Source organism: Gordonia sp. AC31 (assembly GCF_031844505.1).
In the GTDB taxonomy this organism is placed as follows: Bacteria; Actinomycetota; Actinomycetes; order Mycobacteriales; family Mycobacteriaceae; genus Gordonia; species Gordonia hongkongensis.
In genome coordinates, this window is the sequence record NZ_JAUZVK010000003.1 from 114334 (window position 1) to 229051 (window position 114718).

The window sequence follows — 114718 nt, forward strand, 5'->3', positions numbered from 1 at the left end:
GCCGGCTGCTCGGCAAACCGCACACCCCCGAACGCGCCGTCGAGCAGTGGTCGGAGATGCGCGGTCGTAGCGCGGACCTGCTGACCGGCCATCACCTGATCCGCCTCGACCGGCCCACGACCGCCGGCGGGACGAGCTCCACCACGATCCATTTCGCCGCCGCCGACGACCACGTCATCGAGCGGTATGTCGCCAGCGGTGAACCCCTGCAGGTGGCCGGCGCATTCACCCTCGACGGTCTGGGTGGCTGGCTGGTCGAGCGTATCGAGGGCGACCCGTCGTCGGTCATCGGTATCGGCCTGCCGCTGGTCCGCACCCTCCTGGCCGACGTCGGGCTCTCGGTCACCGACTTCTGGCGCCACTGACGACGACCCGCTCCCTGAGGCGCGACCGCCCGGCCCGGCTCCTTGCGGTGAGCGCATCAACCCCCTCCGCTCCCTGAGCAGCCTATGAGGGTTTGTGTCAATGGGGTCCTGTGATGGGTGTGGGCGTGGGGGTGTGGCCCGGCGGCCGGTGGCCTGTCGGGATGGGTGTGTGGGTGGGTTCGAGCGGGCCGGGGTCGTGCCGGGCGCGGGCTCTACCTAGCGTTCAAACGGGTTGGTACCCAACAGCCTTCATTCGAGCTTGGTTCGCGCCGGGTGGGGACTGCTCAGGCTCAGGGTCGGGTTTGTGTGCCCAAGGAGCAGCGAGCTTGTCCCGGCCGGAGGGTGTGAGGGGTCAGGCGGCGGTCCTTTCGGCGGGGCGGGTACGGCCGGCAGCGATGTCGGGGTTCCACGGCGTGGCGGTGGTGATGACGACGAACAGTTGCCGCAGCAGGGCGGCAGCGATCGCTACTCGGGCCTGGTTGGGGTTGAGCTGGTTGGTTTCTCGGCTGGTCAGGTGCCGGTAACGGGCGGCGTACACCTCGTTGTGGGTGAGCGCGGCGAACGCCGCCCGCCACGCCGCGACCCGCAACAGCGGCCGGCCACGCCCGCTGATGCGGGTGGTGCCGCGGTAGTTGCCGGAGGAGTTTCCCCGCGGGCACAGCCCGGCGTGTTTGACCACCGCGCGGGCGGAATCGAAACGGGTCAGATCACCGGTTTCGGCGAGGATCGCCGCGACCGAGACCACCGAAACCCCCGGGATGGACTCGGCGAGGGCGCGTAGGCCCAGCCCGGTGAGGACCTCGAGCATGAGGTGTTCGACCTGCTCGCAGGCGGTGCGGGCGTGCCCGAAATCGTCGAGAGCGTAGCGGGCCCGTTCCAACGCACCAGCCTCGCCGGTGATCGTGGTCTCGGTCGCGAAGGCGGCGTCGACGAGTGCGACCAGGATGCGGGTGGTGACCCGACGCCCACCCCAGCGGGGCAGCTCGGCGCGCACCTGCTCCCGTAGCCACGCCACCGCCTGGTCGCGGCTGCTCTGGGCGGTCAGGGGTGTCGGGTCAGCGCCGATGACGGCCATCGCGGCCAGCCAGGTCACCGATTTGAACGGCTGCCCGGCGCAGTCGAGCGCCTCTGGCCAGCTGCTCTCGAGCAGATCGCGGGCTTGTTGTTGGGCTGCGCTACGGCGGGTGAGTTGCTGGGATCGGCGCACACCGAGGTGGCGTAGCCTGCTCCATTGCTCGTCGGCGTGTTCGGGTAGGTAGAGGTGGAGTTGGGTGGTCAGCCGGGCGATCAGCAGGGCGTCTTTGTCGTCGGATTTGTCGTGGGTGAAGTCTTCGGTCTCCCGCGCGCGGGCCACCGCGATCGGTTGCACGCACACCATGTCCACGCCGACCGCAGCGGTGAGGTCTCGGACTGTTTTCCAGCGATGCCCGGTCGGTTCACACGCGATCACGATGCCGGCAAACCCCGCAGCAGCAGCGGCGGTACGGCTCCACTCGATCGCGGTGGCCAACTGTGGTGGCGCGCAGTGAAACGTGCGGCGCGCCACGATGCGGGAGTCGTGATCGACCACCGCGACGACCTGTTTGTTCGATGCCAGATCGATCGCGACGACCGCGTGGTCGCGGCGCACGATCCCCCGGAACCGGGTCAACCGATCGTTGCGACGCTTGTCTCCCCGACTCAAACGACTAGCCTGAGACATTGACATCCTCCTTTTGTGGTTGGGATAACCAAGCCCCTACGACCACATCAGGAGGATGTCCCAGTTACCAGCCCTTCCAGCTATTACTAGGAGCGCCCGGAGCTTGCGGAGGGCGCGTCACGAAGGGTCACTCCACCTCGAAGAATTCCGGCCAGTACCGCTCGATGCAGTCGACCGGCTGACCCTGGCGGTTGAACTGCGGGCCGGTCAGTCCGACCGTCAACGCCACCGCACGTTCGCGCGCCGAGCCGTGTCCGGAGGCGCCGCCCGTGTCGCCGATGATCGGCAGCAGCGTCGCGACCTGAAGGATCTCCCGCGCGCCGAGCGCATCACGCTGGTAGGCGGTCGCACCCCAGTTCGCGGCCAGGCAGTCGGCGATGAGCTCGCTGTTCTTGCCGGCCGGGAGACGGCTGTCGGGGATGTCGAACGCCTCGGCCATCCGGAACACGACGTTGTGGCCGTATTCATGCGCGACCACGATCGCCGCGGTGAAGTCGCCGACGATCGGCGATGGCACCCCGAAGACGTTGCCGTCCCAGATGGCCGCGAAGGTGTCGACCGGGAGCACGATGCTGCCCTCGGTCGGGGTGCCCTCTCCGTTCGGTTCGGTGTCCACTCCACAGAAGAACGCGTTGGCCTCGTCGGACGGGATCGGTACCGGGTTCGAATCCTCTTCGCCGGCAATGCACTCCGTGGCGAAGGAGGTGCCGGACTCGATCAGCACCCGTCCCGGTGCCGGGTCGCCCCAGCCCAGTTCGTCGAACCACCCACCCCATGTCTGGTCGAGGTCGTCGAGGAGCGTGGTGAGGTAGTCGGGCACCGCGGTGTCCACGTTGGACGGGGTGACCCCGCTGGTCATGAGTTCCGCGGTCGGCGTCGGCAACTTCGGGCAGTCGTCGGGCCGGCACTGCGCCGCGTCGGCGTCGCCGGTCGGGTCCGTTGAGCGCGACGGCGTCGGACTCGGTGCGCTGCTCGTCGACGCGGACGACGGACGGGGCTCCCCGGAATCCTCGGACGGGATGAGTGCGCATCCGCTTCCGACGGTCAGTGTCACCACGGCGGCCAGAGCGACCGCCCACCGCATCGCGAGGGGCCCGCGTCGATCGATCATTCGGCGAACGTAGCAGGCGGGACCTGCTTCACCTGGGGTTTGTCGTCTGATCGAAGCACGCTCCGGCCGATGCCCTACGCTTTATCAGCGGGACCGCAGATGGTCCGCGCGTGATCCACGCGGAACGTCCGAACAGCGAGCTGGAGAGCACCGTGAGCGTTGACACCGACCCGAATCCGGCCTTCGCCGACTACGCCCACCCCGAGCGGCTGGTGACGACCCAGTGGCTGTCGGCGCATCTCGGCGCCAAAGGACTCAAGATCATCGAGTCCGACGAGGATGTGCTGCTCTACGACATCGGCCACATCCCGACCGCTCAGAAGATCGACTGGCACCTTCATCTCAACGACCCGGTCACGCGCGACTACATCAACGGCGAGCAGTTCGCGGAACTGATGCGCAGCAAGGGAATCGAACGCGACGACACCGTCGTGATCTACGGCGACAAGAGCAACTGGTGGGCCGCCTACGCGCTGTGGGTCTTCACCTTGTTCGGCCACGAGGACGTCCGCCTGCTCGACGGTGGCCGCGACGCCTGGATGGCCGAGGACCGTGACACCTCCTTCGACGTCCCTGATTACCCGCGGTCGGACTACCCGGTGGTCGAGCGCGACGACGCCAAGATCCGCGCGTTCGCGCCGCAGGTCCTGGAGGCCCTGGGCACCGAGCCCCTCGTAGACGTCCGTTCCCCGCAGGAGTACACCGGCGAGCGCACGCACATGCCGGACTACCCGGAGGAGGGCGCGCTGCGCGGCGGGCACATCCCGACCGCCATCTCGATCCCGTGGGCGAAGTCCGCCGCCCCCGACGGCCGTTTCCGCAGCCGCGCCGAACTCGACGAGATCTACGCCGGGCTCGACCCGAAGACGCCCACGATCGCCTACTGCCGCATCGGTGAGCGGTCGAGCCACACCTGGTTCGTGCTGACACATCTGCTGGGGCACACCGCGGTCCGCAACTACGACGGATCGTGGACCGAGTGGGGCAACGCGGTGCGCGTGCCGATCGCCGTCGGCGAGGAGCCGGGCGCCGTTCCCGGCACCGAGTGAACCCGACCGCACGATGAGTCTGCCTCCAGCCCTGGCCGAGATCGTCGACGACTTCGGCGCACTCGGCGACTCCGACAAGGTCACCCTCCTGCTCGAGTTCGCCGGCGAATTGCCGGACATACCGGCGCATCTCGAGCAGGATGCGATGGAACCGGTACCCGAGTGCCAGTCGCCGGTCTTCCTGTCCGTCGACGCCGCCGACCCGTCGTCGGTGCGGCTGTATTTCAGCGCTCCGCGCGAGGCGCCGACGACCCGCGGTTTCGCCGCCATCCTGCATCAGGGGCTCGACACCGCGTCGGCGCGCGAAATCCTCGACGTGCCATCGGATTTCTATTACGACCTGGGACTCGGGAGCGCCGTGAGTCCGCTGCGCCTGCGGGGTATGGCGGGCATGCTGGGCCGCATCAAGGCGCAGGTTCGCGCCCAGGTGCCCGACACCCCCGGGGCATGAAGTTCATCCAGATCCGCGACGAACCCATCGCGCCCGGCGGTCTCGTCGAGTGGACGCCGTATGTGCCGGGCGGACTGGGTAATTGGGACTACGACTCGCGTCTGACCTCGCACAATCACGAGCAACATCTGCGGGCGGCGTTCGAGTACCGGGTCCGCACGCGTCGCGAGGGCGGACGTGAGGCCTGGCTCGGGTTGAGCATCGAGTTCGACGAGCCGCTGTCGATTCCGGCCATCCGGTCGGTGCTGACCCAGTGGATCGACCGGCACGAGGTGCTGCGTAGTCACGTCGTGATCAAGGGCTCCGGCCTGCAGCGGCTGACCACCGCGCCGGGGACCGTGAAACTCAAGATGGGCCGGGTCGGCTGGTACGCCGAGTCGGGTCCGCTCGTGGAGCAACTGGCGGGCTCGTTCGATCGAGCCACCGCACCGCTGCACTGGCCGGCCTACCGGTTCGCGACGGTCGGACGCGAACGCTCGTTCACGCTCCTCTTCGCCGCCGATCACTCGCTGGTCGACGGGTACTCGCTGATCATGGCCCAGCAGGAGTTGGTGTCGATGTACCGGGCGGCGCGGGAGCATCGCGGCGCGAATCTGCCCGAGGTCGGCAGTTATGTCGACTTCAGCGCCGCGGAACGCCGGCTCGCCGACCAGACCGGGCGCGATCATCCGGCCGTCGGCTTGTGGTCGGAGTTCCTGGCCGCCGGCAACGGTGACATGCCCGGCCTGCACACGGCCGATCCGGCCACCGGCCACCGCACCCCCGACGATGTCGCCCCCGACGATGTCGACACGGACGCGGCACTCCCCCAGGAGTCGCTGTGGGGTGTCGTCGCCGACGACGCGACGGCCAACAGGTTCACCGCGATCTGCTCGGAGGCCGGCGGCACGCTGACCGCCGGGGTGCTGGCGGCCTTCGCCGTCGTGCACCACGAACTGACCGGCGATCGGCAGTTCCGGTGTGTGCTGCCGCGGCACACGCGCGACGACGCCCGCTGGCTGACCTCCCTCGGCTGGTTCGTCGGGGTCGCTCCCTTCTGTCTGGACATGTCCGACTCCCCGACGTTCGACCAGGCCGTCGTCCGATCCACCGCCGCGCTCAAGCACGGGCGTCAGGGCGCTTCGCTGCCGTTCCTGCGGGTGGCCGACCTGATCGGGCACGAGGGTGGCCCGCGGTTCGTCATCTCGTTCATCGACACGCGCTATGCGCCGGGCGCCGGGGCCGCCGACGCGGGGCGTGCGAAGGTCCTCCGCAGTCACAGCTACTCGCCCGACGAGGTGTACATCTGGATCAACCGCACCCCGTCGGGGCTGCGGTACTCCGCCCGGTTCCCGCGCGAGTCGCCACTGCGTGAGCTCGGCGTCGCCGCCTCGGCGAACACCCCGGGTGCACAACATGAGGGAAACGTCACATTTCCCGCCGCCGAGGCCCGTTCCGAAGACGGTTGGGCAATCGACCCGACAGGTGGTCCCGTCCACGCCTACCTGCGTGCTTTCGCCGAACTGGTCCGACGCCTCGGTGATGCGAGCACATTCTCCCCGGCGTTGTGACCCAGGGCTCCACCGAACGATTGCTCGGTGGGCTAGGGTATTGCCCGGAAGGTCGCGACACCTGCACCGCGAAGGTGTCGCATCGCCCTCGCCGTCCGCATCCCGGCCGGTGACGGCGGGCCGCCAGACTTGACCGACGTCCGCCCAACGTGTCGCGTGCGCTACCGCGTCGTGCACCTGAGTACGAGTAAGGCCCAGGAGAACAAGTGCCCAGTACCTCTGCGAACACTCCGTCCGCAATCAGCAAGGTCCTCATCGCCAACCGTGGCGAAATCGCTGTCCGCGTGATCCGCGCCGCCCGGGATGCAGGCATCGCGAGCGTCGCGGTGTACGCCGAGCCCGACGCGAACGCACTGTTCGTCAAACTCGCCGACGAGGCTTTCGCACTGGGCGGGCAGACATCGGCGGAGTCGTACCTGGTCTTCGACAAGATCCTCGACGCGGCCAAGAAGTCCGGCGCCGACGCGATCCACCCGGGTTACGGCTTCCTGTCGGAGAACGGCGACTTCGCGCAGGCCGTCATCGACGCCGGGCTGATCTGGATCGGTCCGTCCCCGCAGTCGATCCGCGACCTCGGCGACAAGGTGACCGCGCGTCACATCGCGCTCAAGGCCGACGCACCGATGGCCCCCGGCACCAAGGATCCGGTGAAGGACGCCGACGAGGTCGTCGCCTTTGCCCAGGAGCACGGCGTGCCGGTCGCCATCAAGGCGGCATTCGGCGGCGGTGGACGTGGCATGAAGGTCGCGTACACGATCGAGGAGATCCCGCACCTGTTCGAGTCCGCCACCCGCGAGGCCGTCGCGGCGTTCGGTCGCGGCGAGTGCTTCGTCGAGCGCTACCTCGACAAGGCCCGCCACGTCGAGGCCCAGGTCATCGCCGACCAGCACGGCAACGTCATCGTCGCCGGCACCCGCGACTGCTCGCTGCAGCGTCGATTCCAGAAGCTGGTCGAGGAGGCCCCGGCCCCGTTCCTGACCGACGAGCAGCGCACCAAGATCCACGAGTCCGCCAAGGCCATCTGCCGCGAGGCCGGCTACTACGGCGCCGGCACGGTCGAGTTCCTGGTCGGCAGCGACGGGCTGGTCTCGTTCCTCGAGGTCAACACCCGCCTGCAGGTGGAGCACCCGGTCACCGAGGAGACCGCGGGCATCGACCTGGTGCGTCAGCAGTTCCGCATCGCCAACGGAGAGAAGCTGGAGATCACCGAGGACCCGACCCCGCGCGGCCACGCCTTCGAGTTCCGCATCAACGGTGAGGACGCCGGCCGCAACTTCCTGCCCGCCCCGGGTCCGATCTCGGTCTACAAGGAGCCGACCGGCCCCGGCGTCCGCGTCGACTCCGGCGTCGTCGAGGGTGACGTCATCGGCGGCCAGTTCGACTCGATGCTGGCCAAGCTGATCGTCACCGGCGAGACCCGCGAGCAGGCGCTGGAGCGTTCGCGTCGTGCACTGGCCGAGTTCGAGGTCGAGGGCCTGGCGACGGTCATCCCGTTCCACCGGCACATCGTCTCCAATCCCGCCTTCATCGGCGACGGCGAGAAGTTCGACGTCTACACCAAGTGGATCGAGACCGATTGGGACAACCCGATCGAGCCGTACACCGGCGGCGAGCCCATCGAAGAGGACGAAGCCGCCCCGCGGCAGAACGTCGTCGTCGAGGTCGGCGGCCGTCGCGTCGAGGTGTCGCTGCCCGGCGATCTCGCCCTCGGTGGCGGTGGCGGCTCGGCCAACGGCGTCGTCCGCAAGAAGCCGAAGGCACGTTCACGCAAGAAGGGCGGCGGCGCAGCCGTTTCCGGCGACGCCGTGGCCGCTCCGATGCAGGGCACCGTCGTCAAGGTCGCCGTCGAGGAGGGCCAGGAGGTCGCCGCCGGTGATCTGGTCGTCGTCCTCGAGGCCATGAAGATGGAGAACCCGGTCACCGCCCACAAGGACGGCGTCGTCACCGGCCTCACCATCGAGGCCGGTGCTGCCGTCACCCAGGGCACGGTGCTGCTCGAGCTGAAGTAAGACACACCGCTCCCTCGCTGCCTGAGGTGCGAGGAGCGATAGCGACGAGCCACGAAGGCCTGGTGAGACGATCTCGCCAGCCCTTCGTGGCTCGCTTCGCTCGCACCTCAGGGAACAGTGGGCGCAAGCGCATCGAAGGGACGTTGTGCAACCAGTCGAGATCAACGCCGGGACGTGGTATCTGCGTGCGCTTCGTGCGGACGAGCGGATCACCGACGTCCCGGCGTTGTCTCATCTCGAGGTCGACGACCCCGCCGCGTACGTCGCTGCGGCGCAGCGTGACTGGGAGTCGGAGACACGATTCGTCTGGGCGATCTGCATCCCCACCACCGGTGAGCTCATCGCCCTGATCGGGGTCACGCCGAACGGCTCGTCGGGCCGCCTGTGGGGCGAGGCACGCGACGGCTACGACGAGGCGCTCGACACCGCCGTCGGGCCGGTCTCGAGGTTTGCCGAGGGTGCACTCGGTCTGGTTGTCGGGCAACCATTTTCGCGCGGCATCGGCTGAGGTCCGTAGTCAGCGGACGGTGTGGACCTAGTTCTTCAATCCGATGCCGCGGCTCTCGACGGCATACGGCGCGGGACACCACACTCGGGCCGTCTTACCGCTTCTCGCCTTCTGCCACGAACTCTGCACGAACTTCTTCCCGAACAGCTTGGGGTTGACTGTGTTGAAGCAGACCGCATATGCCTGGTACGAACCGTTTCCGCCCTTGCACAACGCATCTGAGTAGGTGAAGCCCCCACCCTTGGTGCACTGGGTCGGCGCTGCGGATGCTTCACTTGCTCCGCCCACCGCGAGTGTCAGTGCCGCAGCGCTCGCAACCATCGTGGCGGTCAATCGTTTTCTCATTGGTCATCCCTTCCGATGCGCGAAGTGCGCGGATCGAAGACTCCACGCATTGGACGAAATCTACGGTGCAAGATCAAGCAGGTCTGTCCTCCGGACCGGTGAATCGTCCCACCTCACTGTCCGACTCCGATCACCTTGATCGTCTCGGTGGCCACGATCGGCTGTCCACCAATGGGCGGGGTCACCGACACCGTGATCCGGTAGTCGCCCGGTACGGTGATCGATGGCATCTGGCTGAACGTCCGCCCGCCGCTGCATTCATCGCTCCGGTACCGTTCATCGACATCGCCTGGACCGGTCACATCGATCACCACCGCACAGTCATCCGACTCGAGGTCGCCGTCCTCCGACCGCGACGTCCAGCTCACTCCCGGGAAGCTCGTACCGCCGCGTCGATTGAGCTGGATCATCTTGTCTCCCACTTTGTCCCCGCTGTAGAACTCCAGCTTCACAGACCGGATCGCATCGACGTCGGCACTCGCTTCAGCACTGGTCCCCGACGAGTATGCGGCGGCACCGGTGGAGACCGCGGTCGTGGAGCTGGTGGCCTGAGTGGCGGTGACGGTTGCGGTCACCGTCTCCGGCGCAGGCGCCTGCTCCTCCGCACACCCTGTGATCACACCCAGAGCGGCGATCCCGATGATTCCCAGCACGATCCGACGCATGTGCGACCCTTTCTCAGTACCGACAGACACGGCATCGTCCCACGGCTCGATACGGACAGCGCGCTCAACGGATGGCCCGCGGCTCAAATTGGTACGGACGGACTACACGTCCAGACAAGGGCGCCCCGGTCGAGCAGGCTTCGATCAGCACATGGCCCAAGCGCCGTACTCGGAGCGGTCCTCGTCGCGTTCAGCGATCTGCCCGTTGATCCAGATCGCGCAGTACACGTAGCTCGCGTTGTCGTTCTGGATGTCTGCCGAGATGTACTGGCCGTACTCCTTGTACTCGGTGAAGCTCGACGATCCGCACCACAGTCCGTTGTTCCGCTCCGACAGCTGGACCCGCTGATCGTAGTGGCGGTTGCCGTTGTCGTATTCGACGTCGTTGCCGTACCGCTCGGACGAACAGAATACGGTCTTCACGCGGTCGTACTGGTCGGTGATCACGGCCTCGGCAGGGACCGCGAGTGCGAGCGCGGGGATGATGGCTCCGGCGCCGATGAGAGCCGTGCGGATGATCTTGCGCATTTCAATTCTCCTTGTGTAGCGATGGTTCCAGGTGACGCCGCGGACACAGCGCACGTGTGCGTGTCGGACGGAATTCACCCGCGTGATTGACAGGGCCGACCAGGCAATCGTCTGGTCGCCCGACAGCCGATGGATGCCTACTGCATGTCGACTCCTCGGAAGCACCACTCGCATGCGGTACGGATGCGGGCGATGCCCGTTCGGATTCGTCCGCGCCGGCCACACAGTTCGCAGATCGTGCTGGACTCCTCCACGCTGGCGTCGATCAGGAGCTCGCAGACACCGCGGGTGAATTCGTCGACCGAGTCTCCGTAGTTCACGTAGCAGCGCAGGACCCCGAACTTCTCCTTGATCTGCACGTAGGTGAAATCGTCGGTGACGGCGGTGAGTTGACGATGGAGACGGACCAGAAGCGGATACCACCCTGTGTTGACGGAACAGTCAACGGCCGGAGGCGCCATCGCGTCGGGAAGTCGGACAGGCTCCGGCATCACGCGACGCCGCGTTCGGTGGCGATTGCCGAGTCGTCAGAATCCACGCCCGCCAGCGCGTTCAGTGCGTCGGCCAGCAGTCGGTCGATGGCCGAGTAGACAGCCCCGCAGGTGCTCTCGATCTTGCGCACGTTGTTCGCGATCGCACCGGCAGACTTCTTGATCTCGTCGATCTTTTCGAGTTGTTTGACTGCGGCGGTGATCTTCTCCTCCGCGGTGTTGATCTCCTGCGCGCCCGACCTGGTGGCCGCAGCCAGGGATGCGGTCCGCAGGAGCATGACGACCGCACGCATGAGGTCGGGGTCATCGGCAGTCGGGTCGAAAGCGAGCACGATTCGACGCCGACCGAGCACGCGGATCGTCTCACCGCAGTTCTGTTCCACGGACCGGACCAGGCCGATCGCGGCAGTGGCGTTCCGGTTTCGTTCAGCTTCGTCGAAGTACGCCCCCCAATGATCCCGCTTCGAGTCGGTCACCTCGACGACGACGCGCGCGTCTCCGCCGTCGACGACCAGCACGCCGTCGCCCTTCTTGCAGCGAACGACCGAGCCGACGACGGCACCGGTTTCGAGGTACTCATCCCCGAGGCCGGCGGCGACCTGGTGGAGAACCTGATGGATCTCGGCCTCGTAGGTGCTCCCCTTGATCGGGGACACCTTGCTCACCGACGCTTTCGCCTCGGCTACCTTCAGCGCCGTGACCACCTCGTCGAGCCGCCGGGCCACCGCCGAGTGCTGTTCTGCGAGTTGGGCAGTCAGAGCGTCCTGACGCTTGGCGAGGTCTGCGGTGTGCTTGGCCATGGGAGATGTCGGGTCGGCAGGATCGAACTGTTTGGCCGCCTTGGCGAGCAGTTCGCTGGTGTTCTCGGCGGCTCGTTTGTCGAGGTTCGCGGCAAAACGTTCGAGCAGTGGCGCGAAGCGGTCGACGACCTCCGGGTCGGTACCTCCGAACAGCCGTTTGAGTTCGGCTTCGGTCTCGCGGCGCATCAGTGCAATGGCCTCCGAGAGTGACTTGCGAGTTGCCTCGTCGGCCTCGCGAAGGTTCTTCTGCGCTTCCGCGGCAGCCTTGCTGACGGCCTCCGACGCGGCTTTCACGCTGCGGTCGGTCATCGAAGCGGCCTCTGCCGTCGACGACGCAGCCCTCTCACCGAGTTCGGTGATCATCCGCTTGAGGGCACGCGATTCCTGGGCGTCGCCGGTCGCCGACAGGGCGTGAGAACCAATGGTGATCGCCTTGGCAACGAAATCTCCGAGGTCCGCCTCGACGAGGGTCGCTTGGTCTTCGACGATCGGCCCTCGTTCGCCGGTGGTCCATCGCTGCGCTTCGCGGACAACGTCTTTGTCTCGGAGTGTCACCCCTTCGATGACGACGGCTGCGGCCAGTTCATCAAAGTGTGCGGGTGCTTTCGGTTCGGTCATTTCAGCTCCTCCCGGTCTGGCCGACCAAGGGGATCGGCTGCCGAACACAGACTGCGCCGGGGCCGCCGTTTGCCGATACTATTTCACTGTTAAGCCGCCTTAACAGTGAGACGAACCTGTACAAGTGCCGGCTGGGTAGTGTTCTCCGGGAAACGATGAGCAGTCGACAAGGGCGAGGAGGTGACCGCAATGACCACACTGACGATGCAGGACATCGCCGACCTTGCGAGAGTAACGCGGCCGGCAGTCAGCCAGTGGCGCAAACGCCCGATCGTGCGCGGCGAGTCGTTCCCCTTCCCTACTGCGGTCTCGACGATCGGTGGCATCGAACATTTCGACCGCACCGAGATCGTGGAGTGGCTCGACCGAACGGGTCGTGGCAAGAACCGCGCCGAACAACATCTGGACGTCGACGCTCTGGCAGTGCCGGAGCACGTCCGGTTCGACGATGTCGTTTGCCTACTGGCTCTGTACGCGTTGTCAGGCGTCGACTTCGCGGATGCATCACACGGCGAACTGACCACTGCGGCCGCGCGAGTCGACCCTGACGATCAACTGATCCGACGCGAAATCGACGCGTTCACGGCAACATCGGATTCGGTGCGGTTCACCGAGCAGCTCGTCGACGCCTCCCTGGGCACACCTGATGCGCTGACGCGTCTGGAGCGAGGACGGTTGGGCAGAGCACGCGGCGTACGCGACCTGACCCCCGACGCTCTGGGTCTCGTCCGCGGAGTTGTCGGCGCCGCAGTGGCGCACCTCGACGCAGATGTGTCCATCGTCCCGGCCGGCGACCCGACCCTGGCGCTCGCGTGCGCCGACCTGGCGTCGGAGCTGGTCGTCCGGGGCACCGACAGCGAGGCCCGGGATCTCCGGCGGCGAGCGGCGATCGCGAGAGTCGACGTGAGCACCGCCGTACAGGCACGCGGCGCAGTTGTCGCCTCGCTCATCGGGTCCGAGGTGTGCGATGTGCTCGAAGCTGTGGATGCACTCCTTCTCGATCTGCGGGACGGCGACGTCGCGGTGGTCATGGCACCGGCGGCCGCGCTCACCGATCACCTCGCCGGCGACTTGCAGATCCGCCGATCCGAGACGCTCAAGCTCGGCAGTGTCGTTGCGGCACTACGCCTTCCGCGCGGTCTCTGGCGCGAGGCACATCGGCAAAGCCAGGCTTTGTGGATCTGTCGGGGCGGGACGGATTCGGACCTCATCGGCACTGCCGACCTGGACAGGTTCTCCGTCGACGACCTGGGCGACCTCGCCAGCGACGTCACCGCGATCCTCGACCGGGATGCCCGGCGCGCCCACCGGTATTTTCGGTCGCGCGAATTGATCGCGATCCGGGGAAGCGGCACGGTCGTTCCCCGCGGGACCAGTGCGCCGCGCCTCCGATCCCGCGCGCTCGCCGACCACGCTGACCGTGTCCACCACGCCACGCTGCAGACGTCGACTCCCGCACGCACGGTGGACGTGCTCATCAAGGCAGCGTCCGGACGGTTCCGGACGCACGATCAGTCGCTAGCCGAGTTACAGGAGAGCAAACTCATCACGGTGCGCTCGGGAAACCGCTTCGACGAGTCGGATGCCGACCCACATGGAACGGTGATTGTCTTGCCGGAGGGAACGCTACGCTTCGATCCGTTCGATGCGGCGCAACGCTATCCACGCGCCCGACGAACCGATCCGGGCGACATCGTGTTCGTCGAGAAGCCGGTCCCGCACGCGGTCATCGACAACGTGGGCGGGTCGCTCGTGAAGGCTCCAGCGAAGCTCCTGCGAATCGACCCGCGGGCGCCGCTCGGTCCCCACACGCTCGCGGCGATCATCAACTCGCGATGCGAACCCGGCTCCGAGTGGCAGACCTGGCGTGTACCCGGGCTCACCTCCACCGAGTCCGACCAACTCGAACGAGCTCTCGCCGACGTCGCGGACTACCAGCGCGCCGTCGAGCGAAAGGTGGCGGCCGCCAGAGAACTGACCGTCGCGCTCATCGATGGCGTCGCCGCCGGCGACATCTCCCTTGACACCACCGAAACCACACCGGGCATAACGGCCGTGAGGACAACGGCGGGGCGGGGATGAGTGGTCGATGACCGCTCCCCTGTCCCAACCGCAGCTTCGATAGAGAGGAACCACCAATGGCCGCGAGGCGCAAGGCAGAGCCGTCGGCTCCGTCGACGATGAAAGAGCTCAAGGACACACTGTGGAAAGCGGCGGACAAGCTCCGCGGGTCGCTGTCGGCGAGTCAGTACAAGGACGTGATCCTGGGGCTGGTCTTCCTCAAGTACGTCTCGGATGCGTACGACGAACGTCGAGAAGACATCCGACGCGAACTGGCCGATGACGGTTTCGACGAGTCGCAGATAGCCGATGTCATCGACGACGCCGGCGAGTACCAGGGTGCCGGGGTCTTCGTGGTCCCGCCGATCGCACGCTGGTCATTTCTGGCGGACAACGCCAAGGGTCTCGCCTCCGACGACGGTTCGCCAGACAAGAACATCGGCCAATTGATTGACGAGGCGATGGACGCGGTCATCGCCGCCAACAAGTCGCTCGCGGGTACGCTCCCCCGGATCTACAACCGCGACAACATCGATCAGCGTCGCCTCGGCGAGCTCGTTGACCTGTTCAACAGCGCCCGGTTCAGCCGCCAAGGTGAACACAAGGCGCGTGACCTGATGGGTGAGGTCTACGAGTACTTCCTGGGCAACTTCGCTCGTGCGGAAGGAAAGCGGGGCGGCGAGTTCTTCACCCCGCGCAGCGTCGTCCGGGTGATCGTCGAGGTCCTCGAGCCCTCGAAGGGTCGCGTCTACGACCCATGCTGTGGCTCGGGTGGCATGTTTGTGCAGACCGAGCAGTTCATCTACGAGCACGACGGCGACCCGAAACAGGTCTCGGTCTATGGCCAGGAGGCCATCGAGGAGACATGGCGGATGGCGAAGATGAATCTCGCGATCCACGGCATCGACAACAATGGTCTCGGCGCTCGGTGGGGTGACACGTTCGCACGGGATCAGCACGCGGATCTTCAAATGGACTATGTGATGGCCAATCCGCCGTTCAACATCAAGGACTGGTCCAGGAACGAGGAGGATCCCCGATGGCGGTACGGCGTTCCGCCTGCGAGGAACGCCAACTACGCCTGGTTGCAGCACATTTTGTCGAAGCTGGCTCCTGGCGGCAAGGCGGGCGTCGTGCTGGCGAACGGATCGATGTCGTCGAACAACAACGGCGAGGGCGAGATACGCGCCCAGATCGTAGATGCCGACCTGGTGTCGTGCATGATCGCGCTACCGACGCAGCTGTTCCGTAGCACCGGAATCCCTGTGTGCCTCTGGTTCTTCGCGAAGGACAAGACGAAGGGCAAGCAGGGGTCAGTCGACCGAAGCGGACAGGTCTTGTTCATCGACGCCCGCGAGATGGGCTACATGATCGACCGCGCGGAACGCGCGTTGACCGACGAGGAGATTGTCAAGATCAGCGATACGTTCCACGCCTGGCGCGGGTCCACCTCGGCTGCCGAGAAAGAGGTCGATTACGAGGACGTCCCGGGGTTCTGCAAGTCGGCGACGCTCGAGGAAATCAAGGCTGCGGGCTATGCGCTGACGCCCGGGCGGTACGTGGACGCACGCGAGGTCGAGGATGACGGCGAGCCGATCGATGAGAAGGTCGCTCGCCTCCGGACGGAGCTGTTTGCCGCTCTCGATGAATCCACGCGGCTGGAGAAGGTTGTTCGCGCGCAGATGGAGCGGCTTCATGGTTAAGTCACAAAATACCTCGTGGCAACAGGTCCAGCTTGGCGACCTCTTGACACGCATCACGTACGGTTTCACCAACCCGATGCCGACTACAGACTCCGGACCCACCATGGTGACTGCGAAAGACATCCGGGGAGGCCGCATTGACTACAGCACCGTGCGCCATACGTCCGCTGAAGCGTTCCGAGAAAGGTTAACCGACAAGAGTCGGCCACGAGTCGGAGACATCCTCTTGACCAAGGATGGAAGTATTGGCCGCGTTGCCGTATGCGATCGGGACGACATCTGTATCAATCAGTCAGTTGCCCTCCTGCAGCCAAAGTCAGACGTCAACCCACGATTTCTGGCGTACCTTTTGCAGGCTCCGAGATACCAAACAGCAATGGCTGCGGACGCAGATGGTTCGACCATCAAGCACATCTACATCACTCGAGTTGACAAGATGGCAATCGAGGTTCCGGATGCTGTCAAGCAGAAGGAGATCGCGGATGTCCTCGGCGTTCTCGACGACAAGATCGCGGCGAATGAGCGGGTAGGCCGTCTCCTTGACAATCTCGGCGAGGCGGCGGTCAACCAGCAAGCGTTGACTGTTGCGCCGAGCACAGTTCGCACGGTCGCAGATTTCTTGTATGGAAAAGCACTCCCCGTCGCATCGAGGACGACCGGGATTGTCACTGTTTATGGCAGCGGCGGTGCGGTCGGCACCCACGACACGGCGCTGGTCGACGGCCCCGGAATTGTTGTCGGTAGAAAGGGCACGGTCGGCGCACTCTATTGGTCTGACGGCCCGCACTTTCCAATCGACACCACCTACTATGTGGTTCCCAAGCCTGGCGTGTCGCCGTACATTCTCTACTACGCGCTTCGCGCCGCCAGACTGAGTGAACTCAATTCGGATTCGGCTGTACCGGGCCTCAATCGCGATGAAGCGTATGGCCAGTATTTGAGAGTGCCTCTCGGCTCGGACGCAGAACAGCTGGCGAGGCGGCTCGAGCGCGACTTCGAGCTCGCGAAATCCCTACGAGAGCAAACCCGCTGTCTCGCCCAAACCCGCGACCAGCTCCTCCCCCTGCTGATGTCTGGAAGGGTGACAGTCAAGGACGTCGAGGGCACCATCGAAGACATCGTCTAACACACACCGACGCGGGGGCATCGACATCCGCGGACATCGACAGTCGGAGGACCACTAGATGAGTATGATTCCCGAATCCGAGTGGGAGACGTTGGCACTCGAGTGGCTGGCTGACCAGGAGTGGCAGCCGACACACGGCTCCGAGATCGCACCGGGCACCGAGGACGGTCGTACGGCGTGGGACGACATCGTCCTCCCCGACCGGCTTCTCACGAAGATGCGAGAGCTGAATCCCGATGTGCCCTACGAATATCTCGTTCAGGCGAGGGCGGCCATTCTCGCTCCTGAGTCGGGAGACCCACTGGCGGAGAATCATCGGCTGCACGAGATCCTCGTCAAGGGTTTCCGAGGCATCTCCTACGTCGATCACGAAGGCCTCGAGCAGACCCCGACCATCCGTCTTATCGGTGCTCGCCCAGAGGACAACGAGATGCTCGCGGTCCAGCAGGTGACCGTGCGCAACTCGGAGCACCAGCGTCGATTCGATGTCGTCGTGTACCTCAACGGTCTCCCGGTTGCGTTCTTCGAACTCAAACAGGCAGGTTCGGCGCAGGCCGACCTCGCGTCGGCCCACGCTCAGCTCCGGACCTATCTGCACGAATTCCCGATGGTGTTCCGGTTCGCTGTCATCTCGGTGATCAGTGACGGAATCACCGCCCGGTACGGCACACCGTTCACGCCGCTGGAGCACTTCGCACCGTGGAACGTCGATGACGACGGCAAGCCCATCGCGTCGGGCCACTCGAACGATCCCGACAAGCTCGGCCTCGAACTCGAGTACCTCATCGACGGCGTGTTCAATTCGGAACGCTTTCTGCAGATTCTGCGCAACTTCACCGCCTTCGACGCCGGCGCCGACGGCTACCTGAAGCGAATCGCGAAGCCGCATCAGTACTTCGCGGTCACCAAGGCCGTCGGGAACACCGTTGCGGCTGCGGAGAGCAACGGCAAGGCCGGCGTCGTGTGGCACACCCAGGGGTCGGGCAAGTCCATGGAGATGGAGCTCTACGCGCATCTCGTGGCACGTCAACCGAAGCTCAAGAACCCGACCATCGTCGTGGTGACCGACCGACGTGAACTCGACGGACAACTATTCGAGACCTTCAACCGGTCCGAACTCCTCGACGAATCGCCGGTGAAAGTTACTTCGCGAGAACAACTGCGGGATGAACTGTCGAACCGAACGACCGGCGGCATTTACTTCACCACCCTGCAGAAGTTCAGTCGGACACAAGCCGAGCGCGAGGCGGGCGCCGACCACCCGTTGTTGACCGACCGTCGCAATGTGATCGTCGTCGTCGACGAGGCGCACCGTAGTCACTATGACGACCTCGACGGATACGCCCGACATCTCGCCGATGCGGTGCCGCACGCGACTCTGATCGCGTTCACCGGCACCCCGATCTCGTTCGCCGAACGCAACACCCGAGAGGTCTTCGGCCCCTATATCGACATCTACGACCTCACCCGGGCCGTCGACGACGGCGCCACCGTGCCGGTCTACTTCGAGCCGCGACTGATCAAGGTCGGACTCACCGACGAAGTGACCGAGGACGATCTCGACCGCGCCGCCGACGAAGCAACTCGCGGCCTCGACGACGCCGAACGCGCTCAGATCGAGAAGTCCGTGGCCGTCATCAACGCGGTGTACGGCGCTCCTGAACGCGTCAAAGCACTCGCTGCCGACATCGTCGAACACTGGGACGGCCGGTCGGCATCCCTCGAGACCTTCATCTCGACCCCCGGTAAGGCGTTCGTCGTCACCGCCACCCGTGACATCGCCGCCCGGCTCTACGAGGAGATCGTCACACTCCGTCCGGAGTGGCACGACGACGCGGTCGACCGAGGAATCATCAAGGTCGTCTACTCCGGAAGCGCCAAGGACCAGGGCCTCGTCGCAAAGCACGTTCGGCGGGATGCACAGAACAAGATAATCCAGAAGCGACTGAAGGACGCCGATGACGAGCTGCAAATCGTCATTGTCAAGGACATGATGCTCACCGGCTTCGACGCGCCTCCGTTGCACACGCTGTATCTCGATCGTCCTCTCAAGGGCGCACTGCTCATGCAGACCTTGGCGCGCGTGAACCGGACCTTTCGAGGAAAGCCGTCCGGTTTGCTCGTCGCGTACGCGCCCCTGGCCGACAACCTGCACAAGGCACTCGCCGAATACACCGAGACCGACCAGGCACAGCAACCGGTCGGCCGGAACATCGACGAGGCGGTCGCACTCACCCAGCAGCTGCTCGCACAACTCGATGACGTGTGCTCCGGATACGACTGGCGAAGCAAGGCCAAGGACCCCGACCGCGGGTGGATGAAAGCGGCCGTCGGCCTGACCGAGTACCTGCGCTCGCCCGAAACCCCGGGCAACGCAGGGTCCGAAGACGAGGAGACTCTCGGCGGACGCTACCGCTCCCTCTCCGCCCATCTCGCAAGAGCCTGGGCACTAGCCGGTGGAGAGAAGTCGCTCGGCGAGTTGCGGCCGACGGTCCAGTTCTATGAAGAAGTCCGCGTCTGGATGGGCAAGTTCGACGCCGCCGACCGGCAGGCCGAAGGTCGCCCGGTTCCGGAGGAGATCAAACGCCTGCTGTCGTCCTTGGTGGCGCGCTCCACCGCGAGCGGTGAGATCGTCGACATCTACGACGCGGCAGGACTTCCCAAGCCGTCGTTGTCCGACCTCGGGCCCGACTTCGAGACCAAGGCCAAGGCCGCCACCAACCCGCACCTGGCGATCGAAGCGCTTCGCGCGACCCTGACCGAGGAATCGGCGCGTGCAACGCGGAACAACGTCGTTCGGCAGCGTGACTTCTCCGAGCGGATCACCGATCTGATGAAGCGCTACACAAACCAACAGATCACCTCCGCCGAAGTCATCGCCGAGCTCATCGCGATGGCCAAAGAAGTGGCGGCGGAGGGAAGCCGCGGTGAACGCTTCTCACCCGCTCTGAGCGAGGACGAACTCGCCTTCTACGACGCCGTTGCGAAGAACGAGTCGGCGGTCGAGTTCCAGGGCGACGAAGTCCTCGCCCAAATCGCGCGCGAGCTGGTCCGGATCATGCAGCGCGACACCAAATTCGACTGGACCGTCCGCGACGACGTGCGCGCGAAACTGCGGTCCTCCATCAAACGCTTGCTGGTCAAGTACAAATACCCGCCGGACAAGCAGCCGGCCGCCATCACCACGGTGTTCGAGCAGATGGAGATGATGGCACCTAGGTTCGCAGCAGAGAACGCCCCGGGAGACGACGATGACTGAGCGCTGGATCGATTGGTCTTCTGATGCACGCGATCGATTCACGCGTGTCATCTCCGATCTGAGGGAGCTGTCGCTCCTCCCTGACACGACGTCCGCAGACGACATCAGTTCGCTCGTGTCAGACATGCTTGACCGGCGCGATCAGATCGCCACCAAAACGTGGGACTCCAAGGCGTCCGAAATCCCGGTGCAGGATGGAAAAACCGCTCTGCGCCAGGTTTCCGAAGTGCTGTACGCCGCCGACCAAGCAGTGATCGACGAGCTCGTCTCGCGGATCCCAGCGAAATCGGTTCATGAGCGGATGAACTCCGCTGCGTATCTCGCAGCCGAGATCGACGCGGCGACAGCCGAAGCAGCGACGCTCGACTCGCACCGCTCAGGTGGTCCGGCAAGTCAGCAGGATGCCACCGATACCGAACTGCTCGGCGATCCCGCCGACTACGCCGGAATCGATCCCATCGAAGACGTGGCGATTCCGCCCCGGGTCGTATGGACCGAAGCCGACCGCAAGATCGCCCTCGACGAAGCCGCCAGCGCGTACGGCGTCGCCCCTGGCGAGTGGTACTCGGTCGAATGGCCTCCGACCGACGCCACACTGTGGACCCCCGGGTATCTCGTCACCTCCGAGTGGAAGCCGTGCGACGAACACACCGACGACCCGGACAGCGACGAGGCACTGGAATGCGTCCAGTGCGAAGACTCTGTCACCACCGACATCGAAGAGATGGCCGTCTGGAAGTTCACCACAAGATTGACTCATCACCGAATCGGGTTCGACAGCAACGGTTCTCTGGTCGTCGAACGTTTCACCGAGGACATCGACCCGTCGTTTGAGGTACGCGAGATCACGCAGGACCCACGCCTTGTCCGCATCGCCCGCCCCATGGACATCGCTGACGTCACGCCTGGAGGCCAACGACGACGGCTACATCAACTGCTCGAGACGCGGGCGTGGGTCACCGAAGACGCGCCACACGGACGGGGTGCCGCTCATGCAGTGCGTTCAGATGTCGCGCAGGTTCGCGTGGAGGGTATCAACCAGCTGCTGCCTGGTTGCCTGACCGTGAAACAGGAACAGGTGGATGCGAGCGCGCTTGTAGGCCTGCAATTCCGAGGGCGTGACGAGAATTGTGGTGTCCCGACCTATTGCCGCCCACCCGTTCCGGCCGACATCACGGAGCCAGCGTTCATCTGGCGTCCCCTCGGCTGCCGCGCGAGTTCCGTACACCGCAGCCGGAGTATGGACGATATAGCCGAGCTCTTCGATCGATCGCCGCAAGGTCCTGCCGGCGATATTCTCGTCCAGATAGAACTCAGGCGGTGCGGCCCAGGAGGACGCGGGCGGCGGTTCGAACCTGGGATCTCGAGATGTCGAACTCCTCGGCAACGACCTCGCCGTCCTCTCCGGCTTTCAGCATTGCAGCGACGTCCGCAAGGCGAGGTCCTGATGCTCCGAACCGAGGCTGCCCGAACGCAACATCTGGGTCGACGATGACCTTCTCCGGCTCCCATTCGCGTAGTTGTAGGCGGTTCGGATGCTCACCGTCCCAACTGACATATGAGATGTAGTCCTGGACGATCTCGCGGATGACATTCTGCCCGGATCGCGCTTCGATGAGCCCGGCACCGGCTCGGGTCTTGGCGAAGTCCCACAGGACATCAACACCGCCTGTGGCCAGATTCGGCGCTGTCAGCACGTAGTCACGACCGAAGTCCCGTTGCAGCTGCTCGAGCGCGGGACGGATCTTGCGAACGTGAACGCCTGCGCTGCGAAGGGCGTCGAGTACGTATGCCTCGGTCAGGGCGATGAAGGACACGTTTGCTTGTCGCTGTGGCGCGTCCACCACATGTAGAAGCGGTTCCCCACGGTCGTAGCCTTTCGCCCACCGGTGAAACGTCTGCTGACTGATGGCTAGATAGCGAGCCGCATCGCTCATGGTGAGAATGCCTGCATCAAAGCGAGGATCGCCGATGGTGGTCACGCTGCGTTCTACCTCCCGCCTGACCCTGGACTACAAGTTGTCGGTTGTAGCCACACCATGATGGCACCGTGAGCAGCTCTGAGGAGTCTGCACACCAACTGCGGTAGGCAGTGAGCACCCTCCGACCTGTCGGTGCGTCGTGATTTCATTCGACAAGAGTCTGAGGAAGTTGATAATCAACACTTGACTCGAACGCATGTTCGAGTATAGTGGTGGCATGTCATCGGGGGCGGGGGCCGGATCCACCACATCGGTGGACCCATCACAGGAGTCGGTCGAGCCACGCTTTCGTCCCGACCATGAACTCTCCGCTTCTGAACTCATCGAGGTCTTGAATCACTGCGCCGGCCTGGCGGCGGCGTCCGCGCATCGAATGATGGTCGTTGCCAGCCTCATTCACGATGAACGCGAGATGGACTACGCCCAGCGGCGCGCCGAGACGCACAGCGGCGAACTCGACTCCATCGAAGCCTTCGAGCACCTGTCCGCGCGAGTGGCTGCCGGCGAGAACCCCTACGAGCAGTTCGGGCCCAACGGTCTCGAGCAGGCCATCGCCGAAGTCGGTGCCACCCTCACCGTGACACCGGCTGAGGCGAAAAACCTCATCGAAGCCGGCGACGCACTGCGCTACCGACTCTCCTTCACCGGACACGCACTCGCGTGCGGTCGAATCGACAAGCGCCGCTTCCTCATCGCCCTCAAACGCACCGACCTCATCACCGACGACGAGGAGATGCAGACCGTCGACGCCCATCTCGCCGAAGCGATCTTCGCCCGCGCACCGATGTCCACGGCCCGGTTCACCGCCATGGTCGATTCCATCGTCGCCAAGTGGGCACCCGACGCGATCCGCCGACGCAAGGAGCGAGTGAAATCCGACCGCAAGGTGACCGTCACCCCCGACCGCTTCACACCCGGGCAGTCCCGGATCTCCGGCACGCTGCCCCATGCTGATGCCGCCGAGTTCGACGCCCGCCTGACGGCGATGGCCACCGCGGTCCACGCCGGCGACCCTCGAAAGTTGGCCAACCGCCGGGTCGATGCTCTGAAAGCGCTCGCGCGGGGCGAAGCTTCTATCGCGTGCGAATGCGACGACTGCCGACCTGCCGCAATGGACATTGAAGCCGACACCACCGGGGACGTCGACGCAGCGACAGTGGACACCGCCGACCACACGACTGAGGCACCCGCGCGCCACTCCGGGAACGATGACACCAACACCCCGGACAGCGACACGGTTGTCGCCGACCCTCCGGGTCCGGACGCGTCGCCGTCGTCATCGCTGGCGCCGCGCGCGACCTTTCACATCGTGGTGAACCTGTCGACCCTGTTCGGTCTCGACAACGACCCCGCTTTCCTCGACCGCCACGGCATCATCGACGCCGACACCGCCCGAACACTCCTCGCCGAAGCCCGCCGCACCTACATCCATCCCGCACCCGACGCACCCGACGGTTCACCGGCTCCCGACGCGGACAGTTCGACAACGCGATACACCCCCTCGAAGAAGCTCCAGGCGCTGGTGCGCGCCGGCGAACTGTGCTGCACCTTCCCCGGCTGCAACGCCCCGGTCTGGCAGATCGATCTCGACCACACCGAACCCTTCGATCACACCGACCCGCGTCGCGGTGGCCCGACCGATGCGCGCAACCTCAAACCGCTGTGCCGGTTCCATCACCGCATCAAGACCTTCACCAGCTGGCAGGACCACCAAGACGAGTCCCGCACCGCCTGGTTCACCACCCCCACCGGGCACATGTTCGTCGGCAACGCCTTCAGCGGACGCGACCTGTTCAACAAGCTCTTCCCCAGACGGTCACCCGATCATCCCGCCCGCGACAGACTCGACACGCAGCGCGACAACGACTTCCGACGCCACCAACGCGCCGAGAAGCGCTGGAACGACGCCAACCCGCCGCCCTTCTGAACACCGCAGAGGCCACATCGCCGGTCAGGACTACCTGGACACGGCGGGTGACGTCATGCGACGAATGTCGATCCGCACGACTCGCCCACCCTTCACGGCGATGTCGATGACGGCGAGCGGGTGACCGCCCGGTGCGATCACATGAACCATCCGACCTCCCAGCCACATCGGCGTGCTTGCCCGGATACGGTCGGCGAAGAATCGGGTCTCCTCCGCGACCGCCCGGGCGCCCCGGACCACGGTCGGTGTGTCCGGCGGTACCAGTGACCGGTCGGCGACACGGATGCAATCCTCGCCCAACAGCGCGACCATCGCATCAAGACTGCCGCCGCGCGCCGCGGCCAGAAAGGCGTCGACGACCAGGGACGCATCACCCGACGGCAGTTCAGGGTCCAGCTCGGAGTTCAACCGCGAAGACGCGATCCGTCCGCGTGCCCGGCTCGCATGCTTCTTCGCACCGTCCACACTGGTGTCGAGGATCGTTGCGACCTCACCGAACGGAACCGCAAAGAGGTCATGCAGCACATAGGCCACGCGTTGCGACGGCGTCAACCGATCGAGGACCACCATCAGCGCACGTGACACGTTCTCGCGCTGCAGGTAGAGCTCGTCGGCCGCGACAGCCTCCGCGGGGAGAGCGTCGGCGAACAGCGGATCTTCCTGTCGTCTGCCGCGGGCGCGCAACTGATCGAGACACACCCGGGTGAGTGTTGTCGTCAACCATGCGGCAGGGTTGCGGATCTCGGTGCCGTCGACACGCAGCGAGTTGAGCCACGTGCTCTGCACGGCGTCCTCGGCGTCGTGGATCGAGCCGAGCATCCGGAACGCCATGGCGGTCAGCTGCGGTCGTAGATCTTCGAACTCTGAGGTCGGTACCACCGGATGTCACCTTCTCGTGGGGTAGGACGTCGGTACGGATGAGAGCACCACACTCACATCGTCCATCCGACAACCCACCTCAGAGGAGGACACATGTCGACCGTACCGACCCGGCCACCGCGCGGCGGAACCCGACCAGCGAAGGGCCCCCGGCGATGACCACCACCCTGTTCGTCGCCACGATCATCTGCATCGTGGCCAATGGCGGTATCGCCATCGCCGACTTCGCCCGGGCCGAGTTCGTGCTGGCCAATTCGGCCGAGGTCCACGTCCCACCTCGGTTCCTGCCCCACCTCGCGACACTCAAGGCCGCCGGAGCAGCAGGGCTTGTCCTCGGGTTGACGATCGAACCCTGGATCGGCGTCGCCGCCGGAACCGGGCTCACTCTGTTCTTCGTCGGCGCGGTCATCGCCCATGTGCGGGCCCGCGTCTTCTACAACATCGCGTTCCCGGGCGCCTTCCTGCTCCTCGGCGTGGCGGCTACGGTCTACATGATCCGACTGACCACAGGCGCGTGACCCGTCACCGGCGTCGAACGCCTCAGCCCATCAACGCCGACGCCGAGGGGTAGCTCTCGGCGAATCCGTCGGGAAGCGGCGCGATGAAGACGTTCTCGGTGCGGGTACGAGTGATCCGCCACCGGCCGTCGTGCTTGCGAAAGGCGTTGTTCAGCCGACTCGACCGCAACAGGGCCGAGCCGTCGCCGAAGAGCCACGGCTGCATGTGAATCCACTGTCCCTCGGCGTCATCGCCGTCGACATGGACCTGCTCCGAAGTCAGGTAGTGCGCGTTGAGCACCAGTGCCGGGTCCCGCTTCTCATCCCAGAAGCGCTGGAAGTGTTCGCGGATCTCCGGCTTGCCCTCGGCACGCCCGAACTGTCCGTCGTAGTACTCGCCGACGCCCTCCCACACCGCGTCGTCGGTGTAGAGGTCCAGGATGCGCTCGATGCGCTCGGCGTCATCCGCGAGACCGGGTTCGGGACACGGGGTGTCACAGAGGAACATGTATCGAGCCTGGATTCGTCGGATCTCGGCTTCGGCCTCCAGAATCTCGACCCGCGCGACGAGCGCCGAGATCCTGGCATCGTCGTCGCTCATCGGCCAAGCACCTCGACCACCGCACGCGCCTCCGAGATCCAGGCCTCGACCTCAGAGCCGTTCACGCCCAGCGGCAACTGCGACAACCGGAGCGTCATCGAGTATCCGCCACGTGCGTCCCGGATCGGCAGCACGACGGAACCGACGTCATAGGTCTGATCGGGTCGCACCTCGCGGAGGCGATAGTCGACGGCCGACTTCCCGATGGACTCGCAGATCTCGCGTTCCTGCGAAGGCGTCAACCGGCCCCGCTCATAGGATTTCGTCGCCTCTCGCATCTCCTCGTACGCAGTCGATGAGGCATCGGGCAGAAAGGACACCAGGTAACCGTGCCGCCGCACGAAGTCGAGACGGTCGCGATGTACCTGTCGCACATCATCGTCGGCATGCCGGAGCTTCGCCAGCCACCGCTCCCGGGTCTCGTCGTCCTGGTCGAACACGTACGTGTCCCCGATGGGCGGCACCATCGGGATGCGGTACGCGAGGCCTTCGTCACGGTCGACGCCCGGCGCGGTGGCCGACAACACGACGGCCATCTCGTCGCGGCTGACCGCGGTGAGGACCGACACCTCGCAGCCGACGGACGTCGCCAATGCCTCCACCTGCGGGCGCGCCGCGTGTGCGGCATGGATCGTCGGCAGGATCTCGTGGTCCATCCGGGCCATCAGGGACGTCGACACGAAACTGCCGTAACCACCCTGGAAGAAGATCAGCGGCGACACCGGGTTGGTCACGGCCAGATCCCGCACCTCACAGAGCGTTATCCAGTGATCGCCTGCTTCGACGACGTTGCTGATGCGGGTGTCGATCCAGGCCACCGAATCCGCGAGAACCGGATCGCCCGACGGCGAAGGGAACCAGTCGATGCCCGCGAGCTTGTCCTCCCAACGCTGCGCGATGGTGAGGACGACGTCCTCCTGTTCACCGCCGAGGATGTTGATGCACAACGACTCGCAGGCCCGCATCTTCTCGAAGGTGCGCGAGGTCTTCATCGGCATGAAGGACACCAACGGCGGGTCCATCGACACCGAGCTGAAAGTCCCGACGACCATGGCCAGCACGGAGCCGTCGTCACCGCGTCCCGTCACCACGACCACGCCGGTGGGATAGTGCCCCATCACATTTCGGAAGATGCCTGGGTCGATGGCACTGATCACATTGTCGGACATGTCTTCTCCTGGGATCGAATCGTCGCGGTGGTCGGGCACTCAGGCGGACCGGGCCTCGACCGGCTCCTGGACGTAACGCTTCTGCAGAATGGCACCGAGTCGCTCCGGCCGGAGGAAGGCGATGCACAGTGCGCCGCCGACCAGCAGGACGATGCCGGTGATCGTGAACGCCTGGTGCACGCCGGCCGCCATGTTGTCGGCCATCTCCGCGCTGGGCTTCTCACCCTTCGGCGGCGACACATACCCCGCGTCGGTCATGAGCCAGCCGACCAGGATCGGCGAGATGACCGCGCCGAACGACGCCACGCCGCCGAGGGTGGCCATGAGGATCGGTCGCTGCCGAGCGCCGACCGCATAACCGATCGCGGTGGCGGTCATCGGGAACGCCAGGCTGCATCCACCGGCGAGGCACAGCAGCGCGACCGCCGTGATCCCCGACGACGCCTGGATGGCGATGAAGCACAACCCGGCCAGGACCGCGGCGCAGCCGAACGGGACGGCGATCGCCCGATGTGCCGAACTCCCCCGGTGCAGCATCCGGTGCCCGAGCGCACCCAGTCCGAGCAGGACGAGCGCGCCGACCACCCACGGCACGGTGGTCACCGCACCGACCTCACCGAGCGACAGCCCGACCACGGTGCCCAGGTACTGGGGCAGCCAGGTCGTCAGGAAGCCCTGCACCCAGAAGTTCGACGCCCCGCCGATCACGGCGGAGATGAACGCCAAGCTGAGCAGCGCACGCCAGATCTTGACCGGCTTCTGCTCGTCGACCGCGGAGGTCGCGACCTCCTTCGCATCGTCAACCGTCTCGTCGGTGTCGAGTGCCGGCTCGTCCGGCGACGAGGCCTTCTTGGGACGGTAGGGACCGTCCGCGCCGATCGCCCACCAGGCGATCACCCACACCAGGCCGATGATTCCCAGAACACCGAACGCCCAGCGCCAACCCCACACGGCGATGACCCAGGCCAGCAGCGGCGCCGCGAAGACAGGTCCCAGCGTGGAGCCGGCGGCGATCAGGTTCGACGGCAGCGCACGACGGGTGGGCGAGAACCAGGTGTGCGCGGAGGTGAGCGACATGGCCGTCGCGGGTCCCTCGGCGCCGCCGAGGATGATCCGCGTCACCAGCAGGATGGCGGCGCCGCCGCCGAGCAGCATCGGGAATTGCAGCACCGCCCAGGTGACGCCCATCGCGAACAGGATCCACTTCACCGAGATCTTCGACGCCAGGAACCCGGTGACGACCGAGACGATCGCGTACAGGAAGAAGAAGGCACTGCCGATGAACCCGAATTCGGTTGCGGTCAAGCCGAGTTCGGGCATCGCGTCGGCCGAGACCAGGCCGAGCACCGCCTTGTCGGCGAAGGCGATGATCTGGAACAGCACGAGCATGCCGGTGACGATCCAGGCCCGTCTCGACATGCGGCCGAAGTCGATTCGTCGATCGGGGGCGGTCGGCGACGACGGCGTCGTCACCGCGGGTTCTCTGAGGCTCATTGGGTTTCCTTGGACTGGCAGGGTGCGAAGACGCCGGGCTGTCGGGGGCTGGCAACGACGTTATGGCCACCCGTCCCTACGGGGATACGAGGGAAATCTTTACTGTCGCCGCGATGCGCGACAGGGCAGACTGGTCCCAGCACATGAAGGAGGAACGGTGAGCTCGGCCTACTGGAAACAGCCCATCAGTGAGCAGGCGACCGCGGTCCACGAGAAGGTGGTGTCGGCGGAAATTCTCGCGGAACAGGTCCGTGAGGAGATCGTCGGCACCGACACCGATCTGCGCGCGTGGGTCGAGCTGTCCCCGGGCGTCGTCGACGAGGCACGACGGCAGGATGGGATACCGGGTCGCCGGCCCCTGCGAGGCGTCTCGCTCGGGGTCAAGGACCTCATCGACGTCGAGGGTCTGCCGACCCGTGCCGGTTCACCCGTCACGTCGTCGTCGCCGGCGGCGTCGGATGCGCCCTGTGTCAGTCGTTTTCGCGATCTGGGCGCGGTGATCCAGGGCAAGACGGTCACGACCGAGTTCGGCTACTTCTCGCCCGGGCCGACGCGCAATCCGCACCACCCCGGGCACACGCCGGGCGGGTCGTCGAGCGGTTCGGCCGCCGCCGTCGGGGCTGGCGTCATCCCGGTGGCGCTGGGTACGCAGACCGCCGGCTCGTTGACCCGGCCGGCCGCCTACTGCGGCGCCGCGGGCATGGTCCTCGCGCACGGCTCGACGGATCTGTCCGGCGTCACCGGACTCTCGGAGTCGCTGGACTCGCTGGGCATCCTCACCCGCGACATCGCCGACCTGCAGTACGTGTACACCGCCTTCACCGGCCGCTCGCCGATCGTTCCCGGTCGCTCCACCGTCCGGACCGTGGTGGTGTGGGGCGGCAGCGACCTGCACCCGATCGACCCGGCAATGGCAGACCTGGTCGACCGGCTGCCGGACCTGCTCGAGCGAGCCGACGTCGAGACCCGCGCACTCGAATTCGACGATCATGTCCGCACCCTGGCCGACGACCACGTGACCGTCATGTCCCATGAGGCGGCCGAGACCCTGGACGATGTCGTCCGGGACCATGCGGCCGCGCTCAGCCCCGCGCTGCTCGACCTCGTCGACGCCGGCCGCGCGGTCCGGCCCGCGGACCACGCGGCCGCCCTCATCCGCCGCGACCGCTCGCGGGATCTGCTGGCCGAGACGCTCGGCGATCACACGGTGATCGTCGGTCCCGCCGCACCCGGCCCCGCACCGAGCGGCCTCGACGCGACCGGGTCGCCGGTCCTGAGCCGACCGTGGCAGCTGCTCGGCTGCCCGGTCGTCGTCGTCCCGGGGGCGACCACGGACTCCGGGATGCCCCTCGGACTACAGGTGATCGGCTTGCCGGGGCGGGAGTCGGCCCTGTTCGAGGTCGCCGCGGTGCTCGAGAACGAGCTCCGGTCCCATCCGGTCGTCCCGGTCTGATCCGGTTGCGAGAGAGAAGATCTGCATGACAGTCAAACCCCGTCCCGAGACGCACCACCGGATGTTCCTCACGTGTTACGAGGACACCTTCAACTACGGCTGGCACCATGTCGACCTGTTCGTGCACGACGAGTACGGCCGGGAGGTCAACTGGGTGCACTGGACCGTCGAGGCCGACGGCCCGGAGGCGGCCGACGAGTCGGTCCGGCGCGAGGAACCCTGGCTCAACCGGACGTCGGAGTGGCGCCATCAGGTGAGTGCCGTCGGGATGAACTACTGGACGGCCGACGCGGCGTGGACGTGACCGCATCGGATGTGACCGCGGCGGTGTACGTCGTCGACGACGACCCGGAACTCTGCGAATCGGTCGACTGGCTGCTCGGCAGCATCGGGATCTCGCCGCGGATCTGCCACAGTGCCGACGACTTCCTCGCGCAGTACTCCGGGGACACCCCCGCGTGCATCGTGCTCGACGTCCGCATGCCGACGATGAGCGGCCCGCGGCTGCAGGAGAAGCTCAACGAGTTAGCACCGCACGTCGCCATCATCTTCGTCTCCGCGCACGGCGACATCCGGATGTCGGTGTCCACCCTGCAGGCCGGCGCGATGGATTTCCTGGAGAAGCCCTACGACCCGCAGCGGCTGCTCGACGCCGTCCAGGCGGGGATGGAGAAGGCGGTCGAACGCTTCCGCACCCACGCGCAGAAGCGGTGGGTGGAATCGAAGGTCGCGCTGTTGACCCCGCAGGAACGCGAGATCCTCGCGCTGGTCGTCGAAGGTCTACCCAGCCAGAACATCGCCCGCCGCCTCGACATGAGCGTCAAGACGGTGGACGTGCACCGTGCCCGGATCAAGAGCAAGACCGACGCCGACAGCATCAGCACGCTGGTCCGGGACATCCTGCGGTTCGACGTCGAGGTGCCGACCAACCCTTGATCGGGGTCAGTAATAGTCGAGCACGATCTTCTCGCCGGTGGTCCGCGAGACGCAGACCGCCATGACCTCTCCGGACTCTCGCTCGGCCTTGGTCAGCACGTTGTCGCGGTGCTCGGGCTCACCGGCGAGGACCTGCATGATGCAGGTACCGCAGATGCCCTCCTGACACGAGGTGTCGACGTCGCAGCCGTTCTCCTCGAGGACCTCGACGATGCTCCGGTCGGCCGGGACGTGATAGGTCTCGCCGTCGAGTTCGACGTCGAAGGACGTGTTCTCCGACGCATCCGGCTGATCGGTGGCGTGGAAGTTCTCGAAGTGGACCGCGTCGGCCGGGATGTACTGTTCCGCCAGTTCGCGGACCTTGGTCATGAACCCGTCCGGGCCGCAGACATAGACATGCGAGCCCTGCGGCGCCGATTCCAGCGCGGCGGTCAGAATCGGTCCGTGGGCCTCACGACCGACGCCGACATGCGCGTGCAGCTTCTCCGGGCAACGCTCCCGCAGCAGCGGCAGGAACGCCGCGTCATCGACCGTCCGGGCGAAGTAGTGCAGTTCGAAGCTGATCCCGTGCACGTCCATGTAGCGCGCCATGCTGAGCATCGGGGTGATCCCGATGCCGGCCGCCACCAGGACGTGATGCGTTGCCGTGGAATCGATCCCGAGCAGGTTCCGTGGCTCGCTGATCTGCAGCCGGTCGCCGACGCGCAGTTCGTGCAGTGCGGCCGAACCACCTCGGGACTGATCCTCGCGCTTGACGGCCACGGCGAAGGACTCCCGCCCGTCGGGCCGGCTGCACAGCGAGTACTGGCGGGTGATGGCGGTCGGCCCGACGACATCGATGTGCGCTCCGGGCGTGTACTCCCCCATCGTCGAGCCGTCGGGCCTCGACAGGTAGAAGGTCTTGATGCTCGGGGTCTCCTGGACGATCGCGGAGACGACGACGTCGGTGAGGGCCATGGCGGTGCTCCTGGTGGTGGCGAATAATTCTCGAGGTGCGATCAGCGGACGAAGAGCCCGCCGTTGACGTCCCAGCACGCACCCGTGACGAAGAAGGCGTTCTCGGCGGTCAGCAGGCCGACCATGTCCCCGATGAACTCGGGGCGGCCCAGCTTCCCGACGGGGATGCCGGCGATCACGGCGTCGAGTTTCTCCGGCGGCACGGTCGCCTTCACGACGGGCAGGTCGTGCGGCCCGGGCGCGATCGCGTTGACCGTGACACCCTTGGCCGCAAGCTCTTTGGCGAAGATCTTGGTGACCGTCAGGATCGCGCCCTTGGACGTGGCATAGTGCGCGCCGGTGGCGGTGCCGCCGTTCTGACCGGCCAGCGACGCCATGTTGACGATGCGGCCGTACCCCTCGTCGGCCATCGCGGCCCCGAAGACCTGGCAGCCGAAGAAGATGCTGTTGACGTTCGTGTTCAGCACGCGGGTGAAGTCCGGCTCGTCGAGCGTCATGAGATCGGCCGCCTGGGTCAATGCCGCGTTGTTCACGACGATCGTCGGTGTGCCCCAGACGGATTGCACATGCGCCAGCGCGTCGACGAAACCCTGCCGGTGCGCCACGTCGAGGACGGCCGCCCGTGCGGCCGACCCGTCGGGCGAGAGTTCTTCGGCGATGCGCTGGGCCGGATCGAGGGCGATGTCGGTGAGCAGGACGCGATGACCGTCCCGGTGCAGCCGGCGGGCGATGTGCGAACCCATGCCGCCGGCGGCACCGGTGACGACCGCGATCCCCTTGTTCGTCGAACTCATGTCCAGGTCCGTCCTCACACCAGGTAACCGGAGGCGCTGACCGCGTCCTCGCTGTCGATGAGACGGGCCACCTTCAGACTGATCCGGTCGTTACCGTCGGAACCGAGGCTGATGGTGTGGGTGAGCTCGGCGCCGATCGTCGAGAAGGCATCGCGCTTGAACGCGTTGAGGATCTGCGCGGACCGCAGGATGACGGTGTCGTCGCTGACGTCCGACACGGTGAACCGCGAGATGACCCGGACCGTGCGGGCAGCGGCGACCGCCGACGGTGCGTAACCCTGCATCATCCGTTCGACGCGCAGGCGCCGCATCCGCTGGTCGTCGTACACCATGTTCAGCGACGAGTCGAAATCGTCGGTGTCGGGATCGATCGGGATGACGTAGTGCGCGTCATCGGTGTAGAGGGCCTCCCACGCCGGGTAGTCCTTGGCGTCGAGGAGTTCGGCTTCCTTCCACACGAGCGCGATCGCGCGCAGGACGCGCGGGTCGTTGAAACTGTGCAATTCAGTCATCGCTCATCATCTTCTTCCACATGGCGTAGGACTCACGCATCCCCGTCTCGTCGGTGACATGCGATGTGGGCCAACCCTCTTCGGTCGTGTACTCGCGGTTCTCCCCGCGGTTGACCAGGATCGGCATGTTCGGGTTGCCACCGGCGCCGATCTGGACGCGATCCCATCCCTCGGCGTCGTCGGGGCTGCCGAAGCCGAAGGGGCCCTGGAAGTGCTCGTGGATCCGCAAGCGCTCGCGGTTGATGCTCTCCGGCCCGCCGTCCATGCCGATCGCCATGTGCCACACCTCGGTCACGTCCACGCTGATCGGGATGAGGACCCGGAAGAACGACGACGACATGGCGATGTTCGGGAACATGTTGAGGTTGAACCCGCAGCCGTGCATCGAGCGCATGTAGCGACGGATGCGTTCGGGACTCTCCCCCGCCTCGGCGAGTTCGTCGACGAGATGCTGGAACCGCGGCTGCACCTCCTCGGAACCGTCGTCGATGTCGAGGTCCGCGTGCGCGGCCGCCATGATCGCGACGCTGTGACCGTTGCCGAGCGCGTGCGTCTCGGCGGCCGGATCGTCCATGAACGACATCATGTTCGCGGTCTCGGCGTCGACAGAGGCCATCCACGACTTGTGCACCATCGGGAAGTGGTAACCGTCGGTGGTGTTCTCGAGCTGGATCTTCCAGTTGCCCTTGAACCGGAACTTGTGACTGCCGAGGACCTTGGTGGGGAATCCGTTGGACTGCTTCAGGAATCGCTCCATCCAGATCTTCGCATCACCCAGGTGGTCTTCGAGCGGTTCGATCTCGGTGTTGAACGTCGCGAAGATCATGCCGAGATAGCTCTCGGTGCGCAGCTTCTGCAGGGGGAAGTCGTTCTTCTCGACGACGCCCTCGTAACCGTCCGGGTACGGGATGCCGCGCAGTCGACCGTCGAGGGTGTACGACCAGTTGTGGTACGGGCAGGTGAAGCCGTTGGCCTTGCCGCTGCGCTGGTCGCACACCGTCGCCCCGCGATGCCGGCACCGGTTGAGCAGGGTGTTGAAGTTGCCCTTGCGATCCCGTGTCACGATGACCGGTTGATCCCCGACCTGGGTGGTCTTGAACGAGCCCGCCTCGGGGACCTCGCTCTCGTGCGCGACCCACACCCAGGTGCGGTAGAAGATCTTGCGCATCTCCTCGGCGAAGATCTCGGGATCGGTGTACAGCTGACCGGCGACGCGGTCCTTCTCGGCGAGGTCCGCGAAGCCGCGGGTCGGCCGCTCGATGGTGGTCATCGATGTTCCTTCGTGTGTCGACCGCGCCGGGGCGCGGAGAGGGGCTGTCGGTGCGCGAGAGATCAGGAGGCGGTGCTCATGAGGGGACGTCGTCGCGGATGGTGAGGGCTCGTCCCATCCGCGCCTCGACCTTGAAGTACTTCCAGAGCGCATGTTCACCGACCATGATGGTGCGCAACAGGTTGCAGGCCGCCCGGACGGTCGGCTGGTCGCGCACGTCGGCGAGGACGTAGAACGTCCACGGCCAGCCGTCGGACGGGCCGACCATGTGGGCGTCGTCGTCGAAGGTCCCGATGATCTCGACACCGTCGAGGTTCTTCAGACTCGTGAGGAACTCCATCGTGGCCTCCCACACCGGACCGATGTCGGCCTTGGGCAGGTCGAAGAAGTTCTGATTGTTCCCGACACAGAACAGCGTGCGCAACGGTTCGTCGAACATGGGTGATGGTCTCCTCGCGGTCGTGACGTCTGGGCTGGATGACGGGTGGGTCAGGGAAAGCTGGGGATTCCGGCCTCGAGGCCGAGAAGCAGTGCACCGGCGGCCTCGTAGGTGTTGGTCTGCAGCATCGCGTGCTGCGCGGGCACCAACGCGTCCTGCAGGAACCGCTGCAGCGGATGGGTCTCGTAGATGGCCCCGGTGCCGGCGAGGTCGAACACCTGCAGCACGACGCTGCGCCCGACGTGCGCGGCGTGGGTGGCACTCAACCGCAACAGGGCCTGATCGTCGGTCGAGATGTGCTGTCCCGCGACGGCCTTGGCCCACACCCGGTCGGTGCTGTCGTAGAAGAACGCTCGCGCCGAACGCAATTCGGCCTCGGCGACCGCCAGGCCGCTCTTGTACGCCGGCCGGTTGCCCTTGCTGGCACCTCCGGTGATCGAGGTCCGCGCCGCGCCGACCTCGATCGCGTAGTCGAGGGCGCCCCGGGCCGCGCCGAGGGTCACCACCGCCAGCACCTGCGCGGCGTAGGCCAGCGCGGGGTACCGGGTCAGGGGTTCGTCGATCTGCGGAGCGCCGCCGCGCACGAAGGTCATCTCCTCGGGCACGAACACGCGGTCGGCGCGGATGGCATGGGAGCCGGTCGCCTTCATCCCGGCGACATCCCAGTTGTCGACGATCTCGACCTCGGCCGGATCGACCAGCGCGGTCAGCGGTTTGCCGCCGGTCTCGGGTCCGCCGGCCAGACCGATCCCGAGGAGGTCGGCGCCGCGACATCCGCTGGCGAACTGCCAGACCCCCGAGCACAGGTAGCCGCCGTCGACCCGCTGTGCCTCCTGCATGGGGAACAGCCCGCCCGCGTAGGCGACATCGGGACCGTGCGCGTAGATCTTCTGCTGGGTCTCGGCCGGCAGCGCGGCGAAGTAGACCAGCGACGATCCGAAACTGGACACCCACCCGGTGGCAGGGTCGACGGCGGAGATGCGTTCGACCAGCGACATGAAATCCGACGGTGCCATCGGCTCGCCACCGAACGCCGCCGGCGTCGAGGCCCGGTACATTCCGGCACGCTTCAGCAACGCGATGAAGTCGGCGGGCACGTAGCGCTGCGAGTTGAACTCGTCCCGACGATCCCGGAGCACGTCGAGCGCGTGGTCGAACGCGGCGTCGCGCGCCGCCCCCGCCGGTTCCGCACACACCCGTTCGGTCAGGCTCTCCGCGGTCATCATGTCTCCGTTCGGAATCGACTCTCGATCTCGAGTCCGACACTATGGACGCGGGACCCGACGCGGTATCGGGATTTCCCGCGCCGCGGGTAAGCAATTCCTTACTTGCGTGTCCTCACCTGCATGGCATCGTGGCGGGGGCGAAGACGAGAACTCGGCGAAGGTGAGGTGATGGCGATGTTCCCCGCCCGTCGGGACTTCGAGCAGATGATCCTGCACACCGGCACCGGCATCCTCATCCACGAGGCGAGTTCGAAGAACATCCTGTGGGCCAACCCGGCCGCGTGCCGGATCTTCGGGTTCACCCTGGAGGAACTCAAGCCCCTCAAGGCACACCACATGAGCGCCCAGGAGCGTCAGTACCGTCGCGAGGTCGGCGTGGCATGGCTCCAGTCCGCGGTGGTGCACGGGTCGAGCCGCAAACAGTGGAAGTACCGCGCCAAGGACGGCACCGAGTTCCTCACCGATGCCCGCGCGACCCTGGTGCGCTGCGAGGACGGGCCGGTCGTGATGGTCGAGTTCCGCAACATCTCCGACGAGGTCGAGTTGCAGGAAGAACTGACCTGGGTGTCGGAGTCGTTGCAGCGCATCATGACCCACACGTCGGCCGGGATCGTCGTGCTCGACGACGACAACTGCATCGACGACATCTCCCCACTGGCCGCCAAGCTGTTCGGCCGCACCCCCGCGGAGCTGTCGGGCGTCCATCTGGAAGACCTCGGCCGGTGTGAGCCCCGGCTGACCAGTGACCCCGTCGTCGAACGGCTGACGGACGGAGCGGGCTCGGTCGAGATCCAACAGGAGATCATCAAGGACGACGGCAGCACCGTGTGGCTGGCCGGCGAACTCGAGATCGTCGCCCACGACGGCATCTCCTCGCGGGTCCTGACCGTGCGCGACGTGACCGACCGCGTCGAATGGGAACGCCGCAACGCCTACCAGGAGGCCAACCTCCAATATCTGAGCCGTTACCACGCGATGGGTGACATGGCGATGATCCTGGCCCACGAGCTCGGTCAACCGCTCGCGGCGTCGACCAACTACCTGAGCGGGCTCAAGGCCCGCGTCTCCGCCGACACCGTCGACGCCCGCAGCCTCGCCTACGGCATCGACCAGATCGAGAAGCAACTCCACCGCGCCGCCGACATCGTGGCCTCCGTCCGCCGCTACGTACGACGCATCGAGAGCACCTCGACGCTCATGGATCTCAACGAGACCGTCGAGGAGAGCCTGTACTTCGTGCGACTACGCGCGGCCGAGCAGGGCGTACGCGTGTACGCCGAGATCCCCGACCGCGACCTGCCGATCCAGGGCGAGAACGTGCTCATCGGACAGGTCATCATCAACCTGTGCGTCAACGCACTCGACGAGATCGTCCGTCCGACAACCGAGGTGAAGGAACTGACGATCCAGACCGGCGAGTCCGACGGACTGGCCTCGGTGTGGATCCGTGACCAGGGACGCGGCATGACGGGCGCGCCCACCGATCGCCTCGCCTCCGGCGCGTTCTCGTCCAAGCAGGACGGTTCCGGAATCGGGCTCATCATCTCCGAGCACATCGTCGAGCGCCACGGCGGGACGATCCGGTACCTGCCGAACGAACCGTCGGGCACCACCGTCCAGGTGACTCTCCCCCTCGCGACGATCGCCGAGGACGGCGCCGGCCACTCCCCGGCTCCCGCGTCGCCGTTTCCGTCCCGCTGATTGAATCCAATCAGCGGGACGGAAACGAGGCCGCGCGAATTAGCCCCGGCTAGGCGTTCGCGTTGGCGAACGAGTCCAGGCTGCTCGTGGCGTCGATGTACTCGGTCACCCACCGCTCGATCACCGCAGAGGTCTTCTCGACCTTGCGGAACTGCCCGACCACCTGCCCGACCGGGTTGAAGGCGACGTCGATGCTCTCGTCGGGGTACTTGTGCGTCGCGGCCACCGCCATCCCGGAGACCATGTACTGCAACGGCATCCCCAGCGGATCGGGATTCTTCGGATCCTCCCAGGCCTCGGTCCAGTCGTTGCGCAGCATGCGGCACGGCTTGCCGGTGAACGATCGGCTCCGTACGGTGTCCCGGCTGGAGGCGTCGATGTAGGTCTGCTGCTGGACCGGGGTGTTCTCAGCCTCCTCGACCATCAGCCACTGCGATCCGGTCCACGCGCCCTGCGCCCCGAGGGCCAGCGCCGCCGCGATCTGCTCACCGCTGCCGATGCCACCGGCGGCCAGAACCGGAACCGGCGCAACCTCTTTGACGACCTGCGGCCAGAGCACGATGGAGCCGACCTCGCCGCAGTGACCGCCGCCCTCGCCGCCCTGGGCGATGATGATGTCGACACCCGCATCGGCGTGCTTGCGGGCCTGCTTCGGCGATCCGCACAGCGCGGCGACCTTGCGGCCGGCGGACTGGATCTTCTCGATCATGTCGGCGGGTGGCGTCCCGAGGGCGTTCGCGATCAGGGTGACCTTGGGGTGCTGGAGCGCGATCTCGACCTGCGGCGTGGCAGTGGCCTCGGTCCAACCGAGAAGCTGCAGGGAGTTGTCACTGTCCTCGTTGAGCGGCACGCCGTGGTCACGCAGGAGCTTGCGTCCGAAGTCGAGGGTCTCCGCCGGCACCATCGACTGCAACATCTTGGTGAGTTCCTCGCCCGACATGTTCGAGTCCATGCCCTCGTACTTGTTCGGGATGACGATGTCGACGCCGTAGGGACGGTCGCCGATGTGCTCGTCGATCCAGTTGAGCTCGATCTCGAGCTCCTCGGGGGTGAAGCCAACCGCGCCGAGCACTCCGAAACCGCCCGCCTTGCTCACCGCGACCACCACGTCCCGGCAGTGGGTGAACGCGAAGATCGGGAACTCGATACCGAGCTCGTCGCAGATCGGGGTGTGCATGGAGGACTCCTCGCCCGTCGGAAGAACAACCAAAATTAGAACGTGTTCTACTCTCAATACCAGGCGAGGCGGTCACGGACAAGCAATCGGGGAGAACTCGGGTCCCGGCGCCGGGAGCGAAGCGAGCGGGCCGAATCGACCCGGCGCCGGGAGCGAAGCGAGCGGGCCGAATCTAACCGGTCACTGCCCGTAGGGCTGCCTCGCCGTCTCCGGGCTGCCGTAGGTGATGGCGCGCTCCCGCCGAGTGTCGGTGAGCAGCGTTGCGCCCCACGTCATGACGGTCCCCATCCGGTTGCGGACACCCGCCAGGAAGGCGATGTGGATGACGCCCCAGGCCACCCAGCCGAGGAACCCCGACAGCTGGAGCGGGCCGGACTGGACGATCGCGTGGCGGCGGGCGATGTAGGCCGCGGTACCCAGATCGCGGTATCTGAACGGACTTCTTTCCTGTTGCCCTGCAACGGTTTCCGCGATCACCGCCCCGGCGTGCCGGCCGCCCTGCATCGCCACCTCGGCGACCCCGGGCAGGTCTCGGTAGGAACTCATGTCGCCGCAGACGAAGATGTCGGGATGGCCCGGGACCGAGAGATCGTCCTCGACCGGTATCCGCCCGCCGTGGTCCTGTTCGACACCCAGCGACCGGGCGAGTGTGGTGGCGAAGGGGACGGCCTCGACGCCCGTCGTCCACAGCGTCGTGCGCGCCGGGTAGACGTTCTTGGTCCCGTCGGCCTTGCGGGTCGTCTCGACGTGGTCCTCTCCGACCCCGGTGACGTGCACGCCGAGGTGGGTCTCGACGCCGAGGTTGTCGAGCGTGCGCTGGGCGCTGGCCGAGAGCCGCGTCGAGAACGACGGCAGCACGCGGTCGCCGCCGTGGAGCAGCAGCACCCGCGCCTGCGCCGGATCGATCGCGTCGAACTCGCGCTCGAGCGCCAGGGTCGCGACCTCCCGGATCTGTCCGGCGAGCTCGACGCCGGTCGGGCCGCCGCCCGCCACCGCGAAGGTGAGCCACGACCGCTGCTCCTCCGGGTCGGTGATCGTCTCGGCCATCTCGAACGCGGCCATGATCTTGCGGCGGATCGACAGCGCGTCATCGAGCGTCTTCATCCCGGGCGCGAACTCCGCGAACGTCTCGTTGCCGCGGTAGGCGGTGCGCATGCCGGCGCCGACCACGAGGTAGTCGTAGCCGAGACGGAACGACGACCCGTCGATGCGGTCGACCGTCAGCTCGTGACCCTCGACGTCGATGGCCGACGCCTCGCCGAGGACGACGTCGAGGTTCTTGTGCCGACGGGTCAGATGCCGAACCGGGCTGGAGATCGCGCCCTCGGACAACAGACCGGTGGCGCACTGGTACAGCAGCGGCTGGAACAGATGGCTGGTCCCGCGGTCGACGATGGTGACGTCGACCGGCTCGTTCTTGAGCCTGCGGGCGCAGTGCATACCCGCGAATCCGGCACCGATCACAACAACTCTGGGTCTCGAGGGGGCCATTCGACCGATTGTTCCAGACATTTCGCGGTTCTCGGCGGGTGTTTACCGCCTCTACGGACGGGTATGCCTCGCGACGTGGAAGCCAAAGTCTCCTTGACCGTGAACGGTGCCGAACACGACGTCGTCGTGGACACGCGAACAACACTGCTCGACGGTCTGCGTGACCGGCTGGGCATCTTCTCGCCCAAGAAGGGATGCGATCACGGCCAGTGCGGTTCGTGCACCGTGCTGGTCGACGGCAGGCGCATCGTCAGTTGCCTGTCCTTCGCCGTCTCCTACGAGGGCAGCGACATCGTCACCGCCGAGGGCCTGGGCGACGGTGACGAGCTACACGACATGCAGCAGGCGTTCATCGACGAGGACGCCTTCCAGTGCGGCTACTGCACACCCGGCCAGCTGTGCTCGGCGATCGGGATGCTCGACGAGGCGAAACAGGGGTATCCCAGCCACGTCACCGAGGACCTCGACCCGTCGTCGAGCGGCGACGCGAGTCCGCTGGCCGACGACGAGATCCGGGAACGGATGAGCGGCAACCTCTGCCGATGCGCGGCGTACCCGAACATCCTCGCGGCGATCCGACAGGCGGCCGATCGATGATCCCGTTCACCTACGAGCGTGCGACCGACGTCCTCGCCGCCGTGGACTTCCTGCGGGATCACGACGGCGCGAAGCTGATCGCCGGCGGCACCAACCTGGTCGACCACATGAAGCTGGGCGTCGCCGACCCGCCGGCGCTGCTCGACATCTCCCGCCTGCCGCTCGACGACATCACCGAACGCCCCGACGGCTCGCTCCGGCTCGGCGCCACCGCCCGCAACGCCGACACCGCCGCCCATCCCCTCGTCCGGCGCCGCTACCCCGTCCTGGCCCGCGCCCTGCTCTCGGGCGCCTCGCCGCAGTTGCGCAACCTCGCGACCAATGCGGGAAACCTGTTGCAGCGCACCAGATGCGTTTACTTCCAGGACGTCACGACCCCGTGCAACAAGCGGACGCCGGGCTCGGGCTGCTCGGCCGTCGGCGGATACACGCGGTATCACGCCATCCTGGGTGCATCCGAGACCTGCGTCGCGACCCACCCCTCCGACATGGCGGTGGCCCTCACCGCCCTCGACGCGCGCATCGTCGTGCAAGGCCCCGACGGCGAGCGCGTGGTGGACATCGGTGACTTCTACCGGCTCCCGGGTGAGCATCCCGAGCGCGACACGGTGCTCGAGCCGCACGATGTCATCGTGGCCATCGACGTGCCACCGCCCCTGCCGGACTCGTCGTCGACCTACCGCAAGGTGCGCGACCGTGCGTCGTACGCCTTCGCGCTCGTGTCCGTCGGGGCCGAGGTGAGCATGGACGGTGACGCCATCGGCGAAACGCGGATCGCGTTCGGCGGTGTCGCGCACAAGCCCTGGCGGGCCGCGCGGGCCGAAGAGGTGCTGCGTGGTCAGCGACCGTCGACCGAATTGTTCGCCGCGGCAGCCGATGCCGAACTCGGCGAGGCCCGTGCACTCGAGGGCAACGAGTTCAAGGTGCCCCTCGCCCGCCGCACCCTGATCGCCACCCTGCGGGAGCTGAGCACTCGATGACCGCGATCGGTACCTCCCACGCCCGCATCGACGGCGCCGACAAGGTGCGCGGCACCGCGCCGTATGCCTACGAGCACCTCACCGAGGCCGCGTACCTGTGGCCGATCACCGCGACCATCGCGCGCGGACGCATCACCGGATTCGACACGGCCGCAGCCGAATCGACGCCCGGTGTGCTGTACGTACTCACACCCGAGAATGCACCGGAACTGGCCGACACCTCCAGCGGCGACCTCACGATCCTGCAGTCGCCCGAAATCGCCTACCGCGGGCAGCTGATCGGCGCCGTCGTCGCGGAGAGTCCCGAGACGGCACGCGAAGCCGCCTCGGCGGTGACCGTCACCTACGACGAGGACGCCCACGACACCGAGTTCCGCGTCGATCACCCCGACAGCTACCGGCCCGAACAGGTCAACGGCGGGTTCGAGCCCACCTCACAGGACGGCGACCCCGATCGAATCCTGGACGAAGCGGCCAGTACCACCGGCGGGGACACGGTCACGGTCGACCAGTGGTACTCCACCCCGGAGGAGCACAACAACCCGATGGAGCCGCACACCGTGGTGGCCACCTGGGATGCGGATGCCGCTGTCCTCACGCTCTACGACTCGACCCAGTCGACCCAGGGCGTGGTGTCCTCGCTGGCGCCGGTGCTGGGTCTCGAACCCGAGCAGATGAGGGTGATGGCGCCGCACGTCGGCGGTGGATTCGGGTCGAAGGGCTCGCCGCACTCGCACGACGTGCTCGCGGCCATGGCGGCCATGCGCCTGCCCGGTCGTCCGGTGAAGTTCGCGGTGACCCGGCAGCACATGTTCGTCTACGTCGGACACCGCGCGCCCACCCGATCCCGTCTGCGGCTGGCCGCCGATCGGGACGGCCACATCACCGCGATGGTGCACGAGGCATTCACCCACAGCGCACACGCCGGGGAGTTCGCCGAGCAGGCCGCGGTCACCTCACGATCGATGTACTCGGCCGACCATCGGCGGACCGATCACCACGTCGTCCCCCTCGATGTCCCGGTCCCGTTCTGGATGCGTGCGCCCGGCGAGGCTCCGGGGATGTTCGCCGGCGAGGTCGCCATGGACGAGCTCGCACATGCCCTCGACCTCGATCCGATCGAGTTGCGTGTGCGCAACGAACCGCCCGAGGACCCCGAGACGGGCAACCCGTGGTCGTCGCGGCGGCTGCTCGACTGTCTCCGCGAGGGGGCCGGACGATTCGGCTGGGAGCGGCGTGTGGCGGAGCCGGCGGCCCGCCGGAACGGTCGGCAGCTGGTCGGCCTGGGGGTCGCGTCGTCGACCTATCCCCACATGGTGCAGCCGGGCAACGCGGCGTCGATCACCCATCGCGACGGCCGGTACACGGTCCGGATCGCCGCCACCGACATCGGCACCGGTGCGTGGACGACCCTGAAGATCATCGCCGCCGACGCGCTCGACGTACCCACCGACGTCGTCGACATCGAGATCGGCGACAGCGCGCTGCCCAGCGCGACCGTCGCCGGCGGTTCGTCGGGCACCTCGTCCTGGGGATCGGCCATCGTCACCGCCGCGCATCAGTTCCGTGCACGTTTCGGCGACGATCCGCCTCCGGACGCCGAACTCAGCGCGGAGGCGGCGGACAACCCCGATCTCGAGAAGTTCACCGTGGCCTCGTTCGGCGCGCACTTCGTCGAGGTCGGCGTCGACATCGACACCGGGGAGATCCGCATCCCGCGCATGCTCGGGGTGTTCTCCATCGGCCGCGCCATCAACCCGCGCACCGTCCGTTCGCAACTCATCGGCGGCATGACCTTCGGTATCTCGATGGCGTTGCATGAGGAGAGCGTCCGCGATCACCGGTTCGGACACGTGGTCACGCGGGATCTCGCCGAGTACCACATCCCCGTGCACGCCGACATCGCCGACGTCGACGCGATCTGCCTCGACGACCGCGACGAGCACGCCACCCCGATGGGTTCGCGCGGTGCGGGCGAGATCGGGATCGTCGGCAGTGCCGCCGCGGTGGTCAACGCGATCTACAACGCCACCGGGGTACGGGTCCGGAACCTGCCGGCGCACCTCGACGATCTGCTCGGCGGACTGCCCGACCAGTAGTCGCTGCCCCAGCGGTGCGGAGTCAGGCCGCGCCCGGATAGCTCGACCACCCCGGTACCGGCTGCTGGGCCGGCCACGGCTCGGTGTCGGCCATCGGCAGCCAATGCGGCATACCGTCCGGAGTCATTGCGGCGCACGCCTTCTGATCCGGGGTCGGCGTCGGATACAGGGCCGCGAAGTCGTAGCGGGAGGTGTACCAGCCGCCGAACACGTCGGCGCCGGGGGTCCGCTCGCCCCCGCGTGGTGCGGCCGCGGGATCGGTTCCCACGCGGCGGATGTCGATCTCCACCGGCCGCGGGGTGTCGTACCCGACGGTCCACTCGCCGTTCTGCTGCACCGACCGATACCCGTGACGGCACATCACGATTCGCGCCCAGCCGTTGTCGTCGACGCGGCGCAACCCCTGATAGAAGGCGGTGCCGACCTCGCGGCCCGAGGTCGACTGGATCGGGGGGTACGCCGTCACCATCTGGTCGATGTTCGACGGCGCGGCGTCGGCGAAACCGGGGTAGCCCCACCGCGCCGACCGTCCGGCGTTGGCGAGTTCGAAGGACTCGGTGAAGGCTCGGACGAAGGTGCCCTCGGCGGACTGTGGATCGAGGACACCGGTCGCGGTCCAGCGGAAGGTGGTGTCGAATCCGGGCGGCAGATGCGCGTCCTGCGCGGCGTGGGCCGGCGGTGTCCGCTCCGGTCCGTCGGGCCCGGTGGCGCATGCCGCGAGGCCGGCTCCCACGACGAGCGCGGCGAGAATCGCGGTGAGGCGTCGACGACGATCGTGCGCCACGGTGATCACCCGCTTCGACGAATAGCGCTCCGTTACCCGGCTATGTCTGCACCCTAGACATGGACGTCGTCCCACGTGGGATCACCGTGCACCGGAACGGCGACGAGAAGGTCTCGAAATGGGCACGCTGATCCCCGGTCAGGGCCGCTCGTCGGTGTCCACGCCGGGCGCCAGATCCCCGCACTCGACGCGGGTCACCGCCCGGGACCGGAGATACACCTGAGCACCCACGTCACCATCGACCACACGCAGAGCCGGTCCGAAATGGTCGGCACCGATGTACACCGGGTGCCCCGGACTGCCGTCGAAGACCGCTCGCGCGAGAAGTGCGCGGTCACCCGATGCCGCGCCCAGGACGCGGGCTACGACGTCGGCGCCCGTGGCCGGGGTGTCGACCACGTGCACCGTCAGCCCCGCCGCGTCCGGTCGTGCCATCGCCCACCGCAGGGCCGCCGCCACCGTGGCGCCGACGCCGTCGGCCCAGTCCTCGACGATCAGCGTCTCGGCACCGGCCGGTGGTTCGACGACCGCGGCGCCCATGGCGACCGTCACCTCGGAGCAACCGCCGTCGCGCAACGCCGCGACCGCCCGCTCGAGCCACCGGCCGTCGTGCGCGAGGATCTTCGGCATCCCGTACCTGGTCCCGGCTCCGGCGGCGAGTACCACACCGAGCACCCGTCCCGCGGGGTCGTCCGGGGGCGCTGTCCCGGTGACGTCGTCCATCGCCCCATCTTCCACGCGCCGTCAGCGACCACGCCTCCTAGGCTGGTCATCATGCGGCTCAACGAGATGGACGACGACGAAGCCCGTGCAGCGCTGCGCAGCTGTTGCGCATCGACGGCCTGGGTCGAGCGCATGATGCTCGCGCGGCCCTTCGGCGATGTACCCGCTGTGCTCGATGCCGCCGATCGAGCACTGGCCGAGATCAGCGAGGACGACCTCGACGAGGCGCTCGCCGGGCATCCGCGGATCGGCGACCGGCCCGACAACGCCTCGTCGGCGCGCGAACAGTCCGGGGTGGCGGGCTCGTCGGCCTCGGTGCTCGCCGAGCTGAGAGACGCCAATGTCGCCTACGAGGCGCGGTTCGGGCACGTCTACCTGGTCTTCGCGAACGGGCGGCCCGCCGACGAGCTGCTCGCCATCCTCCGGACGCGGATGACCAACGACGCCTCCACCGAACGCCGGGTACTGCGTGCGGAACTGGCGAAGATCAACCGCGCCCGCCTGCTCCGTATGCTGTCGACCGAGCACGCCGCCGACGAAGGGATTTCGAGATGACCGGTCTGTCCACGCACGTCCTCGACGCGGTGTCGGGTTCACCCGCCGTCGGCCTCGAGGTGTCCCTCCAGGATGCGTCGGGGACCGAATTGTCCAGCGGCAGCACTGATTCGGACGGTCGCATCACCGCAGTGAACACCGAGGCGCTCGTCCCCGGGATCTACCATCTCGTCTTCGACACCGGTAACTGGTTCGCCGACAACGACATCAAGGGTTTCTATCCCGAGATCGACGTCTGTTTCGAGATCGACGATCCCGGGCGACATCACCACGTACCGATCCTGTTGAGCCCCTTCGCCTACTCGACGTACCGGGGTAGCTGAACCGGCGGCGGGGCCAGGCGCCCCGCCGCCGATCTGCTCAGCGGATCTCGATCAACAGATCCCCCGGCGCGACCTGCGTCACCTGTCCGATGGCGAGTCGGGTCACGGTGCCCGCGACCGGGGCGGTGATCGCCGCCTCCATCTTCATCGCCTCGATGGTGCCGATCGTCGCGCCGGCGGCGACCTCGTCGCCGACGTCGACCGACAGCGACACGACGCCCGCGAACGGGGCACCGATGTGGTGCGGGTTGGAGCGGTCCGCCTTCTCCGCCGACGCGACAGCCGAGTCGACGGAGTGGTCGCGCACCGCGATCGGGCGCAGCTGACCGTTCAGGACGCACATGACGGTCCGCATGCCCTGCTCGTCCGGTTCGCTGACCGCCTCCAGCCCGATGAGCAGATCGACACCGGGTTCGAGTTCGACGCGGTGTTCCTCGCCGTAGCGCAGTCCGTAGAAGAACTGGTTGGCCGAGAGCCTCGACGTGTCACCGTAGGCCTCGTAGTGCTCCTCGAATTCCTTTGCCGGACCGGGGAAGAGCAGGTGGTTGAGCCGGACCTGACGGTCACGACCCGGCTTGTCGAGGATGGCCTCGTCGTCGGCGGACAGTGGGGTGACCTCGGGGGCCGGCGCGCGGCCCTGCAGCGCGAGGGTGCGCAGCGGTTCGGGCCAGCCACCGGGGGGGTCGCCCAGCTCGCCGCGCAGGAAGCCGATCACCGAGTCCGGGATGTCGTAGGACGCCGGGTCGGCCGCGAAGTCCGAGGCGGTGATGCCGCGGCCGACCAGCGCGAGCGCGAGGTCGCCGACGACCTTCGACGACGGGGTCACCTTGACCAGTCGGCCGAGCATCGAATCAGCGGCGGCGTACGCCTGCTCGACGGCCTCGAACCGGTTGCCCAGCCCGAGGGAGATGGCCTGCTGCCGCAGGTTCGACAGCTGCCCGCCCGGGATCTCGTGCGAGTAGACCCGCCCGGTCGGCGCCGGGAGACCGGACTCGAACGGCGAGTACACCTTTCGCAGCGCCTCCCAGTACGGCTCGAGGTCACACACCCGCGCGAGGTCGATGCCGCTGTCCCGCTCGGTGTGGGCGGTCGCGGCGACGATCGCCGACAGCGGCGGCTGGCTCGTGGTGCCCGCCAGCGCGGCACTGGCGCCGTCGACCGCGTCGGCCCCCGCCTGCCACGCGGCCATGTAGGTCGCCAGCTGTCCGCCCGGGGTGTCGTGGGTGTGCACGTGGATCGGCAGATCGAACTCACGCCGCAGCGCCGACACCAGGGTGGTCGCCGCGGGAGCGCGCAGCAGACCCGCCATGTCCTTGATCGCCAGGACGTGCGCGCCCGCCTCCACGATCTGTTCGGCCAGCCGCAAGTAGTAGTCGAGCGTGTAGAGGTCCTCGCCCGGGTCGGACAGATCGCCGGTGTAGCTCATCGCCACCTCGGCCACCGCCGTACCGGTCTCGCGGACCGCGTCGATCGCGGGCCGCATCGCGTCGATGTTGTTGAGCGCGTCGAAGATCCGGAAGATGTCGATGCCGACGTCGGTCGCCTCGGACACGAACGCGGTCGTCACCTTGGTGGGATACGGCGTGTAACCGACCGTGTTGGCGCCGCGCAACAGCATCTGCAGACAGATGTTGGGGATCGCCTCCCGCAACTGCGCCAGCCGATCCCACGGGTCTTCCTTCAGGAAGCGAAGCGCCACATCGTAGGTCGCCCCGCCCCAGCACTCGACGGACAGCAGTTCGGGGGTCAGCGCGGCCACGTACGGCGCCACGTTGAGCAGCCCGTTGGTGCGCACGCGAGTCGCGAGCAGCGATTGGTGCGCATCGCGGAACGTCGTGTCGGTGATGCCCAGCCGCGGGTTCTCGCGCAGGTCGCGCGCGAACCCCTCGGGTCCGAGCTCCAGCAGACGCTGCCGCGAGCCGTTCGGCGGCGAGGCGAGCACCGACCGCTCGACGGTGGGCAGCTTGTCGCGCGGGTACACCGTGGTGGGCCGCTCACCGTGCGGCTTGTTCACGGTGACGTCGGCCAGGTACGACAGGATCTTGGTACCGCGGTCGGCTGACGAACGCGAGGTCAGCAGACCGGGACGCTCGTCGATGAACGAGGTCGTGACGCGCCCGGCGCGGAAATCCGGATCGTCGAGCACCGCCTGCAGGAACGGGATGTTGGTCGCGACGCCACGGATTCGGAACTCGGCCACGGCGCGGCGCGCACGCCGCACCGCGGTCGGGAAATCCCGTCCGCGACAAGTCAGTTTGACGAGCATCGAGTCGAAGTGGCCACTCACCTCGGCGCCGAGGTTCGCACCGCCGTCGAGCCGGACGCCGGCACCGCCGGGGCTACGGTAGGCGGTGATGCGCCCGACATCGGGCCGGAAGCCGTTGGCGGGGTCCTCGGTGGTGATCCGGCACTGCAGCGCGGCACCGCGGATGCGGATCGTGTCCTGGGTCAGTCCGAGATCCGCCAGCGACTCCCCCGATGCGATGCGCAACTGCGCGCTGACGAGGTCGACGTCGGTGATCTCCTCGGTCACCGTGTGCTCGACCTGGATACGCGGGTTCATCTCGATGAACACGTGGCGACCCTGTTCGTCGAGCAGGAACTCCACCGTGCCCGCGCACGAGTAGCCGATCGATCGCGCGAAAGCCACTGCGTCCGAGCAGATCTGCTCGCGCAACTCGTCGGAGAGGTTCGGTGCGGGCGCGAGCTCGATCACCTTCTGGTGGCGGCGCTGCAGGCTGCAGTCGCGCTCGTAGAGGTGGATGACGTTGCCGTAGGTGTCGGCGAGGATCTGCACCTCGATGTGCCGCGGGTTGACCACGGCCTGCTCCAGGAACACCGTCGCGTCGCCGAACGCGGCCTCGGCCTCGCGCGACGCGGCCGCGATGGCCTCGGCGAGGTCGGCACGCTCGTCGACGCGGCGCATCCCCCGCCCGCCGCCACCCGCGACCGCCTTGACGAAGACCGGGAACTGCATGTCCTCCGCCGCGGCGAGCAACTCGTCGAGATCCGACGACGGCTCCGAGCTCGCGAGCACGGGGATCCCCGCCGCCTTCGCCGCGGCCACCGCGGTCGCCTTGTTGCCGGTCATCTCCAGGATGTCGGCGCTCGGGCCCACGAAGGTGATGCCCGCCTCCGCGCACGCGGCGGCGAGACCCTGGTTCTCCGACAGGAATCCGTAACCGGGGTAGATAGCATCGGCGCCACACCGGACCGCCGCGCCGACGACCTCGTCGACCGACAGGTAGGCCCGAACCGGATGTCCCGGCACTCCGATCTGGTAGGACTCGTCGGCCTTCAGCCGGTGCACCGAGTTGCGATCCTCGTACGGGAAGATCGCGACCGTGCGCGCGCCCAGTTCGTAGGCGGCGCGGAATGCGCGGATGGCGATCTCGCCGCGGTTGGCGACCAGAACCTTGTCGAACATCGTGGTGTTCTCTTTCTCTCACGCCTGCGCCGGTCCGGCGCGTGCTCAGCGACTCGCACAATCGCGGTGGAGATCGCGCGAACAAACTCCCGGCGGGCACGGATCGACGCGAATGTCCCGACGACGCCGACCCGTTTCCACGGGCAGTTCCCGTCGTGATCCTACTCACCGAGACCGGCCGTTCGGCCACCCCCTCACACCGCCTTCGACCCCCTCGGAAACCGTGCTCCCCGACGCCGTCCACCGCGTCGGAAAGGCGGCGGCGCGGCACTGTGACGCCTCGGGAGAGGTGATCGAAAACAATTGCCGCGCAATGTACGTGGCACTCATTGCCGCAGTGTTGAGAAATACTCTCCAGCAGGATTCGACAATGAGAGATCCGCAGCGCCGGGAATTCGCGAATGCCGATCGATCGCTCCGTCGGAATGCCGACCGATCGCTCTGTCACGGGCTCGCTTTGTCGGCCGACGGCGCACGGGATTAGCGTCGTCGGAACAACTCCGATCCGACCGGAAGGCGTTGCCGTGGGCTTCACCCGTTACGTCGCCTTGGGCGACTCGTTCACCGAGGGAGTCGGCGATCCGGACCCGACCCGACCCAACGGGGTACGCGGGTGGGCCGACCGTGTCGCCGAACAACTCGCCGCCGCGGCGTCCGCCGAGGGCGGGGCGGGCTTCGGCTATGCGAACCTGGCCATCCGCGGCCGGTTGCTCGACGAGGTGCTCGCCCAGCAGATCGGCCCGGCGATCGCCCTGGAGCCCGACCTGGTCACCATCTACGCCGGCGGCAACGATCCCATGCGCCCGTCCCTCGACCTCGACGCGATGGTCGCGCGGTACGACGCGGCCCTGCGCGACCTGACCGCGACGGGCGCCACCGTCGTCGTCTTCACCGCCTACGACACCGGATGGGCTCCGGTGTTCCGGATGCTGCGTGGACGGGTCGCCATCTACAACGAGCTCGTCCGGGCGGTCGCCGAGAAGCACGGTGCACTGATCTGCGACTTCTGGCGGATGGCCGGTTACGACGACTACCGCATGTGGGACGTCGATCGCCTGCACATGTCGCCGCTCGGTCACGCACAGATGGCCGGCCGGGTCCTCGACCTGCTCGGCGTCGACCACCACATCACGCCCGAGACGCTGGCCGCCGCCACGGTCGCCACCCGCCGGGAGCAGCGGCGACAGAACGCGGAGTGGGCCCGCACCTTTCTCGGCCCCTGGGTGGTGCGCCGCATCCGCGGCGTCTCGTCGGGCGACGGACTCACCCCGCGCTGGCCCCGTCCCGTCGGCCTCGCCGACCTCGCGTAGCCCGGACGCCGGGGCTTCCCGCCGGGTGCGAACGTCTGCACCCGCGACCCGCCGGATATCCTGGTCGTTCGGAGGTGTGCACAATCGATGAGCGGAACCAGCGGGATGACGGCGTGACCAGCCGCACCGACGCCGACGGAACGACGGACAGCACTCCGGACCTCCCGCCCCCCGATCCCACCGCCGAGAAGCCCCACCCGCGGCTCGCGGTGGCCGTGCTCTGCCTCGCCGGCATCGTCGTCGCGTTGATGCAGACGATCATCGTGCCGCTCATCCCTCAGCTCCCCGCGCTGCTGCACGCCGATGCCTCCGACACCACGTGGGCGATCACGATCACGCTGCTGCTCGGCGCGGTCGCCACCCCCATCGGCGGGCGGATCGGCGACATGTACGGCAAACGCCTCGCCATCCTGGTCAGTCTCGGCTTCGTCGCAGCGGGTTCCGTGGCCTGCGCGGTCGCGACGTCGCTCCCGCTGTTCATCATCGGCCGCGGTCTCCAGGGGCTGGGTTTCGGCATCGTCGCGCTCGGCATCAGCGTCATGCGCGACATCGTCCCGCCCCGCCACCTCGGCTCGTCGGTGGGAACGATGAGCGCCTCACTCGGCATCGGCGGCGCGCTCGGGCTCCCGGTCGCCGCCCTCATCGCCCAACACGTGAGCTGGCACGCCCTGTTCTGGTCGTGTGCGGGTGCCGCGACGCTGGCCGGTGTCGGCGTGGCCCTCACGGTCCGCTCCACCGCCAAGCCCTCCGGCGGCCGGTTCGACGCGCTCGGCGCCCTCGGTCTGACGGTGCTCCTCGTCTGTCTGCTGCTGCCGTTGTCCAAGGGCGCCGAGTGGGGATGGTCCGCTCCGCTGACGCTCGGCCTGTTCGCCGGCTTCCTCGTGTCGCTGGGCGTGTGGGTCCTCGTCGAACTCCGTCGCGACAGTCCGTTGATCGATCTCCGCATCCTGGGCAAGCGCCCGCTGCTGCTGACGAATCTGGCCTCGATCGCGACCGGTTTCGCCTTCTACGCGATGCAACTCATCCCGATCCAGTTGCTGATGGCCCCGACGAACAGCCCGGACGGCTTCGGGTACGACATGGTGCACGCGAGTCTCATCCTCGCGCCCAGCGGTCTGGTCATGTTCGTGTTCTCACACATCAGCGGTCGCATCAACGCCGTCTTCGGCGCCCGCATCTCCCTCGCCCTGGGCGCGGTCATCATCGGCATCGGCTACGTGATCTTCATCGTCGGCATCGCCGGCCCGTGGGACCTCACCTGGATCCACATGATGGTCATCGCCTGCTGCATCGGCGCCGGCCTCGGCATCGCCTACTCCGCGATGCCGGCGCTCGCTCATCATGCAATCGGTCAGCGTCGAGCAGACCGGCGAGTCCAACGGCGTCAACGCCCTCATGCGGATCATCGGCACCTCGACGGCCGCCGCCGCGGTCGGCATGCTGCTGACGTGGTCGATGATCTCGGTTCCCGTCGCCGACGGCACCGCGATCGAGGTGCCGACCGCCGAGGGCTACCTGTGGGCGTCGGCCATCGCCCTCGTCATGAGTGCGATCGCCGCCGTGGTCGCCTTCGCGATTCCCGCGCACGGCCGTAGCGCCGAGACCCCGGTCTGACGACCCGGTCACCTGTGGGCCGGGTCGCCGGCCCACGAGATGCGGACCGCACCGGATGCACGTAGCGTGACGCCGTGCTTCTCTCGACGTCGATCTCCGCGATCCGCTCCGACGGGCGCATCGGCCTCGTACGGTGGGAGCCACCCACCGCCGCATCCCGCCTCCTCGACAAGGCACGCTGATGGACCTCACCGCCGTCTCCCACTACCGGTTCGCGCGCACGCGGGATGAGGCGTTCCCCGCCCCCGGCGAACAGATCGTCGCCGGTGGCACCTGGGTGTTCTCCGAGCCGCAGCCGGCGACCACGGGACTAGTCGACCTGAGCGAGATGGGTTGGGCACCTGTCGAAGACCTGCCGGGAGGTGGTCTCCGGATCGCGGCCACCTGCTCGATCGCCGAACTCGTCGCACTCCCCCCGCGCCCCGGCTTCGTGGCCCACCCGATGTTCGCGCAGTGCGCGAACGCACTGCTGGCGTCGTTCAAGATCTGGAACATGGCGACCGTCGGCGGCAACATCTGCCGGTCGTACGCGGCAGCGTCGATGGTCTCGCTGGCGGTCGGGCTCGACGCGACCGCCCACGTGTGGAGTCCCGATGGCACCGACCGCGATCTACCCGTCGCCGAGCTGGTCATCGGCAACGGCATCAACCTCCTGGCACCGGGAGAAGTCCTGCGCGCCATCGACTTCCCCGCCCACGCGTTACGCGCCCGCACCTCCGTGCGCAAGATCGCCCTCGCCGAGCTCGGTCGCTCGGGGGCCGTGGTGACCGGCCGGGTCGACGACGACGGCGCCGCCACCTTCGGGATCACCGCGGCCACCGAATGGCCGACCGTTCTGCGCTACACCGGGTTACCGACCCGCGACGCGCTGCACGACGACATCGTCTCGGCAAGTGGCTATTACACCGACGCGCTGGGTTCGGCCGACTGGCGCCGCGGCGTCTCGGCGGTGCTGGGCGAGGAGATCCGCACGGAGTTGTCGTCGGCGACGAACGGAATCAAGGACATGGGATTCGGAGCCGGCGCATGAGATTCGAGGTCAACGGAGAGTCGCTCGACGCCGAACCCGCTGCGGGACAGTGCCTTCGGATGCTGCTCCGCGAACATGCGCACTACGAGGTCAAGAAGGGCTGCGACGCCGGCGACTGCGGGGCGTGTTCGGTGCTCGTCGACGGACAGCCCGTGCACTCCTGCATCTATCCCGCTCACCGCGCCGCCGGGAAGTCGGTGACGACGGTGGCCGGGCTCGGCACCCCCGACGACCTGCACCCCGTCCAGCAGTCCTTCGTCGACAACTTCGGATTCCAGTGCGGTTTCTGCACCGCCGGAATGATCGTGACCGCCTCCACCGTCACCGCCGAGCATCTCCCCGACCTGCCGCGGCGGATGAAGGGAAACCTGTGCCGCTGCACCGGTTACCGCTCCATCCGGGACGCGATCACCGCGGCCGCCACGGGCACCGCGTCCCCCGTTGCGCCCGCGGAGCCCGCGCAACGGCCATTCGTGGGCGAGTCGGTCGCTCCGCTCGCCGCCCGGCGCGTGGTGACCGGAACCGAGCCGTACACCTTCGACGTCCCCACGCCCGGGACGTTGCACATCCACGTACTCGGTTCGCCGCACGCGCACGCACGGATCACCGCCATCGACACCACCGACGCCGCCGCGCTACCCGGCGTCGAGCTGATCCTCACCCACGAAAACGTCTCCACTCCGCGGTTTTCCACGGGACGCCACGAGAGCCGCCTCGAGGATCCCGACGACACACTCGTCTTCGACCCGGTGGTGCGATTCGTCGGTCAGCGGGTCGCCGCGGTGGTCGCGTCGTCCCCGGCCGTCGCCGACCAGGCCCTGGCGCTCATCGACGTCACCTACGAAGTTCTGCCCGCGGTCTTCGACCCGGAAGCGGCCAGAAGCCCCGGAGCCCCACTGCTGCACCCCGATCGCACTCCCGCCGACCGGGTCGCCGAGGCCCATCGCAACGTCATCGCCACCTTTCACGAGGGGTTCGGCGGCGACGTCGAGGCCGCACTCGCCGCATCGTCGGCGACTGTGCACGGCACCTGGTCCAGCGGGCGGGTCTCCCACGCCCAGTTGGAAACCCACGGGTCGATCGGGTGGTTCGACGAACACGGGCGCCTCGTCATCCGGACCAGCACCCAGGTCCCGTTCCTGGTCCGCAACGAGCTCGCGCTCCTCTTCGATCTGCCGCCGGAGCGTATCCGGGTCTTCAGCGCCCGGGTGGGCGGTGGGTTCGGCGGCAAGCAGGAGATGCTGACCGAGGACCTCGTCGCCCTGGCCGTACTCCGCACCGGCAAACCCTGCGCCTACGAGATGAGCCGCACCGACGAACTGACCCGGACCACGTACCGGCACCCGATGCGGGTCACCGTCGATGTCGGAGCCGACGCGGACGGCAGGCTCACCGGCCTGCGCGTGAACCTGTTGTCGGACACCGGCGCCTACGGCAACCACGCGATCGGCGTGATGTTCCACGCGTGCGCGGAATCGGTGTCGGTGTACAACTGCCCGGTCAAGCGCCTCGACGCGGAGGTCGTCTACACCAACAACCCGCCGTCCGGCGCGTTCCGGGGTTACGGCCTCGGCCAGGTGGTCTTCGCCGTGGAGAGCGCGATGGACGAACTCGCGATCGAACTCGGCATCGACCCGTTCGAGTTCCGACGCCGCAACGCCGTCGCCGACGGCGATCCCCTCCTCATCGCACGCGCCGAACCCGAGGTCGACCTGGTCTACGGCAGCTATGGACTCGACCAGTGTCTCGATCTGGCCGAGCGTGCATTGCACGCCGGCAACGGGGTCGAGGCACCGTCGGGGGACCGCTGGCGCGTCGGCGAGGGCATGGCCATCGCCGCGATCGCCACCATGGCCCCCCGCGGGCACTTCGCCGACGTCACCGTCGCGGTCGACGCCGCCGGCACGTACCACGTGGGCGTGGGCACCGCCGAGTTCGGCAACGGCACGACCACGGTCCACGCCCAGATCGTCGCCACCGCGCTGTCGACCGGACTCGACCGGGTCTCGCTGTGGCACGGCGACACCGATGCCGTCGTGCACGACACCGGGGCGTTCGCCTCGGCGGGCACGACCGTGGCCGGGAAGGCGCTGCACTCAGCATGTCTCGCGTTGCGTGACACCCTTGTCGACGCCGCGGCGCAGCTCACCGGAACGGACCCGGCACAGGTCGGCCTCGGCGTGGAGGGCGCGCTCGTCGACGGCCGGATCGTCGGGTTCGCCGATCTCATCGGCGCTGTCGACCCGTCGAACCGGGTCGAGCACCCCGCGGGACCGCGCGCCGTCGCCGCGGGCGCCGAACGCGGGGAGATGCGGTCCATCGCGTTCAACGTGCAGGCCTTCCGCGTCGCGGTCGACACCGAGACCGGCACCGTCCGCATCCTGCAATCGGTGCACGCGGCCGACGCGGGCACCGTGATGAACCCCGAGCAATGTCGCGGCCAGGTGGAAGGTGGTGTCGCGCAAGGCATCGGCACCGCGCTCTACGAGGAGATCATGATCGACGAGGCCGGACGGCCGATCACGAACGTCTTCCGGGTGTACCGCGTCCCGCAGATGGCCGACATCCCCGTCACGGAGGTCTACTTCGCCGACACCAGCGACGAACTCGGCCCGTTCGGCGCCAAATCGATGAGCGAGTCACCGTACAACCCGGTCGCGCCGGCGCTCGCGAACGCCATCCGTCGCGGACTCGGGAGCCGGCCCGGTGAGACGCCGATGTCACGCGACCGCATCTGGCGACTCGCTCGGCAAGAGACCTGACCCCTTTTCGTTAGCAATGCGCATCGGTTTGCGCGGCAACGGCATCGAGTTCCGGCCCATGGTCACAATTCTGGGCCCGCTCTCGCCGAAACGGTTGCGGGGCGGCATGACTCGGAGGACACTCCCCCTGTACGTGTAGTCCACAGTCAAGGTTGTCCAGAGAAGGGCGTCGTCATGACTCACACCGCACCCACCCACGAGAACAACCGTCCATCCACCTCACAGAACATCGCCGCGGGGACCTCCATCGGCGCCGCGATCATCCTCATCGTCCTCGGTGTCATCCAACTCTTCCAGGGCATCGCCGCGGTCGCCGAGGACGAGGTCTTCGTCCGCGGCGTCGAGTATGTCTACAAGCTCGACTTCACCACATGGGGCTGGATTCACATCGCCCTCGGGGTCGTGATGGCCGGCGTCGGCATCGCACTCGTCACCGGCGCGACCTGGGCACGGTTCACCGCGATCGTGATCGCCGGTCTGTCGATCATCGCCAACTTCCTGTGGTTGCCCTACTACCCCTGGTGGTCGATCCTCATCATCGCTCTCGACATCGTGGTCATCTGGGCCGTCTCGACCTGGCAGCCGAAGGCCGAATACCGCTAGATCCCGACCCACGCTCCACCGTCGAGGCACCCCTCGGCGGTGGAGCGCGTTCTGTCAGCACCGGAACCCCAGACGATCAGCGGCCGGAAGGGCGGCGTCGAGATGACCACGGACACCAACGGACAGAGCGCGGAGCCGAGCGTCGGCATCACCGACTCCGAGCGCGCCGAACTCGAACGACTACGAGCCGAGGTCGCGCGCCTGCGCGACGCGGCCGGCACCGGGCCGGCCACCAAGACCCCCGACCCGACCCGGCGGAACCGGTGGCGCTGGTTCGCCGTCGCGGTCCTGTGCATCCTCGTCGCCGTACTCGCCATCACCTCGGTGACTTCGCGGTTCGTCCGTGGCGAGATCCTCGACACCGACCGCTACGTCAGCACCGTCGCTCCGCTCGCCTCGGATCCCGCAGTGCAAGCCGAGATCTCGAACACGATCACCGATGAGATCTTCAGTCGCATCGACGTCGAGGGACTCACCGCGGCGGCGCTGACGACCCTGACCGACGCGGTTCCGGCCACCGAGAACGCACCACGCGTCGATCGGGCGGTCGAGGGTCTCGCTCCCGTCCTGGCCGGCCAGGCCCGCGGCTTCGTGCAACAGACCGTGTCGTCGTTCGTCGCCAGCGATCAGTTCGAATCCCTGTGGCTGCAGGCGAATCGGGCCGCACACACCGCCCTTGTCGCGGTCGTGACCGGTGACGTCGGACCGTCGTCGGTGACCGTGGACGACTCCGGCACCGTCAGCATCTCGCTCGGCACCGTGATCGACAACGTCAAGGCACGCCTCCTCGACCGCGGCTTCACCTTCGCCGAGAAGATCCCCGCCGTCGACACGCAGTTCGTCCTGTTCCGCTCACCCGAACTGGTCCGCGCCCAGCGCGCCGTCTCGGCGCTCGACACCGCCGCCGACGTCCTGCCCTGGCTGACGATCGCGCTCGCCTTCGCCGTCGTGGCCGTCGCACCCCGCGGTCGGCGTCTGCGGGCCCTCTCGCTCGCCGGACTGTCACTCGTCCTCGCCATGCTCGTCCTCGCCATCGCGTTGCTGATCGGTCGGGCGCTCTATCTCGACGCGATGCCGCCCGACATCCTCGCCCCGGGTGCCGCGGCCGCCACCATCGACACGGTGCTGGATCCGCTGCGGTTGGCGCTGCGTGCCGTGGCGGTCCTCGGGCTCGTGGTCGCCGTCGGGGCCTACCTCCTGGGCGGGTCCGCCTCGGCCACGGCCGTCCGGCGCGGATTCGGCCACGGGCTCGACTCGGTGCAGCGGATACGACGCTCGCGGCCGCCGAATGCCTTCGAGGAGAGCCTGTTCCGCGCGCGAATCGCGTTGCGCAGCGCGATCATCGGCATCGCGGCGCTGCTGCTCGTCTTCTGGAGCTATCCGACCGGTCTGGTGGTCCTCCTCATCGCCGTCTTCGGACTCCTCGCACTCCTGATCCTCGAACTCGTGATCAGGCCGGCGAAGGACTGGGCCGCCAAGGACCGGAACGAGGAGTCGGATCCGCCGGATCAGGAGACGCCCGGCGCGGCGACGCCGGCCGTCGAGACGGTATGAGTCAGGCGTCGGTCGCCGCCGAGGTCGCGCCGCCCACGACACGCAGATGGTGGGCGCGCGCGGCCATGGCGCTGGCCGTCGCCGCGATCCTGCTGCCGGTGGCCGCCGCCGGCCTCCTCCGCCTGCTGGGCCTCCTGGCGATCTGTGGTGTCTGTGCCGTCGTCATCGTCGCCGCGGTGTACTGGTTCCTCATCAGCCGTGGTGTCCTCCGCATCGTCTCGGCCGCTCTCGCGGTCCTGCCGGTGGCGGTTCTCGTGGTGTTCCTCCTTCGCGAGCGACAGCTCTGGGTCGTGATCGCCGCCGCGCTGCTGGCGGCCGCCGCGGTCGGATGCGGTCGGCGCGCGCTGCGGCCGTCGCGCATCGACTCCCTGATGCCCGAACACCCGGCGCCGGACGTCCACCGCCCGTTCATCATCATGAACCCGCGTTCGGGTGGCGGGAAGGTCGTCCGATTCGATCTGCAGCGCAAGGCCGAATCCCTCGGCGCCGAAGTCGTATTGCTGGACGGGCCGGTGGAGATCGACGTGGAGCAATTGGCACGGGACGCGGTGGCGCGCGGGGCCGACCTGCTCGGTGTCGCGGGAGGTGACGGCACCCAGGCCCTCGTCGCCGGAGTCGCGGCCGAGGCGGGCGTACCCTTCCTGGTCATCAGTGCCGGCACCCGAAACCATTTCGCTCTCGATCTCGGGCTCGACCGCCAGGACCCCGCCCGGTGTCTCGACGCGCTGCGCGACGGCGTCGAATTCCATGTCGACCTCTGTCACATCAACGGTCGGCCGTTCGTCAACAACGCGTCGTTCGGCATCTACGCCGAGGTGGTCCAGAGTCCGCAGTATCGAGATGACAAGACACGCACGGTGTTACGCATGCTTCCCGACCTCCTGGGGAGAGGGACGAGGTCGGGTCTGCGGGCCGTCATCGGCAGCGAGACCGTCGCCGATCCACAGGCCGTCCTCGTCAGCAACGGCCCCTATGCCACCAACGACGTGGCCGGGCTCGGTCGCCGCACCCGCATCGACGAGGGACGGCTCGGGGTCGTCACCGTCTCGGTGTCCGACACCCGGCAGGCCGTCGGCCTCCTGCGGCGCACCCACGACCGCGGACTCGTCCAGCGCATCGCCACCGAGGTGACCGTCGACGCCGACGCCGAGGTCATCCCGGTCGGGGTCGACGGCGAATCGCTCCAGCTCACGACGCCGGTGCTATGCACGATCACGCCCGGTGCGCTGCGCGTCCGCGTCCCACGGCACCGCCCCGAGACCCGGATCGCGCCACCGCAACTGGACTGGCTCCAGCTGTGGTACCTGGCGTGGAAACCACACCGGGCCTCGTAGCCGCCCGTTCGGTCAGCGAAGAGCTCGCCGGGGTGCCACCGCTTCCACGGCCGAGATCGCGGACACCGCCGGACTCCGGCGACGTCGCACCCACTTCTCCGCCTCCACCACGACGGGGATGATCAGCGACCATCCGATGCAGGCGAGCCACTGGCCGCCGGTCAGCGAGGTCGTCTGCAGCAGGTCTTGCAGAAATCCGAGCTCCACCGCGAGCACGGTGACGATGATCGGGATCGACAGGATCTTCACGGCGTTGACGATCGGCGGTGTGAGGCCCGACTCCGGATCGCGCCGCATCACCAACCCGGCGAACACCGAACCCAGGGACAGCACCACGAAGCCCATGGTCATCGGGACGTTCGGTTCGGTCGGGCTCATCGGACCGGGCGCCACCATCATCGCGACGAAGGTCACCGCGAACTGCAGGACCCCGTAGGCGAACCACTGCACGAACGACGCGCGATTCGTGATCGGCTGTTTCGGGTCCCGTGGTGGTTTGGCCATCAGATCCGGTGCCGGCGGGTCCTGCATGATCACGATCACCGGGAACAGGGTGATGAAAAAGTGCTGGAAGACCACCATCAGCGGCGCCAGCGCGACGCCCTCGTTGATGTCGAAGATGCTCGCGACCAGGAACAGGAGCACCAGTGAGAACAGCTTGGACATCTGGTAGCGGATGTAGGCGACGATCTTGTCGTAGACGCTGCGCCCCAACCGGATCGCGGTGATCAACGTCCCGAAGTTGTCGTCGGTGAGGATCAGCTTGCCGGCCTGCTTGGTGACCTCGCTGCCCGAGCCCATCGCCACCCCGATGTCGGCCTTCTTCAGCGCGGCCGCGTCGTTGACCGCGTCGCCGGTCATCGCGACGACCGCGCCCTGGCGCTGCATCACGTCGGCGAGCCGGAGTTTGTCCGACGGCGTGACACGCCCGAACACATGCAACCGCGGAAGCGCCTCGGCGAGTTCCTCGTCGGACATCGCGGCGAGTTCGGTACCGCTGATGGCCCCGGGACCGAGTCCCAGCTGCGCACCGATCGCCGACGCGGTTCCCGTGTGGTCCCCCGTGATCATCCGCACATCGATCCCCGCGGCGTGCGCCGTGCGGACGGCGTCGACGGCCTCGGCACGCAACGGGTCGATGATCCCGACCATCCCGACGAAGACGAGATCGTCCACGAACGCCATCGGGTCGGCGGTCACCTCGTCCTCCCGGCCGTCGAGCACGCGCGCGGCGAAGGCCAGCACACGTAGGCCCTCGGCCGACATCTGCTCGTTGGCCGCCTCGATCTCGGCCCGGACCTCCGCCAGCTCCACCCTCTCCCGTCCGGGGCGGAACGCCCAGCGGCAGCGGTTCAGCACGACATCCGGACCGCCCTTGACCATCTCGACGAAACGGACGGTGCCGTCCACCGGCAGCCGGTGGAACGTCGCCATGAACTTGTAGGCCGAGTCGAATGGAACCTCGGCGAGACGGGGATAGGTCTGGCGGGTGAGCGGCGCGTCGACCCCCATCTTGGCTGCCAGCACGATCAGCGCCGCCTCGGTCGGATCGCCGATGACGGCGCCGGCGTCCGACACGGTGGCGTCGCTGTCGAGGCACAGTCCGTACGCGAGCATGGTGAAGTCGGGAACCGGCTCGCCCGCCGCCTGGGTGATGCTCCCGGTCTTGCCGTAGCCCTCACCGTCGACGGCGAACCACTGACCGTGGAAGTACAACGAGCGCACCATCATCTGGTTCATGGTGAGCGTCCCGGTCTTGTCCGAGTTGATCAGACTCGTCGCGCCGAGCGTCTCCACGTCGGTGAGGTTCTTGACGACCGCCTTCGCATCCGCGAGCTGCCGGGCCCCGAAGGCCAGCATCGCCTGGACGAAAGTGGGCAGACCGGAGGGTATCGCCGAGATGCCCATCGAGATACCGAGCAGCATCACCGTCGCCAGGTCTTGTCCGCGCACCAGCCCGATCACCACGATGATCGCCACGGCGGTCCAGGCGATCACGCCCAGGATCTTGGTGAGTGAATCCAGCTCCCGCTGCAGGGGTGACCGCTGTGGGGCGATCGCCGACAGCATCGACGCGATCTGTCCCATCTGCGTCCGCATCCCGGTCTCGGTGACGACCATCGTCGCCGTGCCGCGGGTGACCGAGGTGTTCTGGAAGAGCATGTTGCTGCGGTCACCCAGGGCCAGCTCGACATCGGTGAGCGCGGCGGGGTCCTTCGGGATCGGCGCGCTCTCGCCGGTCAGCGCGGCCTCCTGCGTCTCCAGCGTGGCGGCCCGCACCAGACGTCCGTCGGCCGGCACCAAGTCGCCGGCTTCGAGCTGCACGATGTCCCCGGGAACGAGTTGCGCCGCGGGAACTTCCACCAGGACTCCACCCCGGACCACGCGGGCCTGCGGAACCTGAATCCGCGCCAGGGCGTCCACGCTGGCCCGGGCCTTCAGCTCCTGCCGAGTGCCCAGCACCAGGTTGAGCACCACCAGGGCGGCGACCACCAGCGCGGTCGAGACCTCCGCGATCACCAGGCTGACGATCACCACGGCGATCAGCATCAGGTTCATCGGATCCCTGAGCTGCAGCAGCACCAGTGCAGCCACCGACGGGGCCGGTTCCGCGGCGATCACGTTGTCGCCGAACCGCGTCCGTCGGTCGTCGATCTCGGCCGACGACAGTCCACCGGTGCTGTCGGACTCGAGCGCCGACACGACGGATTCGACGTCCTGGACGTGCCAGGCCGGTGCGGGGGCGTCGTCCTCCCGACGTTCCGGTGACGACGGCGGGCGTGCGATGGCCATACAACTCTCCTGCCTCGGGCTCGGGCGGTGTCGTGACTACTCGACTGCGGTTCGGTTTCGGGTCGTCAATACGGGGTCGGGATCCAGTGCAGGGCCTGCTCGGGTGGCCGATAGTCCTTGGCCTTCTGCCGCTTCGGCAGTTCGATCCGGGGACGTTCGAGCGGCGTGTAGGGAACCTGACCGAGAAGGTGCTCGATCACATTCAACCGACCCCGTTTCTTGTCGTCGGTGGAGACGACATACCAGGGCGCCCAGCCCGTGTCGGTGAACCGGAACATCTCGTCTCGGGCCCGCGAATAGTCGTACCAGCGGCTGTAGGACGCGAGGTCCATGTCGGAGAGCTTCCAGATCTTCCGCGGATCGTCGATCCGGCTTTGCAGGCGAAGGGTCTGCTGTTCCTCACTGATCTCGAGCCAGTACTTGAGCAGGATGATCCCCGACTCGACCATCGACCGTTCCACCGTGGGCACCTGTTCCAGGAACTGGTGGGCCTGTTTCTCCGTGCAGAACCCGAGCACTCGTTCGATACCGGCCCGGTTGTACCAACTGCGGTCGAAGATGACGACCTCGCCGGCCGCGGGCAGATGCGGAATGTACCGCTGGAGGTACATCTGCGACTTCTCCCGTTCGGTGGGCGCGGGCAGCGCGACCACGCGGAAGACCCGCGGACTCACCCTGGCCGTGATCGCCTTGATGACACCGCCTTTGCCTGCCGTGTCCCGGCCCTCGAAGAGAATGCAGACCTTCGCCCCGGTCGCACGCACCCACTCCTGCATGGCGACCAACTCGGCATGCAGCGGTTCGAGATGCTTGCGGTATTTCTTGCCCGACATCGGGGCGGGCGGGCCGTCGCGACCCGGGCCTCGCAGTTCACCCGAGGACGATGAGAAATCAGGCATGGCCGTACGCTCCCGTGGCTGGACCGAATGACTAACTGGTCATTCTGTGCCACGTCCGAGACATACGCGCGGTAACCGACGAACAGGACGCGCAATTGTCGTGGCGACTGCGGGAAATCGGCGCCTGCTCGATCGTGACCAGTCGTTTCCTCGATGAGCCGGCAGCCGCGGGGGGTTTTGCCGCAAAATGACCCAATGGCTCGGGTTGAGGAGATGCTCGAAGTCGAACAGGTGATTCGTCGCCTGATCGCACGGTTTCCGGTTATGGCTGTCGATGACATCAACGCTCGTGTGCGCGCCATTCACGGACGTTTCGCCGACTGTAAGGTCAGGATCTTCGTGCCGTTGTTGGTCGAGAAAGCGGCTCGACGCGACATCGAGGACTTCCTGGCACAGCCGGGCCACCTGACGCTCGTGTCGCCGACGCCCGGTACCACGCCGCGGGCGCCCGAGGTACGGGCCGACGAGGGTGCCTGAACCCGGCCCGGTCGTGTCGGCATGGTCCGACACGACCGGGCCTGTTCGTCAGCCCCGCAGCAGCCCCTTGGCGACGTGGGTCACCTGGATCTCGTTGCTGCCGGCGTAGATCATCAGCGACTTGGCGTCGCGCGCGAGCTGCTCCACGCGATACTCGGCCATGTAGCCGTTGCCGCCGAACAACTGCACCGCCTCCATCGCGACGTCGGTGGCCGCCTTCGACGAGTAGAGCTTCATCGCCGACGCCTCGGACAAGCTCAGCGGCTTGCCCGCCTTGCCCCGCTCCAGGGCACTGAAGAGCATGTTCTGGACGTTGATACGCGCGACCTCCATCTCGGCCAGCTTGAGCTGGATGAGCTGGAACTGTGCGATCTCCTGGCCCCACAGCTTGCGGTTCTTCGCGTAGTCGATCGAAAGCCGTTGCGCCTCGTTGATGATGCCCAGCGAGAGGGCCGCGATCCCGACCCGCTCCGCGGTGAAACCGGCCTTGGCGCCTTCGGATCCGCGCGCGTCCGAACCGGTGTCCTCGGTCTCGCCGAGCAGGCGGTCCTTGCCGACGCGCACGTTGTCGAAGAACAGCTCGCCCGTCGGCGAACTCATCATGCCCATCTTCTTGAACGGCTTGCCCTGGGTCAGTCCCGGCATCCCCTTGTCGAGGACGAACGACAGGACCTTGCGGTCCCGCATCGGGGTGCCGCTGCCGTCGTCGAGCTTGGCGAACACGACGATGGTGTCGGCGTACGGACCGTTGGTGATGAAGGTCTTCTGTCCGTTGAGGATGTAGTCGTCACCATCGCGACGGACCGTCGTCTTCATGCCGCCCAGCGCGTCCGAACCGGAGTCGGGTTCGGTGATCGCCCAGGCGCCGACCTTCTCCATCGTCACCAGTTCGGGCAGCCACCGCTTCTTCTGGGCGAGCGTGCCCTTGCCGCGGATGGTCGAGGCGGTCAGGCCCATGCTCACGCCCAGGGATGCGACGAGACCGAGACAGACCCCCGCCAGTTCGATGTTGACCATCATGAACATCGAGCCGCCCATACCGCCGCCGTCGCCCGAGGGCTTCTTCTCCCCGTTGGCCTCGGCCTCGAGTTCCTTCTCGAGAGCGTCCTTGGCCATCGCGTCGACACCGAAGCTCGACAGCAGTTTGCGGGTGATGTCGTAGGGCGGCAGCGTGCCGGATTCGAGTTCGTCGAGATGTGGCCGGATCTCCTTGTCGATGAACGCCCGCAGGGCGTCCCGAACCATCAGATCTTCGTCGGACCACTCGAACATCGTCACACTCCCAGACCGGTGTCCGCGCCGGGGCGAACACGTTTCAGTTTTGTCGTCCCCAACTGTGTCAGGAGTCACTGCCGATGTCTAGGTACGTCGTCGCAGATCTGTTCCTACCGAACATCGGTGCAGGTGTAGAGGGTGGCCGGGCGCACCTCCCGCGCGAAGAACCCGTCCGCATCGGCGCACAGCAGGGCCTGCGCCACCGGCATCGCGACCACCACGTAGCCATCGCCGTGCTCGGCCTGCCCGGCACGCCAGGCATGGACTCGGTCGACGAACTGCGCGACACTCTCACCCCCGTGCGGGCGGGCCTCCGGGTCGGTGAACCACCCGCCGAGGTCGACGGGGTCGATCTCCTCCGGGGACAGGCCCGACCACGCACCGACATCGAGCGTCCGCAGCGCGTCGTCGACGATGAGGCCGCCTGTCGCGCCGAGTACCTCGGCGGTGGCGCGGGTCGCCGCCTCCGGGCCGCAGATGTCGATCGGGCGCGTGAGCGACGCGCTCAGAACGAGCACGTCGCGTCGACCCCGCTGATCGAGAACCGGGTCACCGCCGAATCGCACCGACCGGTTGGGGCCGGTGCGCCCGGCGGTGATGATCTGCATGCCGGGCAGTGATCGCCTCAGTTCGGCGCGGAGACCGCGCGAGCGCGGTCAGTCGCCCGCGACCGGGCCATCGCCCCCACGATCAGTGCGAACGAGACGGTGAGAACCGTCCACAGAATGACCTGGTTGGCGATCGCGTACACCCGGAAATCCCCGATCACGTCACCGGGGAAGCCCGGGAACACGACCTGTCCGGCGTCGTCGCGGACCGGGCCGGGGACCTCGCTGAACGACGGCAGGAAGGCGAGCACGATCGCGATGCCGGCCAGATAGGCGACCGTGGCGGCGAACGCCGAGACCAACCCACCGATGCGCGGACGCAACCACGACGCCAGGACCACCGCCGCGATGGCGAGGATCACCGACGACACGGTGATGGTGAGGAAGGCACCGGTTCGTTCGCCGATGGTGTCGTCGTCGCCGACGGCGGGTGGGTTCGCCGGGTAGGCGAAGAACGGGACGGCGAAGACGGCGACGAAACCGATGCCGCCGAGCACGCCGGCGACCGCACGGGGATCGGTGGCCGGGTGACGGCTGCCGACGTGGCTCCACAAGACCGTGAACGCCACCGCGAAGAACGCGCCCATGCACACTGCGAACACGACGTTGCCGATCCCCGCGCCGAGGTTCTCCTGCATCGCGCGGGTGAACAACTCTCCGCCCTCACCATGGGTGTGACCACCCGGTTCGGCGGCATGGGCCAGGGCCTCCTCGGCCGCCGAGCGGGCGCTCTCGTAGTCGATGGCCTTGCCGACGACGGGTTCGAGGTGGAACCGGGCGAACACGAACGAGACGATGCCGGCGATCAGTCCTGCCAGCAGGCCCGCGCCGATGAACTTCTTCTCCATATGAAGTTGACTCCTGAGTCGGACGTGGTCGGTTCAGGCCGACTCAGTGGCAGGGGAAGCCGAGGAAGTGGCGGGCGTCGTGGACGAACTCGTGCACGTGGGTGTCGGAGCCGAAGACCGACACGACGCCCTGGTCGTAGCCGAGGAAGTAGTAGGCGAGACCGGCCAGGAGCACGGTCAGGCTGAGCCAGAGGGCGGCACTGGCGACCGACAGGTTCGGTACGGGCAGGGCACGGGCCGGGGCGACCGGTGATGCCGCCTCGGTACGGGGAGCTGTCATGGTGGGTCCTTTCGCCGATCTCGCGTCGGAGAGTTCACGGGTGGTGGTGCACGCCGGCACGGCATCCTGACTCACGCATGCCCCGTCACGTCGACCGTGTCGATCTGGGCTGCGTTCACAGTGGCGCGACCGTTCCGGACTCTCACCGGATTCCCCGCACAGGCGTGGGATGACTCTATACCGCGTTCTGTCGTACGCGTGAGACATAGTGGAGAGATGCCCCGCGCTTCGGTGCTCGACCGCTTCACCGCCCCCACCCGACGGTGGTTCTCCGGCGCCTTCACCGCTCCCACCGCCGCGCAGAAGGGTGCGTGGACGTCGATCGCCGACGGCTCGCACACCTTGGTCATCGCCCCCACCGGATCGGGCAAGACCCTCGCCGCGTTCCTGTGGGCCCTCGACCGCCTCGCCGCCGACCCGGACTCGCGGCCCGCCGGCACCAAGGTCCTCTACATCTCGCCACTCAAGGCATTGGCCGTCGACGTCGAACGCAACCTGCGGGCCCCGCTGACCGGCATCACGCGGGCGGCCCAGGAACTGAACCTTCCGGAGCCCAACATCACCGTGGGCGTGCGGTCGGGCGACACCTCCGCCGCCGATCGGCGAGCGCTGGTCAAGACCCCACCCGACATCCTCATCACGACCCCCGAGTCGCTGTACCTGATGCTCACCTCGGCCGCGCGGGAGAGTCTCACCGGCGTGGAGGCGATCATCGTCGACGAGGTCCACGCGGTCGCCGCGACCAAACGCGGTACCCATCTCGCGCTGACCCTCGAGCGCCTCGACGAACTGCTGGACAAACCTGCCCAGCGGATCGGCCTCTCGGCGACGGTCCGCCCGCCCGAGGTGGTCGCGGGGTTCCTGTCCGGCGCCGCGCCGTGCCAGGTGGTCAAACCCAAGGCCGACAAGACATTCGACCTGCGCGTCGACGTCCCCGTCGAGGACATGGCCAACATCCCGCCGCCGGTGTCCGATGCCGATCCCGCGGCGCTGGACGACGCATTCTCGCCGACTGCCGGCTCGTTGTGGCCGTACGTCGAGGCCTCGATCGTCGACCAGATCGAGGCGAACCGCGCCACGATCGTCTTCGCCAACTCCCGACGCCTCGCCGAGAAGCTCACCGCTCGGCTCAACGAGATCCACGCCGAGCGCCACGGCGAGACTGCCGAACCGACCGGCAATCCGTCGGTCGCGGGCGGCGCCCCGGCGTTCGTGATGGGCAGCGGCGCGAGCTCCGGCGCCGAGCCGGTTCTCGCCCGCGCCCATCACGGCTCGGTCAGCAAGGAGCAGCGCGCCCAGATCGAGGACGACCTGAAGGCCGGCCGCCTCTCGTGTGTGGTGGCCACCAGCTCACTCGAACTCGGCATCGACATGGGTGCGGTCGATCTCGTCATCCAGGTGGAGTCCCCGCCGTCGGTGGCGAGTGGACTGCAGCGGATCGGCCGCGCCGGGCACCAGGTCGGCGAGATCAGCCAGGGCATCCTCTACCCCAAGCACCGCACCGATCTGCTGCACTGCACGGTGACGGTGGGCCGGATGCTCGACGGCGCGATCGAGGAGATCAAGGTCCCGCAGAATCCGCTCGACATCCTCGCCCAGCAGACCATCGCGGCGGCCGCGGTCGACGACCTCGAGGTCGATCACTGGTACGAGGTCGTCCGGCGCGCGGCGCCCTACCGTGAACTGGGCCGGGGCGTCTTCGACGCGACCCTCGACCTGGTCGCGGGCCGCTTCCCGTCCGACGAGTTCGCCGAACTGCGCCCCCGGGTGAACTGGGACCGCGACGCCGGAGTCATCACCGGCCGGCGCGGCGCCCAGCGGCTCGCCGTCACCTCGGGCGGGTCCATACCCGACCGCGGGCTCTTCGGCGTGTTCATGGTCGGCGAGAAGGCCACTCGCGTAGGCGAACTCGACGAGGAGATGGTCTACGAGTCCCGGGTCGGCGACGTGTTCGCGCTGGGCGCCACCAGCTGGCGGATCGAGGACATCACCCACGACCGCGTACTCGTCTCCCCCGCGTTCGGTCAACCGGGCCGGCTGCCGTTCTGGATCGGTGACGCGATCGGACGCCCCGCCGAACTGGGCGCCGCGATCGGCGCCTTCACCCAGTCGATCGCCGATCCCGGGAAGCTCGACGACCAGGCAGACCGGCTCGGCCTCACCGACAACGCCCGCAGCAACCTCGCGACACTCATCGCCGAGCAGCGCGAGGCGACCGGACACCTGCCCACCGACCGCACGCTGGTCGTCGAGAGGTTCCGCGACGAACTCGGCGACTGGCGGGTGATCCTCCACTCCCCCTACGGCTTACGTGTGCACGCCCCCTGGGCGAGTGCCATCTCGCAGCGCCTGCTGGAGACCCTCGGCATCGAGGGCGCCACCACCGCCTCCGACGACGGCATCATCCTGCGAATGCCCGACACCGACGACGCCCCACCCGGAGCCGATGTGTTCCTCCTCGACCCCGATGAGGTCGAGCAACTCGTGACCGACGGTCTGGCCGACTCGTCGATGTTCGCGTCCCGTTTCCGCGAATGCGCCGCCCGCGCCCTGCTCTTGCCGCGCCGAGATCCGGGCCGGCGCGCCCCGTTGTGGCAACAGCGCCAGCGCAGCGCCCAACTGCTCTCCGTCGCATCCAAATTCCCCGAGTTCCCGATCGTGCTCGAAGCCGTCCGCGAATGCCTGCAGGACGTCTACGACCTCCCCGCCCTGCTCGATCTGCTGACCCGCATCCGCACGCGCCGGATCCGGGTGGTGGAGACCGAGACCCAGAGCCCGTCTCCCTTCGCCGCGTCGCTGCTGTTCGGGTACGTGGGAGCCTTCATGTACGCCGACGACGCGCCGCTCGCCGAGCGCCGCGCGGCCGCCCTCTCCCTCGACACCAGCCTGCTGGCCCAGTTGCTCGGGCGCGTCGACCTGCGCGAGCTCCTCGATCCGGCGGTCATCGCCGACGTGATCGCCCGGCTCCAACGCCTGTCCCCCGAGCGTCAGGCGCGCGACGCCGAGGACATCGTCGACCTGCTGCGATGGCTGGGCCCGCTCACCACCGAGGAGGTCGCGGCCCGGTATCGCGGCGACGAGCCGGCCGCCGACCTGCTCACCGAGTTGCACCGGGTCGGGCAGATCATCTCGGTCAACCACAACGCACGTGCGCTGTGGGCGGCCATCGACGACACCGCCCGCCTCCGTGACGCCCTCGGGGTGCCCGCACCTCTCGGCATCCCGGCGGCCTATCTCGAGGAGGTGCCCGACCCCGTCGGAGACCTCATCGGCCGGTACGCCCGCACCCATGGCCCGTTCACCGTGCCCGAGGCCTCCGCGGCTCTGGGTATCGCGACCGGGGTCGTGCGCGACACCCTCAACCGTCTCGCATCAGAGCGACGCGTCGTCGAAGGTGATTTCCTGCCGGAGAGCGGCGAGGCCACACCTCGCGAGGGCCAGTGGTGTCACAGCGACGTGCTGGGTCAGATCCGGCGCGGTTCCCTGGCGGCGAGCCGCGCCGAGGTGGCTCCCGTCGGTACCGACGTCCTCACCCGGTTCCTCCTCGACTGGCAGCACGCGTCGTCGGGCACCCAGCTCCGGGGTGTCGACGGAGTGGCGACGGTCATCGACCAGCTGGCCGGGTTCCCGCTGCCGGCGTCGGCGTGGGAGTCCCTCGTACTGCCGGCCCGGGTGTCCGATTACGCAGCGCCGATGCTCGACGAACTGCTCAGCGCCGGTGAGGTCATCTGGTCCGGACACGGCCGCATCGGGAACTCCGACGGCTGGGTGGCGCTGCATCCCGCGGACGTCGCCGTCCTGACGCTGCCCGACGCCGACGAGATCGACACCACCCCGGTCCACGACGGGGTCACGGCCGCACTCGAACCCGGTGGTGCCCTGCGGTTCCCACAGATCGCCGCCGACATCAGCACCGGCACCACCACGCCGGCCGCCGACATCGAGAGTGCCCTGTGGGACCTCGTGTGGGCGGGGCGGGTCAGCAACGACAGCTTCGCGCCCGTCCGAGCCCTGCTGCAACCGCGGCGCAGCCCGTCCGCACCGCGCTCGGCGCCCGCGCATCGGGCACGCGGACGCGCACCCCGGCTCCGCGCCGGCCGCCTGTCGGCCCGGTACCTCACCGAACACTCCGTCGCTCCCCCGGTGTCGCCGACGGCGAGTGGCCGCTGGTTCGCCCTCGACCACCCGTCCACCGAGCCGACCATAGCCACGCAGTGCCTCTGCGATCAGTTGCTCACCCGATACGGCGTGATCACGCGCGGCAGCGTCGTCTCGGAGGAGGTGACCGGCGGCTTCGCGCGGGTCTACAAGGCCCTCACCGTCTTCGAGGACAACGGACACGTTCGTCGCGGTTATTACGTCGACGGCCTCGGCGGGGCGCAGTTCGCCTCGCCGGCCACCGTCGACGAATTGCGCCGGCACGCGCTGCCCGATCGCAAAGCGCCCCGCGAGGCAACCGTGCTGGCCGCGACGGACCCGGCCAATCCCTACGGGGCGGCGCTCGAGTGGCCGGCGTCTCGCGACACCGAGGCCGGTCACCGCCCGGGCCGCAAACCGGGGGCGCTCGTGGTCATCGTCGACGGTGACGTGGTGTGTTTCGTCGAACGCGGCGGCAAGACGCTGCTGACGTTCAGCGACTCGATCCCGCGGCTGGAGTCGGCCGCGGGCGCGCTGGTCGCACTGGTCCGGAAGGGCCGGATCGCACGTCTGACGATCGACCACATCGACTCGGAACCCGTGCGCGCCACCGACTTCGGCAAGGTGCTCGTCGAAGCGGGATTCTCGACGACCCCGCGCGGCATCCGGCTGCGTTTCGGTGATCATGCCTGAGGCGGATCATGCCTGAGGGCGACACCGTCTACGCGGCCGCCGCACGACTGCGGGCGGGGCTCGCGGGACGGGTGCTCGAGTCGTCGGACTTCCGCATCCCGTCGCTGGCCACCGCGGACCTCTCCGGACGCGAGGTCCTCGCGGTGCGATCGGTGGGCAAGCACCTGCTGATCGACGTCGCCGAGAGCGGTCCGGGTGTCGGCGACACCCTCAGCATCCACTCGCATCTGAAGATGGAGGGCGCCTGGCACGTGCACCCGCGGGGGCAACGGTGGCGCCGCCCGGCCTACCAGGCCCGCGCGGTCCTGCGCACCGCCGACCATGAGGCGGTCGGTTTCGACCTCGGCGTACTGGAACTGCTCGCCGACCCCGACGCCGCGCTCGCCTACCTCGGCCCCGACCTGCTCGCCGACGACTTCGATCGCGAGGAGGCGATCCGACGCCTCGGTTCCGACCCGGACGCGACGATCGGTGCGGCCTTGCTCGACCAGCGGCTGATCGCGGGAATCGGCAACGTCTTCCGCAGCGAGATCTGTTTCCTGCGGCGAGTCCTGCCGACCCGGCCGGTCGGCGAGGTCGACCTCGGGCCGGTCGTGGACCTCAGCCGACGCCTGCTGTGGGCGAACCGGATGCGGTCGGCCCGTACCACCACGGGCAACACGTCGCCGAATGCGCGGATGTGGGTCTATGGACGCCACGGGCGGCTGTGCCGGCGCTGCGCCACCCCGGTGAAGCGGGGCGAACTCGAATCCCCCGGCGGCGAACGATCCGTCTACTGGTGTCCACGGTGCCAGGTGTGATCCGACCGAGGCCCCCTCACACGGGGTAGCGCTCCGGTTCGGGCCCGAACTCGAAGCGGCGGGCGGTGATCGAGTCGACCGCGATCTCCACGTAGTTGTACTTCATCGTGGCGATCCACGGGCGCAGCGGCAGCTGGTCGGCCGCCTCGATCTCGTGGAGCGACACCAGGATCCGCGCCGTCCCCTTGGCAACGACACTCCACCCGTCGGTCTCGGTGTGTCCGTCGGCCTCGAACGCCACCCGGGAATTCACAGCCAGCTCCGACAATTTCGTGCCCTCGCCGGACCGCAGCAGGATGCGGCCGTCGTGCGCATGGAAGTTCACCGGGAAGATGTCGGGTTGACCGTTGACGGCCAATGCGATCCGACCGAGCTCGGTTCCTCCCAACAGATCCCAGGCCTGGTCGGGAGTGAGTACCCGTACCGGTTCGTCGACCATGATCTCGCCTCCTTCTTCCCCCACCCCGATCGTGCCGCGGCATCAGGGGGCGGAGACAGAGGCCAACGTCCCGACTCGACCGGAGCCAGGTCATTTCGGAACGGGAACCGGCTCCAGGATCTCGGCCCGGGCCTCGGGGGCCGCGGCGCGCAGGGCGTCGGCGGAGTCGTCGTCGGGTTGCTGCTGCGATGCCACCTCGGCCTCCACGCGCGCGACGTAGGTCGCCACCTCGAAGTCGCGTTGCTCGGTGGTCCAGCCGAGGAGGGGCGCCAGCAGGTCGGCGACCTCGTCGGCGCAGTCGACGCCACGATGGGAGTATTCGATGGCGATGCGGGTCCGCCGGGCGAGGACGTCCTCGAGGTGCAGCGCCGCCTCGTCGACCGCGGCGTACACCACCTCCACGCGCAGATACTGCGGCGCCGCGGCCAGCGGTTGCAGCAGGCTCTTGTCGCCGTCGGCGTAGTACAGCACGTCGTCGATCAGCGAGCCGTAGCGGTTCAGCAACCGGCGAATCCGGTACGGGTGCAACCCGAATCGGCGTCCGAGGTGCTCGCACTGGTTGATGAGCGCGAAGTAACCGTCCGCCCCGAGCAGCGGGACGCGTTCGGTGATCGACGGCGCCACCCGGGTGGGGATGAAGTCGTCGCACGCGTCGACGGCGTCGGCGGCCATCACCCGGTAGGTGGTGTACTTGCCGCCGGCGATCGACACGAGTCCGGGCGCGACGGTCGCGACCGCGTGTTCCCGGGACAGCTTCGAGGTCTCGTCGTCCTCCCCGGCCAACAGCGGCCGGAGGCCGGCGTAGACGCCTTCGATGTCGTCGTGGTTGAGCTTGGTGACCAGGACCTCGTTGACGCGTTCGAGGATGTAGTCGATGTCGGCGCGGGTGGCGGCCGGATGCGCGAGGTCGAGGTTCCAGTCGGTGTCGGTGGTGCCGATGATCCAGTGCGTCTCCCACGGGATGACGAACAGCACCGAGTTGGCGGTGCGCAGGATGATCGCGGTCTCGCTGACGATCCGGTCGCGCGGCACCACGATGTGCACGCCCTTGGAGGCCCGGACCTTGAAATGCCCGCGCTGCTTGGACAGTGCCTGCACCTCGTCGGTCCACACCCCCGCGGCGTTGATCACGCAGTGGGCACGGATCTCGGTCACATCGCCGTTCTCGGTGTCGCGCACCCGGACTCCGAGCACCCGGTCGGATTCGCGCAGGAATCCGGTGACCTGGGTCGAGGTCCGGATGACCGCACCGTAATTGGCCGCTGTGCGGGCGACCGTGAGGCTGTGCCGCGCGTCGTCGACGACGGTGTCGAAGTACCGGATCCCGCCGATGAGCGAGCTGCGCTTGAGTGCCGGCGCCACGCGCAGGGCACCTGATCGGGTGACATGACGCTGTCCGGGAACGGACTTGGCGCCGCCCATCCGGTCGTAGAGGAAGATGCCGGCTCCGACATACGGCCGCTCCCACACCCGTTGCGTGAGCGGATACAGGAACGGCAACGGCTTGACCAGATGCGGCGCGAGGAACCGTAGCGACAACTCGCGTTCGCGTAGAGCCTCACGCACGAGGCCGAATTCGAGCTGCTCGAGATAGCGGAGCCCACCGTGGAACATCTTCGACGACCTGCTCGATGTGCCCGAAGCGATGTCGCGCGCCTCGACGAGCGCCACGCGCAGACCGCGTGTCGCGGCGTCGAGTGCGGCACCGACACCCACCACGCCGCCACCGATGACCACCACGTCGAACTGTTCCTCCCCGAACCTCCGCCACGCCTCGGCGCGGTAGAGGGGCCCCATGTCGGCGGGCCGGTCCGGGTTGAACTCGGTGTTCATGGTTGCTGAGCCTAATTGATCTCTGTGGCCTCGACAGCGTGCGACACTGTCCGGCGTGGGTAGGTCAGGCAAATACGTGGCGGCGATCGACCAGGGCACCACCTCGACCCGGGCGATGATCTTCGATCACGAGGGTCGCGTCGTCGGCGTCGAGCAGCTCGAACACGAACAGATCTTTCCGCGGGCAGGCTGGGTGGAACACGACGCCGCCGAGATCTGGCGCAACACGCGCCGCGTCGGCGCCGCGGCCCTCGCCTCGGCCGAGCTGACCGCCAAGGACATCGTCGCGTGCGGACTCACCAACCAGCGCGAGACCACCGTGATCTGGGATCGCGAGACCGGCAAGCCGGTGCACAACGCCATTGTCTGGCAGGACACGCGCACCGACGACCTGTGCACCGAGCTCGCCGGCGACGTGGGCATGGACCGCTATCGCGACCGCACCGGGTTGCCGCTGTCCACCTATTTCGCCGGCCCGAAGGCCCGCTGGCTCCTCGACTCGGTGGACGGCCTCCGCGAACGCGCCGAGAACGGTGAATTGTGCTTCGGCACCATGGATTCCTGGATGGCGTGGAACATGACCGGCGGCGTCGACGGCGGCCAGCACGTCACCGACGTCACGAACGCCTCGCGGACGATGCTCATGGACCTCCGGACTCAGCAGTGGGATCCCGACATCTGCGCCGAGATGGGCATCCCGATGGCCATGCTGCCCGAGATCCGCAGCTCCTCGGGCGATTTCGGCGCCCTTCGCGGCAACGGACCGCTACCGGGCGTGCCGCTGGCGGGCATCCTCGGGGACCAGCAGGCAGCGACGTTCGGCCAGGCCTGCCTGGACCCCGGCGAGGCCAAGAACACCTACGGCACCGGGAACTTCCTGCTTCTCAACACCGGTACCGAGCCGGTCTTCAGTGAGCACGGACTGCTCACCACCGTCTGCTACCGCATCGGCGACGAGCCGGCCCGCTATGCGCTGGAGGGTTCGATCGCGGTGACCGGTTCGCTCATCCAGTGGCTGCGTGACAATCTCGGCCTGATCCCGCAGGCATCTGACGTCGAGAAGCTGGCGGCCGGGGCCGACGACAACGGCGGCGTCTACTTCGTGCCGGCGTTCTCCGGACTCTTCGCGCCGCGCTGGCGCCCCGATGCCCGCGGCGTCATCGTGGGTCTCACCCGGTTCGCCGACAAGTGCCACATCGCCCGAGCCGCACTGGAAGCCAGCGCCTTTCAGACGCGGGAGGTCATCGAGGCGATGCAGGCCGACTCCGGGGTCGAACTGTCGACGCTCAAGGTCGACGGCGGAATGGTCGTGAACGAACTGCTCATGCAGTTCCAGGCCGACATCCTCGACGTACCCGTCGTGCGGCCGGTCGTGAACGAGACGACCGCTCTGGGCGCGGCCTATGCGGCCGGCCTGGCCGTCGGTTTCTGGGAGAGCGAGGACGACATCCGCGCCAACTGGGCCGAAGACCGCCGGTGGGAGCCCGGGATGGCCGCCGACGACCGCGACCGCCTCTACGCGGGATGGAACCGAGCCGTCGAGCACAGCTTCGGCCTGACCTGACCGGCGCGACGGCGCCGCCGCCTCACATCACGTGGTCGGCGAGGATGGCGACCACACCGGCCGTGCCGCCCAGTGCCGCGGCGGCCTCGTAGGCCGATTCGCGGAGCGCATCGCGCAGTGACTCACCAGCGGCGGGCGTCGACATCGCGGCTACCAGGCAGTCAACGGCGCGGGCGCGGCGAAAGCTGTCGCGCTGGGCGTCCACGTCGCCACGACGCTGATGCGCGAAGGCGTCGAAGTCGTGCTGTGCCGCGACGAGCCGCAGACGTGCGATGCCGGCCGTCGACGCACCGCCCTGCCGCCGCCACTGGCTGATCGCCTCCCGGATCTCGGGCGTCGAGACCGCCGTGACGTCCAGGACGGTCGCGACGATCAGGTGCAGACACGCCGTGAGGTCTTCGTCGGGCACCGAGTCGACGAGGCGGGCGACGCCGCCCGGTAACCGGTCGACACGCTTCAGTCCGGCGTTCACACGGTCTCCGGTTTCGACGTGGCCGAACCGCCCGCCGGTGCACCGGTGTCGTCCGAGATCCCCTGCGCCGCACCGTCGACGGGGGTCCGGGAGACGGCGTCGCCGGGTGCCGCGGGCCGCAGGGACAAGGCCTGATCCGGCCCGGCCGGCGCGGCGTCGTCGACCGCCGGGGAGGCCTGCCGGATCCAGTCGCCGATGACGGGCGGACCGACGAGCGGCATGTCGCCGACGAGCTGCGCGCCGTGTTCCCGTGTGTGCAGGTACGGCGCGGCCCGGTGGCTGTCGTCGTCGGCGCCGGGCCGCCGTCCGCCGCCCGGGGCCCCGGCGAGCGGCATCCCCGTCGGGCGCTGGGCAACCGGCCCGGCGGTGGCGGGGGTCGCCGGCGTCGGTGAGCCGCCGGCGCCCGGGGTCGGCGTCGGCGCCGATGCGGGTGGGAGCAAGCCGGGAGCGGGCATCGCGACCGGGACCCCGGCGCCTCCACTCGCCGGCGCACCGGCACCGGAACCGGATCCGCTGTTCTCGCCGATCCCGTCGGCGCCCTCCGACCGGTGCGTTCCCGGAGCCGCGGCGCCGCGGGTCGTCGACTCGGGCGTCGCCCGACCACCACGCACCAACCCGTCGGGGCCGTCCGTGTTGCCACGACCGGATGGTCCGCCGCCCGGACCCGCAGGCCCTGGCGGCGTCGACGACGCACCGGGTCCGCCGCCACCGGGCGGTGGACCGCCCGCAGCGACCGGCACCGGCCCGGCAGTCGGAGTGGCACGCCCGAAGTCGCCGGCGTCGACGGTGTTGGCGGCCTGACCGCGGGGAGCGTCCGGCCCGGAGCCCGCGGCCCCGGAACCGCCTGCGGTCGGCCCGCCGCCGAGTCCTGCGGTCACCCCGTTCGCCCCGGACGGGTCGTTCGGCAGGGAGCGCTGCAGCCCGATCATCGGCGAGGAGTAGGCGCCCGTCATCGCCCGGTCGACCTCGTGCCGGACCGCCGGCGCGTCCTCGGGATTGTCACGGATGTGCTGCTGTAGCTCACGCAACCGTCCCTCCTGCCCGCGAGCCGACCCGAGGATGCCCGTCGCGCCGGCCAGCGCATCCCCGATCTGACCGGCGGTCTCCGAGGTTGTCGCCAGATCGGCCGACAGCGACCGGCCCGCCTCCAGCGCCGCGTCGGAAGCCTGACCGAGCATGCCGTCGCCGAACATCGCGTGCATCCGTTCGGCCGCGCGGCGGACGGACTCGATCGCCTGCAGGATCGTGTTGACGTCACCGCCGGCACGACCGGGTTCCATCGTGCTCAGGACGTCGAGGATCTCGTCGATGCTCATGCCCGCCCACTGCGTGCGACCGCGAGCGAACGCGCGGTCGTTGCGACTGCCGTAGGTGTTGTAGGACTGCTGCGGCGAGCTCACGACACCCCCTTGGTCGCCGGCCGGGACGAACGAATTCGTCCGACCCTACCGTGACGACGCACCCGGCGGCGCACACCGGCACCGGCTGTGCACAGCGGGCGGGCGGCGCTCAGTCCAGGTCGTCGTGCCGAACCAGCTGCCGCGCCGCCTCGGTGATGGACCCGGTCAGCGACGGGTACACCGAGAACGTCTGGGCCAGATCACCGACGGTGAGCTTGTTCTGCACCGCGAGGGCGATGGGCAGGATCAGTTCGGAGGCGTTCGGCGCCACCACGACACCGCCGATGACCACACCGGTGGCCGGCCGGCAGAAGATCTTCACGAAGCCCCGGCGCAGACCGCTCATCTTGGCGCGCGGGTTGGTGGCCAACGGCAGCATCACGGTGCGCGCCGGGTACTCACCGGTGTCGATGGCGTTCTGCGACACCCCCACCGTGGCGATCTCCGGTCGCGTGAAGATCGCGGACGCAACGGTTTTCAACTTGATCGGGCTCACGCCCTCGCCGAGTGCGTGGTACATCGCGATGCGGCCCTGCATGGCGGCCACCGATGCCAGCGGGAACAGCCCGGTGCAGTCGCCGGCCGCATAGATCCCCGCGACCGACGTGCGGGACACCCGGTCGACCTCGATGTAACCGCCCTTGCCGACCGCGACCCCGGCACGATCGAGTCCGAGATCGGTGGTGTTGGGGACCGAACCGACGGTCATCAGCACGTGACTGCCGGTCACGGTCGAGCCGTCGGCCAGATGCGCGGTGACCGAATCGCCGTGCCGCTCGACCTTGTCGGCGCGGGCGTGCTTGACCAGTTCGACGCCGCGTTCGGCGAGTGCGTCCTCGAGCACCAGCGCGGCGTCCTCGTCCTCGTGCGGGAGGACCCGGTCGCGGCTCGACACGAGCGTCACCTTGACGCCCAGTTCGGTGTAGGCGTGGACGAACTCGGCGCCGGTGACGCCGGAACCGATGACGACGAGGTGCTCGGGCAGCTCCTCGAGGTCGTAGAGCTGACGCCAGGTGAGGATGCGCTCGCCGTCGGGCTGGGCGTCGGGCAGCACGCGGGGCGAGGCGCCGGTCGCCAGCAGGACCACATCGCCGTCGTAGCGTTCGGTGGTTCCGTCGGCGAGGGTCGCGACGACGGTATGCGTCGAGACGCCGACCTGCCGCTCGTCGAGCACGGCGGTACCGGAGACGAGCGTCACGCCTTCGCTGATGAGTCGCGAGCGGATGTCCGCGGACTGGGCGAACGCGAGGTCGCGGACCCGCTGGTGGATCTGCGGCAACGTGACGGAGGTGTCGTCGGTCTTGATGTTGATGCCCAGGTCGACGGCGCGACGGACCTCGGTGCGGATGCCGGTGGACGCGATGAACGTCTTGGACGGGACGCAGTCCCACAACACGCAGGCACCGCCGATCCCGTCCGAATCGATCACCGTGATGTCGGCCCCGTAGGCGGCCGCCGCGAGCGCCGCCTCGTAACCCGCGGGTCCTCCGCCGATGATGACGATCCTGGTCACTGTGACTCCTGTTCTCCACGCCGGCTCGCCGCGTCCTTCGTGGGGAAGCTGCGCCCGGCTGTGTGTCGTGGCTCGACGGGAACGCGGGGTGACACGCTCCTCGGGTCGCGCGAGACGGTCGACCCCGTTCGCGCCGCCTACCAAACTAGTCGGGCGGGTCCGTCGTTGTGAACGTGGTCGCACACCGGGGCCGGGCCACGGTGTCGCCTTCCGGACTCGGCGGAGACCATCTAGGCTCCATCCGTGCCCATCTATGCCGCCTATGGATCCAACATGCATCCCGAGCAGATGGCCGAGCGCGCGCCGCACTCCCCGATGTCGGGCACCGGATGGCTCCGCGGCTGGCGTCTGACGTTCGGCGGCGGCGACATCGGGTGGGAGGGGTCCCTGGCCACGGTCACCGAGGACCGCGACGACCCCGACGCCCGGGTGTTCGTGGTTCTCTACGACGTCACCACCGAGGATGAGGATCTGCTCGACCGGTGGGAGGGTTCCGAGCTCGGCATCCACCGCAAGATCCGCGCCCGCGTCGACACCGCCGACGGCCCGGTACTGGCCTGGTTGTACGTCCTCGACGCCTTCGAGGGCGGGTTGCCCTCGGCGCGCTACCTCGGCGTCATGGCCGAGGCGGCGGAGATCGCCGGCGCACCCGCGGAGTATGTGCAGGACCTCCGGTTGCGCGAGTCGCGCAATGTCGGACCCGGACCGGGGCCCGCGGAATAGAACGAGGTGTCCTAGCCGGCGGCGCTGGTCGCGTTCAGCACGATCCCGGCGAGCGCGCGCACACCGATGGCGAGGGCACGTTCGTCGAGATCGAAGTTGGGCGCGTGCAGATCGACCTGCGGTCCGAATCCGTCCCACACGCCGAGGCGGGCCATCGCTCCCGGCACGTGTTCGAGATACCAGGAGAAATCCTCGCCGCCGGGTGACTGCGGGGTGTCCGCGATCGCGTTGGGCCCGATCGCGGCGACCGACCGTTCGAACATCCCGACCGCGACCTCGTCGTTGACGACCGGCGGCACCCCGCGGAAGTACGAGAGGTCGTAACGGACGCCGAGCGGTGCCAGCAGCTCGCCGACGACGCTGCGGACCAGCGGTTCGAGCTGGGCCCAGGTGGCGTGATCGCCGGTGCGGACCGTGCCGCGCATGCGACCCTCCTGCGGGATGGCGTTGGCGGCGCTGCCGGCATTCGCCGCGCCCCACACCATCACCGTGCCCGAACGCGGGTCGATCCGTCGCGACAGCACCCCGGGCAGGCCGGTGATCACCGTGCCCATCGCGTAGATGAGATCCCCGGTGAGGTGCGGCCGCGACGTGTGCCCGCCGGCCGAGTGCAGTTGCAGATCGATGTGGTCGGCCGCGGACGTCAACGGGCCGGACCGCAGGCCGACCGTGCCGACCGGCAGGCGAGGGTCGCAGTGCAGGGCGAAGATGCGGCCGAGACCGGTGGTGACGCCCGCCTCGATGGCGTCGAGGGCTCCGCCGGGCATGACCTCCTCGGCGGCCTGGAAGATCAGACGCACGCCGACCGGAAGTGGTTCGGCCGCGGCGAGGAGCTTCGCGACGCCGATCAGGATGGCCGTGTGCGCGTCGTGACCGCACGAGTGCGACGCGCCCTCCACCGCCGAGGTGAACGGCAGGCCGGTGTGTTCGGTCACCGGCAGGGCATCCATGTCCGCGCGCAGCGCGATACGGGGCTCACCGGCGGGACCGAGGTCGCACACCACTCCGGTGCCCAGCGGCAGCCGGCGCGGGGTGAGTCCGGCAGCGGTGAGCTCGCTCATCACCAGCTCGGTGGTGCGGACCTCTTGCCGGGACAGTTCCGGATGCGCATGGATCTGCCGGCGCCACGCGATGAGATCGCCGCCGTGCTCGGCCAGCCAGGCGTCGATGGGATCGTCCGCCGCGGCGAAGTCCGCTCCCGCGGCCGACATCAGAAGACTCCGGGCGGGGTCTGACGTGCGAGGTCGTCGAGCAGGGGGCCACGGAGTCCGCGCTTGATCAGCGCCAGGTTGGGTCCGGCGGTCGCGGAGCGGGCGGCCGCGATCTCGGTGGCCCGCTTCACGAGGAGCTCGGCGTCCACGGCCTCGTCGACGATTCCCGCACGCACCGCGTCGTCGGCGCCGTACCGCCGGCTGGTGTACATCGCCTCGGTGGCGGTGCGATCGGTCAGTCGGGTGCGCAGCAACGTGGCCATCCCACGGGTGAACGGCATGGTGAGAGCGGCCTCGGGCAGCGACCAGAAACCGCGTTCGGTGCGCATCAGGACGTGGTCGGTACACAACGCGAGCATCGCTCCGGCGCCGAAGGCGTGTCCGTTGACGGCGCTGACCGTCGGAACGGGCAGGGTGAGCACCTTCGCGTACAGGGCGTGCACGCGGTCGAGGTAACCGGGCAGCTGGTCGGGAGCGGCGAAGATGTGGTCGGTGTCCAGGCCGTTGGAGAAGAACTTCCCGGTGGCGGTGATCACCAGCGGTCGTGTCGGGTCGGCGACCACCTGGTCCAGCAGTGCATCGACCTCGTCCAACCAGTCGGCCCGGAAGCGGTTCTCCGGATTGGACTCGCTGATCTCCTCACCGCGCGCTCCGAGATGGAGCTCGACGACCTCCCCGTCACCGTTCAGAAATGGCATGTCCCGACCTTATCGCTCCCGGTCTCGTCGCCACCGACCCGATCGGTCGGCGCGGTGCGACGCGCGGCCGTGTGGGCCGGGGAACGGTTTAGGGTTGGCGCATGGAGCCCACCGCCGACCCCGATGCCGCGGCCATCGTCGCCGCGGCCACGATCGCTGCCGAGACCGACGCCGCTACACACGATGTGGCCGTCATCCTCGGGTCGGGATGGTCACCCGCCGCCGACGCCTTCGGGCGGCCCATCCGCTCGTTGCCGATGGCGTCGATCCCGGGATTCGTCCCGCCCAAGGCCGCCGGCCACGGCGGCGTGGTCCACTCCGTCCGGATCGGTGATCGACGAGTCCTGTTAATGCTGGGACGTATTCACGCCTACGAGGGCCACGACCTCGCTCGCGTGGTCCACCCGGTCCGCACCGCAGCCGCGGCCGGTGTCCACACCGTCGTGCTCACCAACGCGGCGGGCGGTCTGCGCGAGGACATGTCGGTCGGGCAACCCGTGCTCATCTCGGATCATCTGAATCTCACGGCCCGCTCCCCGTTGGTCGGGGCCCAGTTCGTCGACCTGGTCGATGCGTATTCACCGCGGCTGCGACAGATCGCGCGCGGCATCGACCCGGGCCTCGCCGATGGGGTCTACGCCGGGCTCCCCGGCCCGCACTACGAGACCCCCGCCGAGATCCGGATGTTGCGGACGATGGGTGCGGACCTGGTCGGGATGTCGACCGTGCACGAGACCATCGCGGCGCGCGCCGCCGGACTCGACGTGCTCGGCATCTCCCTTGTCACCAACCTCGCGGCCGGCATGACCGGCGAACACCTGAGCCACGCAGAGGTCCTGGAGGTCGGCCGCGCGTCGGCAACCCGGATGGGCGAGCTGTTGGCCCTGATCATCGGCGAACTGTAGGACCGAACGGAACCGGCGGCCGGCCGAACCGAAGGAGCGAGATGACCTATCCACCGAGCGGTCCAGGCGGCTATCCCCAGTATGGCTATCCGTCGGGCGGTTACCCGCAGGGCCCGGTGCCACCTGGCCCGCCTCGGTCCCCGTGGTCGTCGCCGGCGGTGCTGGTGGCGATCGGCGCGGGCGTGCTGCTGGTGGTGGTGGGCGTCCTCGCGGCGCTGCTCCTGATCCCCGCGGACGACGAGTCCGCGGACCGCGACAGCGCGGACGGCGGACAACCGTCGGCGTCGACCTTCACGAGTACCGTCACCCGCCCCGCGGAGACGACGACCCCCACCACCGCGACCACCACCACGACGCCGCCGCCCCCGGTCCGGCCGACCCCCACCGTCGCCGGCGCGGACTGGCAGGGATTCACCAGCGGCCCCCGCTGCAACGCCGCCGACGACCCCGCCGTGGCCGTCGGACAGACCGCCCGGTCGCGCGTGGTGATCTGCCAGGTGGGCACCCAGACGGGCCGCTTGTACTACAAGGGCGCCGCACCCGAGGGCGGGATCGAACTCCAGTTCCCGACCCGCACCGGCGACACCTTCGAGGCGCGCAACGGTTCGGTGCGTTACCTCGTCTCGCCGACAAGTCTCACCATCGTCGACGGCGGCGCCGTGCTCACCGAGGAGCCGATGCTCGCGTACTGGTCGCTGCCCGGCTGAGACCCGCCGCACCTCGCTGACCGCGGTTCGGCGCAGCCCGGTCACCGTAATTCGAAGCGTGCGTGACGGGACGACCGTTGCCACGCCGACGTTGCCGCCCCCGCTTGGACGTGCCGCCAGTTCGCCTGGGGCACAGACGACCACCGTCCCCGGCAGTTTGGAACACCCGGCAGCACTGGCCCAGGTCCGGGCCCTCATTCGGCGCTCGGCAGTCGCCTTCCACCCACGACGACGAGACGTTCCGGTCTCGTACGGGCGGTTGCCGCTGGGGTGACACTGTTGAGTTGTCAAGGGACAGGTTCGGTCCCGGGTGTGGCCCGGGTGCGGAAGGTGCTGCGCGAAGGTGTGGTCAGGCGGCGTCGTCGAGTCGCATGGTGCGTCGGTTGTAGGCGGGTAGTGGCCGGCGGTGCGGGTCGATCGACGCGGGTGGGATGAGCCACGGGTGCCGGTCGTAACCAATGACGATGTCCCAGCCGTGGTGGTGGACCTGGGTGTGGCAGCGTTGGCAGAGCAGGCAGCCGTTGTCGAGGTCGGTGGGTCCGCCGTCGGCCCATGACCGGATGTGGTGGACTTGGGTATGTGAGGGTGGTGCACCGCATTTGATGCAGCAGGCGTCGCGCACGATGATTGCTTTGCGGAGGTGTGCCGGATACAACCGGCGGGTGTGACCCATCTGCAGCGGTACGCCCTCACGGTCGAGGATTATCTCGGTCAGGGACCCGTCGCACGACACCTTTTTGGCGGTCGCTTGGCTGACCGTCCCGGTCCACGGCAGCGTTGCCAGCTCTCCGGTCGCGGGGATCGTCAGCATCAGTTGCGTGCGCGGGGAACCAACGGTATCGATGGTCGCGCCGATCGCGGCTTGGTCGAGGATCAACTCGAAAGCGTCGGCGCGGCGTTGCTCGGCGGTGCGACGATCCTCGGCTCCGTCGGGTTCGGGTTTTGGGCAGGAGCGTTCGTCGATCATGGCCAGGAACTTCTCGCCGACCACCTGGGTGAGATCGGCACGGACCTCGACGCGGCCGTCGTCGGTGGTGTGTGCGTTGACCGAGTTCAGCGATGGGTCGTCGGCCGCCGGTACACCGGTGTCAGAGTCGTCGCAGAGTGTGTTGCCGATGGCTCGAGCGTGCTTGAGTACTTCAGTCGGTGTCGCGCCCGACAGCGCCTGGGCGACGAGCTCGCTCTCATGCCGGGTGCGATCGTCGTCGGAAAGCCCTTCGTGACAACGTTTCTCGATCTCGTTCACCCCGCGCACGATGGCGTCGACGATCTCGCCAGCCAGTCTCCCGTCGGCCGCGTGACGCGCCACCACGGGCAGCGTCGGTAGGGCGTTGACACTTCGCACGGTGCGAAGAGCAGCGGCAGGTGCGTGGCCGCTTTCGATCAGCAACTTCTTGGTGGTACTGCCGGCTTTCTGCGCGACGCCGAGTTCGTCGAGTTGCGCTGCGTGGGTGACGATCTGATGATCAGCAAGGTTGCGGATCAGGCGCCATGTGTCGAGGGCGTCGAATGTTGCTCTGCCGGTGGGGTCGTCGGCGGGTGGGGTGGTCTCGATGAGTTGATCGAGGAGAGTGGCTAGCTCTGACATGACTCCAAGGTACAGGAACATCCATTCGATTACGAGAAAACTCCACAAGCCCAGAAATTACGAAACCAATGACTGTGCAGCGCTTTTCGTCCACCGTGCGTTTGCAGTGCGTGGATCGATGACAGTGGTGAACTTCAGTCACACCCGTTTCGGAATTCGTTCTTCCAACGGTGTTCTTGCCGCGGACTCGCTGTAGCCCCGGTGAAGTTGTGGACGCGTAGGCGTTCGGGCGAATCCGCCGATACCGGTGTGGATTCGGTGGTTTTCGTAGTCGTGCAGCCAGTCGTCGTAGGTCGCCGCTCGGGCGGCCTCAGTGGTGTAGACCTCGCGTAGGCCCTTTCCGAGGCGAGCAACCGGTGGAAGCGTTCAACTCTGTTGTGGTCTGTGGCCGGTACAGACGGGTCTCTGGTGCGCGATCTCATGGCCGAGGGCATGCGCGGAAAGCCCTGGGCGGCAACTGCCGCCGTAGTCGGTCAACAACTCTTGTCCGTGATGCCGTGCGCGTGGAAGAAGGGCGTGCCCGGCCCCAGAATTGCGTATCGGTCTCTGTGCGTTCGTCGGTGAGGATCTCGGAGTACGCAGCCGAGTGTGGTCGTCGACGATATGGAGGCCTCCGGGAGCGCCGTGATCTAAGCGGCGCGGTGGGGTTCGGCGTACCGGCAGCGCGGTGGCCTGGGCGAGGTGTCGCAACAGTGGCATCCCGTATCGGCGCAGCACCGCCTCGACGGTCGATCTCGCAGCAGTAGATGCGTGGCAATAGGAGCTGCGTCCCGGCGGGGAGATAGGCGTAGCTCGATGATTCGACGTTCACGTCGCACCGGGGTTCGTTGGGTGACAGGTGGGGCGGCTGGAGTGATCTGTCATGCCGGCTTCGCCGTGAACGCGGTAGCCGTCGACCCGTTTCTCGGCCGTCGCTCGAGCATTCAAACCGTCCGGCGGCCCACCGCAGCGGCCGTCCGTGATCGGTGATCGACGAAGCATCCTGCCAGTACCAGACGGCGGCGTTCGGCGAAAAGAACATCAGGGCGGGTCATGAGGGCCTTTGAATGACGACGTGTGGCTTGTCTCAGCGACGTGCCGCGCGAGGTTCAGCCATACTCACGAATACCTCGGACCGAACTGCCGGTCGCCCGCGTCACCGAGACCGGGCACGATGTAGTTGACCTCGTTGAGCCCGTCGTCCACGGCAGCCACGACGAGCCGGCACGGGTGACCGGAATTCTCCAGCGCCGCAACCCCTTCAGGTGCGGCGACGACACACACGGCGGTGATGTCGGTGGCATTGCGGGCGACCAGCAACTCGATGGTGTGGAGCATGGAGCCGCCGGTGGCGAGCATGGGGTCGAGGACGAACACCGGCCGTCCCGACAGGTCCTCCGGCAGCGACTCCAGGTACGGCACGGGTTGTGCGGTCTCCTCGTCGCGGGCGAGGCCCACGAAACCGACATGCGCCTCGGGCACCATCGCGTGCGCCTGCTCGACCATCCCGAGGCCGGCCCGCAGGACCGGGACCAGGAGAGGCGGGGATGCCAGCCTCGATCCCGTGTGCGCGGTCATCGGCGTGTTGATCGCGACGTCGGCGCGCGGCGCACCGGCAAGCGCCTCGTAGATCAGCATCTGGGTGAGGTCGGACAGCGCAGCCCGGAATCCGGCGTTGTCGGTGGTCTCGTCACGCATCGTGGTCAGACGCGCGGCTGCGAGGGGATGGTCGACGATCAGGGACTCCATGCCGACACCCTATTTCCTCCCCGGCGCTCGCGTGCCGCTTGGGCGAGCTCCACCACGCCGGTCTGGGTCGCCGCGAGAATTTGATGGAACCCAACGGGGCCGCGCCGCGTCGAAAACCCATGAGCCCGTCCTCCCCCCATCCCTATCCCGCACCCACCCGGCCAGGCCCGGACACAGGTGGCCGACTGTTCGCCGATTCGTCTGCGCTGCACGAGTTCTCCGGCGCACACCGCACGAACGCCCAGATGCTCGAGGGCGGGACCGGCAGCGACGACGCCGCCGTGGTCGAACTAGCCATCACCTTCGGTCTCATCGGCATCGAGTTCCTCACCGCCGTCGTCGAGTTCCTCGACCTGCACCGTCGCACCATCGAGGCCGCGACGGCGCGCGAGGAACGCGTCGGACTCACGACGAGCTCGGCCGCAACGTCCTACGCCGACTGCGACTGCGCCGCCGCCGACCGGATCGCGACGGCCGGTGAGCTGACGCTGTGATCCCCGTCGAACTCCTCATCGAGCCACTGCGGCAACTGATCGCCGCGCTGGGGACCGGCATCCTGGCACCGGGCAACCCCGCCGAGCAGGTCCGGACCGTAGCGGGCACCGTCGAGTCGGTGCGCCAGCGGTCGACGTCGGCCGCCGAGTCCGTCCGCACGCGGTGGGACGGAGCCGGGGCCGCCGGAGCCGCAGCCGCGACCGCGGCGAACCAGCGCCGACTCACCGAACTCACCGAATGCGCCGCCCAGTTCGGCCGGCTCGTCGAGAGCGCCGGCCGTACCGTCCACATGGCGTCGACCGCGCTGAACGGCCTCGTGGACTCCCTGGAACGGCATGTCCGTGGCCTCAACGGCGGATTGGCCACTCCGGCAGTCCTTCTCGCGGTCCTGCCGATCGCCGTCGAGCATCTGAGCCGCGGCGTGGAGATCATCGGTCGTGCTCGCGCCGAGCTCGGCTCCGACACCGAGGCGATGGCCGCCCTGGCCCGCCGCACGGCGCCGGCCGAGATGGTCGGAGTCGCAGGCGGCGACGCCGCCAGACTGTCGCCCGTCCCCACGCCCGGCGGCGTCCCCATCACGCTGCCCGACGGCTCGGTCGCCCACGCTCCGAACGAACGCGCGGCGACCGCGGTGCGGGCCGCGCTGAGTCAACGCGGGGTGCCCTATGTCTGGGGCGGGACGACGCCCGACGGATTCGACTGCAGCGGCTTCACACAGTGGGCCTACCGGCAGGCCGGGCTCGAAATCCCCCGCCTCGCCCAGGAGCAGGACACCGCCGGGTATCAGGTGTCCCAGGCGCAGCTGCAGCCCGGAGACCTCGCGGTGTGGTCCGGCCACGTGGCGATGTACATCGGCAATGGTCAAATGATCGAAGCCGGTGACCCCGTAGGCGTCTCGCCGGTGCGAACCTCGAACCTCGACCAGGCATTCGAAGGATTCTTCCGTCCACGATGAGAGCCGCGCCGATGGTCGCACCCGCGGGCGAGTCAGGAGTTCATCGAAAAGTCGTCGGCACACCACCGACCGTCTGTGGGGGCACTACTGGATCCGCCGCCGACAATCGCTAGGCTGTGTCCCCATGGCCGGAGACATCGTCCCGATTGAGCTCGGACTCACCGACGGAAACAGCTTCACCCTGTGGGCACCCCGCTGGCGTGAGGGCGATGACGAATGGGAGGCCTTCCTCGGACTGGACGAGGACCTGTACGTCCTGCCCTCTGTCGCCGAGCTCGCCGCGTTCATCCGCACCAACGAGGACAACGATCTCGTCGAGCATCCGGCGTGGTCGACCGTGGTCGGCCTGCAGGCCGATGAACTGGTCCCCGACGAGCGCCACAGCTACGACCTCGTCGGCGTACCCGAGCTCGCCGCGGAGGACCCCACCGCCGAGGTCATCGCCGAACTCGAAGACGCACTCGAGATCGTGCGCATCCTCGGTGAGGTCTGCGAACTGACACCGGTCACCAAGTTCTTCAACGGCAACCCGATCCTGGGCGCCGTCACCACCGGCACACGCAACTTCGACGGCCGCGAGGGCACCGACCTCTGGGTGCGCATCGGCCGGCTCATCGCCAAGCACTGGGATGACGTGCTCGATGCCATCGACGGTGTCATCAGCACACCGAAGGTGGACGCCAAGGCCGTCGAGACCGCCGAGGCCGAACTCGAGGCCGCCGCGTCCGCCGAGGACGAGGACGAGCCGACCGACGATGACATCGAGATCGTCGGTGCCCCCGACGCCGAGTCCTCGGACGCCGCCGACGACGATGACCTCGAAGAGGACACGGACGACGAGGACGAGGACGACTACGACGACGACGATTTCTGGGCGTCGGTCGGCATCGACCCGATCAAGATCGTCACCAGCGCGAACGAGTACCTGACACTGCGGTGCTATCTCGGAGACGACCCGGTGTTCCTCGGCACCAAGGGCAAGATCTTCGTGTTCACCTCGGCGCGCTCGCTCTCGCGGTTCCTCGCCGACGACAACACGCATGACCTCGCCGACCTGTCCACGTTCGACGAGGTCCGCACCGAGGCGACCAACGGATCCCTCGAGTTCGACGTCATCGACGACAACGTCTACGTCCTGCCGGGTCTCGCCGACGACATCGCCGACGGCCCCCGCCGAATGGATCGCGACCAGCTCGACCTCGCCGTCGAACTCTTCACCGACGCAGCCGACTACGCCGGTGACAACACGGTCTCCGAGGCCCTCGGCACCACCACCCCGCTGGGATGGTTCGTCGACTACACCGTCAACCCCGACCCCAAGCGCATGGCGCCCAGCGGTCCGTTCGACAACGAGGCCGAGGCGTGGCGCGCGCTCGAGCACGACTTCGAGGCCCGGCTCACCAAGAAGGGCTGACGGGCGCAGTCCTCTCCGCCCATAACCGGCCGCGACGGTGCTGCTCAGCCGAGCAGCACCGCGTAGCCGGGCTTGATCACGTCGTCGATGAACGCCAGCCGCTCGTCGAAGTGGATGAACGCCGACTTCATCGCGTTCACCGTGAACCGTTCGAAATCCGCCCAGCCGTAGCCGAACCGATCGGCGAGCAGGCCGAATTCCTTGCTCATGGTGGTGTCGGACATCAATCGGTTGTCGGTGTTCACCGTCACCCGGAACCGTAGGCGCGCCAACACGTTGAACGGATGCTCGGCGAGTGAACCGACCGCCCCGGTCTGCACATTCGAACTCGGGCACAGCTCCAGCGGAATCCGCTTGTCCCGCACGATGTTCGCCACCTGACCCAGCCGCGCACCCGCGAACGAGTGCGCCGCGAGATCGACCCCCTCCGGGAGTTCGATGTCGTCGAAGACGCGGACGCCGTGACCCAACCGGTCCGTCCCGCAGAAGCCGATGGCCTCGTGGATCGACGGCAGCCCGAATGCCTCGCCGGCGTGGATGGTGAAGGGCGCACAGTTGGCCCGCATGTATTCGAAGGCGTCGAGATGGCGGGTCGGCGGATGCCCCGCCTCGGCGCCGGCGATGTCGAAACCGACGACACCCCGGTCCCGGTAGCGGACCGCGAGTTCGGCGATCTCGCGTGACCGGGCGGCGTGGCGCATCGCGGTGACCAGGCACCGCACGGTGATCGTCCGGCCCCGCTCGGCCGCGACCGCCTCGCCCTCGGCGAAGCCCCGCAGCACCGCTTCGACGACCTCGTCGAGGGTCAGCCCGCCTTCGAGATGCTGTTCGGGCGCATAACGCACCTCGGCGTACACGACCCCGTCGGCGGCGAGGTCCTCCACGCACTCGCGCGCGACGCGTTCCAACCCGCCGACGGTCTGCATCACCGCGACCGTATGCGAGAAGGTCTCGAGGTAGCGCTCGAGCGAGCCGCTGTCGGCCGCACGTCGGAACCACTGCCCGAGCGTCTCGGCGTCGTCGATCTGCCTGCCGTTCTCATCCGCCGGGAGGCCGTCGTATCCCACCTCGTGGGCCAACTCGAGGACCGTCGCGGGCCGGAGTCCGCCGTCGAGGTGGTCGTGGAGGAGCACCTTCGGGGCGAGGGAGATGTTCGCCGGGGTCAGCGTCGTCATGATGGAAACCTAACGCGGTCGATGATCAGTGGACGGGTGCGCGCGCCGCCCGCGTGTTCGGCGGAGTCGGGCCCCACGGTCGTCGCCCCGGCCAGGCAGGAGCGGGCTCCGGGGATCCGGTCCTCATCCTGCGTGTGGAGGGTGAACAGCGGTTGACCGGCTCGGACACGATCACCGGGCTTCGCATGGATGGTCACTCCCGCCTCTGCCGCGACCGCCTCCCCCGGCTGCGATCGGCCGCCGCCGAGTCGCCACGCGGCGTCGCCGACCGCGCGCGCGTCCATCTCGGTGACGATGCCGTCGCCCGACGCGGTCACGGTGTCGTGGTGGCGCGCCGTCGGCAGGGGCGCATCGGGGTCGCCACCTTGCGCCGCGATCATCGCCCGCCACGTGTCCATCGCCCGGCCGTCGGCGAGATGGGTTGCGGGGTCGGCGTCGACGAGCCCAGCGGCGTCGAGCATCTCCCGGGCGAGGGCCAGGGTCAGTTCGACGACGTCGGCGGGTCCGCCGCCGGCGAGTACCTCCACCGACTCGGCCACCTCAACGGCGTTGCCGATCGCGAGTCCGAGCGGTGTGCCCATGTCGGTGATGACCGCACGGGTGTCGACACCGGCGTCGTGACCGAGTTCGACCATGGTCGACGCCAGTTCGCGCGCGTCGTCCTCGTCGGGCAGGAAGGCACCCGACCCGGTCTTGACGTCGAGGACCAGCGCACCGGTGCCCTCGGCGATCTTCTTGCTCATGATCGACGACGCCAGCAGCGGAATGGACTCGACCGTGCCCGTGACATCGCGCAGGGCGTAGAGCTTGCGATCGGCGGGTGCCAGGTCGGCGCCTGCGGCACAGATGACCGCGCCGACCCGCTCGAGCTGGTCGAGCATGTCAGACGTGCTCACCTCGGCCCGCCACCCCGGGATGGACTCCAGCTTGTCGAGCGTCCCACCGGTGTGACCGAGCCCCCGACCGGACAGCTGCGGCACCGCGACACCGAACGACGCGACGAGCGGCGTGAGCGGGAGGGTGATCTTGTCCCCGACGCCGCCGGTGGAGTGTTTGTCCACGGTGGCCAGCGGCCGCCCGTCCCGCTGCAGACCGGACAGGTCCATCCGGCGCCCGCTGTCGATCATCGCGTGCGTCCAGGACGCGATCTCACGGCGATTCATCCCGCGCAGATATATGGCCATCAGCAATGCCGACATCTGTTCCGCCGCCACCTCGCCGCGGGTGTAGCCGTCGACCATCCACGCGATCTGTGCGTCGGCGAGTTCGTGTCCGCCCCGCTTGGTGGCGATCACCGACACCGCGTGGATGATCTCCCGGGCGTCGACCGTCATGAACGGACCGCCTCGAGATCGTCGGGTCCGAAGGCATCGGGAAGCAGCTCGGCGAGCATCCGGGGACCACCGGGGTGGTCGACGAGGAGCTCGCGCCCGCCGTGTTCGAGCAGGACCTGTCGGCACCGTCCGCACGGCATCAGAACCGCCCCGCGGGCGTCGCAGACGCTGACCGCCCGCAGCGCTCCGCCTCCGTCGTTCACCAGGGCCGCGACCAGTGCGACCTCGGCGCAGATACCCAGGCCATATGAGACATTTTCCACATTACAACCGGCGACGACACCGCCCTCGGCTGTGATCCCGGCGGCGCCCACCGGGTACCGGGAGTAGGGTGCGTAAGCACGACCGATCATCGATCTGGCCTTGTCCCGCAACACATCCCAATCGATTTCTGTAACCACGTGGATCTCCTGTCGCCCGGCGTCATCGGCCGTTCATCCGGATTTCATCACCGCAAAGCTTGGGTAAGGCAAACCTAAGTCGTAATGTCTTGTCGCCCAGATCGGTTCGGGCAATTTACCACCGGAATGTGCATGGGTTTAGAGTCTCTTCGTATGGGTCCATGGTCGAGTCGGAGCATGCCGATTCGACGCGTCCATCGACGATGTTGGAGGCCACTTTCCCGATGAGCACCTCGACCGAAGTCGCACCCGACCCGGTGCGCAGACGATCTCTTTATCGCGGCGATCCCGGCATGTGGTCGTGGGTCCTGCACCGCATCACCGGCGTCACGATCTTCTTCTTCCTCTTCGTACACGTGCTCGACACCGCGGTCATCCGAGTCGACCCCAATCAGTACGACGAGATCATCGAGACCTACAAGACGCCGATCATCGGTCTCATGGAGATTGCCCTGGTCGCGTGCGTCCTGTTCCACGCCTTCAACGGTGTGCGCCTGATCCTCGTGGACTTCTGGTCCAAGGGACCCAAGTACCAGCGACAGATGCTGTGGGTGGCCATGACCCTGTTCGTCATCGTCTTCGGTGCCGGCACGGTCCGCCTGCTGCAGATCATGTTCAGCCACCTGTAGGAGACACCAGAGATGACCACCTCGGAAGCCACCGGTGTCGCCAAGACCCTCGGTACTCAGCACGACCGTCCCGCGAGCCTGGACAACCCGCGCTCGCCCCGCAAGCCCAAGGGCGGCAACTTCGAGAAGAACGCATGGCTGTTCATGCGGTTCTCCGGGCTGCTGCTCGTCGTCCTGACGATCGGCCACATGTTCATCATGCTGGCCTGGGACGGCGGCGTGCACCGCATCGACTCCTCGTTCGTCGCCGCGCGGTGGAGCTCACCCTTCTGGCAGATCTGGGACCTCACCATGCTGTGGCTGGCCCAACTGCACGGCGGCAACGGTGTGCGCACCGTCATCGCCGACTACTCCCGCAAGGACTCGACCCGTTTCTGGCTGAACGTGCTGCTCGCCGTGTCGATGATCCTCGTCCTCACGATGGGCACCTACGCCCTCCTGACCTTCGACGTCAACAGCGTCGGCTAAAGGAGACCCACAACATGCAGGAACATCGCTACGACGTCGTCATCGTGGGCGCCGGCGGCGCAGGCATGCGCGCGGCGATCGAAGCCGCCCCTCGGGCCCGCACCGCGGTGCTGACCAAGCTGTACCCGACCCGCAGCCACACCGGCGCGGCCCAGGGCGGCATGTGTGCGGCACTCGCCAACGTCGAGGAAGACAACTGGGAGTGGCACACCTTCGACACCGTCAAGGGTGGTGACTACCTCGCCGATCAGGATGCCGTCGAGATCATGGCCAAGGAGGCCATCGACGCGGTGCTCGATCTCGAGAAGATGGGCCTGCCCTTCAACCGGACACCCGAGGGCAAGATCGATCAGCGACGCTTCGGCGGCCACACCCGCGATCACGGCAAGTCCCCGGTCCGGCGGGCCTGCTACGCCGCCGACCGCACCGGCCACATGATCCTGCAGACGCTCTACCAGAACTGCGTCAAGCACGACGTCGAGTTCTTCAACGAGTTCTACGCCCTCGACATCTGCCTCACGGAGAACGAGAAGGGCGAGCAGGTCGCGACCGGTGTCGTCGCCTACGAGCTCGCGACCGGCGAGATCCACGTCTTCCACGCCAAGTCGATCGTGTTCGCCACCGGCGGCTCGGGCCGTATGTACAAGACGACCTCGAACGCGCACACGCTGACCGGCGACGGCATGGGCATCATCTTCCGCAAGGGCCTGCCCCTCGAGGACATGGAGTTCCACCAGTTCCATCCGACGGGTCTCGCGGGGCTCGGCATCCTCATCTCGGAGGCGGTCCGCGGTGAGGGCGGCATCCTGCGCAACGCCGACGGCGAGCGTTTCATGGAGCGCTACGCCCCCACCATCAAGGACCTCGCGCCGCGCGACATCGTGGCCCGGTCGATGGTGCTCGAGGTACTCGAAGGTCGCGGCGCCGGGCCGAACAAGGACTACGTCTACATCGACGTGACCCACCTCGGCGAGGACGTCCTCAACGAGAAGCTCCCCGACATCACCGAGTTCGCCCGTACCTACCTCGGCGTCGACCCGGTCACCGAGTACGTGCCGGTGTTCCCCACCTGTCACTACGTCATGGGCGGCATACCGACCAACATCAACGGTCAGGTGCTGCGCAACAACGACGAGGTCGTCCACGGCCTGTACGCCGCCGGCGAGTGTGCGTGCGTGTCGGTCCACGGAGCCAACCGGCTGGGCACCAACTCACTGCTCGACATCAACGTCTTCGGACGACGCGCGGGGATCGCGGCCGCGGACTACGCGAACTCGGCCGAGTTCGCCGAGCTTCCCGAGACGCCCACCGAGATGGTCGACTCGTGGCTCGAGCTGCTGCTCAGCGACCACGGACACGAGCGCGTCGCCGACATCCGTACCGAGCTGCAGGCCTCGATGGACGCGAACGCCTCGGTGTTCCGCACCGAGGAGACCCTCAAGCAGGCCCTGACCGACATCCACCGGTTCAAGGAGCGCTACGCCCACATTCGAGTCCATGACAAGGGCAAGCGCTTCAACAGCGATCTCCTCGAGGCCATCGAACTCGGCTTCCTGCTGGAGATGGCGGAGGTGACGGTGGCCGGAGCCCTGAACCGCAAGGAGTCGCGCGGCGGTCACGCACGCGAGGACTACCCGGATCGTGACGACGTCAACTACAAGCGGCACACCATGGCCTATAAAAAGGGCACGGACCTCCTTTCAGACATCGAGTTGGAGTACAAGCCGGTCGTGGAAACCCGCTACGAGCCGATGGAGCGTAAGTACTGATGACATCTGTTCTGGACAAGCCCGCACCGTCTTCCGACGATCCGCCGTTGCCTCCGGTGCCCGACGAGGCCACCATGGTGACGCTCAAGATCTTCCGCTTCAACCCGGAGAATCCCGACGCCCAGGGCTTCGAGAGCTTCCGCGTCCCGGCGCTGCCGACCGACCGCCTGCTCAACCTGCTCCTGTACGTGAAGGGCTACCTGGACGGGACGCTCACGTTCCGTCGTAGTTGCGCCCACGGCGTGTGCGGGTCGGACGCGATGCGGATCAACGGCGTCAACCGTCTCGCCTGCAAGCTGCTGATGAAGGACATGCTCCCGAAGGACAAGTCCAAGGAGATCACGATCACCATCGAGCCGATCCGCGGCCTGCCGGTGGAGAAGGATCTCGTGGTCGACATGGAACCGTTCTTCGACGCGTTCCGCGCGATCAAGCCGTTCCTGATCACCTCGGGTAACGAGCCGACCCGCGAACGCATCCAGAGCCAGGCCGACCGCGCCCGGTTCGACGACACCACCAAGTGCATCCTGTGCGCCTGCTGTACGACGAGCTGCCCGGTCTTCTGGACCGAGGGTTCGTACTTCGGTCCCGCCGCGATCGTCAACGCGCACCGGTTCATCTTCGACAGCCGCGACGAGGGGGCCGTCGAGCGTCTCGACATCCTCAACGACGTCGACGGTGTGTGGCGTTGCCGCACCACGTTCAACTGCACCGACGCGTGCCCGCGTGGCATTCAGGTCACCCAGGCGATCTCGGAGGTCAAGCGCGCACTCATGTTCTCGCGCTAGCCGATTCGAACTTTCTCTGCAGCCCGGCAACGGCCCGCACCCTCAGGGGTGCGGGCCGTCGTCGTCGGTGCCGGGGTCCCGACGGAAGATGCCGGCGACGATCGATTCCGCGCTCCGCGCCTCCTCGTCGGGTTCGGCGGGCCAGAGCAGCAGGGCGAGAACGGAACGGATGAGGAACCGTGCATCCGCGGGATCATCGGGGTCGACGCCGACCAGATCGGCGGCCACCGCGTGCACCGCGGGGGACGACAGGACGGTTGGCGTCGCGCCGATGAGGTTGTCGGGCCGGAGGAACTGCCGGATGACCCGGTCGCCGCGTAGTGCGCGCAGGGTCTCGATGATCGCCGTCTGGGCGCGATCGGGCCCGGTGAGATCCGCGACGGTCGCACGGATGGCGGCGAGCACCGGTGCCGACGTGGTGGCCAGCACGGACTCGATCAGCGCGGACCGACCGCCGGCATGGCGGTAGATCGTCGCCCTCGAACAGTGCGCCCGACGACCGAGCTCGTCGAGGTCGAACCCGTCGAGGCCACGGCGTGCGATGAGGGCCGCCGCGTGCGCGATCAGACGCTCGCGTGCAGCATCGTGCCGGTCTCCGTCGACCAGCCAGTCCCGGGCCATCGCTCCGCCGTTCTCATGGTGAGACGAACCATCCTGTCGATGAAGGACGTTCCAGCTGTTCACGAGGCTAGCCTGAGACACCGGATGGTGTCGTGACTTCTCACCGATCTCGACTTCGGGGATATGCGTGCATCGACGGCCCGGGGTCGCCCACGCTGGACTCCATGGACACCACCGCCGATCCCACGACCTTCTACTCGCGTCTGCACACCGGTTCGCCCGTGCAGCGAATCGGGGATTCATCGTTCTTCGCCGTCGGCTCCTGGGACCTGATCGCCGACGCGGTCCGACGCCCGGAGGACTTCTCGTCGAACCTGACCGCCACGATGGTGTGGCACGGCGACGGCACGGTCTCGGAGTTCCCGGTCGCCGGCCTGGGCGACGCTATGCACGTCCTCGCCACCGCCGACGGGGCCAGGCACCGCGATCATCGGAAGCTCGCCATGCGGTCGGTGTCTCCGGCACGTACCCGCGAGCTCGAACCGACCATTCGTCGATACATCACGGAGGCATGGGCCGACGATCTCCGTGGTGGCCGGATCGATTGGGTGAGCGCTGTCGCGCAACGGATTCCGATGGAGGTCGCCACGGCGGTGATCGGATTGCCGGTCGCCGACCGTGCCACGCTGACCCGGTGGGCGATCGCGACGAACGTCCTGATCGACGGCGTCATCACGCCGGACCAGCTGACGACGGCAACCGCGGCGGTCGGTGAGCTGACGGCGTATCTGTCGGCGGCGATGAGCAACGCACACAATGACACCGGCGCCGGGAGCGAAGCGAGCGGGCCGACCGCGCTGGTCGAGGTGGCACGCCGCGTCGCCGAGGGCGGTCTCGATCACGAGACCGCGGTGATGATCCTGTTCCAGCTGGTCGCCGCCGGGGCCGAGTCGACCACGAGCCTGCTCAACAGTGCCGTCTGGCTGTTGGACCGCCATCCCGACGTCGTCGAACGGTTACGCAGCGACCCCGGGCTCATCCCGGTGTTCGTGGAGGAGGCCCTTCGGCTCGAGACCCCGTTTCGTGGGCATTTCCGGCACGTGGTCGCCGACACGACGCTGGGCGACACCGCATTGCCGGCGGGGTCACATGTGTTCCTGATGTGGGGTGCCGCCAATCGGGATCCCGCGCATTTCGACTATCCCGGCGCGATCGATCTCGATCCGGCGGCGCGGCGGTCGCACCTGGCGTTCGGCAAGGGCCTGCACCTGTGTGTCGGAGCGACACTGGCACGATTGCAGGCGCGCCTCGCGGTCGAGCATCTGCTGCGCTCCGCGACTGACTTCCGGGTTGATCTGACGCAGACGGCGTGGGAGCCCGGGGTTCTCGTCCGTCGTTTCACCACGCTGCCGCTGACGATCAGCTGACCGGAAGACCTCGCCTTCGCTGCCACTCAGCAGCCCGATGGAACCGATACGCCGTCCGATGCGTCGAAGGAGTACCGAGGAACCCGGCCCGTCGCCGGACCGGTGATCGCCCATCGAACGGAGTACTTCATGGCCCGCGCCCTTCTGTTCCGGCTGCTGCTGACGCTCGCGGTGAGTGCCCTCGCGTGCCTCCTGGTGTTCGCACCGGCCGCGGCAGCGCCCACCACCGACACGCAACGCATCACGATCACGCTGATCTCCGACCACGAGCACAACGGCGCCGCAGCGTGGACGGACGCAGACGGAAGACTCCGCATCCAATCCGAAGTGCCGCTGTCGCAACGAGATCCAGACGGCAAGTTCAAGGCGTCGTTGGTGTACACGCGGGCCGCGGCCGAGGCACCGGTCGACGCGCTGTTCCAGTCCGGCGGGCGGTTCGCACGGTGTGAGATCACGGTCGACAGTGAACGGGTCGCCGACCACACCGCGCACGGGTCCCGTCCCACGAGTTCATGTCATTCCGGTTGACGCAACCCGGCGTGGGTTCCGCCCCCGCGTCGGTGAGAGGAATCGCCACCGAGACCGTACTCTTGAACTCGTCATGAGCACCAGAACACAGCCGGTCGAACGCCCGCGGGAGCGGTTGCGGGTCTTGGAGATCCGGCACGCGGAGTCCGAACCACCCGGCGCCTACGGACCCGCCCTGCACGCGATCACCGAGACGACCACCCTGCGGATCTGGCGCGAACCCGCGACCGTCGATCCAGCGGATTTCGACGCCATCCTCGTTCTCGGCGGAGCGATGGGAGTCGGTGACGCGGACCGCATCCCGTGGATCGCCGACGAGATCGACCTGCTCCGCCGTGCCCGTGAACGCGGTGTGCCCATCTGGGGTGTCTGTCTGGGCGCGCAGATGCTGGCAGCGGCTCTCGGTGGCGAGGTGCACACGAGCGACATACCGGAACTCGGTGTACGCCGGGTGCGTCTCAACGACGCAGGGATGGCCGACCCGGTGTGGGGCGGGGCGGTCATCGCACCCGCACCACGCGACATCGACACAGTCCAGTGGCATTTCGACACGTTCACCCTGCCACCCGGGGCCACCCTGCTCGCGTCCTCCGACGCCTGCGTCAATCAGTTGTTCCGCGTGGACAACTGCTACGGAGTGCAGTTCCACCTCGAAGCCGGCGGCGATCTCGTCAGGGGGTGGCTGTCACACCAGGAATCACGGTCCGCGGTGGCCGAGGTCCTGGGTGAGTCGGCCACCGACCGCTTCCCGATCGACGCCGCGGCCGCCGAGAAAGTGACCGTGCCGACGGCGGAGGCAGTGATGCGGCGCTGGTTGCACGATGTCGTCGGCAGCGCACGGCCCCGCTGGTAACGTGCGGCCGATGACCCCGACGTGGACTCGTCGTACCGCGTGCGCGCTCGTCGCCGTGCTGACCGTCGGAGTGCTCGGCCTCGTCCTTCGCGTCGGCCCGGCCGTGGCCGTCCCGCTGCCGACCGTACCGCCTCCGGCGATCACCACGCCGGTCACCGATCACTGCCCGCACAAAGTCGCCACGCCTCCGGCCGTCGACGAATCCGAGGTCGTCGCACCGGGTTCGACGACCCCCACTCCCCTTCCTGTTCCCGCACCGGCCGTCGGCGGTGACCAACTCGCCGGTTGCGGGGTCATCGCCGATCCGTCGGCCGGTCCCGTTCCGCCACTGCTGACCTCCGCGGGTTGGTTGATCGCCGATCTCGAGTCCGGACAGGTCATCGCCGCCAAGGATCCCCACGGCCGTTACCGGCCCGCGTCGACGATCAAGGTGCTGCTCGCACTGGTCGCACTCGACGAACTCGACCTCGCCGCGCCGGTCGTGCCCACCGTCGAGGACTGGAGCACCGAAGGCGACTCCTGTGGCATGGGGCCCGGTGGTGTCTACACCGTTCGCGACGTGCTCACCGGACTGTTGTTGGTGTCCGGCAACGACTGCGCGCATGCGCTCGCGCGTCAGCTCGGCGGCATCGACGCGACACTCGAGAAGATGAATGACCGGGCCGCGCAGCTGGGCGCGACGGACACGCGTGCTGCCAGCCCGTCCGGACTGGACGCCGCCGGGATGTCCTCCTCGCCCTACGATCTGGCGCTGCTGTTCCGGGCCGCGATGACCGAGCCGACCTTTCGCGAGATCATCGCGATGCCCACGTTCCGTTTCCCGGGCTACCCGCGGCGTCCAGATGTGCCCGGCGACAAAGATCATCCGCCCTACGACATGTACAGCACCAACCGCCTCCTCGTCGATGGGTATCCGGGAATGCTCGGCGGCAAGACCGGTTACACCGACGACGCACGGAAGACGTTCGTGGGTGCCGCCGAACGCGACGGCCGGACGGTGATCATCGTGCAGATGTTCGGCCTGTCCGTCGACGGGGATCTGTACTGGGACCAGGCGAAGGCGATGTTCGACTACGGATTCCGAACCGACCCCGCCATCTCGGTGGGCCGCCTTGTCGAGCCGTCGGCCGCGTCCGGACCGTCCTCGACACCAACGCCGACGCGGACCGAGAACCGCGCCGTCGCAACAGGTTCCGACCAGGCGTCGTCGACCTCCGTCCAGATCCTCATCGGGCTCGTGGCCGCACTCGCGGCGGTCATCCTCCTGCTCATCGGGTTGAAGCTCGCCGGACGCCGCTGATCAGACGACCAGCGCCGGAGGTCAACGCCGCCGAAAGGCTCCGATCAGCGCGGCCGCGACTGCGCCCAGTCCGACGGCGGCCGCGAGGGCGCCGGGCCGGGGCGCCGGGCTCACCTCGACCGTCGGCGAGATCTGGACCGGCCGGTGCAGTTCCGCGTCCGACTCTTCCACCACCTGGTACTTGCTGTTGATGGGGTCGGTCGCGCACCACGCGGTGGCATACAGCACGATCCGCGACGCGAGGTACGCGAAGACGAACACACCGAAGATCGGACCGAACGCCACCCCGGCCGGCGAGCCCAGGACCGATTGGAGATACAGCCCGCCAAGGGATTTCATCAGCTCGAACGCGATCGCGATGACCAGTCCGGCCTTCATGGCGTGCGTCATGGGCAGCGGCACCAGCGGTAGCCGCGCCAGCACGAAGGTGAAGAGCAGCCAGCTGGCGAACACCGACACGACGATGGCGACGGCCCGCACCACGACCGGGGCCCATGACGCGTCGTCGAGGCCCACCCAGGAGAGCATCGTGGTGGTGAGCCCGCTGTTGCCCAGCGTCGTCAGCGCCATCGTCACGGCGAAGGCCATGCCCAGCAATGCGAACGTGAGGAGATCCCACACCTTCGACAGCACGGGGTTGCGGTCGACGCGACCCCCGTACATCTCGGTGAAGGCCACCCGGACGCCGGAGATCCACCCGATCCCGGTGAAGGCGGCACCGATCAGACCGACGATCCCGACCGCGGCGCGGGAGGAGATCGCCGAATCGATGACCTCACTGAGCTGCTCGCCCATCTTGCCGGGCGCGGCGTCGACAACCGCCTGTTGCAGGTCCTCGAGCAGCTGTGGCTGATTCGCCAACACGAACGCGGCGACCGAGAACACCACCATGATGATCGGGACGAGCGCGAGGATGCCGTTGAAGCTGATGGCCGCCGCATACACGTTTCCGCGCCGGTCGTTGTAGCGTTCGACGGTCTGCACCAGGTGCTCGACGGCGGGCCACTTCTCCCGCGCCGCGGCGAAGGCCGACTTGCCCTTGTCGACGGTCGTCATCCCTTTGTCCACCGCCGATTTCGCCGTGTCCACCGGTGATCTCGCCGAGTCGCGCGCGGAGGTCATGGATCGCCTTCCTGGTCGGATCGCGGGACGGCGTCCTGCGGATGCGGTCTCACCGGCCAGGCGCCAGGAACCCCACCTTGTCATAGACCGACGCCAGCGTCTCGGAGGCGATGGCACGCGCGCGGGCCGCGCCCCGAGCCAGGATGGCGTCGAGTTCGGCCGGGTCGGACAGGTACTCCTCGACCCGCCCGCGCAGCGGGGTGACGAACTCGGTCAGCACGTCCGCGGTGTCGACCTTCAGGTCGCCGTATCCCTTGCCCTCGTATTTGGCGACCAGATCGTCGACGCCGACACCGGACAGGGCCGACTGGATGGTCAGCAGGTTGGAGACACCAGGCTTCTCGACGACATCGAACCAGATCTCCGAACCGGTATCGGTGACAGCCGACCGGATCTTCTTCGCCGAACGTTTCGGATCGTCGAGCAGATTGATCAGACCCTTGTCGGTCTCGGCGGATTTGCTCATCTTGGCCGTCGGGTTCTGCAGGTCGTAGATCTTGGCGAACTCGGCGACGATGTGCGCTTGGGGCACCTTCAGCACCTTGCCGAACCGGGAGTTGAATCGCTGGGCGAGATCGCGGGTGAGTTCGAGATGCTGCCGTTGGTCCTCCCCGACCGGAACCCGATCGACCTGAAAGGCGAGGATGTCCGCGGCCATCAGGATGGGGTAGGTGAACAGGCCGACGCCCGCCGCGTCGACGCCCTGCTTGGCCGACTTGTCCTTGAACTGGGTCATCCGGCTGGCCTCGCCGAAACCGGTGATGCACGACAGGACCCACGTCAGTTGGGCGATCTCGGGGATGTGGGACTGCACATAGATCGTCGACCGCTCGGGGTCCACACCGACGGCGAGCAATTGCGCGACGCTCAGGCGGGTGCGTTCGGCGAGGACCTTGGGGTCGAACGGCACCGTGAGTGCGTGCATGTCCGGGATGAAGTAGAACGCCTCGAAGTCGTCCTGCAAGGCCACCCACTGCCGGACCGCACCGAGATAGTTCCCGAGGTGGAAGGAGTCACTCGTCGGCTGGATACCGGACAGCACACGCGGACGGGTCGGCATTGATTCGGCCGCGGGCTCTCTGTTGCGCTCTACGTCGCTGGTCATGACGCCCAGTTTGTCAGACCCGGTCACTCGTACCGCACGGTGACCGGAGCGTGGTCGGACCAGCGGAGGTCGTAGGCCGCCGCACGTTCCACCTCGGCCTTGGTCGCCCGGCCGGCCAGCATCTTGTTGGTGACCTGATAGTCGATTCGCCATCCGGAATCGTTGTCGAAGGCCTTACCGCGCCACGACCACCACGAGTAGGGCCCGGCGTCGTCGGGGAAGAGTTCGCGCATGACGTCGCGCCACCCGGCGGCGAGCAGGTCGGCCACCCAGGCCCGTTCGTGCGGTAGGAAGCCGGGGCTCTTGAGGTTGCCCTTCCAGTTCTTGATGTCGGCTTCGGCGGGCGCGATGTTCCAGTCGCCACCTACGACGACGTGGCGGCGTCGACGGACCAACCGATCCAGGTACGCGCCGAACTCGCGCATGAAACGGACCTTCTCGTCGTGCTTGGCGATGTCCTTTTCGGCGTCGGAGAGCGCGGCACCCTTGGGCAGGTACAGGCTTCCCGCGGTCAGCGGCCCCAGGTCGGTGTCGACGTCGACTTCGAGATAGCGGCCGAGGTCGTCGAACTCCGCGCTCCCGAATCCGACGCGCACCGCCGACGGCGCGCTACGTGTCAGCACACCGACGCCCGCGTGGCCCTTCACCGAGGACTCGCTCATCGTCAGATGCCATCCGGTGTCGAGCACCGGCGCCAGCGCGTCGCGGGCGAGTTCCTCGCTCGCGCGGACCTCCTGCAGCAGGACCACATCCGGTCCAGATGTGTCGAGCCAGGGCAGCAGGCCGTGGTTGGCCTCCGACCGATGTTTGACCGCTGCGCGGATTCCGTTGACGTTCACCGTGGAGATCGTGAGTGGCACGGGGCCACATCCTACGGCGGCTGTCCGACAGCCCATTGGCCGTGATCGCGCCACTCGAACGACGTCAATAAAAGGTAAGGCAACCCTTGTGCGGACACCCTAAGATATGTAAGCATTGCCTAATCCAGGCACGAAGGTGAGTTTCCGAGATGTTCGTTTGCATATGCCGCGCCGTCACCGTGGACGAGGTCCATGCGCACTGCGATGCGGGCGCGTACACGGTCGACGCGATCAGCGACCGCTGCGGCGCGGGCGAAGGCTGCGGGACCTGCCTGGACGAACTGCACACCATCCTGAGCGAAAGGGCGTCAACCGCGACGACCGCTGCATGACCTGACCTCCGACCCGACGAACCTCGCGCGAGACGACGCGCGGGGGGTTTTGTCGTGTTACGGTTCGACCGGACACACACGGGAAATGGGAGGCGGACAGATGCGTGGCGACCCCGAGGTCATCGACCTCCTCAACGAACAGCTCACGAGTGAGCTGACCGCGATCAACCAGTACTTCCTGCACGCGAAGATGCAGCAGAGCTGGGGTCTCACCGAGATCGCCGCGAAGACACGGGTCGAGTCGATCGAGGAGATGACTCACGCCGAGGTCCTGACCGATCGCATCCTGTTCCTCGACGCCCTGCCCAACTATCAGCGCCTGCTGCCGCTGCGTATTGGGCAGTCGATCCGGGAGCAGTTCGAGTCGGACATGTCGATCGAGGTCGAGGTGGTGGAACGACTCCGCCCCGGAATTGCGATGTGCCGGTCCAAGGGCGATATCACCAGCGCCAACCTCTTGGAGCAGATCCTCGCCGACGAAGAGGAACACATCGACTATCTCGAGACGCAACTCGAGCTGATCAACAAGCTCGGCGAGCAGCTCTACCTGTCGAAGACGATCGCCACACCGCCCACGAACGGCTGATCTCACCGACTCGACGACACGAGGGCCGACCGGACTTATCCGGTCGGCCCTCGTCGTTGGTAGGACGGCCGCGCTCGTTCAGGACCCGACGGGCTGGTGCCGCGCCTGGCGCCGCGCGGTCGCGAGGGCCACGACGGTGACCGCGATACCCGCCACCGCGAGCATCACCCCGACCACCGACGGCGCCAGGTATCCGTAGCCGGCACTGACCACCACGCCACCGAGCAGCGCTCCGGCCGCGTTGGCGATGTTGAGCGCGGAATGGTTCAGGGCCGCGGCCAGGGTCTGTGCATCGGCCGCCACATCCATCAGCCTGGTCTGCAGCGCGGGTAGCATCATCGATCCCGTGAGCGCCACGAGGTAGGTGAGGATCAATGCTGCCCAAGCATTCTCGGCCAGCATCGCAAAAGCGCCGAGGGAGAGTGCGGTGGCGGTGAGTCCGCCGAGGATCGCCACCGCCACGCTGCGGTCGGCGACATAACCGCCGACGAAGTTGCCGGTCACCATTCCCAGTCCGTACAGCATCAGGGCGAACGGCACGACCGACACCGACAGCCGGGTGTCGGTGGTCAGCGCGGAGTTGAGATACGTGTAGAACGCGAACATCCCACCGAACCCGACGGTTCCGATGACCAGTGTGAACCAGACCTGGGACCGCTTGAGTGCACCGAGCTCGGTGAGCGGGTCGGTGGTCTTCATCCCGGTGAGCGTGGGAAGCACCCGGATCAGCGCGACGACGGTGGCGATTCCGATCACGACCACGATCGCGAACGCGGACCGCCAGCCGAACGTCTCGCCGAGCCAGGCGGCCGCCGGTACGCCGAGGACGTTCGCGACGGACAGACCGAGCATCACCTGTCCCACGGCCTTGCCACGGTTGCGCGGGCCGGCCAGATGAGCGGCGACCAGAGCCGCGACACCGAAGTAGGCGCCGTGCGGGAGGCCGGCGACGAATCTCGCCACCAGGAGCAGACCGTAATCCGGCGCGAGGACGGTCGCGAGGTTGCCGACCGTGAACGCCACCATCAAGCCGATCAGAAGCGTCCGACGGGACATCCGCGCGGTGAGCGCCGCGATCAGCGGCGCACCCACCACCACACCCATCGCGTAGGCCGAGATGACATGTCCGGCAGTCGGTTCCGAGACACCGAGCGATCCGGCGATGTTGGGCAGGAGGCCCATGGCGACGAACTCGGTCGTCCCGATCCCGAATCCACCCAGCGCAAGGGCGAGGATCGTCCACCGACGCACCCGGCGGGACACCTCGGCCGATTCGGCCCGCGCGGGGCTGCGGAGTTCCCCGGCGGTGGACGGACCCGTCAGTGAGGGGTCGGCCGGGGCTTCGGTCGTCGAGAGAGCATCAGGCACGGTTGATGCCAACCCGCGCCCGTCAGCGCTGATTCCTCAGCCGGTGGTGAGTTCATTCACACGCGCAGTGTCCTGAGCATCGCGCGGGGTGTCAGTCGCCGGCTTCGGAGCCCCCATCGCTGTCGGGCTCGGACAGGTCTGGGGAAGACCCGTCCGGGTCCGAAGCCGTGTCGGACGAGCCAGCCCTCTCGCCGTCCTCTCCCCCGTGACCGTCGGTTCCAGACGTCTCGACATCGCTTCCCGAGGGATCGGTGACGGCCGGCGAGTCGTCGTCTCGAGGCGGGGCAGGCGCGGGGTCCGCGTCGGGCGTATCGGTCTCGGCATCGTCGCCCGTGTCGGCACCCGAGGACGTGTCGGTCGTGTCGCCCACCGGGGGCTGCTCGGCCGGTGACGGGTCGGTGGCATCCGGTTCGGCAGCCCGGGCCGCCGACGGCTCGGGCGAGGGGCCGGACCCGCCCACTTCGTCAGCGCGGACCGGCCCCACGGACTCGTCGGGTACGGCCGCCAGTCGCGCGAACGTGGACGATCGCAGGTGCGACGTGTCCGCCGCGAGAATCGTGACGGCGCCGCCCTCCGACGCCACCGGCCCGATGAGCGCGCCCGCCCAGTATCGGACGAAGTTGACCGGCAGCAGGACGATGCTGCGCACGCTGGCAGCCAGGGCGCTGACACCGCGCACGAACCGAGCCGGTGTCGCGGTGACGATGCCCTGCAGGATGTCCTCGAAGACGAAGATGTCGGGTAGGTATGCGCCGTACCCGAGACGTGGGAGTGGCGGCAGCAAGCCCTGCACCAGCCGGACCACCGGCTGCAGATTCGCCAGTTCGATGCCGAACGGAAGCCCGATGGTCGGTCGATCGGACAAGAAATCGCCGATGGCGCCCTGGTAGCCGAGGTTGCGAGCCCAGCCCTGGACGAGTTCGGCGAGTGCGGAGTCCGCAGCGACCATACAGACGCCGTCCGCACATTCGACCGGACGTTTCGCCCACGTGTATCCCGGCTGCAGCGGGTTGCCCGACATCTCCTCTGGATACAGGAAATGCTTGACCTGGTAGCCGAGGATGCCGTCGATGGCGCCGATCGGGTCGTAGACGGGATCGGGCAGGTCGCAGATCGGGTCGCCCTCGATGCACACCGACACGACCCGGTCGCTGACCGTCCCGAAGCCGGCGTCCGTACTGTCGGCACCACGCGACCCCGACATGGTCAGACCCGGGATGATCCCGATCAGCGACAACTCGATACCTCGCCCGGTCTTGTCACCGGCCTGCCGCGGATCCGAATACAGCTCGCCCGACACCCCGACGTCGGAGATCACGACGTCGTCGCTGGGATCGTCGGGCGTGTTCGCGACATCGAACTTCCGGCCGTTGCCGATACCGGCGAGCACGTCTCCAGCGATGCGCGCCCCTTGCGAATAGCCCGTCACCACCACCGGCGCCTCGGACCCGCACGCTTCTCGATACGACGAGATCGCGGACGCCGTCGATGCGATCCCCTGTTCGGTACTGCGGTCGTACCCCGTCGCTCCGAGCGGCCATATGGTCGCCGGGTAGGGCGCGTTGATCACCTCATAGCCCTGCTCGCGGTAACGCTCCTTGACGCCCTCGAGCAATAGCGACTCAGCGTCGACGGTCCCCCCGACCACCACGACGGCACCGCTGCACGAGGGCCCGCCGGCTGTCGCCGCCGCCACCCCGGTGAAGCCGAATGCGGCGAGGGTCGACAACGTCGACATCGAGGCGGCCAACAGAGCGACGCGTCGGGTCCGGAGATGAGCCATCACGGCCATGAGCGCTCCTGTGCGAACCCGGACCACCTGAGCGGAGCATTCCGGTGCAGCCGGGGCTGTCCCGAACTCTAGATCCGCGATCGCGGAACCGACAGCACGCTGAGCGTCGCTAACTACCTTGACCAGTGGTTTCGTATCTGACCACACCCGATTTCACTCGGTCGGAGGACAGCCACCGGCACCCTTCCGGTGCACTTCTCAAGGGTTGGGCGCGGCGTGACCGGGACGGTTCTCGGGCGCTCACATCCGTGTTATATCCTTGTCGCCAGGTCATGAGTATCAGTGCGAAGCCCCGGCTGGCTGATCGGCAACCCTCCTTCCGCGGTGGGGTGCTCCGGGTGATGACCGGGTTGCGGGATCGCAGTGGCGATCCCCGGCAAGCGCGGGTCCGAAGGTCGGACCCCAACAGGGTCGAGTTGGCCCTGCCGACCGTAGAAAGTGATGAATCGCCATGTCTGATGTCCCTGACGGCACCCTCGACAGCAACGATCCCAGCGAGAACTGGAGCTTCGAGACGAAGCAGATCCACGTCGGGCAGTCCGCGGACGCGGTGACCAACGCCCGTGCGCTGCCGATCTACCAGACGACGTCGTATGTCTTCAACGACACCCAGCACGCGGCCAATCTCTTCGGGCTCGCCGAACCGGGCAACATCTACACACGCATCATGAATCCCACGCAGGATGCCGTCGAGCAGCGGATCGCCGCGCTCGAAGGCGGCGTCGCCGCGCTGCTCGTCGCGTCGGGCCAGGCCGCCGAGACCTACGCGATCCTCAACGCCGTCGAGACCGGCGGGCACGTGGTGTCCAGCCCCCGCCTCTACGGCGGCACGTACAACCTCTTCCACTACACACTGCCCAAACTCGGGGTCGAGGTGAGCTTCGTCGAGGACCCCGAGGACCCGGCGTCGTGGCAGGCCGCCGTCAAGGACAACACCCGCGCGTTCTTCGGTGAGTCGATCTCCAACCCCAACAACGAGATCCTCGACATCTCGGGGATCGCGGAGGTCGCGCACCGCAACGGCGTACCCCTCATCATCGACAACACCGTCGCCACCCCCTACCTGATCAGCCCGCTGGCCCACGGCGCCGACATCGTCGTGCACTCGGCGACGAAGTACATCGGCGGTCACGGCACCGCGATCGGCGGCGTCATCGTCGACGGCGGCACGTTCGACTGGCGGGTCCAGCGCGACGGGAAGGATCTGTTCCCCGGTTTCACCACGCCGGACCCGAGCTACCACGGTGCCGTCTTCGCCGACCTGGGCGCGCCCGCGTTCGCACTCAAGGCACGTGTGCAGTGGTTGCGCGACACCGGCGCGGCGATCTCCCCGTTCAACGCGTTCCTTCTGGCACAGGGCCTGGAGACGCTGAGTCTGCGCATCGAGCGCCACGTCGCCAACGCGCAGAAGGTCGCCGCCTTCCTCGAGGCACACCCGCAGGTCGAGTCCGTGGCTTACGCGGGTCTCGAGTCCTCGCCCTGGTACAAGCGCGGTCAGGAATTGGCCCCGAAGGGTCAGGGTGCGATCATCGCCTTCGAGATCCAGGGCGGAGTGGACGCCGGCAAGAAGTTCGTGGACGCGCTCAGCCTGCACAGCCACGTCGCCAACATCGGCGATGTGCGGTCGCTGGTCATCCACCCCGCCTCGACCACCCACAGCCAGCTCACCCCCGAGGAGCAGCTCGCCGCGGGCGTGGCCCCGGGACTGGTCCGGCTCGCCGTGGGCATCGAGGGAATCGACGACATCTTGGCCGACCTCGAACAGGGATTCGCGGCGGCCAAGTGAAACAGGTGAGGCAGCTTTGTCGGTGAGTATCGACCTGAATGCGACAGCATCTGATCAGCCCGACTGGGAGACCCTCCCGGACGGGGAACTCGTCGGCATCCCCATCGGCTCGTTGCCTCTCGACAGCGGAGCACGGATCGACGACGTCACCCTGGCGTTCCAGCGCTGGGGGACGTTGTCACCGTCCCGCGACAACGTCATCCTCACGCTCCACGCATTGACCGGCGACTCGCACGTCACCGGACCCGCCGACGCCGACCACGACTCGGCCGGATGGTGGGACGGGCTGATCGGCCCGGGACAGGCCATCGACACCGACGAATGGTGCGTCATCTCCGCCAACGTCCTGGGCGGATGCAAGGGCTCGACGGGTCCGGGCTCCATCGCACCCGACGGTCGGCCCTGGGGCTCACGCTTCCCGCAGATCACCGTGCTCGACCAGGTCCGTGCCGAGGTGGCACTGCTGGACCGCCTCGGAATCCGCAGCGTCGGTGCGGTTCTCGGCGGTTCGATGGGCGGCGCCCGCGCGCTCGAGTGGGCCATCGAGTACCCCGACCGCGTCCGCAGCGCCCTCGTGCTCGCCGTCGGCGCCCGCGCGACCGCGGATCAGATCGGTATCCAGTCCGCACAGATCGCCGCGATCAAGGCCGACCCGGACTGGTGCGGCGGCGACTACCACGGCACCGGCCGCATTCCGTTGCAGGGCATGGGGATCGCGCGCCGGATCGCCCATCTCATGTACCGCAGCGAACCGGAGCTCGACTCCCGCTTCGGCAACGACGCCCAGGGCGACGAGAATCCCCTGACCGGCGGGCGCTACGCCGTGCAAAGCTATCTCGACCACCAGGCGTCGAAGCTGATGTCCCGCTTCGACCCGGCCAGCTACGTCGTCCTCACCGAGGTCCTCAACCACCACGACGTCGGCCGTGGTCGCGGCGGAGTCGCCAAGGCGCTCAACAATTGCCGCGTTCCGGTGATCGTCGGGGGGATCGACTCCGATCGTCTCTACCCGATCCGGCTACAGGTCGAACTCGCCGACGAGCTGGGCAACTGCGTCGGCGGACTTCAGGTCGTCAACTCCGAGACCGGCCACGACGGATTCCTGACCGAGTTCGATGCCATCAGCGATCTACTCAAGCGCACGGTCGAACTCGCGCGTCGCGACGCCTGACGGACCTGTCGGCGGCGTCTCGTCAGCGCGGCGCCGGGACCGACGGGACCGGGCTGCCGGACCGAGGTACCGGAGTCACCGGTGAGCGCGACTCCCCGTCAACGGATTTCGCGGGCTCGGGTACACCCGGAATCTGAGTCGACCCGGTCGCGCGGGTACTGCTCGGGCGCGGCGGGGCGCTGGGCGCGGAGCGCAACGTCGACGTCGAGTACGTGGGCGGCGGCGGAGTGGGCGCCGCACTCGGCGGGCGCAGACCCGGAGGGAGCAGGTCCGGCGGGATCGTCGGTGTCGAACCGGGCGGGAAGGTCAGGTCCGGCCACGGGAACGGCGAGAGGGTGCGGGTGCTGGTACTTGTCGAGGGCCGCGTCGGCGGCAACTCCGTGGTCGCCCATGCCGGCGGGTCGTTCCAGCCGGTCTCGGGCGCTTGCCGTTGCGTCGGAACGGGAGTGACAACTGTGGGCTCGACGGGTTCGGCCGGGATTCGGGTGATCGGCTGGGAGGTGGGCCGCGGGGTGGACGGCGGCTCCTCCTCGCTGGTCGCCGCCGCGGGGGGCACACTGCTCACCGACGGCTGCGGCTCGACGGCCGGACGGTCGGCGAACGACGAGCTCACCGCGTAGATCGTCATCAGCGTGGCCGCGATGACCGCCCCGGCGACCGCAATCGGGGTCGCCGAAAGCCACTCGCGCTGCGGCTTGCCCCCGATGAACGCCAGACGCGCTGCGCCCGAATAACTCTGGAGGGCCAGCAAGGCTGCGCCGGTGGCCACGACCAGCTCCGGCGCCGTCGGGTTCACGACCTCGAGCTCATGCTCTGACGCGATCGCGCGCACCGCGGGGAGGTTGGCGAGTCCGCCGATGAACACCACCGCGTCCGGTCTGACGCCGCGTGACCTGACGGCCGCGACATAGCGGGCGAACACCTCTTTCGCATCACCGATCATCGGCGCGATCGCCTGCTCGACCTGGGTCGCGGACAGCGCCACACGACCGGTGTTCGCCGAGACCGCGACGACCGACTCGGCGGCCGCGACGCCGCCGTAGGCGATCTCTTCTTTCGCGGTCCGGCACGCGCTGCGCAACTCGCTGCGCTCCGCCCGCGTCCGCGTGGCGTCGCTCAGGACGGGATTGTCGGCGGTCAGCTGGTCGACGATGGACCGGTCGAGACGGCGACCGCTCAGGACGGTCGAGTGCTCGGCGTCGCCGATGCGACCCTCGCGGGGATCGACGGTGTAGAGCGACATGCCGGTGTCGCCGCAGTCGACGACGACGGCCGACGAGAAACGGTCGATCTCGCCGGTGTCGGTCAGGTAGGCCAGCACGGCCTCGTCCTCGCCGGCGAGACGGACCTGACGCCGGGGTCCGCTGCCCCGTGAACGCAACTGCCGACGCTGGCTCCCCGTGCGTGCGGCGACCCCGATCGGGCCCACTCGCGTCCCGGTCTCGCGGGCGGCGGTGAGCATCACGTCGATCCCGGCGTTGACCCGGCCGGCGGAGTCGAGGCCGTCGGTGGGATCCACGTCGATGACGCGGGAATCGACCACACTGCGACCGAGATCGTCACGCGTCAAGAGGACGTAGTGGATCATGCCAGCCCCTGCTGACACGCCCATGGACGTCACTTCATTCACGGTGCCGTCGGTTGGTGATGCGGTGATACAAACTCCAGCGGTCGGTGTGTCTGCGCAGAGCAGCGGAAAATTGCCTGGTTGAGCGCATGACTGGTCCGCCAGGTCACGCTCAGGTCTCTATTGTAATCAATCCGTGCCCAAAGAGTCGATCGACGCCGCCAGCCACAGCATCACGCCGCCGACCGTGGCCATCGCCGTCACGTCGAACGATTTGCCCCTGACCTGCAACAGGCCTGCCTGCGACGAGGGGATGAAGGCACGGAGTACGGCTCCGACGAGCAGAGCCGCCCCGAAGACGAAGGACCCACGCCGCCAGCGATCGAACATCACGAGCAGCGCGGCGGCCAGCACACCCAACATCACCAGCAGGTACGGGAGCTGGACGAGCACCGCCCGCAACCGGGAGGAGTCGGCGGCACGACGCCCCCGGTGTCCGGGACGGGCGTCCGCGGTGCCGGGCGACTCGGAGTGAGCGGACTCACTCTGGTGCTCCTCTCGGGTCACGCGTCGCTGCCACTCCCCGAGGCGAGCATCTGCTCAGCGCGTTCGACCACATTGACCAGCAGGAACGCCCGCGTCAGCGGACCCACACCACCGGGGTTCGGCGAGACGTGGCCCGCGACCCCCCAGACATCGGGATGAACGTCGCCGGCGAGACGACCCTCGTCCGTACGGCTGACGCCCACGTCGACCACCGCGGCGCCGGGCTTCACCATGTCCGCGGTGATGAGGTGCGG

The 114718-nt window shown here is 67.8% G+C and carries 102 protein-coding genes, 2 pseudogenes and 2 riboswitches (2 of these 106 running past the window's edge); of the genes and pseudogenes, 50 read left to right on the forward strand and 54 right to left on the reverse strand.

Going from position 1 to position 114718, the window contains the following annotated elements; genetic code table 11:
- Positions 1 to 365 carry the 3' portion of a Maf family nucleotide pyrophosphatase gene (locus Q9R39_RS04915; protein WP_311277159.1) on the forward strand. It extends 304 nt beyond the left edge of the window, so the window shows 365 of its 669 coding nt (coding positions 305–669); the start codon falls outside the window, past its left edge; it ends in the stop codon at positions 363 to 365.
- Positions 366 to 717: 352 nt separating this feature from the next.
- On the opposite strand, the gene Q9R39_RS04920 is transcribed toward Q9R39_RS04915, so the two are convergent.
- On the reverse strand, positions 718 to 2067 hold the full coding sequence (locus Q9R39_RS04920) for an IS110 family transposase (protein WP_311277160.1): 1350 nt from the start codon (positions 2065 to 2067) through the stop codon (positions 718 to 720).
- Positions 2068 to 2194: 127 nt separating this feature from the next.
- The gene (locus tag Q9R39_RS04925; protein ID WP_311277161.1) at positions 2195 to 3178 is read right to left on the reverse strand and encodes a metalloprotease; all 984 of its coding nucleotides are present in this window, start codon (positions 3176 to 3178) and stop codon (positions 2195 to 2197) included.
- Between the two features lie 152 nt (positions 3179 to 3330).
- Here Q9R39_RS04925 and Q9R39_RS04930 point away from each other — a divergent pair, with 152 nt between their 5' ends.
- The 5 genes from Q9R39_RS04930 (at position 3331) to Q9R39_RS04950 (ending at position 8745) form a co-directional block, all read left to right on the forward strand.
- Positions 3331 to 4227 carry a sulfurtransferase gene (locus Q9R39_RS04930; RefSeq protein ID WP_055475116.1) on the forward strand — a complete coding sequence of 299 codons (897 nt, stop codon included), beginning with the start codon at positions 3331 to 3333 and terminating at the stop codon, positions 4225 to 4227.
- A 13-nt stretch (positions 4228 to 4240) separates the two neighbouring features.
- Positions 4241 to 4678, forward strand: coding sequence for a SufE family protein (locus tag Q9R39_RS04935; protein WP_058252692.1), 438 nt, complete (start codon positions 4241 to 4243; stop codon positions 4676 to 4678).
- Positions 4675 to 6228 carry a condensation domain-containing protein gene (locus tag Q9R39_RS04940; protein ID WP_058252691.1) on the forward strand — a complete coding sequence of 518 codons (1554 nt, stop codon included), beginning with the start codon at positions 4675 to 4677 and terminating at the stop codon, positions 6226 to 6228. Before Q9R39_RS04935 ends, Q9R39_RS04940 begins: the two co-directional genes overlap by 4 nt.
- 206 nt (positions 6229 to 6434) lie before the next feature.
- Positions 6435 to 8237, forward strand: a complete 1803-nt coding sequence (locus tag Q9R39_RS04945; RefSeq protein ID WP_311277162.1) for an acetyl/propionyl/methylcrotonyl-CoA carboxylase subunit alpha — start codon at positions 6435 to 6437, stop codon at positions 8235 to 8237.
- Positions 8238 to 8382: 145 nt separating this feature from the next.
- Positions 8383 to 8745, forward strand: coding sequence for a hypothetical protein (locus tag Q9R39_RS04950; protein ID WP_311277163.1), 363 nt, complete (start codon positions 8383 to 8385; stop codon positions 8743 to 8745).
- A gap of 27 nt (positions 8746 to 8772) precedes the next feature.
- Here the strand turns inward: Q9R39_RS04950 and Q9R39_RS04955 are convergent, their stop codons facing one another.
- From Q9R39_RS04955 to Q9R39_RS04975, 5 genes are all read right to left on the reverse strand, one after another.
- Positions 8773 to 9090, reverse strand: coding sequence for a hypothetical protein (locus Q9R39_RS04955; RefSeq protein WP_249144933.1), 318 nt, complete (start codon positions 9088 to 9090; stop codon positions 8773 to 8775).
- A 113-nt stretch (positions 9091 to 9203) separates the two neighbouring features.
- A complete protein-coding gene (locus Q9R39_RS04960) occupies positions 9204 to 9755 on the reverse strand; it encodes a hypothetical protein (protein ID WP_065632781.1) in 552 nt (183 codons plus the stop codon).
- A gap of 144 nt (positions 9756 to 9899) precedes the next feature.
- Positions 9900 to 10283 (reverse strand): hypothetical protein, encoded by a 384-nt coding sequence (locus tag Q9R39_RS04965; RefSeq protein WP_211538125.1) that lies wholly within the window; start codon positions 10281 to 10283, stop codon positions 9900 to 9902.
- Between the two features lie 137 nt (positions 10284 to 10420).
- Positions 10421 to 10774: a hypothetical protein gene (locus Q9R39_RS04970; RefSeq protein ID WP_211538127.1), complete on the reverse strand. Its 354-nt coding sequence runs from the start codon at positions 10772 to 10774 to the stop codon at positions 10421 to 10423.
- A complete protein-coding gene (locus Q9R39_RS04975; RefSeq protein WP_211538129.1) occupies positions 10774 to 12192 on the reverse strand; it encodes a Fis family transcriptional regulator in 1419 nt (472 codons plus the stop codon). The genes Q9R39_RS04970 and Q9R39_RS04975 overlap by 1 nt, the downstream gene beginning before the upstream one ends.
- A 189-nt stretch (positions 12193 to 12381) precedes the next feature.
- Between Q9R39_RS04975 and Q9R39_RS04980 the strand changes: the two genes are divergently transcribed.
- From Q9R39_RS04980 to Q9R39_RS04995, 4 genes are all read left to right on the forward strand, one after another.
- The gene (locus Q9R39_RS04980) at positions 12382 to 14274 is read left to right on the forward strand and encodes a hypothetical protein (RefSeq protein ID WP_211538130.1); all 1893 of its coding nucleotides are present in this window, start codon (positions 12382 to 12384) and stop codon (positions 14272 to 14274) included.
- Positions 14275 to 14330: 56 nt separating this feature from the next.
- Positions 14331 to 15956: a class I SAM-dependent DNA methyltransferase gene (locus tag Q9R39_RS04985; RefSeq protein WP_211538132.1), complete on the forward strand. Its 1626-nt coding sequence runs from the start codon at positions 14331 to 14333 to the stop codon at positions 15954 to 15956.
- Between the two features lie 76 nt (positions 15957 to 16032).
- Positions 16033 to 17082 (forward strand): restriction endonuclease subunit S, encoded by a 1050-nt coding sequence (locus Q9R39_RS04990; protein WP_282958879.1) that lies wholly within the window; start codon positions 16033 to 16035, stop codon positions 17080 to 17082.
- Positions 17083 to 17140: 58 nt separating this feature from the next.
- Positions 17141 to 20341, forward strand: a complete 3201-nt coding sequence (locus Q9R39_RS04995; protein WP_211538136.1) for a type I restriction endonuclease subunit R — start codon at positions 17141 to 17143, stop codon at positions 20339 to 20341.
- Between the two features lie 118 nt (positions 20342 to 20459).
- On the opposite strand, the gene Q9R39_RS24720 is transcribed toward Q9R39_RS04995, so the two are convergent.
- The 4 genes from Q9R39_RS24720 to Q9R39_RS05000 form a co-directional block, all read right to left on the reverse strand.
- Positions 20460 to 20636 carry a hypothetical protein gene (locus Q9R39_RS24720; protein ID WP_396275642.1) on the reverse strand — a complete coding sequence of 59 codons (177 nt, stop codon included), beginning with the start codon at positions 20634 to 20636 and terminating at the stop codon, positions 20460 to 20462.
- Positions 20637 to 20717: 81 nt separating this feature from the next.
- Positions 20718 to 21257 carry a hypothetical protein gene (locus tag Q9R39_RS24725; RefSeq protein WP_396275643.1) on the reverse strand — a complete coding sequence of 180 codons (540 nt, stop codon included), beginning with the start codon at positions 21255 to 21257 and terminating at the stop codon, positions 20718 to 20720.
- Positions 21258 to 21344: 87 nt separating this feature from the next.
- On the reverse strand, positions 21345 to 21728 hold the full coding sequence (locus tag Q9R39_RS24730; RefSeq protein ID WP_374193854.1) for a hypothetical protein: 384 nt from the start codon (positions 21726 to 21728) through the stop codon (positions 21345 to 21347).
- Positions 21655 to 22278, reverse strand: coding sequence for a DUF433 domain-containing protein (locus Q9R39_RS05000; protein WP_211538248.1), 624 nt, complete (start codon positions 22276 to 22278; stop codon positions 21655 to 21657). Before Q9R39_RS05000 ends, Q9R39_RS24730 begins: the two co-directional genes overlap by 74 nt.
- A 262-nt stretch (positions 22279 to 22540) precedes the next feature.
- Here Q9R39_RS05000 and Q9R39_RS05005 point away from each other — a divergent pair, with 262 nt between their 5' ends.
- Positions 22541 to 24250 carry a DUF222 domain-containing protein gene (locus Q9R39_RS05005; RefSeq protein WP_311277164.1) on the forward strand — a complete coding sequence of 570 codons (1710 nt, stop codon included), beginning with the start codon at positions 22541 to 22543 and terminating at the stop codon, positions 24248 to 24250.
- A gap of 30 nt (positions 24251 to 24280) precedes the next feature.
- Here the strand turns inward: Q9R39_RS05005 and Q9R39_RS05010 are convergent, their stop codons facing one another.
- Entirely contained in the window at positions 24281 to 25129 is an 849-nt protein-coding gene (locus tag Q9R39_RS05010) for a sigma-70 family RNA polymerase sigma factor (RefSeq protein WP_058250612.1), read from the reverse strand.
- Between the two features lie 155 nt (positions 25130 to 25284).
- Here Q9R39_RS05010 and Q9R39_RS05015 point away from each other — a divergent pair, with 155 nt between their 5' ends.
- Complete coding sequence (locus Q9R39_RS05015; protein ID WP_058250613.1) at positions 25285 to 25647, forward strand: DoxX family protein; 363 nt, start codon at positions 25285 to 25287, stop codon at positions 25645 to 25647.
- Positions 25648 to 25669: 22 nt separating this feature from the next.
- On the opposite strand, the gene Q9R39_RS05020 is transcribed toward Q9R39_RS05015, so the two are convergent.
- From Q9R39_RS05020 to Q9R39_RS05030, 3 genes are read right to left on the reverse strand one after another with little or no spacing between them, the layout of a single operon-like run.
- Entirely contained in the window at positions 25670 to 26227 is a 558-nt protein-coding gene (locus Q9R39_RS05020; protein ID WP_058250614.1) for a nuclear transport factor 2 family protein, read from the reverse strand.
- Positions 26224 to 27396: a flavin reductase family protein gene (locus tag Q9R39_RS05025; protein ID WP_058250865.1), complete on the reverse strand. Its 1173-nt coding sequence runs from the start codon at positions 27394 to 27396 to the stop codon at positions 26224 to 26226. Before Q9R39_RS05025 ends, Q9R39_RS05020 begins: the two co-directional genes overlap by 4 nt.
- A gap of 39 nt (positions 27397 to 27435) precedes the next feature.
- Complete coding sequence (locus Q9R39_RS05030) at positions 27436 to 28890, reverse strand: MFS transporter (RefSeq protein WP_058250615.1); 1455 nt, start codon at positions 28888 to 28890, stop codon at positions 27436 to 27438.
- Between the two features lie 157 nt (positions 28891 to 29047).
- Between Q9R39_RS05030 and Q9R39_RS05035 the strand changes: the two genes are divergently transcribed.
- From Q9R39_RS05035 to Q9R39_RS05045, 3 genes are read left to right on the forward strand one after another with little or no spacing between them, the layout of a single operon-like run.
- Positions 29048 to 30343, forward strand: coding sequence for an amidase (locus Q9R39_RS05035; RefSeq protein WP_058250616.1), 1296 nt, complete (start codon positions 29048 to 29050; stop codon positions 30341 to 30343).
- Positions 30344 to 30368: 25 nt separating this feature from the next.
- Positions 30369 to 30647 carry a hypothetical protein gene (locus Q9R39_RS05040; RefSeq protein ID WP_058250617.1) on the forward strand — a complete coding sequence of 93 codons (279 nt, stop codon included), beginning with the start codon at positions 30369 to 30371 and terminating at the stop codon, positions 30645 to 30647.
- On the forward strand, positions 30644 to 31279 hold the full coding sequence (locus tag Q9R39_RS05045) for a response regulator transcription factor (RefSeq protein WP_374193855.1): 636 nt from the start codon (positions 30644 to 30646) through the stop codon (positions 31277 to 31279). The genes Q9R39_RS05040 and Q9R39_RS05045 overlap by 4 nt, the downstream gene beginning before the upstream one ends.
- Before the next feature lie 6 nt (positions 31280 to 31285).
- Here Q9R39_RS05045 and Q9R39_RS05050 read toward each other — a convergent pair whose 3' ends face one another.
- The 6 genes from Q9R39_RS05050 to Q9R39_RS05075 form a co-directional block, all read right to left on the reverse strand.
- Positions 31286 to 32236, reverse strand: coding sequence for a PDR/VanB family oxidoreductase (locus tag Q9R39_RS05050; RefSeq protein ID WP_058250618.1), 951 nt, complete (start codon positions 32234 to 32236; stop codon positions 31286 to 31288).
- A 41-nt stretch (positions 32237 to 32277) separates the two neighbouring features.
- Positions 32278 to 33030, reverse strand: coding sequence for an SDR family NAD(P)-dependent oxidoreductase (locus tag Q9R39_RS05055; protein ID WP_058250619.1), 753 nt, complete (start codon positions 33028 to 33030; stop codon positions 32278 to 32280).
- Between the two features lie 14 nt (positions 33031 to 33044).
- A complete protein-coding gene (locus tag Q9R39_RS05060) occupies positions 33045 to 33542 on the reverse strand; it encodes an aromatic-ring-hydroxylating dioxygenase subunit beta (protein ID WP_055475081.1) in 498 nt (165 codons plus the stop codon).
- Entirely contained in the window at positions 33535 to 34812 is a 1278-nt protein-coding gene (locus Q9R39_RS05065) for a Rieske 2Fe-2S domain-containing protein (RefSeq protein WP_055475082.1), read from the reverse strand. The genes Q9R39_RS05060 and Q9R39_RS05065 overlap by 8 nt, the downstream gene beginning before the upstream one ends.
- A gap of 76 nt (positions 34813 to 34888) precedes the next feature.
- Positions 34889 to 35251 carry a hypothetical protein gene (locus tag Q9R39_RS05070; protein ID WP_058250620.1) on the reverse strand — a complete coding sequence of 121 codons (363 nt, stop codon included), beginning with the start codon at positions 35249 to 35251 and terminating at the stop codon, positions 34889 to 34891.
- 50 nt (positions 35252 to 35301) lie between these two features.
- Positions 35302 to 36477, reverse strand: coding sequence for an acyl-CoA dehydrogenase family protein (locus Q9R39_RS05075; protein ID WP_055475084.1), 1176 nt, complete (start codon positions 36475 to 36477; stop codon positions 35302 to 35304).
- 174 nt (positions 36478 to 36651) lie between these two features.
- Between Q9R39_RS05075 and Q9R39_RS05080 the strand changes: the two genes are divergently transcribed.
- Positions 36652 to 38178: a PAS domain S-box protein gene (locus Q9R39_RS05080; RefSeq protein ID WP_311277196.1), complete on the forward strand. Its 1527-nt coding sequence runs from the start codon at positions 36652 to 36654 to the stop codon at positions 38176 to 38178.
- 49 nt (positions 38179 to 38227) lie between these two features.
- Here the strand turns inward: Q9R39_RS05080 and Q9R39_RS05085 are convergent, their stop codons facing one another.
- Positions 38228 to 39355 carry a nitronate monooxygenase gene (locus tag Q9R39_RS05085; protein WP_055475085.1) on the reverse strand — a complete coding sequence of 376 codons (1128 nt, stop codon included), beginning with the start codon at positions 39353 to 39355 and terminating at the stop codon, positions 38228 to 38230.
- 180 nt (positions 39356 to 39535) lie between these two features.
- Positions 39536 to 40846, reverse strand: coding sequence for an NAD(P)/FAD-dependent oxidoreductase (locus Q9R39_RS05090; RefSeq protein WP_055475086.1), 1311 nt, complete (start codon positions 40844 to 40846; stop codon positions 39536 to 39538).
- Between the two features lie 75 nt (positions 40847 to 40921).
- Between Q9R39_RS05090 and Q9R39_RS05095 the strand changes: the two genes are divergently transcribed.
- The 3 genes from Q9R39_RS05095 to Q9R39_RS05105 are packed head-to-tail and all read left to right on the forward strand — an operon-like array spanning position 40922 to position 44522.
- A complete protein-coding gene (locus Q9R39_RS05095) occupies positions 40922 to 41443 on the forward strand; it encodes a 2Fe-2S iron-sulfur cluster-binding protein (RefSeq protein WP_055475121.1) in 522 nt (173 codons plus the stop codon).
- Complete coding sequence (locus Q9R39_RS05100) at positions 41440 to 42423, forward strand: xanthine dehydrogenase family protein subunit M (protein ID WP_311277165.1); 984 nt, start codon at positions 41440 to 41442, stop codon at positions 42421 to 42423. Before Q9R39_RS05095 ends, Q9R39_RS05100 begins: the two co-directional genes overlap by 4 nt.
- The gene (locus tag Q9R39_RS05105; RefSeq protein ID WP_311277166.1) at positions 42420 to 44522 is read left to right on the forward strand and encodes a xanthine dehydrogenase family protein molybdopterin-binding subunit; all 2103 of its coding nucleotides are present in this window, start codon (positions 42420 to 42422) and stop codon (positions 44520 to 44522) included. Before Q9R39_RS05100 ends, Q9R39_RS05105 begins: the two co-directional genes overlap by 4 nt.
- 22 nt (positions 44523 to 44544) lie before the next feature.
- Here the strand turns inward: Q9R39_RS05105 and Q9R39_RS05110 are convergent, their stop codons facing one another.
- The gene (locus Q9R39_RS05110) at positions 44545 to 45315 is read right to left on the reverse strand and encodes a hypothetical protein (RefSeq protein WP_078112046.1); all 771 of its coding nucleotides are present in this window, start codon (positions 45313 to 45315) and stop codon (positions 44545 to 44547) included.
- Between the two features lie 129 nt (positions 45316 to 45444).
- Positions 45445 to 46029, reverse strand: a complete 585-nt coding sequence (locus Q9R39_RS05115; protein ID WP_078112047.1) for an NTP transferase domain-containing protein — start codon at positions 46027 to 46029, stop codon at positions 45445 to 45447.
- Between the two features lie 51 nt (positions 46030 to 46080).
- On the opposite strand from Q9R39_RS05115, the gene uraD reads away from it, so the two are divergent.
- Together uraD and uraH are read left to right on the forward strand one after the other, a co-directional pair.
- Positions 46081 to 46584 (forward strand): 2-oxo-4-hydroxy-4-carboxy-5-ureidoimidazoline decarboxylase, encoded by a 504-nt coding sequence (gene uraD, locus Q9R39_RS05120; RefSeq protein ID WP_247451852.1) that lies wholly within the window; start codon positions 46081 to 46083, stop codon positions 46582 to 46584.
- The gene (gene uraH / locus Q9R39_RS05125; protein WP_055475092.1) at positions 46581 to 46907 is read left to right on the forward strand and encodes a hydroxyisourate hydrolase; all 327 of its coding nucleotides are present in this window, start codon (positions 46581 to 46583) and stop codon (positions 46905 to 46907) included. The genes uraD and uraH overlap by 4 nt, the downstream gene beginning before the upstream one ends.
- 37 nt (positions 46908 to 46944) lie before the next feature.
- Here uraH and Q9R39_RS05130 read toward each other — a convergent pair whose 3' ends face one another.
- Entirely contained in the window at positions 46945 to 50334 is a 3390-nt protein-coding gene (locus tag Q9R39_RS05130) for a pyruvate carboxylase (RefSeq protein WP_137809911.1), read from the reverse strand.
- A 524-nt stretch (positions 50335 to 50858) separates the two neighbouring features.
- Here Q9R39_RS05130 and Q9R39_RS05135 point away from each other — a divergent pair.
- From Q9R39_RS05135 to Q9R39_RS05165, 7 genes and pseudogenes are all read left to right on the forward strand, one after another.
- A complete protein-coding gene (locus Q9R39_RS05135) occupies positions 50859 to 51644 on the forward strand; it encodes an SGNH/GDSL hydrolase family protein (RefSeq protein WP_311277167.1) in 786 nt (261 codons plus the stop codon).
- A gap of 113 nt (positions 51645 to 51757) precedes the next feature.
- Positions 51758 to 53258, forward strand: a pseudogene (locus tag Q9R39_RS05140) (MFS transporter).
- 181 nt (positions 53259 to 53439) lie between these two features.
- Positions 53440 to 54288: an FAD binding domain-containing protein gene (locus Q9R39_RS05145; RefSeq protein ID WP_311277168.1), complete on the forward strand. Its 849-nt coding sequence runs from the start codon at positions 53440 to 53442 to the stop codon at positions 54286 to 54288.
- On the forward strand, positions 54285 to 57050 hold the full coding sequence (locus Q9R39_RS05150; protein WP_311277169.1) for a molybdopterin cofactor-binding domain-containing protein: 2766 nt from the start codon (positions 54285 to 54287) through the stop codon (positions 57048 to 57050). The genes Q9R39_RS05145 and Q9R39_RS05150 overlap by 4 nt, the downstream gene beginning before the upstream one ends.
- 174 nt (positions 57051 to 57224) lie before the next feature.
- Positions 57225 to 57653, forward strand: a complete 429-nt coding sequence (locus Q9R39_RS05155) for a hypothetical protein (protein WP_055475098.1) — start codon at positions 57225 to 57227, stop codon at positions 57651 to 57653.
- A 102-nt stretch (positions 57654 to 57755) separates the two neighbouring features.
- Entirely contained in the window at positions 57756 to 59207 is a 1452-nt protein-coding gene (locus Q9R39_RS05160) for a hypothetical protein (protein ID WP_311277170.1), read from the forward strand.
- A complete protein-coding gene (locus Q9R39_RS05165; RefSeq protein WP_078112055.1) occupies positions 59204 to 60541 on the forward strand; it encodes a diacylglycerol kinase family protein in 1338 nt (445 codons plus the stop codon). Before Q9R39_RS05160 ends, Q9R39_RS05165 begins: the two co-directional genes overlap by 4 nt.
- A 12-nt stretch (positions 60542 to 60553) precedes the next feature.
- Here Q9R39_RS05165 and Q9R39_RS05170 read toward each other — a convergent pair whose 3' ends face one another.
- Together Q9R39_RS05170 and ppk2 are read right to left on the reverse strand one after the other, a co-directional pair.
- Entirely contained in the window at positions 60554 to 63334 is a 2781-nt protein-coding gene (locus Q9R39_RS05170) for a cation-transporting P-type ATPase (RefSeq protein WP_211538147.1), read from the reverse strand.
- A 65-nt stretch (positions 63335 to 63399) separates the two neighbouring features.
- Positions 63400 to 64233, reverse strand: a complete 834-nt coding sequence (gene ppk2, locus Q9R39_RS05175) for a polyphosphate kinase 2 (RefSeq protein ID WP_211538148.1) — start codon at positions 64231 to 64233, stop codon at positions 63400 to 63402.
- A 213-nt stretch (positions 64234 to 64446) separates the two neighbouring features.
- Here ppk2 and Q9R39_RS05180 point away from each other — a divergent pair, with 213 nt between their 5' ends.
- A complete protein-coding gene (locus Q9R39_RS05180) occupies positions 64447 to 64710 on the forward strand; it encodes a three-helix bundle dimerization domain-containing protein (RefSeq protein ID WP_211538149.1) in 264 nt (87 codons plus the stop codon).
- A gap of 48 nt (positions 64711 to 64758) precedes the next feature.
- Here the strand turns inward: Q9R39_RS05180 and Q9R39_RS05185 are convergent, their stop codons facing one another.
- From Q9R39_RS05185 to Q9R39_RS05200, 4 genes are all read right to left on the reverse strand, one after another.
- On the reverse strand, positions 64759 to 65982 hold the full coding sequence (locus tag Q9R39_RS05185; RefSeq protein WP_211538150.1) for an acyl-CoA dehydrogenase family protein: 1224 nt from the start codon (positions 65980 to 65982) through the stop codon (positions 64759 to 64761).
- A gap of 113 nt (positions 65983 to 66095) precedes the next feature.
- Complete coding sequence (locus Q9R39_RS05190) at positions 66096 to 66593, reverse strand: histidine phosphatase family protein (RefSeq protein ID WP_211538151.1); 498 nt, start codon at positions 66591 to 66593, stop codon at positions 66096 to 66098.
- 17 nt (positions 66594 to 66610) lie between these two features.
- The gene (locus tag Q9R39_RS05195; protein ID WP_211538152.1) at positions 66611 to 67441 is read right to left on the reverse strand and encodes a CbtA family protein; all 831 of its coding nucleotides are present in this window, start codon (positions 67439 to 67441) and stop codon (positions 66611 to 66613) included.
- 43 nt (positions 67442 to 67484) lie between these two features.
- Positions 67485 to 67721 (reverse strand): CbtB-domain containing protein, encoded by a 237-nt coding sequence (locus Q9R39_RS05200; protein WP_211538153.1) that lies wholly within the window; start codon positions 67719 to 67721, stop codon positions 67485 to 67487.
- A gap of 60 nt (positions 67722 to 67781) precedes the next feature.
- A riboswitch (cobalamin riboswitch) is annotated at positions 67782 to 67876 on the reverse strand.
- A gap of 61 nt (positions 67877 to 67937) precedes the next feature.
- On the opposite strand from Q9R39_RS05200, the gene Q9R39_RS05205 reads away from it, so the two are divergent.
- Entirely contained in the window at positions 67938 to 72551 is a 4614-nt protein-coding gene (locus tag Q9R39_RS05205) for an ATP-dependent helicase (RefSeq protein WP_211538154.1), read from the forward strand.
- Positions 72552 to 72559: 8 nt separating this feature from the next.
- Positions 72560 to 73351: a DNA-formamidopyrimidine glycosylase family protein gene (locus Q9R39_RS05210; RefSeq protein ID WP_211538155.1), complete on the forward strand. Its 792-nt coding sequence runs from the start codon at positions 72560 to 72562 to the stop codon at positions 73349 to 73351.
- Positions 73352 to 73367: 16 nt separating this feature from the next.
- Here the strand turns inward: Q9R39_RS05210 and Q9R39_RS05215 are convergent, their stop codons facing one another.
- Together Q9R39_RS05215 and glpD are read right to left on the reverse strand one after the other, a co-directional pair.
- A complete protein-coding gene (locus tag Q9R39_RS05215) occupies positions 73368 to 73790 on the reverse strand; it encodes a pyridoxamine 5'-phosphate oxidase family protein (RefSeq protein WP_211538156.1) in 423 nt (140 codons plus the stop codon).
- Between the two features lie 90 nt (positions 73791 to 73880).
- Positions 73881 to 75623, reverse strand: coding sequence for a glycerol-3-phosphate dehydrogenase (glpD, locus tag Q9R39_RS05220; protein WP_311277171.1), 1743 nt, complete (start codon positions 75621 to 75623; stop codon positions 73881 to 73883).
- 76 nt (positions 75624 to 75699) lie between these two features.
- Between glpD and glpK the strand changes: the two genes are divergently transcribed.
- A complete protein-coding gene (gene glpK / locus Q9R39_RS05225; protein ID WP_211538249.1) occupies positions 75700 to 77187 on the forward strand; it encodes a glycerol kinase GlpK in 1488 nt (495 codons plus the stop codon).
- Between the two features lie 22 nt (positions 77188 to 77209).
- On the opposite strand, the gene Q9R39_RS05230 is transcribed toward glpK, so the two are convergent.
- The 3 genes from Q9R39_RS05230 to Q9R39_RS05240 form a co-directional block, all read right to left on the reverse strand.
- Positions 77210 to 77659 (reverse strand): hypothetical protein, encoded by a 450-nt coding sequence (locus tag Q9R39_RS05230; RefSeq protein WP_223258846.1) that lies wholly within the window; start codon positions 77657 to 77659, stop codon positions 77210 to 77212.
- On the reverse strand, positions 77656 to 79059 hold the full coding sequence (locus tag Q9R39_RS05235) for a hypothetical protein (RefSeq protein ID WP_211538157.1): 1404 nt from the start codon (positions 79057 to 79059) through the stop codon (positions 77656 to 77658). The genes Q9R39_RS05230 and Q9R39_RS05235 overlap by 4 nt, the downstream gene beginning before the upstream one ends.
- Before the next feature lie 109 nt (positions 79060 to 79168).
- Positions 79169 to 80572 (reverse strand): NAD(P)H-quinone dehydrogenase, encoded by a 1404-nt coding sequence (locus Q9R39_RS05240; RefSeq protein ID WP_058250647.1) that lies wholly within the window; start codon positions 80570 to 80572, stop codon positions 79169 to 79171.
- A 243-nt stretch (positions 80573 to 80815) separates the two neighbouring features.
- Between Q9R39_RS05240 and Q9R39_RS05245 the strand changes: the two genes are divergently transcribed.
- The gene (locus tag Q9R39_RS05245) at positions 80816 to 81295 is read left to right on the forward strand and encodes a gamma-glutamylcyclotransferase (RefSeq protein WP_004021668.1); all 480 of its coding nucleotides are present in this window, start codon (positions 80816 to 80818) and stop codon (positions 81293 to 81295) included.
- Positions 81296 to 81306: 11 nt separating this feature from the next.
- Here Q9R39_RS05245 and Q9R39_RS05250 read toward each other — a convergent pair whose 3' ends face one another.
- Positions 81307 to 82506, reverse strand: coding sequence for an amidohydrolase (locus Q9R39_RS05250; protein WP_058250648.1), 1200 nt, complete (start codon positions 82504 to 82506; stop codon positions 81307 to 81309).
- Entirely contained in the window at positions 82506 to 83204 is a 699-nt protein-coding gene (locus Q9R39_RS05255) for an enoyl-CoA hydratase/isomerase family protein (RefSeq protein ID WP_211538158.1), read from the reverse strand. Before Q9R39_RS05255 ends, Q9R39_RS05250 begins: the two co-directional genes overlap by 1 nt.
- A 101-nt stretch (positions 83205 to 83305) precedes the next feature.
- Here Q9R39_RS05255 and Q9R39_RS05260 point away from each other — a divergent pair, with 101 nt between their 5' ends.
- The gene (locus tag Q9R39_RS05260; protein ID WP_311277172.1) at positions 83306 to 84109 is read left to right on the forward strand and encodes a purine-nucleoside phosphorylase; all 804 of its coding nucleotides are present in this window, start codon (positions 83306 to 83308) and stop codon (positions 84107 to 84109) included.
- A gap of 41 nt (positions 84110 to 84150) precedes the next feature.
- Positions 84151 to 84816, forward strand: a complete 666-nt coding sequence (locus tag Q9R39_RS05265; RefSeq protein ID WP_078112066.1) for a hypothetical protein — start codon at positions 84151 to 84153, stop codon at positions 84814 to 84816.
- Between the two features lie 349 nt (positions 84817 to 85165).
- On the opposite strand, the gene Q9R39_RS05270 is transcribed toward Q9R39_RS05265, so the two are convergent.
- The 3 genes and pseudogenes from Q9R39_RS05270 to upp form a co-directional block, all read right to left on the reverse strand.
- Positions 85166 to 86425, reverse strand: coding sequence for an HNH endonuclease signature motif containing protein (locus Q9R39_RS05270; RefSeq protein ID WP_211538159.1), 1260 nt, complete (start codon positions 86423 to 86425; stop codon positions 85166 to 85168).
- Between the two features lie 117 nt (positions 86426 to 86542).
- Positions 86543 to 87425, reverse strand: a pseudogene (locus tag Q9R39_RS05275) (integrase core domain-containing protein).
- Positions 87426 to 87502: 77 nt separating this feature from the next.
- On the reverse strand, positions 87503 to 88132 hold the full coding sequence (upp, locus tag Q9R39_RS05280; RefSeq protein WP_058250653.1) for a uracil phosphoribosyltransferase: 630 nt from the start codon (positions 88130 to 88132) through the stop codon (positions 87503 to 87505).
- 119 nt (positions 88133 to 88251) lie between these two features.
- Here upp and Q9R39_RS05285 point away from each other — a divergent pair, with 119 nt between their 5' ends.
- From Q9R39_RS05285 to Q9R39_RS05295, 3 genes are all read left to right on the forward strand, one after another.
- Complete coding sequence (locus Q9R39_RS05285) at positions 88252 to 88626, forward strand: type VII secretion target (protein WP_068971760.1); 375 nt, start codon at positions 88252 to 88254, stop codon at positions 88624 to 88626.
- Positions 88623 to 89582: a C40 family peptidase gene (locus tag Q9R39_RS05290; RefSeq protein WP_211538160.1), complete on the forward strand. Its 960-nt coding sequence runs from the start codon at positions 88623 to 88625 to the stop codon at positions 89580 to 89582. Before Q9R39_RS05285 ends, Q9R39_RS05290 begins: the two co-directional genes overlap by 4 nt.
- A 124-nt stretch (positions 89583 to 89706) precedes the next feature.
- Positions 89707 to 90996 carry a primosomal protein gene (locus Q9R39_RS05295; protein ID WP_211538161.1) on the forward strand — a complete coding sequence of 430 codons (1290 nt, stop codon included), beginning with the start codon at positions 89707 to 89709 and terminating at the stop codon, positions 90994 to 90996.
- Between the two features lie 44 nt (positions 90997 to 91040).
- Here the strand turns inward: Q9R39_RS05295 and Q9R39_RS05300 are convergent, their stop codons facing one another.
- The 3 genes from Q9R39_RS05300 to Q9R39_RS05310 are packed head-to-tail and all read right to left on the reverse strand — an operon-like array spanning position 91041 to position 93906.
- Positions 91041 to 92171: an adenosine deaminase gene (locus Q9R39_RS05300; protein WP_068971758.1), complete on the reverse strand. Its 1131-nt coding sequence runs from the start codon at positions 92169 to 92171 to the stop codon at positions 91041 to 91043.
- Positions 92168 to 93505 (reverse strand): thymidine phosphorylase, encoded by a 1338-nt coding sequence (locus tag Q9R39_RS05305; RefSeq protein WP_211538162.1) that lies wholly within the window; start codon positions 93503 to 93505, stop codon positions 92168 to 92170. Before Q9R39_RS05305 ends, Q9R39_RS05300 begins: the two co-directional genes overlap by 4 nt.
- Entirely contained in the window at positions 93502 to 93906 is a 405-nt protein-coding gene (locus tag Q9R39_RS05310) for a cytidine deaminase (protein WP_058250658.1), read from the reverse strand. Before Q9R39_RS05310 ends, Q9R39_RS05305 begins: the two co-directional genes overlap by 4 nt.
- A 224-nt stretch (positions 93907 to 94130) precedes the next feature.
- Here Q9R39_RS05310 and sdhC point away from each other — a divergent pair, with 224 nt between their 5' ends.
- From sdhC to Q9R39_RS05330, 4 genes are read left to right on the forward strand one after another with little or no spacing between them, the layout of a single operon-like run.
- Positions 94131 to 94535 (forward strand): succinate dehydrogenase, cytochrome b556 subunit, encoded by a 405-nt coding sequence (gene sdhC, locus Q9R39_RS05315; protein WP_058250873.1) that lies wholly within the window; start codon positions 94131 to 94133, stop codon positions 94533 to 94535.
- Positions 94536 to 94547: 12 nt separating this feature from the next.
- Entirely contained in the window at positions 94548 to 95003 is a 456-nt protein-coding gene (locus Q9R39_RS05320) for a succinate dehydrogenase hydrophobic membrane anchor subunit (protein WP_058250659.1), read from the forward strand.
- 14 nt (positions 95004 to 95017) lie between these two features.
- The gene (gene sdhA / locus Q9R39_RS05325) at positions 95018 to 96772 is read left to right on the forward strand and encodes a succinate dehydrogenase flavoprotein subunit (RefSeq protein WP_058250660.1); all 1755 of its coding nucleotides are present in this window, start codon (positions 95018 to 95020) and stop codon (positions 96770 to 96772) included.
- Positions 96772 to 97560 carry a succinate dehydrogenase iron-sulfur subunit gene (locus Q9R39_RS05330; RefSeq protein ID WP_058250661.1) on the forward strand — a complete coding sequence of 263 codons (789 nt, stop codon included), beginning with the start codon at positions 96772 to 96774 and terminating at the stop codon, positions 97558 to 97560. The genes sdhA and Q9R39_RS05330 overlap by 1 nt, the downstream gene beginning before the upstream one ends.
- Positions 97561 to 97602: 42 nt before the next feature.
- Here Q9R39_RS05330 and Q9R39_RS05335 read toward each other — a convergent pair whose 3' ends face one another.
- Entirely contained in the window at positions 97603 to 98181 is a 579-nt protein-coding gene (locus Q9R39_RS05335) for a TetR/AcrR family transcriptional regulator (protein WP_058250662.1), read from the reverse strand.
- Positions 98182 to 98345: 164 nt separating this feature from the next.
- Between Q9R39_RS05335 and Q9R39_RS05340 the strand changes: the two genes are divergently transcribed.
- The 4 genes from Q9R39_RS05340 (at position 98346) to Q9R39_RS05355 (ending at position 102229) form a co-directional block, all read left to right on the forward strand.
- Positions 98346 to 99548, forward strand: coding sequence for a cytochrome P450 (locus tag Q9R39_RS05340; protein ID WP_159370496.1), 1203 nt, complete (start codon positions 98346 to 98348; stop codon positions 99546 to 99548).
- Positions 99549 to 99677: 129 nt separating this feature from the next.
- Positions 99678 to 100076 carry a hypothetical protein gene (locus tag Q9R39_RS05345; RefSeq protein WP_311277174.1) on the forward strand — a complete coding sequence of 133 codons (399 nt, stop codon included), beginning with the start codon at positions 99678 to 99680 and terminating at the stop codon, positions 100074 to 100076.
- 73 nt (positions 100077 to 100149) lie between these two features.
- Positions 100150 to 100929: a type 1 glutamine amidotransferase gene (locus tag Q9R39_RS05350; RefSeq protein ID WP_311277175.1), complete on the forward strand. Its 780-nt coding sequence runs from the start codon at positions 100150 to 100152 to the stop codon at positions 100927 to 100929.
- A 10-nt stretch (positions 100930 to 100939) separates the two neighbouring features.
- Positions 100940 to 102229 carry a D-alanyl-D-alanine carboxypeptidase family protein gene (locus tag Q9R39_RS05355; RefSeq protein WP_311277176.1) on the forward strand — a complete coding sequence of 430 codons (1290 nt, stop codon included), beginning with the start codon at positions 100940 to 100942 and terminating at the stop codon, positions 102227 to 102229.
- Positions 102230 to 102250: 21 nt separating this feature from the next.
- On the opposite strand, the gene Q9R39_RS05360 is transcribed toward Q9R39_RS05355, so the two are convergent.
- Genes Q9R39_RS05360 through Q9R39_RS05370 form a run of 3 tightly spaced genes read right to left on the reverse strand, consistent with a single transcriptional unit; the run spans position 102251 to position 105316 of the window.
- Positions 102251 to 103351, reverse strand: a complete 1101-nt coding sequence (locus tag Q9R39_RS05360; RefSeq protein WP_311277177.1) for a YhjD/YihY/BrkB family envelope integrity protein — start codon at positions 103349 to 103351, stop codon at positions 102251 to 102253.
- A 49-nt stretch (positions 103352 to 103400) separates the two neighbouring features.
- Positions 103401 to 104456 carry a tryptophan--tRNA ligase gene (gene trpS, locus Q9R39_RS05365; RefSeq protein ID WP_311277178.1) on the reverse strand — a complete coding sequence of 352 codons (1056 nt, stop codon included), beginning with the start codon at positions 104454 to 104456 and terminating at the stop codon, positions 103401 to 103403.
- A gap of 23 nt (positions 104457 to 104479) precedes the next feature.
- Positions 104480 to 105316 (reverse strand): exodeoxyribonuclease III, encoded by an 837-nt coding sequence (locus tag Q9R39_RS05370; RefSeq protein WP_311277179.1) that lies wholly within the window; start codon positions 105314 to 105316, stop codon positions 104480 to 104482.
- A 149-nt stretch (positions 105317 to 105465) separates the two neighbouring features.
- Here Q9R39_RS05370 and Q9R39_RS05375 point away from each other — a divergent pair, with 149 nt between their 5' ends.
- Both Q9R39_RS05375 and bfr read left to right on the forward strand, forming a co-directional pair.
- Positions 105466 to 105648 (forward strand): bacterioferritin-associated ferredoxin, encoded by a 183-nt coding sequence (locus Q9R39_RS05375; protein ID WP_058250667.1) that lies wholly within the window; start codon positions 105466 to 105468, stop codon positions 105646 to 105648.
- Between the two features lie 100 nt (positions 105649 to 105748).
- Positions 105749 to 106234, forward strand: a complete 486-nt coding sequence (gene bfr / locus Q9R39_RS05380; protein ID WP_311277180.1) for a bacterioferritin — start codon at positions 105749 to 105751, stop codon at positions 106232 to 106234.
- 78 nt (positions 106235 to 106312) lie between these two features.
- On the opposite strand, the gene Q9R39_RS05385 is transcribed toward bfr, so the two are convergent.
- Positions 106313 to 107602 carry an MFS transporter gene (locus tag Q9R39_RS05385; protein WP_311277181.1) on the reverse strand — a complete coding sequence of 430 codons (1290 nt, stop codon included), beginning with the start codon at positions 107600 to 107602 and terminating at the stop codon, positions 106313 to 106315.
- Positions 107603 to 107693: 91 nt separating this feature from the next.
- Complete coding sequence (locus tag Q9R39_RS05390) at positions 107694 to 109394, reverse strand: cutinase family protein (protein WP_311277182.1); 1701 nt, start codon at positions 109392 to 109394, stop codon at positions 107694 to 107696.
- A gap of 268 nt (positions 109395 to 109662) precedes the next feature.
- Positions 109663 to 109783, forward strand: a riboswitch (SAM riboswitch).
- A gap of 62 nt (positions 109784 to 109845) precedes the next feature.
- On the opposite strand from Q9R39_RS05390, the gene Q9R39_RS05395 reads away from it, so the two are divergent.
- Both Q9R39_RS05395 and Q9R39_RS05400 read left to right on the forward strand, forming a co-directional pair.
- Complete coding sequence (locus tag Q9R39_RS05395) at positions 109846 to 111180, forward strand: bifunctional o-acetylhomoserine/o-acetylserine sulfhydrylase (RefSeq protein WP_065630708.1); 1335 nt, start codon at positions 109846 to 109848, stop codon at positions 111178 to 111180.
- A gap of 16 nt (positions 111181 to 111196) precedes the next feature.
- Positions 111197 to 112351: a homoserine O-acetyltransferase gene (locus Q9R39_RS05400; protein WP_058250670.1), complete on the forward strand. Its 1155-nt coding sequence runs from the start codon at positions 111197 to 111199 to the stop codon at positions 112349 to 112351.
- Between the two features lie 22 nt (positions 112352 to 112373).
- On the opposite strand, the gene Q9R39_RS05405 is transcribed toward Q9R39_RS05400, so the two are convergent.
- From Q9R39_RS05405 to Q9R39_RS05415, 3 genes are all read right to left on the reverse strand, one after another.
- Positions 112374 to 113939, reverse strand: coding sequence for an Hsp70 family protein (locus Q9R39_RS05405; RefSeq protein ID WP_311277183.1), 1566 nt, complete (start codon positions 113937 to 113939; stop codon positions 112374 to 112376).
- A 168-nt stretch (positions 113940 to 114107) separates the two neighbouring features.
- Positions 114108 to 114380, reverse strand: coding sequence for a DUF3017 domain-containing protein (locus Q9R39_RS05410; RefSeq protein WP_068971771.1), 273 nt, complete (start codon positions 114378 to 114380; stop codon positions 114108 to 114110).
- A 101-nt stretch (positions 114381 to 114481) separates the two neighbouring features.
- Positions 114482 to 114718: the end of a bifunctional methylenetetrahydrofolate dehydrogenase/methenyltetrahydrofolate cyclohydrolase gene (locus tag Q9R39_RS05415; protein ID WP_311277184.1), read on the reverse strand. Its footprint extends 639 nt past the window's final position; the window shows 237 of its 876 coding nt (coding positions 640–876); its start codon lies beyond the right edge, outside the window; its stop codon occupies positions 114482 to 114484.

What these genes read in the sequence shown, in the direction of transcription:
- Q9R39_RS05000 (WP_211538248.1), bottom strand. Translation starts at nt 22,278, where the DNA reads ATGAGCGATGCGGCTCGCTATCTAGCCATCAGTCAGCAGACGTTTCAC.
- Q9R39_RS04935 (WP_058252692.1), top strand. Translation starts at nt 4,241, where the DNA reads ATGAGTCTGCCTCCAGCCCTGGCCGAGATCGTCGACGACTTCGGCGCA.
- Q9R39_RS04960 (WP_065632781.1), bottom strand. Translation starts at nt 9,755, where the DNA reads ATGCGTCGGATCGTGCTGGGAATCATCGGGATCGCCGCTCTGGGTGTG.
- Q9R39_RS05295 (WP_211538161.1), top strand. Translation starts at nt 89,707, where the DNA reads ATGGCCGGAGACATCGTCCCGATTGAGCTCGGACTCACCGACGGAAAC.
- Q9R39_RS05155 (WP_055475098.1), top strand. Translation starts at nt 57,225, where the DNA reads ATGACTCACACCGCACCCACCCACGAGAACAACCGTCCATCCACCTCA.
- Q9R39_RS05205 (WP_211538154.1), top strand. Translation starts at nt 67,938, where the DNA reads ATGCCCCGCGCTTCGGTGCTCGACCGCTTCACCGCCCCCACCCGACGG.
- Q9R39_RS05160 (WP_311277170.1), top strand. Translation starts at nt 57,756, where the DNA reads ATGACCACGGACACCAACGGACAGAGCGCGGAGCCGAGCGTCGGCATC.
- Q9R39_RS05395 (WP_065630708.1), top strand. Translation starts at nt 109,846, where the DNA reads ATGTCTGATGTCCCTGACGGCACCCTCGACAGCAACGATCCCAGCGAG.
- Q9R39_RS05060 (WP_055475081.1), bottom strand. Translation starts at nt 33,542, where the DNA reads ATGACTGAATTGCACAGTTTCAACGACCCGCGCGTCCTGCGCGCGATC.
- Q9R39_RS05070 (WP_058250620.1), bottom strand. Translation starts at nt 35,251, where the DNA reads ATGTTCGACGAACCGTTGCGCACGCTGTTCTGTGTCGGGAACAATCAG.
- Q9R39_RS05185 (WP_211538150.1), bottom strand. Translation starts at nt 65,982, where the DNA reads ATGTTCGAGTGGTCCGACGAAGATCTGATGGTTCGGGACGCCCTGCGG.
- Q9R39_RS05210 (WP_211538155.1), top strand. Translation starts at nt 72,560, where the DNA reads ATGCCTGAGGGCGACACCGTCTACGCGGCCGCCGCACGACTGCGGGCG.
- Q9R39_RS05265 (WP_078112066.1), top strand. Translation starts at nt 84,151, where the DNA reads ATGACCTATCCACCGAGCGGTCCAGGCGGCTATCCCCAGTATGGCTAT.
- Q9R39_RS05025 (WP_058250865.1), bottom strand. Translation starts at nt 27,396, where the DNA reads ATGTCCGACAATGTGATCAGTGCCATCGACCCAGGCATCTTCCGAAAT.
- Q9R39_RS05260 (WP_311277172.1), top strand. Translation starts at nt 83,306, where the DNA reads ATGGAGCCCACCGCCGACCCCGATGCCGCGGCCATCGTCGCCGCGGCC.
- bfr (WP_311277180.1), top strand. Translation starts at nt 105,749, where the DNA reads ATGCGTGGCGACCCCGAGGTCATCGACCTCCTCAACGAACAGCTCACG.
- Q9R39_RS05150 (WP_311277169.1), top strand. Translation starts at nt 54,285, where the DNA reads ATGAGATTCGAGGTCAACGGAGAGTCGCTCGACGCCGAACCCGCTGCG.
- uraD (WP_247451852.1), top strand. Translation starts at nt 46,081, where the DNA reads ATGCGGCTCAACGAGATGGACGACGACGAAGCCCGTGCAGCGCTGCGC.
- Q9R39_RS05090 (WP_055475086.1), bottom strand. Translation starts at nt 40,846, where the DNA reads ATGGCCCCCTCGAGACCCAGAGTTGTTGTGATCGGTGCCGGATTCGCG.
- Q9R39_RS05180 (WP_211538149.1), top strand. Translation starts at nt 64,447, where the DNA reads ATGCTCGAAGTCGAACAGGTGATTCGTCGCCTGATCGCACGGTTTCCG.
- Q9R39_RS05390 (WP_311277182.1), bottom strand. Translation starts at nt 109,394, where the DNA reads ATGGCCGTGATGGCTCATCTCCGGACCCGACGCGTCGCTCTGTTGGCC.
- Q9R39_RS05330 (WP_058250661.1), top strand. Translation starts at nt 96,772, where the DNA reads ATGACATCTGTTCTGGACAAGCCCGCACCGTCTTCCGACGATCCGCCG.
- trpS (WP_311277178.1), bottom strand. Translation starts at nt 104,456, where the DNA reads ATGACCAGCGACGTAGAGCGCAACAGAGAGCCCGCGGCCGAATCAATG.
- Q9R39_RS05250 (WP_058250648.1), bottom strand. Translation starts at nt 82,506, where the DNA reads ATGTCGGCCGCGGGAGCGGACTTCGCCGCGGCGGACGATCCCATCGAC.
- sdhA (WP_058250660.1), top strand. Translation starts at nt 95,018, where the DNA reads ATGCAGGAACATCGCTACGACGTCGTCATCGTGGGCGCCGGCGGCGCA.
- Q9R39_RS04985 (WP_211538132.1), top strand. Translation starts at nt 14,331, where the DNA reads ATGGCCGCGAGGCGCAAGGCAGAGCCGTCGGCTCCGTCGACGATGAAA.
- Q9R39_RS05305 (WP_211538162.1), bottom strand. Translation starts at nt 93,505, where the DNA reads ATGACGGTCGACGCCCGGGAGATCATCCACGCGGTGTCGGTGATCGCC.
- Q9R39_RS05350 (WP_311277175.1), top strand. Translation starts at nt 100,150, where the DNA reads ATGAGCACCAGAACACAGCCGGTCGAACGCCCGCGGGAGCGGTTGCGG.
- Q9R39_RS04975 (WP_211538129.1), bottom strand. Translation starts at nt 12,192, where the DNA reads ATGACCGAACCGAAAGCACCCGCACACTTTGATGAACTGGCCGCAGCC.
- Q9R39_RS05195 (WP_211538152.1), bottom strand. Translation starts at nt 67,441, where the DNA reads ATGGAGAAGAAGTTCATCGGCGCGGGCCTGCTGGCAGGACTGATCGCC.
- Q9R39_RS04980 (WP_211538130.1), top strand. Translation starts at nt 12,382, where the DNA reads ATGACCACACTGACGATGCAGGACATCGCCGACCTTGCGAGAGTAACG.
- Q9R39_RS05375 (WP_058250667.1), top strand. Translation starts at nt 105,466, where the DNA reads ATGTTCGTTTGCATATGCCGCGCCGTCACCGTGGACGAGGTCCATGCG.
- Q9R39_RS05005 (WP_311277164.1), top strand. Translation starts at nt 22,541, where the DNA reads ATGTCATCGGGGGCGGGGGCCGGATCCACCACATCGGTGGACCCATCA.
- Q9R39_RS04925 (WP_311277161.1), bottom strand. Translation starts at nt 3,178, where the DNA reads ATGATCGATCGACGCGGGCCCCTCGCGATGCGGTGGGCGGTCGCTCTG.
- Q9R39_RS05145 (WP_311277168.1), top strand. Translation starts at nt 53,440, where the DNA reads ATGGACCTCACCGCCGTCTCCCACTACCGGTTCGCGCGCACGCGGGAT.
- Q9R39_RS05100 (WP_311277165.1), top strand. Translation starts at nt 41,440, where the DNA reads ATGATCCCGTTCACCTACGAGCGTGCGACCGACGTCCTCGCCGCCGTG.
- Q9R39_RS05085 (WP_055475085.1), bottom strand. Translation starts at nt 39,355, where the DNA reads ATGCACACCCCGATCTGCGACGAGCTCGGTATCGAGTTCCCGATCTTC.
- Q9R39_RS05215 (WP_211538156.1), bottom strand. Translation starts at nt 73,790, where the DNA reads ATGGTCGACGAACCGGTACGGGTACTCACTCCCGACCAGGCCTGGGAT.
- Q9R39_RS05405 (WP_311277183.1), bottom strand. Translation starts at nt 113,939, where the DNA reads ATGATCCACTACGTCCTCTTGACGCGTGACGATCTCGGTCGCAGTGTG.
- glpD (WP_311277171.1), bottom strand. Translation starts at nt 75,623, where the DNA reads ATGAACACCGAGTTCAACCCGGACCGGCCCGCCGACATGGGGCCCCTC.
- Q9R39_RS05015 (WP_058250613.1), top strand. Translation starts at nt 25,285, where the DNA reads ATGACCACCACCCTGTTCGTCGCCACGATCATCTGCATCGTGGCCAAT.
- Q9R39_RS04990 (WP_282958879.1), top strand. Translation starts at nt 16,033, where the DNA reads ATGCCGACTACAGACTCCGGACCCACCATGGTGACTGCGAAAGACATC.
- Q9R39_RS04965 (WP_211538125.1), bottom strand. Translation starts at nt 10,283, where the DNA reads ATGCGCAAGATCATCCGCACGGCTCTCATCGGCGCCGGAGCCATCATC.
- Q9R39_RS05170 (WP_211538147.1), bottom strand. Translation starts at nt 63,334, where the DNA reads ATGGCCATCGCACGCCCGCCGTCGTCACCGGAACGTCGGGAGGACGAC.
- Q9R39_RS05105 (WP_311277166.1), top strand. Translation starts at nt 42,420, where the DNA reads ATGACCGCGATCGGTACCTCCCACGCCCGCATCGACGGCGCCGACAAG.
- Q9R39_RS05130 (WP_137809911.1), bottom strand. Translation starts at nt 50,334, where the DNA reads ATGTTCGACAAGGTTCTGGTCGCCAACCGCGGCGAGATCGCCATCCGC.
- Q9R39_RS05200 (WP_211538153.1), bottom strand. Translation starts at nt 67,721, where the DNA reads ATGACAGCTCCCCGTACCGAGGCGGCATCACCGGTCGCCCCGGCCCGT.
- Q9R39_RS04995 (WP_211538136.1), top strand. Translation starts at nt 17,141, where the DNA reads ATGAGTATGATTCCCGAATCCGAGTGGGAGACGTTGGCACTCGAGTGG.
- Q9R39_RS05065 (WP_055475082.1), bottom strand. Translation starts at nt 34,812, where the DNA reads ATGACCACCATCGAGCGGCCGACCCGCGGCTTCGCGGACCTCGCCGAG.
- ppk2 (WP_211538148.1), bottom strand. Translation starts at nt 64,233, where the DNA reads ATGCCTGATTTCTCATCGTCCTCGGGTGAACTGCGAGGCCCGGGTCGC.
- Q9R39_RS05270 (WP_211538159.1), bottom strand. Translation starts at nt 86,425, where the DNA reads ATGTTCCTGTACCTTGGAGTCATGTCAGAGCTAGCCACTCTCCTCGAT.
- Q9R39_RS04970 (WP_211538127.1), bottom strand. Translation starts at nt 10,774, where the DNA reads ATGCCGGAGCCTGTCCGACTTCCCGACGCGATGGCGCCTCCGGCCGTT.
- Q9R39_RS05020 (WP_058250614.1), bottom strand. Translation starts at nt 26,227, where the DNA reads ATGAGCGACGACGATGCCAGGATCTCGGCGCTCGTCGCGCGGGTCGAG.
- Q9R39_RS04920 (WP_311277160.1), bottom strand. Translation starts at nt 2,067, where the DNA reads ATGTCTCAGGCTAGTCGTTTGAGTCGGGGAGACAAGCGTCGCAACGAT.
- Q9R39_RS05355 (WP_311277176.1), top strand. Translation starts at nt 100,940, where the DNA reads ATGACCCCGACGTGGACTCGTCGTACCGCGTGCGCGCTCGTCGCCGTG.
- Q9R39_RS05335 (WP_058250662.1), bottom strand. Translation starts at nt 98,181, where the DNA reads ATGGCCCGGGACTGGCTGGTCGACGGAGACCGGCACGATGCTGCACGC.
- Q9R39_RS05320 (WP_058250659.1), top strand. Translation starts at nt 94,548, where the DNA reads ATGACCACCTCGGAAGCCACCGGTGTCGCCAAGACCCTCGGTACTCAG.
- Q9R39_RS04940 (WP_058252691.1), top strand. Translation starts at nt 4,675, where the DNA reads ATGAAGTTCATCCAGATCCGCGACGAACCCATCGCGCCCGGCGGTCTC.
- uraH (WP_055475092.1), top strand. Translation starts at nt 46,581, where the DNA reads ATGACCGGTCTGTCCACGCACGTCCTCGACGCGGTGTCGGGTTCACCC.
- Q9R39_RS05055 (WP_058250619.1), bottom strand. Translation starts at nt 33,030, where the DNA reads ATGAGTTCGACGAACAAGGGGATCGCGGTCGTCACCGGTGCCGCCGGC.
- Q9R39_RS05255 (WP_211538158.1), bottom strand. Translation starts at nt 83,204, where the DNA reads ATGCCATTTCTGAACGGTGACGGGGAGGTCGTCGAGCTCCATCTCGGA.
- Q9R39_RS05075 (WP_055475084.1), bottom strand. Translation starts at nt 36,477, where the DNA reads ATGATGACCGCGGAGAGCCTGACCGAACGGGTGTGTGCGGAACCGGCG.
- Q9R39_RS05165 (WP_078112055.1), top strand. Translation starts at nt 59,204, where the DNA reads ATGAGTCAGGCGTCGGTCGCCGCCGAGGTCGCGCCGCCCACGACACGC.
- Q9R39_RS05050 (WP_058250618.1), bottom strand. Translation starts at nt 32,236, where the DNA reads ATGGCCCTCACCGACGTCGTCGTCTCCGCGATCGTCCAGGAGACCCCG.
- Q9R39_RS24720 (WP_396275642.1), bottom strand. Translation starts at nt 20,636, where the DNA reads ATGAACCGATTTCGCTGGGATCCGCGAGACGAGCTCGTCGATCACTGC.
- Q9R39_RS05360 (WP_311277177.1), bottom strand. Translation starts at nt 103,351, where the DNA reads ATGACCTCCGCGCGCGACTCGGCGAGATCACCGGTGGACACGGCGAAA.
- Q9R39_RS05080 (WP_311277196.1), top strand. Translation starts at nt 36,652, where the DNA reads ATGTTCCCCGCCCGTCGGGACTTCGAGCAGATGATCCTGCACACCGGC.
- sdhC (WP_058250873.1), top strand. Translation starts at nt 94,131, where the DNA reads ATGAGCACCTCGACCGAAGTCGCACCCGACCCGGTGCGCAGACGATCT.
- Q9R39_RS05340 (WP_159370496.1), top strand. Translation starts at nt 98,346, where the DNA reads ATGGACACCACCGCCGATCCCACGACCTTCTACTCGCGTCTGCACACC.
- Q9R39_RS05190 (WP_211538151.1), bottom strand. Translation starts at nt 66,593, where the DNA reads ATGCAGATCATCACCGCCGGGCGCACCGGCCCCAACCGGTCGGTGCGA.
- Q9R39_RS04955 (WP_249144933.1), bottom strand. Translation starts at nt 9,090, where the DNA reads ATGAGAAAACGATTGACCGCCACGATGGTTGCGAGCGCTGCGGCACTG.
- upp (WP_058250653.1), bottom strand. Translation starts at nt 88,132, where the DNA reads ATGGAGTCCCTGATCGTCGACCATCCCCTCGCAGCCGCGCGTCTGACC.
- Q9R39_RS05040 (WP_058250617.1), top strand. Translation starts at nt 30,369, where the DNA reads ATGACAGTCAAACCCCGTCCCGAGACGCACCACCGGATGTTCCTCACG.
- Q9R39_RS05300 (WP_068971758.1), bottom strand. Translation starts at nt 92,171, where the DNA reads ATGACGACGCTGACCCCGGCGAACATCTCCCTCGCCCCGAAGGTGCTC.
- Q9R39_RS05030 (WP_058250615.1), bottom strand. Translation starts at nt 28,890, where the DNA reads ATGAGCCTCAGAGAACCCGCGGTGACGACGCCGTCGTCGCCGACCGCC.
- Q9R39_RS05285 (WP_068971760.1), top strand. Translation starts at nt 88,252, where the DNA reads ATGAGCCCGTCCTCCCCCCATCCCTATCCCGCACCCACCCGGCCAGGC.
- Q9R39_RS05115 (WP_078112047.1), bottom strand. Translation starts at nt 46,029, where the DNA reads ATGGACGACGTCACCGGGACAGCGCCCCCGGACGACCCCGCGGGACGG.
- Q9R39_RS05345 (WP_311277174.1), top strand. Translation starts at nt 99,678, where the DNA reads ATGGCCCGCGCCCTTCTGTTCCGGCTGCTGCTGACGCTCGCGGTGAGT.